Source organism: Cobetia sp. 2AS (assembly GCF_029846355.1).
Lineage (GTDB): Bacteria > Pseudomonadota > Gammaproteobacteria > Pseudomonadales > Halomonadaceae > Cobetia > Cobetia amphilecti.
The window spans coordinates 344787-460129 of the sequence record NZ_JARWKQ010000003.1 but is presented as its reverse complement, the minus strand read 5'-3'; the positions used below and the strand labels follow the sequence as shown (position 1 = coordinate 460129).

Below are 115343 nucleotides of genomic sequence, written 5' to 3'. Positions count from 1 at the left end.
GACAGCATGCAGGCGACCCGCTGCCCCGCCATCACGCCCTGTGCCTTCAAGGCAGCCGCCATCCGCGCGCTCTGCTCATCGAGCTGTGCGTAACTCAGCTCACGCACCCGGCCCTGTTCGTCTTCGTGGACCAGCGCGATACGTTCGCCCTGCCCGGCGCGCAGATGACGCCCGACACACGCCTCATAGGCATTGCCGAGCTCGCCTTCGCCGTCGGTGTCGAGCGGCGTGGTGAACAGTTCATCGCGCAGTGCCTGGATATCGAAGGCGGCCAGATAATCGCTCAGCGTCTGGCTGGCGGAGGGTTGCATGGCGTGTGAATTCGCAGATGCAGCAGAGGCGGCGCGTGACGTGCGGTTTGTTGTTGTATCGCTTGGCGTCATGGCGTGACTGGCTCCTGAGTGGTGCTCCGGGGCGATGTGAGATGACTGGGCGCCAGCCATCTACAGTTAACGTAAACGTCAAGTTAGCGACAAGCCTGTCGGGCGGCAAGCATTGTGACGCTCGACTGGCCAAAAGTTGCAGACGCCGTGTAGCAGACGCCGTGTAACGGACGGCGTGTAACGCACGCTGTGTAGCAGACGCTGGCTCAGGGCAGACGACACAGGCTGTCGACCAGCGCCTCGGCCAGCTCATCGGGGGAGCGCTCTCCCTCGGGGCGATACCAGCGTACCGTCCAGTTGAGCGCGCCGAGCATGAACTGGCGCAGCAGCGCGGCATCGCCCTTGAGCAGCCCTGCGGCCACGGCGGAGGCGATGGCGTCACGCCAGAGGTCCTCGTAGTCATCGCGCAGCTGGACGAGATGCTCGCGCGCCGGACCTTCCAGCCGCCGCCACTCATAGAGCGCGACCACATGGGCGTTGCGATCGGTGAGCAGCGTGTCCAGATGTGCACGCGCCAAGGCCTGCAGTCGCTCTCGCGCCTGTTGCTGCGATGCCGCCGAGGCGGTCACTTCGCTTGCCTGGTACGGCTCGCAGCGCGCCAGATGCTCACGGGCGATGGCCAGCGCACTGAACATGCCCTCTTCGATCACGGCGCACAGAATTTCCTGCTTGTCGGCGAAGTGATGGAAGAGACTGCCGGACTTGATGCCCATTTCCTGGGCCAGCATGCGGACGGTGGTGCGATCGAAACCCTCCTCGACGAACAGGCGGGCAGCGATACGGACCAGCTCCTTGCGACGGGGTGAGGCGGTGGCTACATTCATCGTATAACTAGCGCTTGCTTGGTTTATGGGATTGAATGGATCAAAGCATAGCCACGCAGTGATCACAACGCCGACTGCACGACTCGATCTTCCAATAACAAGACACAGGAGACCGTCATGACGACCGCTTCCCGCTCTACGCCAAGCCCCGCCGCCAGCGCCGATGACATCGTGATTCTCGCCGGTGCCCGCACGCCGATGGGGGGCCTCAAGGGCTCACTCTCGACGCTGAGCGCACCACAGCTCGCCGCCGTGGCCATCAAGGCGGCCATCGAACGCGCAGGCCTCACGCCTGCCGATGTCGACGAAGGCATCTTCGGCTGCGTGCTGCCCGCCGGCGTCAAGCAGGGCCCGGCGCGGCAGGCCATGCGTCAGGCCGGCGTGCCGGACAGCATCGGCGCCACCACCATCAACAAGCTGTGCGGTTCCGGCATGAAGGCCACCATGCTGGCGCATGACCTGATTCGCGCAGGCACCAACCGCATCATGCTGGCCGGCGGGATGGAATCGATGTCCAACGCCCCGCACCTGCTCACCCAGGCGCGTGGCGGCTATCGCCTCGGCCATGGCGAGCTGAAGGACCACATGTTCTTCGATGGGCTGGAAGATGCCGAGACCGGCAAGCTGATGAGCGTGTTCGCCCAGGAAGTGGCCGATGCCCGCGGCTATGATCGCCAGCGCATGGACGACTTCGCCATCGAATCGCTCAGACGTGCCATGACGGCCACCGAATCGGGGGATATCGCACCGGAAATCGCCGCCGTCACGGTCAAGAGCCGCAAGGGCGAAAGCGTGGTCGAGCAGGACGAGCAGCCCTTCCAGGCCAATCTCGACAAGATTCCCACCCTGCGCCCGGCCTTCGCCAAGGACGGCACCATCACCGCCGCCAACGCCAGCTCCATCTCCGATGGCGCCTCGGCGCTGGTGCTGACGCGCCGTGATGAAGCCGAACGACGCGGGCTGGCCGTCAAGGCACGTATCCTCGGTCACAGCACCCACTCCCAGCACCCCAGCGAATTCACCCTGGCGCCCATCGGCGCCATCGACACGCTGATGAAGCGCCTGGAGTGGACCACAGAAGACGTCGACCTGTTCGAGATCAACGAGGCCTTCGCGGTGGTCACCCTGCTGGCGATGGATGCCCACGACATCCCGCATGACAAGGTCAATGTCTTCGGCGGCGCCTGCGCCCAGGGGCATCCGGTGGGCTCCACCGGCTCGCGCATCATCGTCACGCTGATCAACGCGCTGGAACGCCTCGGCAAGAAGCGCGGCATCGCGGCGCTGTGCATCGGCGGCGGCGAAGCCACCGCGATCGCCGTCGAACTGGAAGGCTGATCCGCCAGCAGACACTGAGCCAACCTGATGCTTGAAACGACACGAGGCCCGGGTCATTGATCCGGGCCTCGTGTCGTCGTGCGGCCTGCGATGCTCTCAGGCAGCGATCAGGGGCTCAGCCTTTCGAGCCCTGACGCTGGCGCCGCTTAGCCATAGCGACCGGTGATGTAGTCCTCGGCCTTCTTGGTATTCGGGTTGGAGAACATGGTCTTGGTGTCGTTGTACTCCACCAGCTCACCCATGTGGAAGAAGGCGGTGTAATCGGCGACACGTGCCGCCTGCTGCATGTTGTGCGTCACGGTGACGATGGAGAACTGGGTCTTCAGCTTGTCCATCAGGTCTTCGATGGTCGCGGTGGAGATCGGGTCGAGTGCCGAGGTCGGCTCATCCATCAGGATGACGTCCGGCTTGACCGCGATGGCACGCGCGATGCACAGACGCTGCTGCTGACCACCGGACAGCGAGGTGCCCGGCTGGTCGAGAATGTCCTTCACTTCTTCCCACAGACCCGCATCACGCAGCGCGCTCTCGACCAGATCATCCTTGTCGGCGCGACGGCTGACCAGGTCGTGCATGGTCGGCGCGTAGGCGATGTTGTCGTAGATGGACTTGGGGAACGGGTTCGGCTTCTGGAACACCATGCCGACGCGACGACGCAATGCCACTTCATCCATGTTGCGCGCGTTGACGTCACGGCCATCCATCTCGACCAGACCTTCGATGCGCACGCTGCGGATCAGGTCATTCATGCGGTTCAGGCAGCGCAGGAAGGTCGACTTGCCACAGCCGGACGGGCCGATCAGGGCGGTGACGTTCTTCTGGAAGACATCGATGTTGATGTTCTTCAACGCCTTCTTCTCGCCGTACCACAGGTTGAGGTCTTCCACGCGAATGGCCAGCTCGTGGTTGGCATCTTCGTTGATGACGACCGGGCTACCGGGACGAGTGGCGGCGGCAGGCTTGGCGGGAGTGGCGACGGTGCTGTTCATGTCTCGTATTCCTTGATGAGTCGTGGGCCAGGGCTAAGGGTGGAAGGCGACCGGCCAATCGGCGGGCCGCCTCGCAGCTGCCTACCAGCGACGCTCGAATTTCTTGCGCAGCATCACGGCTGCGGCATTGAGTAGGATCAGCACTGACAGCAGCACCAGGATGCCCGCCGCAGTACGTTCAACATAGGCCTGCTCCGGCTCGCCCGCCCAGGTGAATATCTGGGCCGGCAGCACGGTGGCAGCCTGGGTGATGGCGGTCGGCGCATCCGGAATGAAGGCCACCATGCCGACGATGATCAACGGCGCGGTCTCGCCCATCGCCTGTGCCAGGCCGATGATGGAACCGGTCAGGATTCCCGGCAGTGACAGCGGCAGCACGTGATCACGCACCACCTGCCAGCGGGAGCAGCCGACGCCGAAGGCGGCCTGACGAATGGTGTCCGGTACGCTGCGCAGCGCCGAGCGCGTGGTGATGATGATCACCGGCAAGGTCATCAGACCCAGCGTCAGACCACCGACCAGCGGGGAGGAACGCGGCATGCCGAAGAAGTTGATGAAGATCGCCAGACCCAGCAGACCGAACAGGATCGACGGCACCGCCGCCAGGTTGTTGATGTTGATCTCGATGGCCTGGGTGAAGCGGTTGTCCGGAGCGAACTCCTCCAGATAGACCGCCGTCAGCACGCCGACCGGGAAGGCGAAGGCCAGCGTGACCAGCAGCGTCAGGATCGTGCCCATCGCGGCCGACCAGATACCGGCGTATTCCGGCAACTTCGAATCACCGGTGGTGAAGAAGTTGATGTTGAACTTGAGCTCGGCCGTACCGTTCTCGATCATGCGGTCCAGCACGGCGGTCTGCTTGGGCTTCAGGTGTGACTTGTGGCCCTTGAGGTACTGATCGACCTGGTCATCGGCGATCACCCAGCGGTCGATCGTCTGTCCCATCAGGCTGGCGTCAGCGGCCATGTCACGCGGCAGCTGGCGCAGCCAGCCGCGGCTGACCAGATCACGCACGCCTTCTTCCACCGCTGCCAGCGGGATTTCCTGCGACTGCTCGCTGTAGGTGACCGGCACGTGCAGTTCTGCCTGCTGGAAGGCCGGGTAGCCGCGCATGACCATGTCGCCGATGAAGACCACCAGGAAGGTGGCGGCCAGGGCGAGTGCGCCCATGGACATGAATTTCAGGCGCTTGGTGCGGCGATGACGGCCCTTCAGCTGGGCCGAGATATCGTCGAATGAATGGCTCATGTCTAGTCTCGGCCTCAGAGGTTGTTGGCGCTGTACTTCTCACGGAAGCGGCGGATCAGGACCACCGAGACCATGTTCAGCAGCAGAGTGACAACGAACAGCACCAGACCCAGCGCGAAGGCCGACAGTGTCTCGGCACTCGCGAATTCCTGGTCGCCGGTCAAGGCAGCGACGATGCGCACCGTGACGGTGGTCATGTCTTCCAGCGGGTTGGCGGTCAGGTTCGGACGCATGCCCGCCGCCATCACCACGATCATCGTCTCGCCGAGGGCGCGTGACATGGCCAGCAGAGACGCGGAGATGATGCCCGGCAGCGCGGCCGGCAGGATGACGTTGCGGATGGTCTCGCCGTGGGTCATGCCCAGCGCCAGAGAGCCCTGACGCATGGTGTCCGGCACGGAGGTGATGACGTCATCGGACAGTGAGGAAATGAACGGAATGATCATGATGCCCATGACCAGCCCCGGCGCCAGCGCGTTGTTGTAGGACGCCTCGATGCCCAGCGGCGAGAAGATGTCGACGATCAGCGGCGCGACGGTGATGGCGGCGAAGAAGCCGTAGACCACGGTCGGGATACCGGCGAGCACTTCCAGCACCGGCTTGGCGACGGTACGCACGCTCTCGGGGGCGAACTCCGCCATGTATACCGCGGCGAGCAGACCGATGGGAATGGCCACCAGCATCGCGATCAGGGTGATCATGAAGGTACCGGCGAACAGCGGTACGGCACCGAAGTTGGCGGTGCTCTCGACGCCTTCACCACGGCCGGCGGCCATCTGGAAGCTGTTGCCCGGATCCCAGGTGGTGCCGGTGATGAAGGTCCAGAAGCTTTCCATCTGGAAGAAGCGGATGGCCTCGAAGATGATGGAGACCAGAATGCCGAACGTCGTGACGATGGAGATCATCGCCGCGCCGATCAACACATAACGAATGAGGGTCTCGATGGCATTGCGCGCATGGAAATCAGGCTTCACCAGGGCGAGGCCGATGACCAGGCCGACGGCTGCGACGACCAGACTGGCGATCAGCAGCTGCATGCCTTCGATATCGATATCTGCGGTGGCAATCGCAACGACGGCTGCCAGACCGACCAGCAGAGCAGGCCCTGCGCTGGAGATTGCCGTGAACCAGCCGTACTGATCCGGCTGGGCGTACATTTCAGCACCGCTGGCACGCACACGCTGTGCCTTGCTGCGGCCGCTGAAGAAGGCCACCAGGCCAGCCAGCGCCACGATGCCTATGAAGAAGAGAAAGATCTGCTGAGTCTGCATCTTTCGGGTCCCGGAGTCGCGTTGTTCACAGGGGGAAGGCTTCATGCCTTGCGAAACCCTGCGACCAGTCAAGCAAACGGGCCGGCTGCCAAGGGCAACCGGCCGCGTCAGAGGGTCAGCTGCGTTGCTTACTTCTGGAGATCGGCCAGAGTCAGCTTGGTGCGCTCAGCGACCTGCTCGCGAAGCGTGGCGCGCTCTTCCTTCGGCAGCGGGATCAGACCGATGCCCTTCAGGTAGCCCAGCTCACCGATCATCTTCTCGCTCATGAACAGGTCGTTGTAGGCCTGCTGAGCCGGCACGTCATCCTTGTGCTGGTTCTTCACGTAGTAGAACAGGGAGCGGGAGACCGGGTACTCGCCAGAGGAGATGGCATCGGCTTCCGGCTGCACGCCATCGATGGAAGCACCGACGACCTTGTCAGCATTCTCTTCGAGGAAGGAGTAGCCGAAGATACCGAAGGCTTCGGTGTTCTCGACCAGCTTCTGGATGATCAGGTTGTCATTCTCGCCGGCAGCGATGTAGTGACCGTCCTGACGGATGTTGGTGTAACCCTCACCGCCGTAGCCTTCCATCTCTTCGGTGGAGACTTCCATCACCAGCTCTTCGAAGGCATCACGGGTACCGGAAGTGGAAGGCGGCCCGTAGACGGTGATCTTGCGGTCCGGCAGGGAGGAGTCGATCTCGGACCACTTGGTGTAGGGGTTGTCGACCAGCTTGCCGTCGACCGGCACCTGAGCGGCGACCGCCAGGGTGATCTGCTCACGGGTCAGGTCGATGCTGCCATCGCGGACAGACTGGGCGAAGGCGATACCGTCGAAGCCGATCATGGCTTCGGTGATATCGGTCACGCCGTTCTCTTCACAGCGCTCGAATTCAGACGTCTTCATGCGACGAGAGGCGTTGGTGATGTCCGGAGTGCTGTCACCGACACCTTCACAGAACAGCTTCATGCCGCCGCCGGAACCGGTGGATTCGATGACCGGAGTCGGGAAATCGCTGGTGGCACCCAGCTCTTCAGCGACGTAGCTGGAGAACGGATAGACCGTGGAAGAACCCACGATGCGCAGCTGTTCACGGGCTTCTGCAGCACCAACTGATGCAGCGATGACAGCCACTGCGAGACCGGACTTGAGGAACGCCTTCATGCCTGAAACTCCTTGCGATAGGAATGAGCCAGTGAGGTGGCTTCTTGTCTACAGGGAGTACCTTGCCAAGCATTCATGACAACTGTGTGACAGTCGCCGGCTCAAGCCTTTCTCAGTCGGGCGGCGTCTCATGGCGCGCCAGGGCGCGGCGCCCTGCCAGCACCCGCAGCAGAATATTGCTGACCAGCGCCGTGCCCAGCATGCCGAGAATCATCGGCCACAGGCTGTCCATCGCCAGACCTGCGATCAGCATGCCGATCACGGCGCCACTGGCAAACTGCATGCTGCCGATCAGCGCATTGGCCGTGGCACTGATGCGCGGGAAATACTCCAACGCCGAGGAGATCGCGTTGGGCGCCACCATGCCGTTGGCCCCGACGAACACCATCAGCAGCGGCGCGATGACGTAGAGCAGGTCCAGCCCCAGTGCCAGCGCCGATACCAGCAGGATGGCGGCAGACAGTTGGATACCGATGCCGATGCGCAACAGACGCGGCGGCGACAGGCGTGACAGCAGGCGCACGTTGAGACGGTTGGCGGTGAACATGAACAGGATGTTGGCGCCGAACAGCACCGGGTACCAGGCCGCCGTCACTCCGAAATGCTGCATATAGACGTAGGGCGACGCGGTGATGAAGGCGAACATGCCACCGAAGCCCATCGCCTGCGTCAGCGCATAGCCCATCGCCGGCCCGTGGCGCAGCACGCTGGCATAGTCACGCGCGACCTGCAGGAGACTGGCCGGCGGCTCGTCCGCCTCGCGCTTGCGTCGGGTCTCGGGCAAGCGCAGCGGCAGCACTATCAACAGGAAGGCGGCATAGGCGGCCAAGAAGGCGAAGATCAGCCACCAGCCCGCCATGCCCAGCAGCAGACTGCCGATGGCAGGCGCGATCAAGGGCGCCAGCATCATGATCACCGCGACGGTGGACAGCACCTTGGCCGCCTCGCGGCCACTGAAGCAATCGCGCACGATCGCCGAGGAATTGACCACCGAGGCACCGCCGCCCAGCGCCTGCAGGAAGCGCAGCGCATAGAGCCCCTCGAGACTCTCGACCTGGGTGATGGCCAGACTCGCCAGCAGGAAGACGAAGATGCCTGACAGCAGGACCGGCTTGCGCCCGATACGGTCTGACAGCGGGCCGAAGATCAACTGCCCCAGCGAGAAGCCGAGCAGGAAGATCGACAGCGACAGCTCCGTATGGTGCACCGTGGTCGCCAGGTCTTCTGCCATGGCCGGCAATGCCGGCAGATAGGCATCGATGGCCAATGGAGCCAGGGCCGTATTGGCCGCGACCAGCAAGGCCAGCTGACGGGTTTGACGCTTGTCCACATCCCCTCCTGCAATCGTTTGTCGATGGTATGTCCACGTGCCGAAAACGCCACGCCCTTGCCGTCAGATGACGACAGTGGGCGCGCCGCCGCACAATTGATACAGTTGACCTACACAGGTGACGAATGTCACATCACGCTGATGAAATCCCCGCAGATCATCCACTTGGGGCGATCGGCCCGAGATGTCTTCACAGCCGGCAGGCGTGGGTGCACACTCGGTGGCAGCGCTCGCTCCGGCGGCCCCCTGCCCTTCACCTCTTGCCTTATTCATGAGGGCCACTCACCCCTTCGGGTGGCTCACGCTCAGTACAGGAAACTCTTGCATGGCACAGGACAAGCTCTCCCAACTCAAGGAAATGACCACCGTCGTCGCCGACACCGGTGACCTCGAGGCCATTCGTCGCTTCGCGCCCACTGATGCTACCACCAACCCGTCACTGATCCTGCAGGCCGCTCAGGACCCGTCACGTCGCGAGCGCCTGACCGAAGTCGCGCGCAAGGCCACCGACATCGATGATGCCGTCGATGCCGTGGCCGTGGATATCGGTACCGAGATCGCCGGCCTGGTGCCGGGTTATGTCTCCACCGAGGTCAGCGCCCGCCTGTCCTTCGATGCCGACGAGACCATCCGTCGCGCGCATCGCATCATCGAGCGCTACGCCGCCAATGGCGTCGGTCAGGAACGCATCCTGATCAAGACCGCCTCCACCTGGGAAGGCATTCGTGCCGCCGAGAAGCTCGAGCGCGAAGGCATCCGCACCAACCTGACGCTGCTGTTCAGCTTCGCCCAGGCCCAGGCCTGTGCCGATGCCGGCGTGACGCTGATCTCGCCCTTCGTCGGTCGTATTCTCGACTGGCACAAGGCCAATCAGCCGGATGCCGACTTCAGCGGCGACAACGACCCGGGCGTGAAGTCCGTCAAGGCCATCTACGAGCACTACAAGGGTCACGGCTACAAGACCATCGTGATGGGCGCCAGCTTCCGTAACACCGGCGAGATCGAAGCGCTGGCCGGCTGTGACCGCCTGACCATCTCGCCGGCACTGCTGGGTGAGCTGGCCGAGAGCACCGGCCCGCTGGAACGTCGCCTGCTGGCCGCCGATGCCGAGCAGAACGTGCCGGAAGCGCTGACCGAGTCCAACTTCCGCTGGGACATGAACGAAGATGCCATGGCCACCGAGAAGATGGGCGAAGGTATCCGCAAGTTCATGGCCGATCAGCGCAAGCTCGAGACTCTGCTGGCCGAACTGCGCAGCCACTGAGCCAACGGAGCATAGCGCCGATGATGAGCTCTTGTTAAGCAAGAGCTCATTGAATGGCCAAGGCAACAAAAAGCGCCTGCCGTATTTCACGGCAGGCGCTTTTTTTGTGCTTTCAGAAACGTGCTGTCTGGATCGTGCTTTCAGCAGCGTGCTGTCAGGCTCAACGTCCCAGCGCGCCTTCAGTGCGGCTGGCGATGCTCCTCGCTTTCCAGCAGCTCGATCAGCGGCTGGAACTCCAGACGATTGTGGCCATTCAGGCACATCAACAGCCGGTGAGCCTCGAGAATGCGTCCGCGCAGCTCCTGTTCCTGCTGGGGCGAGGCATCGGCGTCATCCTGAGACTCGTTCAGCGCTGGCGCGTTGCAGCAGGAAGCCCCGTCCAGATCGGCCTGGTCCGCCTCCGGCAGGCTGCCGGCGTCCACGACACTGGCCACCTCGTCGAACCCCATCACCTTGAGCATGGTCAGCACGTCGGGATGGGCAGCCACCACCTGCGCCGGCATCACCAGCCGGTCGCGGACCGCCAGCGCCAGCTTGGCCAGAAAGCCCAGTGCGGTGGAATCGACATTGGTCGCTTCGCGCAGATCGATGATCACGCTTTCCAGTCCCTCAACCGCAGCCACGCGCTGTACCTGCTGATCCAGCGTGGCACACAGCGTCAGGCGTACATCACCGGATAGCTTGAGCACGAACAGGCCGTCTTCGAACACGGCCTGGATACGTCCTTCATCCATCATGGAATCCTGTCAGCGTCATCAAGGTAAGGTCATCCGGCAGCTCGCCATCCAGCGCCAGTCCACGACGCAATCCTTGCACATCTTCACTGCTCAGAATCCGTTGATGCAGTGCTCGAGTCCTGTCCTCCAGCGCCTCGCCCGGCAGGCATTCCAGTACACCATCACTGGCCAGCCACAGACGGAAGCGCTCAGGAAGCGCCACACGATACGCTGGATAGCGGGTGTCTGGGAAGAGCCCCACCGGCCGACCGCTGCCTTCCAGCTCACGCAGTTCGCCGTCAGGCGTGACCAGTACCGGCATCGGCAGCTGGGCGCCCAGGGTGTAATGCAGCGTGCGCGTGTCACGGTCCATCACACCACACATCACCGTGGCATGCTTGCCGATACCACTGTCGATCAGTTCACGGTTGAGCAGTGCCAGCCACTCGGGGCCGAAGGTTTCCGGCGTATGTTCCTCCCAGTGGCGGATAGCGCGTGCGAACAACAGCTTCAGCAACACGGTCACGAAGGCCGACGAGGCGCCATGCCCGGAGACATCCGCAAAGTAGAACAGGCTGAAGCGTTCGTCGATCGCCTGATACTCGAGGAAGTCACCCGACAGATACAGCGACGGCGACAGGCAGTACTCATAACTGACGCCATTGATGTGCTGCCCGCTCTGGGGCAGCAGACGCTGCTGGATCTGGCCACCGGCCTGCTGGTCCTGACGCAGCAGCGCCAGATGCGTCTCCAGGTGCTCGTTGAGCTCCTCGAGGCGCGCACGTGCCTTGGCGTGCTCATGGGCCAGCTGGTGATGCTCCGCCGCCCGCTTGAGCAGACTGCGCAATACCGAGCCATGCTCGCGCGGCGAGATGAGGTAATCGACCAGCCCGGCCTCCACCGCCGGCAGCAGGCATTCATCGCCACGGCTCTCGGCCACCACCACCGTCGGCAGGCGCTCGGCCAGACGCGCCCACTCATGACTGGAAACGGCCTCGACATGCGCGACCACCACCGCCACCCCGCTGGGCAGTGTCGCGATGCCATCACAGGCCGCCACCGCACAGCGTTCATCCGTCAACAGGTTCGCCAGCGCATCACGCCGCGAGCCGGGAAGATCAATCAGACCGATCAACAGACGCTTGCCTTGCTCATCCGCCATGCCAACCCCTCATTCCCGTCCTTACTGCCATCCACTCGCAGTCTTGATGCTGCTTGCCCTCGCGACCGGCACCACTGACCCATTCACGATACCGGTCGCCTGCTGCGGGTGACGCGTTACTGGCTGTCGTCTTCCGGTGCGAAGGCACCGTCGAGATCGGCATCATCGAAGCTGTCGCTGGCGAAGGGATCATCGCCCAGCTTGCCATCGTTGATCTCGAAGTTGCGGCGCTGCAGGTAGGCATCACGAATGAAGCTGTAGCGATCGCCCTGGATCAGCTTCTCCTGCTCGAGCAGACCGGCACGGGTATCGACCAGATCCAGCGCCTTCAGGCCGTAACGCACCTTGTCGTCTTCGACGTAGTTGACGGGATCAGCGAAGTAATCCACCGGCATGCCCGCGGTATCACGCACGGTACTCGGACCGAACAGCGGCAGCACGAGATACGGCCCCTGCCCTGCACCCCAGACGGCAAGCGTCTGACCGAAGTCTTCCTCGTCCACTGTCCAGCCAAGCTCGCTGGCCGGGTCGAACAGGCCGCCGATACCGACGGTGGAGTTGAGCAGCAGGCGGCCGGTGGAGACACCGGCATTGGCCCACTTCCACTGCAGCACCGAGTTGAACATGGTGCTGACCTCTCCCAGATTGGAGAAGAAGTTGCCCACGCCATCCTGTACCAGCTCCGGCGTCACATAGTCATAGCCCTGCGCGACCGGCTTGAGGGCATAGCGATCCAGGGTGTCATTGAAGGTATAGACGTTACGGTTGAAGCCCTCCCAGGGGTCCTGAGGGTTCGGCTCGCTGTCTCCGGTACTGGCGCAACCCGCCAGCAGGGACATGGCCAGCAGTGCCGGCAGGGAAGTCTTGATCGTGTGCATCTCGTCACCTGTAAGTCTATTGGATTCCTGCAGCGGTCCTTGCCACATCCCTGGCTGTCAGGTCCGGTCTTCTTTATACGTTCCGCGCCCGCCAAGAGCCAGCACAGGCCACGTGGATTCGCGCAATGTCCTGCTTCAACCGCAGCGTTTCAGCAGCACGCTGCCGGCACTGTAGCCTGCCCCGAAAGAACACAATACCCCGAGGCTCCCCGGCGCCAGATCAGCGTGATGGAGGTGGAAGGCGATCACCGAGCCCGCGGAGCTGGTATTGGCGTAGCGATCGAGAATGATCGGCGCTTCCTCGCTCGACGGGTCACGCCCGAGCACGCGCCGCGCGATCATGTCGTTCATGTGGCGGTTGGCCTGGTGCAGCCACATGCGATCAAGATCACCGCCATCTGCCTCGATCTCGCCCAGATGGGTGGTGATCAGCTCGGCCACCATCGGGCAGACCTCGCGGAAGACGCGCCGCCCTTCCTGGATGAACAGCTTGTCATCGGCCTTTACACGATGGCTTGCGCTGTCGAGTGTCATCGCGGATGCCACGTCGTCCTCAAGCACCGCCGTGCGATTGAGGAAGCCGAAATTGTTGCGTATCGCATTGGAGAAGCGCGTCACCAGGCGCGTGCCGAGCACCTCGAAGCCATCGGTGCGCGTGGCAACATCCGCCGCTTCCAGCACCACGGCCGTGCAAGCATCCCCGAAGATGAAGTGGCTGTCACGGTCGCGGAAGTTGAGATGCGCACTGCAGATCTCCGGATTGACCATCAGCACACGCCTGGCACTGCCGCTGCGAATCGCGTTGGCGGCGGTCTCGATGCCGAAGGTGGCGGAGCTGCACGCCACGTTCATGTCGAAGGCATAGCCACCGGCCTCGAGCGCGGCCTGCAGTTCCACCGCCACCGCCGGATAGGGGCGCTCGAGGTTGGAACAGGCCACGATGACCAGATCCAGGTCCGCGGCGTTGACGCCCGCCGCCGCCAGCGCTTCACGCGCGGCCGCCACGCCCATCTCGCACTGCACCGAGGGCTGGTCATTGGCGCGCGCCGGCAGACGTGGGCGCATGCGCTCCGGGTCGAGAATGCCCTCGGCATCCAGCACGTAGCGGCTGTGGATACCCGAGGCCTTGACGATGAATTCGGCGCTGGACTCGGTGCGCGCCTCTCGCTCACCACGTGCGATGCCGTCGGCATTGGCGGCATTGTCCGCCGCCACCCAGGCATTGAAGGACGCCACCAATGCCTCGTTGCTGATGGCATTGGGCGGCGTATAGAGCCCGCTGCCGGTGATCAGTACGCGATGATTGCCGCTGGCGCTCATGGACTGGCCGGCGTTGGCGTGTTGCGTATCGGCAGCGTGATCATTGTCATTGTTTGGCATGCATCCACTCCTGACAGTGCTATCCCGCGGGATATCACCAGAATTGAGCGGGGCACGACCCGGCGCCGCGTCGTCATGCCCCATGTTCAGTGTACGCTGTCTCGGCGATTCCAGACGCACGAGTCAGCATTTGTCGGGCGATCACAGTGAATGCTTAAACAGCAATTCCTGTCTGCAGCTTGGGCCATCCCGCCGCGGCACGCCTCCACGTACCGGTCACGCAAGCCCCTGATGCCACGCACAGCGCCCTGGAATGGCCCCCGACAAGGCAGAGCTTCAGCCCAGGCAGAGATTCAAGAGCTCAGCCTCAGGACATCAGCGGCGCGCCATCAGCTCCTGCCAGCGTTTCTCGAGGCGCTTGGCGGAGACGGTCTCCAGGGTGCCGAGCTGCTGGGCAAACAGCGAGACGCGCAGTTCCTGCAGCCACCAGCCGAACTCTTCCAGCTCCGCATCCGGCAGCCCCTGCTCGCGCGCCTTGCTCAGGCGGGCATCAAGGCGGGATTCGAAGCCCTTGACCTCCTCCATGTCACGCTGGTCGCGCATGCGCTCACGCGGCGCCTTGTCGAGACGGATCAGCATCGCCTCCACATAGCGCGGCAGCTGATGCAGCCATTCACCGGAGGCCTGGATGAAGCCCGGCGTAATCAGACGCGCCTGCTGGGCCTTGAGATCAGCCACCACCAGCGCCATCGAGAAGTCGATCTTGCCCTTGAGGCGCTTGGAAAGCTCCAGATGCTGCTTGAGCGCGGCTTCCAGCGGCTTGAGCAGCGCCTCGGCGTGCGGCACCAGCTCGGCCCGCTTGTCATCGAGACGCGCCTGCAGTTCGCTGCGCGAACGCGGCAGCGGCTCGACGGCCATCACCTGCTCGAAGACGCTGTAGATGAAGTCATCCGCCAGCTGGCGACGCGTGCCGACCTTGGCAAACAGCAGCGCACAGCGCTCCAGCGCCTTGAGGTCACGGTCCAGATAGCGCACCTGGTCCGGCAGGCGTGCCATCGCCAGGCGCGTGATGCCATCACGGTGCGCGGCGGCGGCCTTGGCCGGATGATCGAACAGCTCCACGCTCAGGTTCTGCTCGACCTGAGCCGTCGCGCTGGCAGGCGCATGGCTGGACGGCGCGCTGTTCTTGCCGGTCTTGCGCGCCAGCTTGCGCTGCTTGGCGCTCATGCCGCTGTCGGCAGGCGCCGCCTTCACCACCAGCGCCGGGTAGGCCTCGACGCGAATGCCCGCCTGGGTGGTGCTGTGCGAGGTGGCGATCGGCGTTTCCGGCAGATCTTCCAGCACTTCGCTGTCGGCTTCACGACTGCGGTTGGCCATCGCCCGCGCGGCGGCCGCGGCCGAGTCCTTGAAGCGTGCTTCCAGCGCTTCGAGATCCCGCCCTTCGCCCAGCACCTTGCCGTCCTGATCGACGATACGCAGGTTCATCTTCAGGTGCGGTTCCAGCGTTTCGGGCGCCCAGGCATCCTGCGGCAGGCGCAAGCCAGTCTTGACGCGCATGAACTCGGCCAGCGCATCGGTCAGCGGCACGTCGTCCGGGGTCAGCGCCTCAAGTGCGGCATCGACCCAGTTGGGAATCGGCACCACCTGCTTGCGGTACTGCTTGGGCAGCGACTTCATCAGCGCGATGGCCTTGTCACGCAACAGCCCCGGCACCAGCCATTCGATGCGATAGCGCGGCAGCTGCGAGAGCATCGCCGCCGGTACGATCATCGTCACGCCGTCATCCACCGCACCGGGCGCGAAGTGATAGCTCAGCGGGTAGGCGACGCTGTTGTGATGCAGCTGTTCGGGGTAGCGCGCGACGGTGACTTCCTCGGCGTCGCGCGCCATCAGGTCGTCGAGATTCAGATGCAGGACATCGGGGTTGTCGCGCTCGGCCTCCTTGCGCCACTTGTCGAAGCTGCGCCCGTTGTAGATGCCTTCCGGAATCCGCTCGGCATAGAAGGCGAACAGCGTCTCTTCGTCGACGAGGATGTCCCGCTTGCGCGCGCGGTCCTCAAGCTCACCGACCTCATCCATCAGGCCGCGATTGTGGGCGAAGAACGGCGCACGGGTCTGGAATTCGCCCTCGACCAGCGCACGGCGAATGAACAGCTCGCGGGATTCTTCCGGCGCCAGCGGGCCGTAATGCACCTTGCGCGCGGTGACGATGGGCAGCCCGAACAGGGTCACCTGCTCACTGGCGACCACCTGGGCACGCTTCATCTCCCAGTGCGGTTCGCTGTAGCTGCGCTTGACCAGATGCTCGGCCAGCGGCTCGACCCACTCGGGCTTGATCGCCGCGACCTGACGCGCGTAGAGCTTGGTGGTCTCGACCATCTCGGCCGCCATCACCCACTTGGGCGACTTCTTGGCCACACCGGAGCCCGGGTGGACGAAGAAGCGTCGGTTGCGCGCGCCGAGATACTCGCGGTTTTCCTGCTTGAGGCCAAGATTGGAGAGCAGCCCGGTCAACAGCGCGCGATGCAGTGATTCGTGATCGATGGCCACCGACGGGCGGCGGCCCTGTCCCGGTGAGGCCAGTACCCGCGCGGTGACCTCGGCCTGCGCCTCGGCGTCGCGCTCGTGCTGGGCGCTGGTCATCTCCAGCCCCAGGTCGCGCGTCAGCTGCTTGAGCTGACGGAAGGTGTCATGCCACTCGCGCAGGCGCAGATAGTTGAGGAAACGCGCCTTGCACCAGCGGCGCAGCGGGTTGGCACCCAGCGCATCCCGCGCCAGTTCAAAGCCTTCCCACAGATTCAGCCAGCTGACGAAGTCGGAGTTGTCATCATCCCACTCGTGGTGGATCTGATCAGCCTGCTGACGCTTGTCGGCAGGACGCTCGCGCGGGTCCTGGATCGACAGCGCGCTGACGATGATCAGCACTTCACGCAGGCAGCCGCGCGAGGCGCCCTCAAGCACCATGCGCGCCAGACGCGGGTCGATGGGCAGACGCGCCAGGGTGCGGCCATCACGGCTCAGGCGGTTGTGTTCATCCACCGCGCCCAGTTCGCGCAGCAGGCGGAAGCCATCGGTGACGAAGCGCGAATCCGGCGCATCGACGAAGGGAAACTTCTCGATGTCGCCCAGCTTGAGCGACAGCATCGACAGGATCACCGAGGCCAGGTTGGTGCGCTGGATTTCCGGCTCGGTGTATTCCGGGCGCGCGAGGAAGTCCTCCTCGCTGTAGAGGCGGATGCACAGGCCTTCGGCGATACGCCCGCAGCGGCCCTTGCGCTGGTTGGCACTGGCCTGGCTGATCGGCTCCACCGGCAGACGCTGGATCTTGGAGCGATAGCTGTAGCGGCTGATGCGCACCAGGCCCGGGTCGATCACGTAGCGGATGCCCGGCACGGTCAGCGAGGTCTCGGCGACATTGGTGGCCAGCACGATGCGGCGACCACGATGCGGCTGGAAGACGCGGTTCTGCTCTTCGTTGGAGAGGCGCGCGTACAGCGGCAGCACCTCGGTATCACGCAGCTGGGCGCGACGCAGGGTGTCCGCGGTGGCGCGGATCTCGCGCTCGCCGGGCAGGAAGATCAGCACGTCACGCGGGCCCCGCAACCAGCCCTTCTCGCGCTCGATCACCGACAGCTCTTCCACCGCGCGCAGGATGCCTTCCTGCAGGCTGAGGTCTTCCTCATCCTCGGCATCGCGCACCAGCGGCAGGTACTGGGTCTCGACCGGGAAGTTGCGCCCGCTGACCGAGACGATGGGCGCCGGCGTGCCATCCTGGGCCGCGAAGTGCTGACTGAAGCGCTCCACGTCGATGGTCGCCGAGGTGATGATGATCTTGAGGTCCGGGCGGCGCGCGGTGAGACGCTTGAGATAACCCAGCAGGAAGTCGATGTTCAGACTGCGCTCGTGGGCCTCATCGATGATGATCGCCTCGTAGCGGCTCAGGTCCGGATCATGCTGGGTTTCCGCCAGGAGGATACCGTCGGTCATCAGCTTGATCAGCGTCGACGGGCCGGTGGTGTCGTTGAAGCGCACCTGATACCCGACCGTCTCGCCGAGTGTCGTCTCGAGCTCCTCGGCCAGACGCGCCGCCACCGAGCGCGCCGCCAGACGGCGTGGCTGGGTGTGGCCGATCAGGCCATTGCGCCCCAGCCCCATCTCCAGACACAGCTTGGGCAGCTGGGTGGTCTTGCCCGAGCCGGTCTCGCCGGCGACCACCACGATCTGATGCTCGGCAAGCGCGGCGAGGATGTCTTCGCGACGCTCCACCACCGGCAGTTCCGGCGGATAGTTGAGCGCGGCGGGTGTCTGCCAGCGTGCCAGTGCCGTCTCGCGCGCGGCGCGCTGGGCGATGCTCGCCTCCAGGCGGCTCTCGATGTCGTTGATGGCACGATCGACCGGCTTGCCTTCCTTGAGACGCCGCCGCAGGCCAGCCAGGCGCTTGCCCAGCTCGCGCTGATCACGGCTCAGGGCGCGTTCAAGGCGAGCCGCGAGGGCTTCAAGACGCGCATGTTCGGACGGTGCGGTAGCGGTGTCGCTCAAGGACTGCCTCTTCTCAACCAGCGACCACACGCCACGCGCGCAGCCGGAAACTCTCGGGAATTCAGCCTCACGCTCGCCTGCACGAGGCAGCAAGCCATGACACCTGAATGACAAAACGGCCCGTCAACAAGTGACGGGCCGTCCATTGTAGCCCTGCGCGTAGCCGCGCCCAACCTTGGCGGCGCTTGTTCCCTGCCACGCCGCCGGCTCAGCGCTGTCCTCAGTACTGTCCTCAGTGCTCGCGTAGCGGCGTATTGCCACCGCTCTCTTCGCTGTCGCGCAGCTCACGACGCAGCACCTTGCCGACGTTGGTCTTGGGCAGTTCATCGCGGAATTCGACGAAGCGCGGCACCTTGTAGCCGGTCAGCTGCTCCTTGCACCAGCTGCGCAGGCTGTCGCGATCCAGATCCGGGTTGCTTGAGACCACGAACAGCTTGATCGCCTCGCCGCTCTGCTCGTCCGGCACGCCCACTGCCGCCGCCTCGACGATATCCGGATGGCCGCTGACCACGTCCTCGATCTCGTTGGGGAACACATTGAAGCCGGAGACGATGATCATGTCCTTCTTGCGATCGACGATGCGCACGAAGTCATCTTGCTGGATGACCGCGATATCGCCGGTGCGGATGAAGCCCTCGTCATCCATCGCCTCACGCGTGGCGTCGTCACGCTGCCAGTAGCCCTTCATCACCTGGGGGCCGCGCACGCACAGCTCGCCCGGCGCATCGCGCCCCAGCGTCACGCCATCGGCGTCCACCACCTTGAGCTCGGTGCCCGGCACCGGCTTGCCGATGGTGCCAAGCTGCAGCTCACGCGGCGGATTGAAGCTGACGATGGGCGAGGTCTCGGTCATGCCGTAGCCCTCGGCGATCGGGCAGCCGGTAACGGTTTCCCAGCGCTCGGCCGCGCTGCGCGTCAGCGCCATGCCGCCAGAGATGGTCAGTTTGAGACTCGAGAAGTCCAGCGCCTTGAAGTCATCACGCTGACATAGCGCCGAGAACAGCGTGTTGAGGCCGACGAAGGCGGTGAACGGTGTCCTGGCCAGCGTCTTGATGAAGCCATCGATATCGCGCGGATTGGTGATCAGCACGCTGTGGTTGCCGCTCTCCATGCTGTAGAGGCAATTCACCGTGAAGGTATAGATGTGATAGACCGGCAGCGGCGCGATCAGCACCTCCTGACCTTCATTGAGCACATCACTGATCACGCCGCGCGCCTGCAGCATGTTGGCGACCAGATTGCGGTGGGTCAGCATGGTGCCCTTGGCAACCCCGGTGGTGCCGCCGGTGTACTGCAGCGCGGCGATGTCCTCGGGCTGGCGCGTGACACGTGTGTGCGAGAGCCCCGCCCCGCGCTTGAGCACGTCACGCAGGCCGTGTGCGTCGGGCAGGTGGTACTTCGGCACCATCTTCTTGACGTAGCGCACCGCCAGGTTGATCAGCGGACGCTTGGGGAAGTCATGCAGGTCACCGATCTCGGTGATGATGACCTCCTCGATGTCGGTACGCTTGAGCACCTTCTCGAGCTTGTCCGCCATGTTGGCCAGAATCACGATGGCGCGGGCGCCGGAGTCATGGAACTGGTGCTGCATCTCGCGCTCGGTGTAGAGCGGGTTGGTGTTGACCACCACCAGACCGGCGCGCAGCGCGCCGAATACCGCCACCGGGAACTGCAGCAGATTCGGCAGCTGGATGGCGATGCGGTCACCGGGTTCAAGGCCGGTCTCGTGTTCCAGCCAGGCGGCGAAATTGCGCGACAGGCGGTCCACATCGGCGTAGCTGAGCGTCTTGTCCATGCAGCTGAAGGCCGGACGCTCGGCATAGTTGGCGCAGCTGGCCTCGAAGACCTCGAGAATCGAGGGGTAATCCTCGAGACCGGACAACGGCTCACCGCTGACGATCAGGTTGGCATCCCCGGTCACGGGGCCAGCGTGATCAGACGCCTTGTCGGCTTCCGGGTCTGCCGGGGCGTTGGCAGGATTGGCATCATGCATGGCTTGGGCTCCATGACTGCATTCGTCTGCTGGATCGTGGCCGGGCGCGGAGTCTTTCACTGGCAGCCACAGGCGAGAATTCAGCACTTGTTGTTATCAGGGCGTCACGCCCACATGTGAACAATGACATGAATGACGGCGTGATGGGGAAAAGGACGGCGCGACAACGCGCGCGCAGGTGCCGGCAACGCACCGACGACACCCCGGCAAGAACCTCCAGGGCCGCCGCGCTTCACCTTAACCAGTCACGCCAATGATGTAAAACGACCGATTTAAACCATCGTTCACATTCGAAAAAGTCCCGTTGAATCAGATCACTACCTTTGTACGACCTTGGTCAGAGGCTAGCCGCGACTGCCAACCTTGCCATGTCGTTATGCGCTTCAGGCCTTTGAGTCGCGCTCGGCTAGCCCTTAACCTTATGCTCATACAGTCGCGACAGGCGCTGCTGAGCGTCATCACTTCACTCAAGCAGCGGGCATGCTCGCTGTCTAGCCGCCAGATACCCAGAGGACCTCGCATGGCCAAGATCTATCAGGACAACTCGCAAGCCATCGGCAATACACCGCTGGTCAAGATCAACCGCCTCAGCAGCCATCCACGCCTGTACGCCAAGGTGGAAGCCCGCAACCCGGCGTTCTCGGTCAAGTGCCGTATCGGTGCCAGCATGGTGTGGGACGCCGAGGAGCGCGGCGTGCTCAAGCCGGGCATGGAGATCATCGAGCCGACCTCCGGCAATACCGGTATCGCGCTGGCCTTCGTCGGCGCGGCGCGTGGCTATCCCGTCACCCTGACCATGCCCTCCTCCATGAGCATGGAGCGCCGCAAGGTGCTGAAATCCCTCGGCGCCAACCTGGTGCTGACCGACCCGGCCAAGGGCATGCAGGGCGCCATCGACAAGGCCTGCGAGCTGCAGAAGGCCGAGCCGGAACGCTACTTCCTGCCGCAACAGTTCTCCAACCCGGCCAACCCGCGCATCCACGAAGAGACCACCGGCCCGGAGCTGTGGGACGCGCTGGATGGCGAGATGGACGTGCTGGTGGCGGGCGTCGGTACCGGCGGCACCATCAGCGGCATCGCTCGCTACTTCAAGACGGTGCGCGGCCAGTCACTCGAAGCCGTGGCGGTGGAGCCGGCGGAATCCGCCATCATCACCCAGCGCATGCAGGGCGAGTCGATCACGCCGGCCCCGCACAAGATCCAGGGCATCGGTGCCAACTTCATTCCCGACAACCTGGACCTGGCGCTGATCGACCGCGTCGAGCCGGTCGCCAGTGAAGACGCCATGACCATGGCGCGTCGCATCATGCAGGAAGAAGGCATCATGTGCGGCATCTCCTGCGGTGCGGCGATGACCGCGGCGCTGCGTCTGGCGGAAGACCCGGCCTACGCCGACAAGTCCATCGTCGTCATCCTGCCGGACAGCGGCGAGCGCTACCTGTCCTCGCCGATGTTCGCCGGCATGTTCGACGACGTCGAAGGCTGAGCCTCATGCGTTGACCAGGCAAAAGCCGCAAACACGAAGGGCCGCGATTGCGGCCCTTCGTGTATCTGGCATTCAAGCTCTTTCTGCGTCGCTCAGCGTCAGCGACTCAGCCAAACGTCAGCAGCTCAAGTCAGAAGCCAGCCAATCCGGCTTGCGGCGCGCGGTGGCGGTACGATCGACCGCCCCGTTCTCGGCCTGCTCCTGCTCTGACTCTTCCTGGCTCAGCGGCAGCTCACCGCCAAGACTGGCGACCAGCTCGCCTTCGCGGAACACCACCAGCTGACCCGGCAGCAGGCGCTGCCATTGCTCGTTATCAGTGAGCGGATCGGTGGCGATCACCGAGACCACATCGGCATCGGTGGTGTGCTGCTGGAAGTCGACGCTCATCTCGAAGTCGGTGAGGCTCGCCTGCCCGAAGGGCGCACGGCGCGTGATGTGCGCCAGCTTGGTGGAGCAGTAGGCGTAGAGATGCACGCCGTCGGAGAGCAGCAGATTGAAGACGCCAAGCCCGCGCAGACGCTCGCACTGGGCGTGCAGATGCCGCCACAGGTCTTCGCACCGCGCCGGCGGATTCGGGAAGGCGCGCCGGATCTCGCCGAGCAGAAAGCAGGCAGCGTGCTCGCTGTCCGTACTGCCCACCGGGCGATAGTACGGCAGGGGCAGTGCCTGCCAGTCCGCCAGCTGACCGTTGTGGGCATAGCACCACTGCCGGCCCCACAGCTCGCGCGTGAACGGGTGGGTATTGGCCAGCGTCACCTGGCCGACATTGGCCTGACGGATATGGCTGATGACCATCTGCGACTTGATCGGATAGTCGAGAATCATGCGCGCGATGGGCGAATCCACCGACGGATGCGGGTCACGGAATTCGCGATAACCGCCCTCTTCATAGAAGGCGATTCCCCAACCATCGCGGTGCGGACCAGTACCACCGCCTCGCTGCAGAAAACCGGCGAAGCTGAAGCAGATATCGGTCGGCACATTGGCACTCATGCCGAGCAGTTCACACATGGGGTTCCTCCCGCTGAGTCGGCTTGCGCGTCATGCGACGCACCAACATGATCACTACCAGCAGGCCGATCACACCGGCCACGGCGTAAGCGATCATGCGGCTTTGCGGTGATTCTGCCTCACGCTGGGCAAAGTCCGAAGCTCCTTCGAACCACTGACTGATCAACGCAGGCACCTTGTCGATGGGCAGGCGGCCCTTCATCAGCAGGTCATTGAGGTCTTCCTTCTCCTCTACCGCCTGATCCAGGCCCTGAATCTCACCGAAGGATTCGCCCTCGATGGGCGAGCGGTCCAGATTGGCGGCACGCCGCGCCGCATTCTCGTTGAGGGTATAGGGCGCGAGATCGATCACCCGTAAGCTCCCGCCCAGTGCGATGCGCGCGCTGATCTGCACATCGGCACTGACATCACGCTCCAGCGGCGGCAGTTCGATACGCCAGCGACTCTCGCCCGCCTCCGCCACGCTCAACGGCTCGCCCTGCAGCGTCGCGTCCAGCTGGGTGTTGGCGGTGTTGAGCAGCGGATGGCGCGCGCTGACCTCCAGCGCGCTCGGCGGCGTCGCATTCTGCGCATTGCCACCGATCGGCTCGACCAGCAGCGGGTCGACCACGCTGGTGCGCTGGCTCAACTGACGTGCAAAGGGCGCGCCATCGCGCTGGCCCTCGATGGTCAGCGTCAGGCGAGCGCCACCCGGTTGCGGCGGCGGCGGCATGTTGACGCTGAACTGCGCGCCGTCACGCTCGAGGCCGCGCTGCTGGGCGCTGGTCACGGCTGCCGTTTCAGCTGACATGCCACCCTCGTCTTCCGGCACCAGACGCGCATTGCCGTCCAGCGTCGCCAGGAAATCCTGCTCAGCGACATCACGTGCGCCGTCGACCAGCGAGGCCGCGAGGGAATAGCCAAAGCCGCGATACAGCGTGGCCGGTAGCGGGCGCGACACCAGCGCCAGGTCTGACACCACGGTGATGCGGCTGTCGACGCCCACCTGCCCTTCGATACGCCACTGTCCGGCCTCGGGGTCGGTCACGGTGATCAGGTCATAGCGCGGCTGATGTTCCCAGCGCACGCCCTCGGGCAACGACGCCTTGTCGGCCAGCGAGTAGCGCTGACCATCCGGCGCAATCAATACCGGCGCGCTGTCATCGGGACCATGGAAGACCAGCGCCGTGAATTCCTCGACGCTGTCATCGATGGTGAAGTGCTTGTCCTCGAGCGGCACCAGCTCGCCGGGCACAATACGGTCGAGCGCCCCGAGGAAGGCACGCAGCAGGTCTTCCGGGGTCTCGGCGACCGTCGCCAGCCCGCCGGTGCCATCGGCAACCTGCTGCAGCAGGTCGATATCGGCATTGCGCGACAGCGCGACGGTATGCACCGTGATGTTGTGCGCCGCCAGCTGTGGCGTCAGCTCATCGGTGATGCGCTGACGCGAGGCGCTGTCCGAGGCGGCCTTCTCGCTGCTCGGCTCGCGCAGGTCGACCATGCCATCGGAGAGCAGAATGACCTGACGCGGCCCCTGGCCATCGATGCTCGCATCGGCGCCTTCGGCGGCGGCACGCAGGCCCGCCTCGAGGTCGGTGTACTGCTCGTAATCGTCCAGCCGCCCTTCCAGCCCGCGGGCCGCCTGTTTCCAGCCCGCATCGACCGCGCCCAGTGCCAGCAAGGGCTGGACCTGCTCACCGAAGCCCCACAGCCCCGCACGCGAGCGCTCCGGCAGCAAGGTGACCAGCAGGTCGAGCGCACTGGCGCGCAGATTGGTCGGGTCGTTGTGCTTCATGCTGCCGGAGACATCGATCGCCATGCGCAGGTCAGGCGCAATGTCGCGTGCCGAGCCACTGCTTGCATTCACGTCACTCGCGACATCCCGGGCCACGAACGGCATCTGCTCAGCCTGTTCGCTTGACGACTCATCTACCGGCTCACTCACCGACTCACTCATCGGCTCACTTGCCGAAGCGTTGTCCGCTGACGATGCCTGCTCGGCGAAGGCCGAGGGCGACGCGAGGCTGATGCCCGCCAGCATCAGGGCAGCCAGCCAGCGCGCCCCTGCACCCTTCGCTAGAGGGCCGGATGAAGAGCCGGACGCAAGCCCTGGTGAACGGACTGGCTGAAGAGACGAAGTGACAGCTACATCACGGGGCATGACAGATCCTTAGTCCACGCTCGGACAATGCTCGGCTGGCGCTGATCGAACGACGCTCGATCAGAGCGACGGTTCCTGACGGTCACGGCCTGCGCGGGTACGCGCCGACGCACGAGCCGGGGTGCCACGTTTCTCGCTACGCAAGCTGGCGCCAGCGGCGTGGCCCTCGCGCACTTCCTCATCCTCCTGCTCGTGGGCATGAGGCTGGCGGCGCTGCTGGGCGGCGCGGCGACGCTGTTCACGTCCGCGTCCCAGCCACCAGATCACCAGCCCCAGCACCACGCCGGCCCCGATGCCCAGTACCAGCATGCCGAAGGCCGAGGCCATGCCACCACCATCCTTCTGCACCACGCTGACGGCAAAGGCCACGATGGCTGGCGCAAGGCCGGTGTAGGCATCTTCCGCGACGCTGGCCGTGACGTGAAAACTTGTCGGCACGGCGATCATGCCGGCGATACCGCCGACCAGGATCCAGCGCAGAAAACGCGGCAGTATTCGCACCGCCATATAGCCGGTAAACAGCACTACCGCTGCCAGGCCAAAATAGATCAGCCACATCTGCGGCAGCGAATCGGAAATCATCATGCCCTTCACTCCTGTCATAACATCCTGTCGAGACTGACATTCTGAGAGGCGCCTCTCCTGTGCAGAAGCAGCCAGCCCCTCAGTTCAGCCATCGAGTCATCCCATCATCGGGGCCACACGTTGCGTGGCACCAGAGGCTGCGCATTCATCTCTCACGGCGGCGATGCCTCCCATGAGGCAAGGGCTTGCGCACGCTGTGGGACAGGCTCAATGTTACACTCCATGCCCGCCCGACACACTCGAGCACCCCACTTTCAAGAGGTAGCTATGCCCGATAGCCCCGTCCAGCGCCATTATCGTGCCGATGACCCCGAATGGCACTGGCTTGAAGAACGCGACACGCCAGAGGTCACCACCTTTCTCACGGCGGCCAACGCCGAGAGTGATCGCTGGTTCGCCCCGCTCGCGCCGCTGAGCGACGCCCTCTATCACGGCCATCTTGCGCGCCGCGAACTGGCCGTCTCAAGCCTGGCCGAGGCACTGGATCACTACGTCTATTGGAGCGAGACCGCCGCTGATGCCGACTATCCGGTCTGGTGGCGCCATGCGATCGGCGCCGACCCCGCCGATACCCGCCAGCACGAATGCCTGCTGGACCTGCAGAGCCTGTCGCGCCATCACGATTTCGTCGAGCTGGGCGATATGGCCATCTCCCCGGATGAACAGCAACTGGCATGGACTCTGGACACCAGCGGCGACGAGGTGTTCAGCCTGCGTCTTGCAACACTGAACGCGACGAATGGCGACTCACGCAACGCCGGCCACGATGACGAGTGTCTGCTGGAGGATATCGGGCCGGATCTGGTGTGGGCCGAGGACGGCCAGCACCTGCTGTTCACGCGCTATGACAGCACCCAGCGCCCCTTCGAGATCTGGTGTCTGAATGTGGCGAGCCGCGCCGAGACGCTGCTCTATCGCGAGGAAGACAGCGAATTCTGGGTCGGCATGGGCAAGACCCGCTCACGCGCCTGGCTGATTCTGGAAACCGCCTCCAAGGACACCAGCGAGACCTGGTTGCTCAAGGCCGACACCCCGCTGGGTGAGATGCGCCTGGTGCGCGCCCGCGAGACCGGGGTCGAGTACGGCGTCGACCACCGCCCCGGCCACTTCTATGTGCTGCACAACAGGCAAGCGCCGCACTTCCAGCTCGATATCGCCTCCGAGCATGCGCCCGGCGACTGGCAGCCGCTGATCGCCACCCGCGATGAGGTGACGCTGGAAGGTGTCGAAGCCTTCAGCTGGGGGCTGATGGTCGATGAACGCGATCACCGTCAGGCCCAGGCCTGGCTGCGGGTGATCGAATTCGAGGGCACGGCACCGACACAAACGATCTGCCGCGACGAGCGCCTGGCGATGCCGGAGCAACCGCTGAGCCAGGGGCTGGGTGACTGCCCGCATTTCGATGCTCGCCGCCTGCGCATCCGCGAGGAAAGCTTCACCACGCCGCCGAGCTGGATCGAGCTGGACCTCGACACGGGTGAGCGCCGCCTGCTCAAGCGTCAGACCGTGCATGGCGATCTCGCGCCCGAGCAGCTGATCAGCCGCCGCCTGTGGGCGACCTCCGACGATGGTGAGCAGGTGCCGGTCTCGGTGGTCATGCGGCGCGACCTGTGTGATGACGCAGGCCATCCCCACGCCCCGCTGCCGGTATTGCTCTACGGCTATGGCGCCTACGGCGAGACGCTGGACCCCTGGTTCTCGATCGCCCGCCTGGAACTGCTGACGCGTGGCGTCGCCTTCGCGGTCGCCCACGTGCGGGGCGGCGGAGACCGTGGCGAGCCCTGGTATCTGGCCGGCAAGCTGGAGCGCAAGGAAAACAGCTTCAACGACTTCCTCGCCGCGCGTGATGCGCTGGTCGAGCAAGGCGTCGGGGCCGCGGATCGCATTGCCGCCTACGGTGCCAGCGCCGGTGGCCTGCTGGTCGGCGCCAGCCTCAACAAGCGTCCCGAGGCCTTCTGCGCCGCGGTGCTCGATGTGCCCTTCGTCGATGTGCTGCGCACCATGGAAAATCCGGAGCTGCCGCTGACCACCGCGGAATACACCGAGTGGGGCAACCCGCACGAGAACGAGGCGCGGCGTCGTATCCGCGCCTATTCGCCGCTGGACAACCTGAGTGCCGCGCCCTATCCGCCGCTGTTCCTGCAGGGCAGCTGGCATGACACCCGCGTGCCCTACTGGGAGCCGGCCAAGCTGTATGCGCGTCTGCGCCAGATGGACTGCACGCCGCATCCGGTCCTGCTGCGCACCGACATGAGCTCCGGACACGGCGGTGCCTCGGGTCGCTTCAAGGCGTGGCGTGACAATGCGCGCCAGGACGCCTTCCTGCTGTGGGCGCTGGGCGTGTGCGAGAAAGCCGACGGCAATGAGGCCACGCGCGACGACGACTGAGGTGCCTGTGCTTGCGTGTCTTTCGCACAGCGCTGTGACTGTCGGATAGCACCCTGACAGCCGCATACGACAAGGCCCCCGCCGGTTACCCGGCGGGGGCCTTGATGTTTTCGTCAGCTCAGGGGAGCACTACTGACCTGACGAAGGGTGCAGCATGACTGACTCAGCGCGGATCGAGCTTGGCCAGCTTGGTGGCGATACGATCACCATAATCGGCATCCGCCTGACGGAAGTGCGCGATCATCTTGTCCTGGACCACGTGGCTGACGCCTACCATGGTGCCGGCGATGACGTCGGTGATGCGCGTCTTCTGGCCTTCATCGAACAGACGATAGAGGTTGCCGGCCTGGCTGTAGTTATCCTCATCGCTGTTGTCGTGATAGCCCATCCAGGCGTTCTGCTCCAGCGGCATCGCCGGCTCGGCGACGGTAGCGTCCGGCACCGGGGCGCCCTGCTCGGCACGCTCGTTGGGATAGAAGTTGGTGCGTGAGTACTGGCCACCTTCCTTCGTTTCTCCCGGCACGCCCTGACCGACCTGGCCGCCCAGCGGGCCGCCACCGTGACCGGTGACCGGGCACATGCCCGCCATCACGCCATCACGCTGGTAGTGGTTGACCGGGCAGACCGGACGGTTGACCGGCAGCTGCTCGGCGTTGGCACCGACACGGTAGCGGTGTGCATCGGCGTAGGCCCACAGACGAGCCTGCAGCACGCGGTCCGGCGAGGCGCCGATACCCGGCACGAAGTTGGACGGCGAGAAGACGGACTGCTCGACTTCCGCGAAGTAGTTCTCCGGGTTGCGGTTGAGCTCCATCTTGCCGACTTCCATCAGCGGGAAGTCACCGTGCGGCCACACCTTGGTCAGATCGAACGGGTTGATGTGGTAGTCACGTGCCTGGGCTTCGGTCATCACCTGCAGGTTGACGGTCCAGCTCGGACGCTCGCCACGCTCGAGGCGGGTGAACATGTCGTGCTGGTGGAAGTCCGGTGCGACCTGCGCCGCCTGATCGTCGGTCAGCGTCTCGTGGCCCTGGTCGGTCTTGAAGTGCCACTTGACCCAGACACGCTCGCCCTTGTCGTTCCACAGGCTCAGCGTGTGCGAGCTGTAGCCGTTCATGGTGGTCAGCGACTTCGGGATACCGCGGTCGGACATCAGGATGGTGACCTGATGCAGCGCCTGCGGATGGTTGGCCCAGAATTCCCAACGGTTCTGCCAGTCGACCATATTGGTGCGCGGGTCTTTCTTCTGGGTGTGGATGAAGTCAGGGAACTTGGACGGCTCGCGGATGAAGAACACCGGCGTGTTGTTGCCGACCATGTCCCAGTTGCCATCCTCGGTGTAGAACTTCAAGGAGAAGCCGCGCACGTCGCGAGTGTTGTCGCCGCTGTCCTGGCCACCGGCCACGGTGGAGAAACGCGCCAGCAACGGGGTCTGCTTGCCGACACCCTGCAGGAAGCGGGCGATGGTCAGGTCAGACAGGTCACGGGTCAGGGTGAAGGTGCCGTAGGCGGCGACGCCACGGGCGTGGACGACACGCTCCGGAATGCGCTCACGGTTGAAGTGCGCCAGCTTCTCGAACAGACGCCAGTTGTCGAAGGTCAGTGAACCATTCGGGCCCGCTGTCTGGCTGATGTCATCGTGAGGCACCGGGGCGCCGTTACCTGTGGTATAGCGTGGAGTCTGGGACATGTAGACGTTCTCCTGTCAGGTAGAAAAAAGCGCTATCAAACTCGACTGGCAAGGCCAGATGTTGCTGATGTCACATTTTCATGCGCTGCTTGATGTGAAAGCCTGCAGCCCATTGTCGAATCGGGTCGGGGCCGATGCCTGCCCGGCATGTGCTGGCTTGTGGCCCCTTGATGCCTGCTTACCTTACGCACCTGGTGCTTCTAGCGATAATCAATTACCAGCATGCCTTCGATAATCAGCCCCTATCACTGAGCCTATCAGCCACCCTCAGCGGCGTGAACCGCAGGACGGCCCTCGACCCGGCGGCATCACCAACCCTGTTTTCACCTTTCTTCGCCACCCCATCTTCACGTCCGGAAATGACCGCATCATGACCATGAAAAAGCCCCCTGACCTTTGCAGGTCAGGGGGCTTGGTGAGTTACATCATACCTTGTGGGGCGTCAGCGCCTCATGCCGGCATCTGGTTGGCACGCGCATCACGCGACCACACACGGTGAGCCATCAGGGCATCACGCAGCGGCAGGCTGGCGGCGAGCACATCATCCACCAGGATGACGCCCTCCTCGACCGGCACGCGTGCGGCGGCCAGCAGCTCCTTGCCTTCGCAGATCGCCACGATGGGCTTCAGGTGCTTGTAGGCTTCCTGGACATAATAGAGTCCGAGGCCCGAGCCGCTCAGCGCCTCGACGCTGCCCGCGCCGCCAGCGACGACGACGGCATCCACCGTCACGGACGGCAGGCCATTGAGCATCGCATCCGGCGACAGCATGGTGCCGTCTCCGGCCTTGATCGGCGCCATGCTCGGGGCGATCAACAGCCCTTCGGCACCCTCGGCGGCCAGCTGCTCCTTGATCGAGCGAACATCTTCCATGGCGACGCCATCGGCGGCCAGGATCGCGACCTTGCGGGTGGCGATGGAGTCCGGCAGGCGCGCCATCAGGCTCAGCGCCGGGTCGCTGTCGACCTGGCTGGTGCCCAGTTCACCGTCCGGCGCGGGCTTGCTGGTCGGTGTCTCGATGCCGTGATTCTCACCGACGCGACGTGCCAGCTCCAGATCGATGTTGGGCAGGATCTCGGTGATCACCCGCTCACGGATCCACGGACGCTCGACCTTGGAAAGCTCGAAGGTGTAGGCCGCGATGATGTGCTCCTTCTCCACGTCAGTCTGGCTGTTCCAGAACAGGGTGGCCTGGGAATAGTGATCCCCGAAGGAGGCGCTGCGCGCACGTACCTTGTGCGCCTCGATGCGCTCATGATACGGCTCGAAACCGCCATGGGCGTCCTGGGACGGCGGTGTCTCGGCCGGCCAGCCACCATCGATGGAGTTCGGCTCGTAGGACGCCTGCCCCGTGTTGATGGTCTGACGATGCTGGGCATCGCGCTGGTTGTTGTGGAACGGGCACACCGGCTGGTTGATGGGAATCTCGTGGAAGTTCGGCCCACCAAGACGCAGCATCTGGGTATCCAGATAGGAGAACAGACGCCCCTGCAGCAGCGGGTCATTGGAGAAGTCGATCCCTGGTACGATGTTGGCCGGATTGAAGGCGACCTGCTCGGTCTCGGCGAAGTAGTTGTCCGGGTTACGGTCCAGCACCATCTTGCCGATCGGCACCACCGGCACCAGCGATTCGGGGATCAGCTTGGTCGGGTCGAGAATGTCGAAGTCGAAGCTGTGCTCGTCCTTCTCCTCGACCACCTGGATGCCCAGCTCCCACTCCAGCGGCGCGCCGCTCTTGATGTCATCCCACATCATGCGACGGTTGAAGTCCGGGTCACGTCCCCACAGCTTCTGGGCTTCATCCCAGATCAGCGAGCAGGTACCGGCCACCGGCTTCCAGTGGAACTTGACGAAGCGCGACACGCCTTCGCGGTCGATCAGACGGAAGGTATGCACACCGAAGCCTTCCATGTTGCGGTAATGGCGCGGGAAGGCGCGGTCCGACATGGTCCACAGCACGGTGTGAGTGGTTTCCGGCATCAGTGACACGAAGTCCCAGAAGGTATCGTGGGCTGACTGGCCTTGGGGAATCTCGTTGTGCGGCTCCGGCTTCACGGCGTGCACGAAGTCAGGAAACTTCATCGCGTCCTGGATGAAGAACACCGGGATGTCATTGCCGACCAGGTCCCAGTTGCCGTCATCGGTGTAGAACTTGGTCGCGAAGCCACGCACGTCACGTACCGTGTCGTTGGAGCCACGCGAGCCCTGCACGGTCGAGAAGCGCACGAACACCGGCGTCTTCTTGGACGGGTCGCTGAACACGCCGGCCTTGGAATACCTGGAGGCATTGTCGTAGGCCTGAAAATACCCGTGCGCGGCCGCGCCACGCGCGTGAACGATACGCTCAGGAATACGTTCATTGTCGAAGTGGTTCATCTTCTCGCGGAAGATGAAATCTTCCATCAGGGTCGGACCGCGTTCCCCCGCCTTCAGCGAGTTGTGGTTGTCCGCGATGCGCAGTCCCTGGTTGGTGCGCAGGTCATGGCCTTCGGCGTCGGCGCGATAGGTCTCCAGCGCCTCGTCCTTGGCATGGCCGTCACCGGCATTGGGCTTGGTGTCGTGCGGCCCATTGCGGTTGGGATGGGTATAGGGGTTCTCTCCCTCTGCCGAGCGATTCTGGCCCTCGTGATAGGGGCACTTCGCGCTGTCGGCATTCGACTGGGAAGAAGGTGCTGAATCGTGCTCATTGCTCGCCATGCTCAAACGCTCCTGTTTTCGCTAGATCCGCAACGCGCCACTAGTGTGACGCTGAAGGATGATTCGGCCTTGCCGCCTCTTGCCGGCGTACTTCTTGTCCAAGTGCTTGTCGTCAAAGCACTTCTCGAACAAGGCACCTCTCGGCGCCGTGACAGATCACCGGGCAGTCAGGTGCCCCGGGTGACAAGAGGCGTTGCTGCGGCGGGTGTCAACATCGAATCCATCCAGACACCCGCAAGGGACTTCACTTGCTGTTGACGACTGCACTTGCTGCTTGCTGCTTGCTACTTTCGCTTGCTGCTTGCGCTTGCTGACAACCGCCTGACGGGGCTCGACACCACGCCGTCAGGCCTTGGACTTGACCTTCGAAACGATCCACAGCAACACCACCGCCCCCACGACCGAGACGACCAGCGAGCCGATGATGCCGGTGGAGGCCAGCCCCAGCAGCTTGAAGATGACGCTGCCCAGCAGGCCGCCGACGACACCGACGACGATGTTGCCAAGAATGCCGAAGCTGCCGCCGCGCATGATGTTGCCTGCGATCCAGCCGGCCAGACCACCGATGATCAACCCAAGAATGATACCCATCTGCTGTCTCCTTCCTTGCTGATGTACAGGCGCTTGGCGCCGCTGTACAAGTCTTGGAGACGACGTCACACAATTAAAAGGGGGCGATCTTTCATTTGTCAGAATGAGGAGCCGGGCTGGCCCAGGAAGGCGATCTCTTCCGGCGTGGACTCGCGACCGAGAATCGCATTGCGATGCGGGTAGCGGCCGAATCTACGCACGATGTCCGCATGCAGATGCTCATAGCGCAAGGTGTGCTCGAGACCGGGGCGTGCGAACAATTGTTCGGCGTGTTCATGGATGCGCAACGATTCGCTGTGCATCCACGGCATGATCGCGAAGGGCTGCCAGGCCAGCGGAAGGCGGTCCAGGTCGCCCAGCGTGACGGCCTGCTGGGAGAGCGCGAGTGCCAGATTGTCACCACGGAAGGCGCGCGGAGTATCGCGATGGATATTGCGCGCGAACTGGTCCAGCAGCAGGATTTCCGCCAGCCGCCCACCGATACTCGCCCGCCACTCCCACAGCTCACAGGCAAGTGCCTGCTCGAGCCGCGCGGCGAATCGCTCACGCAGTTGACCATCGAGCGCATCGCTCTTGCGAAACCAGTCCTTGGGCGTCAGCTGAGTGAACCAGTAATCGAGCACCTGCCGTGCCTGGGGATGGCTGTCCGCGATCAGCCTGGCGGCATCAGGTTGCGGGGATTCCGAGGGGTTTGAGGGGGGCATTGAGGGTGTCCTTGGGCGGAGTCGGGAAGCAAGCCGCGAGACAGGGCTGGCTAATCGCGACAACTTGCACTGCGAGTGCCGGGCCTGAGCGGCGCGGGGCGATCATGGTTCTGACACCGGATCTTCATCTTGAGCGTGGAAAGTAGCCTCTCCCATCAGCGCTGTCAGCCTTTGCGGCATGCCCCGCGCTGGCTGGTGCCCTGATGTCACTTGTGTTGCCACTCTCTATCCCAACCTGACGCCAGACCGTTACAAGGAAGCCCGTCATGTCCCGCCGTCTGTCTGATCTGCTGCCTTTGCGTTCCTCTCGCAAGTCCCACGCCGCTCACCCCCCCCCCACATCCCCCGCTTCACCAAGTGCTGCGCCAGCCGGCAATGACGCTGCGCCAGTCACCCCCGCCGGCGCCCCGTCACGGATGGACCGCCGTCAGCTGCTGGGGCGCGGCCTGCAGGGTGCCGGGGTCGGGCTGCTGGCGACCACGGGCCTGCTCGGCGCTCCCGCCATCGTGATGGCCGAAGGACGGCGACCACGCATGCCCTCCGGCGTGATGAGCGGCGACGTGACCGCCAGCCGCGCCATGCTGTGGAGCCAGAGCGACAAGCCGGCACGCATGCTGATCGAACTGGCCGACAATCCCGAGATGCGCGGCGCCTTCCAGATGCGTGGCCCGGTGGCCCTGCCGGCGGACGGCCTGACCAGCAAGCTCGACCTGACCCGCATCGGCACTCGCGCCAACGCCAGCGGCGAGGTTTTCTACCGGGTGCGCTACGCGGCGCTGGATGACCACCGCGCCATCAGCGAGGCCACCGCCGGTCGCCTGGTGTTGCCGCCGAGCGCCCAGACACCGCGTGCACTGCGTTTCGTGTGGTCCGGTGACACCGTCGGTCAGGGCTGGGGCATCAACCCGGACTTCGGCGGCCTGCGCCTCTACGAGACCATGCGTCAGGTCAAGCCGGACTTCTTCCTGCACTCCGGCGATACCATCTACGCCGATGGCCCGCTCGAGGAGAGCGTCACCCAGCACGACGGCAGCCTGTGGCGCAATATCGTCACGCCCGCCAAGTCCAAGGTGGCAGAAACGCTGGACGAGTATCGTGGCCAGTACGCCTACAACCTAATGGACGAGAACCTGCGTCGCTTCAATGCCGAAGTGCCGATGTTCGCCCAGTGGGACGACCACGAGACCACCAACAACTGGTACCCGGGCGAGATTCTCGAGGATGATCGCTACACCGAGAAGAATCTCGACGTGCTGTCCGCCAATGCGCGTCGCGCCTTCCTCGAGAACATGCCGCTGCGCACCGGCCCAGCCGCGCCGGAGCGCATCCACCGCAACTTCAGCTTCGGGCCGGGGCTCGAGATGTTCATGCTCGACATGCGCAGCTTCCGCGGTGCCAATTCCGCCAACCGCCAGACGGGACGTGGTCCACAGACCGACTTCCTGGGTCGCGATCAGCTGGCATGGCTCAAGCAGTCGCTCAAGGCCAGCACCGCCACCTGGAAGGTCATCGCCTCCGACATGCCGATCGGGCTGCTGGTGCGTGACGGCGACAATTTCGAGAACGGCGCCAATGGTGATGGCGAGGCGCTGGGACGCGAGCAGGAGATTGCCGAACTGCTCAAGTTCGTGCGCGATCACGACATCCAGAATCTGGTCTGGCTGACCGCCGACGTGCACTACACCGCCGCGCACCACTACTCGCCCGAGCGCGCCGTCTTCAAGGACTTCACGCCGTTCTGGGAATTCGTCAGCGGCCCGATCCACGCCGGCACCTTCGGTCCCGGCGAGCTGGACAACACCTTCGGGCCGAGACTCGAATTCGTGAAGGCACCGCCTGAGGGGCGGGCCAACATGTCGCCCAGCGAGGGTTTCCAGTTCTTCGGCCAGGTGGATCTCGACCCCGAGAGCGAAGCGCTGACCGTGACGCTGAAGGACATTCACGGCGCCTCGCTCTACCAGCAGGTGCTGACCCCCGCCGCCGCCAGCGCCTGACAGCGGTGTCTGTTTCTGGCACTCGCTGCTGACTATCGGCCTCTGAAACCAACTTCCGATACCAGCTTCTGACAACGACAACGCCCCGCCCCCTGCTGTCGATCGACACGCAAGAGGCGGGGCGTTCTGGTCATGGCGACAGCTCGACAGCCGCTGGCGGGCTATGTCTGCACGAATCAGACAATTGCAGAAAAATGTCAGACAAATTGTCAATGGTGAGGGTCAGGCATTTCTTTGACACTGATCGGCACGCTAGATGTCGGTCGCTGACAGCGTGTCTCGTGGTACCGCGCGCCAACGGTGAGGCATGTTCTGCAGACGATGGGCAGCTGAGCAAGCAGGCCTCCGAGCCCTGTTGTTCAACAAGGATAATGCCATGAACGCCCTCACCCTGAGCTCCTTCGTGTTCTTCACGGGGCTGGTCGCCGTGATCACCTGGTGGCTGACCCGTCGTGACGACCATCAACATTCCACCGGCTATTTCCTCGCCGGGCGCAGTCTGACCTTCCCGATCATCGCAGGCTCCCTGCTGATGACCAATCTGTCCACCGAGCAGATGGTGGGCCTCAACGGCGCCGCCTTCACCGACGGCCTCTCCGTGATGGCCTGGGAAGTGGTGGCCGTGGTCTCGCTGGTCGCGATGGCCATGTTCTTCCTGCCACGCTTCCTCAAGAGCGGCATCACCACCCTGCCGGAATTGCTGGCGCTGCGCTTCGATCGCACCACCCAGCTGCTGGCCAACCTGATCTTCATGCTGGCCTACGCCATCATTCTGCTGCCCAGCATTCTCTACTCCGGCGCCCTCGGCCTGATGGGCGTGCTCGACCTGCGCGCCCTGACCGGCATCGACTCGCAGATGGTGCTGCTGACCGGCACCGTGATCGCCGTCGGTATCGCCGGTGCCATCTATGCCCTCTTCGGTGGCCTGCGCTCCATCGCCATCTCCGACACCTTGAACGGCATCGGCCTGCTGATCGGCGGCATGATCATCGTCTACTACGGGCTGGACCGTGTCGGTGACGGCAATGGCATTCTCGCCGGCTGGGAGACGCTCAAGGAGACCCACCCAGAGAAGCTCAATTCGCTGGGCGGCGATGACCAGTCAGTGCCGGTCTCGACCCTGTTCACCGGGGTGCTGCTGCTCAACATGTTCTACTGGTGTACCAACCAGCAGATCATCCAGCGCACCTTCGCCGCCAAGACCCTCGCCGAAGGCCAGAAAGGCGTGCTGCTGACCGGTGCCCTCAAGCTGCTGGGCCCGCTGTATCTGGTGCTGCCGGGCATCATCGCCTTCCAGCTCTACGCCGGTGACGGCATCAAGGCCGACGCCGCCTATGGCCGGCTGGTCTTCGATGTGCTGCCCGCACCGCTGACCGGCTTCTTCGCCGCGGCGATGGTCGGCGCGATCCTGTCGTCCTTCAACTCGGCGCTCAACTCCACCGCCACCCTGTTCAGCCTCGATGTCTACAAGGCACGCCTCAAGCCGCAGGCCAGCGATGAAGAGGTGGTCAAGGCCTCCAAGTGGGCCGGCTGGATCATGGCCGCCGCCGCGATGGCCATCGCGCCGCTGCTGGCGACCCAGGAAAGCCTGTTCGTCTACGTGCAGAAGGTGAACTCCATCTACTACATCCCGCTGCTGGCGGTGATCGTGGTGGGACTGATGTCCAAGCGCGTGCCGGCCATCGCCGCCAACCTGGCCCTGGTGCTCGGCTGCGCGGTCATCGGCCTGTTCTACTTCGTGCCGACGCTTTCCGAGCTGGTCGATCGGGTGCACAACTTCCACTTCATCGCCATCGTGCTGGTGCTGTTGATCGCCATGATGCTGGTGATCGGCAAGCTGTCACCGCGCGCCGAACCCTGGATCCAGCAGGACGTCGGTGCCATCGACATGACCCCCTGGGCCGGCACGCGTATCGCCAGCATCATTCTGCTGGTACTGGTGATGGCGATCTATCTGGCCTTCGCCGGCTGATCGCCCCACTCGCCCAACGTGATCGCATACCACATGTCATCGACATGAGCGTATGACATGAGCACGCCAGCGCCCCGCCATCTTCACCGATGGCGGGGCGCTGGCGTCTCTGATTGGGCATCAAAGATGACCCGCAATACGCGGTGAAAGCCGTGACATGCGTCTTTTTACGACACTGCGATCAAGGCCTGATACCAGAGACTGAGAAGCAATGACCGCCTGTTCATTCTCAACGCTCAATCGACGCCAGCTGCACCTCAAAACCAACGTATGTTCTACAAATGGCGGATAGCGAGAAATCGGGAGATACCTACACTATCGCCAGTCTTGCCGTGAATGTTACCGGTGAGTCTCTTCACGGACGATGACACAGCTTGCTGTGTGCATTGCATCGCCACGGCTGGACGGCGTCGAATCGCCACTCGGGTCACCTGCCCACCGCCTCATGATTCGCCGCCGCACGCCTAAAGGAATCCTCCCCCATGCATGCCCTGACACTTGTTTCTTTCGTGTTCTTTACCGGCCTGGTCGCCGCCTTGACCTGGTGGTGGACACACCGCGATGACACATCGCATTCCACCGGTTATTTCCTCGCCGGACGCAGCCTGACCTTCCCGCTGATCGCGGGTTCCCTGTTGATGACCAACCTGTCCACCGAGCAGATGGTCGGCCTGAATGGCGCCGCCTTCACCGATGGCCTGTCGGTGATGGCCTGGGAGGTCATGGCGGTACTGGCCATGGTGGTGATGGCGATGTTCTTCCTGCCACGCTTCCTCAAGAGTGGCATCACCACCCTGCCCGAGCTGCTGGCCCTGCGCTATGGCCGCAGCACCGAGCTGATCACCAACCTGATCTTCCTGTTCGCCTACGCGGTGATCCTGCTGCCGATCATCCTCTACTCCGGTGCCATCGGCCTGCAGGGCATGCTGGATCTGCCCTCGCTGACCGGCATCAGCTCGCCCAATGCGCTGCTGTGGATGACCATCTGGGTGGTCGGCATCATCGGTGCCATCTATGCCCTGTTCGGCGGCATGCGCTCCATCGCCATCTCCGACACCTTGAACGGCGTGGGCCTGTTGATCGGCGGCATGCTGATCGTCTATTTCGGCCTCGATGCGGTGAGTGATGGCCAGGGCGTGATGGCCGGCTGGGACACGCTGACCGCCGCCAATCCGGAGAAATTCAACTCCATGGGCGGTGAAGACCAGTCGGTGCCCTTTTCGACCCTGTTCACCGGCGTGATGATCATCAACTTCTTCTACTGGTGTACCAACCAGCAGATCATCCAGCGCACCTTCGCCGCCAAGACCCTCGCCGAGGGCCAGAAAGGCGTGCTGCTGACCGGTGCCCTCAAGCTGCTGGGCCCGCTGTATCTGGTGATTCCCGGCATCATCGCCTATCACCTCTATGCCTCTTCCGGCGTCAAGGCCGACAGCGCCTACGGCCAGCTGGTCTTCGATGTGCTGCCTGCACCGCTGACCGGCTTCTTCGCCGCGGCGATGGTCGGTGCGATCCTGTCGTCCTTCAACTCGGCGCTGAACGCCACCACCACGCTGTTCTCCACCGGTATCTACAAGGCGCATCTGCGTCGTGATGCCAGCGACGAGGAAGTGGTCAAGGTCTCCAAGGGCTTCGGCTGGGTGCTGGCGATCGCCTCCATGACCCTCGCGCCACTGCTGGCCGGTCAGGAGAGCCTGTTCGGTTACCTGCAGAAGATGAATGCCATCTACTTCATCCCGATTTTCGCCGTGGTGCTGATGGGGCTGCTGACGCGTCGCGTGCCGACCATCGCCGCCAACCTGGCACTGCTGATCGGTTGCAGCGTGATCGGGGTGGTCTACTTCGTGCCGGCCTTCTCCGGCGTGCTCGACGTGATCCACGAGTTCCACTTCGTCGGCCTGGTGTTCGTGTTGCTGATCGCGATGATGCTGATCATCGGCAAGCTGGCGCCGCGTGACGAGCCGTGGATCCAGCAGGATGTCGGCGCCATCGACATGACGCCCTGGAAAGGCGCCAAGGTCTGCGCGCTGCTGCTGGTCGTGCTGGTGATCGCCATCTATCTGGCCTTCATCTGACGCCTGAAAGTCGCCCCTTGGGAACGACAAATCGTCATCAATTGAGCATCACGCCCCGCGTTGCCCTCTCGGACACGCGGGGCGTGTGCATTTCAGGCATGCTGGTCTGCATGTTCCCTGAAGAGGTCGCCCATGCCCTGCTTACCCCATCACCAGCTCAAAGGGCTTTTCTTTTCCACGCTGAGGGCTCCTTTCTCCTCTTCGCTGAGGGCTCCGTTCTCTTCCCCGCTGAGGGCTTCTTTCTTTTCCTCGCTCAGGGCGCCTTGGGCGCTCAAGGCGCTGGGCGTCGCTCTGCTGCTTTCCAGTCTGACCGCCATCACCCCGAGCCAGGCCGCCGAGCGCTGGCAGCGGGCCGATGTGTTGACGGACAGCTTCATGGAAGTGGCGCTCAAGCGTGAATACCAACCCGGCAGCAGCGCCTCGCTGGTGCGCTGGCAGGCGCCCATCAAGGTGCGGGTCGATTCACAGCTGGGCAATTCGCGCATGCAGCGACAGATGAGCAAGGTCCAGTTTCGTCATCTGGCCGCCATCACCGGCCAGCCGCTGAGTTTCGTGTCCTCCGCCAAAGAGGCCAACCTGCGCATCGCCTTCATCGCCCGAGACCACATGACGCGCGAGGCCGCCGCCTACGTCGGCAAGCAGCAGGCCGCCACCCCGGGCATGCGCAAGGCACTGCGTGAAGGCGTGTGCCTGACGCTGTTCAAGACCGGGCCGGATCACGCCATCACCAGCGGCCTGATCCTGATTCCCGCGGACTATGCCCGCCAGAAGGCGCGCCTGGTGGACTGCGTCGTCGAGGAGAGCGCCCAGCTGATGGGGCTGCCCAATGATTCAGACAGGGTCTTCCCCTCCGTCTTCAGTGACGTCACGGTGGATACCTGGCTGAGCCCGCTGGATTACGTGCTGCTCAAGATGCTGTATGCCCCGGAACTTTCCCCCGGCATGTCAGCCGCACAAGTCCGTGCTGCGCTGCCCGCGGTCATCCAGCGTCTTGCCGAGCAGGGCGAGCTGTCACATGCCATCCGCCGTGTGCGTCAGGGCAGCCTGCGGGAATGGGCGGGAGACTAGGCTCACCGAGAGCGCAATCCCGGGCACGGAGTTGGAACGCCTGAGCGGAGCACAGGCATAATCAGGTCAGGCGCGCCGGGCGCCGACATCCGACGGAGCTGCGCCTTCATGCCACTATCTTCTCCCGCTGCCGACCGGGCACGCCTGCCGCTGGCCGTCACGCTGCTGTCGCTGTGTCAGGCCTTGCTGGTCAGCGGCAACATCCTGCTGATCGCGGTCTCGCCGCTGATCGGTGCCCAGCTGGCCTCGAGCAGCTGGTCGACCGCGCCGGTCGCCACCCAGTGGCTGGGCCTGATGTGCGCCACCATTCCCGCCTCGCTGATCACCGCCCGTCTCGGGCGGCGGCGCGGCTTCGTGCTCGGCAATCTGTGCGGGCTGGCTGGCGCGGGGCTGGCCGTGCTGGCGCTGCATCTGCAGCATTTCGGACTGTTCCTGCTTGCCACCTGGCTGGTGGGCATCGGTATCGGCTTCGGCCAGCTGTATCGCTTCGCCGCGATGGAAGCCGCCCCGGAGGAGCAACGTGAGCGCGCCATCGGGCTGGTAATGGGCGGTGGCGTGCTGGCGGCCTTCTTCGGGCCGTGGCTTGCGCGCACCAGTCATGCACTGGCCGACACGCCCTTCCTGGGCAGCTTCATCGGGTTGGGGGCGCTCTATCTGGTGGCGCTGTTGCTGCTGGCCTTCATCCGCCTGCCCCACGAAGGCAACGCCCAGTCAGCCGACGATGATGCAGCGGCGCCTGCACGCCCATTGGGCGTGATCCTGCGTCAACCGACCTTCCTGCTGGCCGTGCTCAGCGCGATGGTCGGCTATGGGGTGATGAATCTGGCGATGACGGCCACACCGCTGGCCATGGCCCATGCCGGACACGGCTTCGATCATGTCGCCACCACCATTCAATGGCATGTGGTCGCCATGTTCCTGCCGTCCTTCTTCACCGGGCGGCTGGTCGCCCGCTTCGGGGCGGGCACCATGATCGTGACCGGCTGCGGCTTTCTGCTGGCAAGTCTTGCCACTGCGCAGCTGCTGGCCGCCGACCACCTGACGGGAACCCAGGGGTTCTTCCTCGGTCTCATCCTGCTCGGCATCGGTTGGAACTTCACCTTCCTGCCCGCCACCACGCTGCTGACCCGCTGCCATCGCCCCAACGAGAAGGCCCGCACCCAGGCCGCCAACGAGTTCCTCGTCTTCACCACCGGGGCGGTGACGGCGCTGCTGGCCGGCCCCCTGGTCAGTACGCTGGGCTGGGCGCTGCTCAACCTGCTGCTGATCCCCGCCTGCCTGCTGCCCATCGCCCTGCTGGCGTGGCGTCAGCTTGCCTTGCGCGCCGATCGCCCGCAGATAGAGGGATGATGGCGAGCCGTGCGGCGCACGCTGACAAATCCCGGCCATCACCCAGCTCATCATCAGCTGCCAGGACGCCATCACGTCGCGCCGCCGCCTCGCCCCCACTGACAGGGAATGCCTGATGTTCAACACCATGACCCGCAACGCCCGCCAGCTTGCCCGCGATGTGGGCCGCGAAGCACATGACCTGCTGGAGCGCGGTCTCGACCGCCAGCTGCGGCTCGCCGTCACGGGCCTGTCCGGCGCCGGCAAGACCGCCTTTCTCGTCTCTCTGATCGAGCAATTGCGCCATGCCGGACTCGGTGCGCGCCTGGAACTGCTGCCCGCCGCACGCGATGGTCGTCTGCTCGGCGCGGAACGTGTCAGCCAGCCGGACCTCTCCATTCCGCGCTTTCCGCTGGAAGCCGGCTTGCGCTCGCTGTCCGGCCAGCATTCGCCGCATGGCCCCGAATGGCCGACGCCAACCCGCAGCATCAGCGAGCTGCGTCTCAAGATCGGCTTTCGCCCCACCTCGCGCGCCGCGCGCATGCTCGACAGCCAGCGCGCCACCCTGACGCTGGACCTGATCGACTACCCCGGCGAATGGCTGCTGGACCTGCCGATGCTGGAGCAGGACTTCAGCGGCTGGAGCAGTGAGTGCGAGACCCAGCTGGCCGACGGGCGTGGCGACTGGGCGCATGACTGGATGGCGGCCATCGAGGGCCTGACGCCGGACAGCGAGGTGGATGAAGACCGCCTCGCCGAGATCGCGAGCCTCTATACCGACTATCTGCACGCCGCGCGCCGCAAGGGTGGCTTCGTCGACCTGACACCGGGCCGTTTCCTGCTGCCCGGCGAACTGGACGAAGCGCCGGTGCTGCAGTTCTTCCCGCTGCCGGGACTCGGTGACTGGACACCCGACGCGCTGGCCGCCCTGCCGGAAGCCAGCCTGTATCGCACCCTCGCACGCCGCTTCGATCACTATCGCCGCCGCGTGGTGCGCCCCTTCTATCATGACCACTTCCGGCGCTTTGACCGCCAGATCGTGCTGATCGACGTGCTGGGCGCGCTGAATGCCGGCCCGGCGCCCTTCCGCGACCTGAGCCGTGCGCTGGACAAGCTGTTCGACAGCTTCGCCTATGGCCGTCGTCATCTGCTGGCGCGCCTGATGGACCGCCGCATCGACCGCCTGGCCATCGCCGCCACCAAGGCCGACCACGTCACGCCAGAGCAGCATGGCGCGATGCGCGACCTGCTCGAACAGCTGCTGGCGGACCCGCTCAAGCGCCTGCGCTATCGTGATGTGCCACTCAAGGCCTTCACCATCGCCGCCATCCGCGCCAGCGAGGCCCGTGAGGTGGTCGAGAATGGTCAGCGTCATCCGGCGCTGGCGGGACAACTGCTCGCTGAGCACGAGGGAGCGGGCGACTCGGACACGCAAGGCGCTGGCCGCGAGTCCGTGCTGCTGTTCCCGGGCGAGGTGCCCTCACGGCTGCCCGACCCGAATTTCTGGGCCGAAAGCCGCTTCGACTTCCCCCACTTCGCGCCGCCGAAGATCGACGGCAATGCGCCACCTCACATTCGCATGGACGCCGTGCTCGACTGGCTGCTGGGAGACCACCTGAAATGACCACCGAATCCCGCCATCCGCGCCCGGGCAAACGCTTCACGAGCCCCGATTCTGCCGATTCGGCGCAGGCCGATGCCGCCTCGACCACTTACGCCGAGCGCCCCACCGAGAGCGCGGCAGAGAGCACGGCAGAGGCCCTGCGCGGCGCGCGTCACTTCTCGCCGGAGATGGAAAGCCAGCCCCTGGCGGCGGCCGAGCCGGAACCCGCCACCCCGGGACTGGATGCGACGCTGAGCGCCCGGCCACGTCATCGCGGCCTCAAATGGCTGCTGCTCGGCACCCTGACCCTCGGGGGTGTCGAGGCCGGTCATGCGCTCTATCAGGCGGCCATGGGCGGCGACCTGATCGCCGGTGCCTGGGGCCTGCTGGGCCTTGGCGCCATCGGGCTTGGCGCCCGCGCGCTGGGCAAGGAGCTCTTCAGGCTGCGTCACCTGCGCAAGCACGTCGCGCTGCGCGCCGAGCTGGAAGAACATCAGCAGGATGACTTTGGTCAGGAGAGCTTTGGTCAAAGGGGTTTTGGCCAGAAAAGCTTTGGCCAGCGCGGTGATGCACCGTCCACGCCTGACGAGGACTCGGGCAAGGCAGGCGGCAAAGCCGACAGCCAGCAGGAAGACCTGCTCGAACAGCTACTCCGTCAGATGAAGCTCGGCGATGATGATGCCGGCGTGCGCGCATGGCGCGCCGCCTGTGAAGCGCATCACTCCCCGTCGGAGCGCCGCGAGCTGTTCGCCTTCCACGTGCTGGGGCCGCGGGACCGTGAGGCGCGGCGTCTGATCTCGCGCATGAGTGGCGAGACGGCGGTGATGGTGGCGGTCTCGCCGCTGACCTGGGTCGACATGAGTCTGGTGGCCTGGCGCGGGCTGCGCATGATGGAGCGCCTGTCGCGCCTCTACGGGCTGGAGCTGGGCTATGCCAGCCGCCTGCGACTGTTCAAGGAGGTGCTGGCGTCGATGGCCTTCGCCGGTGCCAGCGAACTGGCCGCCGAGGCCAGCATGGACCTGCTGTCGATGAATCTGGCCGGCCGCCTCTCCACCAAGGCCGGCCAGGGGCTGGGCAGTGGCCTGATGAACGCACGTCTCGGCCTGCGAGCCATGCGCCTGCTGCGCCCCATCCCCTTCCATGCCGAGGAGGTGCCGCGCATCGGTGAGCTGCGCGCGGAGCTGTTTTCGCGCATGCGCAAGGCCGACAAGGGCGAGGACGACGCAGCCTGAGCAGGCCGCGACCTCCCCTGCCACTGCCTTGAAAACAAGACGCGCGCCTCTGATAGCTGGCCATTCGGGCCTTCAGGGCGCGCGTCTTTCGTGAGTCATCTCACTTTCGATGGCCTCAGCCTTCGCTGGCGATGCCGGCCTCCAGCCACTTCATCACGCGCAGTGCCTCATGAGGCGAGGTCGGATTGCCGCCCTGGCCGCGAATGCAGTCGCGCAGCCCCGCATACCAGGCCGGATAATCGCCATCGCGGCCCTGATGGGGGCCGCCCACCAGCACCTGCTCGCCTTCGGCGCCGTCCGGGTCGGCCTCCAGCACAGTCAGCATTCCGGGACGCGCATCCCGCCCCCACTGGCGCGCCTGGCGCTCCTGCGGGTCACGCGAGGGCCAGTCACCAGCCTTGAGGCAATCCTCCTGAGGGTCGAGCCCGAACACCACATAGCTGCCTCGGGTGCCGTGCGCGGCGAAGCGTGCCGTCGGCGCCGCCGTCAGTGCACTGGCGTGCAGCTCCACCACCAGACCGGGGTGCCTTGGATGGTGGGCGTAATCGAGCACGGCGTGGAAGAAATCATCGGTCACCGCGCCTTCGCGCTGGGCGCGACGCGTGAGCTGGATGGCGGCTGGTTCGCCGAATAGGCACAGCGCCTGATCCAGCAGGTGCGGGCCGAGGTCATACCACAGGCCGCTGCCGGGCAGTGCCTGCTCACGCCAGCGGTTCGGCACCGTCGGGCGGAAGCGGTCGAAGTGGGATTCCAGATGCGCGATGCGCCCCAGCGTGCCGTCGTTGACCAACTCCGCCAGTGTCAGGAAGTCGGCATCGAAGCGCCGATTGTGAAATACCGCCAGCACCCGGCCGGCCTGCTCGGCCTGGCGGGTCAGGGCCTCGCCTTCTTCAAGCGTCACCGTGAAGGGCTTGTCGACGACCACATGCTTGCCTGCCGCCAGCGCCGCAGAGGCCAGCGGGGCGTGGGTCTCGTTGGGCGTCGCGATGATGATCAGATCGATATCGTCACGCGCAAGCAAGGCCTCCGGGGTGGCCTCCACCTCCAGTTGCGGACGCTCGGCCCTGACGACCTCGGGCCGCGAGGTGGACAGCGCCACCAACGCCAGCCCGTCCGTGGCCTCGATCAAGGGCGCGTGGAAGGTGCGCACCGCCATGCCATAACCGATCAGCCCGACCCGGATCGCGCTCTCGGAGGGGAAGGCGGCGCCGTGCCATGCGGCGGTGTCGCTGTGATCATCAGTGGCGGGGTGGGCTATGCGGCTCATCGGGCATCCTTGTCGTTGGCGCAATCTTGAGGGAGTCGTGCCTGGCAGCGCCATCCTAGCAAGGCTCCCGTGCCACAGACAGAGATGACAGCCGCCTTTAATGCTTGTCCATCGCAGACTTCATCCCGCGAGCGAGTCGCCGCGTAATGCCCGCGATTGAACGGTCCCCTTGAAGTCTCAAGGCTCAGCCCGCAGACCTTGCTGTACCAGGAGGGGCGTGGCTGTGAGTGGGAAGGTCACTCGCCAGCCGCCTCGCCATTTGACTCGCGAAGGAGCAGACAGCATGCGCAAGACGCTCATCATCGGTGCCAACGGCAAGATCGGTCGTCAACTCTGCGAGAAGGCTCAGGCCGCCGGCGAACCCGTCGTGGCGATGATCCGCTCGACCGATCAGCAGAGCTGGTTCCATGAACGCAGCATCCCGACGGTTCTGGGCGATCTGGAAGGCGAGATGCGCCAGGCCTTCTATGGCTGCGATCAGGCGGTGTTCGTCGCGGGCTCCGGCCCGAATACCGGCCCGGACAAGACACTGACCATCGACCTGCACGGTGCGATGCGCACCGCGGAGCTGGCCGCCGAATTCGGGCTGTCGCGCGTGATCCAGGTCAGCTCGATTCGCTCCGAGACACCGCTGGCCGGCCCGGCGGCGATGCGCCCCTACTTCGCGGCCAAGAAGGCCGCTGACCTGTGCCTCGCCGAGAGCGGCCTGCGTCATGTCATCGTCAAGCCCGGCCGTCTCACCAACGAGAGCGGCAGCGGCAAGCTGACCCAGAACGCCGATGACTCCGACGAGATGCAGGTCTCGCGCGCCAATGTCGCCGAGTTCCTGCTTGGCTTGATCAAGGCCCGCGAGATCGGCGGCCGTCATCGCAAGGCGCCCATCTTCACCCTGTTCGACGGTGATACGCCGGTTTCGGGTCTGCTGAACGCCACGACGACCGCCGACTGAGTGCGCGCCCGAGCCTGTGGCAAAGTGCACAGGCAGGCCGCTTTCGCCAGGCTCGCCCACGCTTGACCTGCCACTCATCCACGCCTGCGCGCAACCCGCGCGGGCGTTGGGCCATCTGGTAGCTTTCCCCCCATGCTCCATGTCCGTATAGTGAGCCACTGACCCCGCCAACAGAACTTCCGAAATGCTGCAGAACAATTCGCTGCTGGCGCAGCTGAAAGATCAAATCCGCCAGGAAATTCCCCGTGTCACGGGGGTGATCAAAGGCACCGACAAGGGCTTCGGCTTCCTCGAATGCGAGGACGGCGAGTCTTACTTCGTGCCGCCACCCGCCATGAAGCAGGTACTGCACGGCGATACCGTCGAAGCGACCGTCAAGGTGGAAGGTGAGAAGAAGTCCGTACAGCCGGAAGTGCTGATTGAGACGGGTGTCGATCGCTTCGTCGCTCGTGTCGGCAAGCGTGATGGCCGCCTGAACGTGATGCCTGACCATCCCTCCATCAACACGCGCATGAAAGCGCGCGTGAAGCGTGGCATCAATGAGGAAGCCCTCAATGATGGCGACTGGGTCGTGGCACGTCTGCTGCGTCACCCGATGCGCAAGGACGACCGCAGCTTCTTCGCCCAGATCGAGGAAGTCATCGCCACCGTGGACAACCCGCGTGTGCCGTGGCGCGTCACCCTGGCGCGTCACGCGCTGGAACAGGCCTCTCCGGAGGGCGGCACTGACTGGCCGCTGCTCGAGGAAGGCCTGACTCGCGAAGACATGACCCACGTGCCCTTCTTCACCATCGATGGTGAGAAGACCCGTGACATGGATGACGCCCTGCACATCGTCGAGCGCCCGGAAGGCGGCTGGACCCTGAGCATCGCCATCGCGGACCCGACCGCCTACGTGCCGGAAGGCAGCCGTGTCGACGAAGAGGCGCGCACGCGCTCCTTCACCGTCTACCTGCCGAGCCAGAACGTCACCATGCTGCCGGAAATCCTGGCCGACGACCTGTGCTCGCTGAAGGAAGGTGAAGACCGTCCGACGCTGATGTGCATCGTCGACATCGATACCGATGGCGTGATCGGCGAGCCGAAGTTCTTCGCGGCCACCATGCGCTCCCACCACCGCCTGACCTACGACAACGTCTCCGACTGGATCGAAGGCCAGGAAGGCAGCTGGAAGCCGGAAACCGAAGAGCTGGCCGAAGGTCTGCGTCAGCTGGAAGCCTTCACCCAGGCGCGTATCGCCTGGCGTGCACGCAACTCCCAGGTCTTCCGCGAGCGTCCGGACTTCGAGTTCGAGCTGGATGAGGAAGGCAACGTGCTCAACGTACGTGCCGACCACCGCCGCATCAGCAATCGCATGATCGAAGAATCCATGATCACCGCGAACCTGAGCTGCGCACGTCTGCTCTCCAAGCACATCGGTCACGGTATCTTCAACGTGCACCAGGGCTTCGCGCCGGAGAAGTACGACGACACCATCGAGTTCCTGGCTGGCCAGAACATCACCGCCACGCCGGAACAGCTGGGCAGCCTGGAAGGCTACCGCCTGATCCGTCAGGAGCTGGACAGCCGCGAAGACACCTGGCTGGACGTGCGCATGCGTCGCTTCCAGGGTTACACCGTGATGTCCGCTCAGCCGGGGCCGCACTTCGGTCTGGGGCTGGAAGCCTACGCGACCTGGACCTCGCCGATCCGCAAGTACGGCGACATGGTCAACCACCGCTTGATCAAGCGCGTGATTCTCGGCCAGGACGTGCCGGCGGAAGCCACCGAGCAGCTGACCGAGCACCTCAGCGAACGTCGTCGTCTCAACCGCATGGCCGAGCGCGATGTGAAGGACTGGCTCTACGTGCGCTACCTGACCAAGGCCGCCGAAGAACAGCAGGTCTTCACTGGCGAGATCATCGACATCCGTCGTGGCGGCATGCGTGTGCGTCTGGAAGAGAATGGCGCCAGCGTCTTCATTCCGGCACCGCTGATCCACAGCGATCGCAAGAAGGTCGCGATCGATGACAAGGAAGGCCGCGTGCGCATCGAAGACGAGCTGCGTTACTCGCTGGGCGACATCATCAAGGTCTCCTTGACCGAAGCCCGTGAAGAGCGTCGTTCACTGGTAGGTCGTCCGGCCGAATAAGCCGCGACCCACCACTGCCGTATGTAACTGCCTTGTCATCACGGGCAATTGCCACGGCCATCTACGCCCCGGAGCGCTCTGCGCCCGGGGCGTTTTTCGTTCTTGTGCATTACGTATACGTATCGTGTGCCAAGCGTGAAAAATTGTAATTTTGTGAAACAGAAGCTCACGCTATACTCCTCACATCGACACACGACATCTGCTTTCACTGCTGCAGCGTTACTGGATTGACCAAGCGCGAATGACTGAAGCCTGTCCCTGATGAAGTTCGTCCATGCGAGGACCCGGAAATGAAAACTCATCGCTCCACTGCAGCTACCTCACTGCGTCACCTGGCCGAGCATGCCGCCATCGTTCGTCACCCGGCCATGAGCTACGCCCGCGTCGACGCCGGAGCAGACAGCAGCTCAGGCGGAAGCTCGGATGGCAGCTCCGCCTCTCCGGAGCGCCAGCGTGAGATTCAACGTGAAGCGATGGAACACGTCGCGATGCTGCTGGAACGTGATCGTCGCCGGACCCGCAACCGTCTGCTGCTGGCCGCCGGCCTGCTGCTGAGCCTTGTGCTGCTCGCCAGCCAGCGCCCAGCCGAGCCGGAAGCCGCCTTCTCGCAGGAGCTTGGCCAGGCAATGCCCAGCGCCCTGCACCTGTCCCAGCATGGACTGGCGTGATGACGCCCGATCTCCCTCCATCAGGACAGATAACGATGCCAGGACCCCATGCAACACCAGGCACGGATGCCAGACATGACTGAGTCGATCCACTGCTAGACCCTGCAATGCCCGCTCCGGCGACCCTCCCCCCTGTCGCCCCCTGTATTCCTGTAGTGCACGCACTTGCCCTGTCCGGTGGCTCCGGACAGGGTCTTTTTTTGCCAGTCGTATGGCTTCTCTTGCGCAGCACTGGCCAGAGGCCAGCTGCCGCACTCCCTGCTGGAGCACGCCAGCAGCATGGCAAAACGCCTTTCTTCCCCCCTGGCAGTGAACCTGATGCCAGGGACCGGATGCCAAGAGCCTGATGCCAAGAGCTTGATGACAAATGTCCGAGAGCGGGAGCGCATCGCACCAACATTGTTCCCTGTTGTCACACAGACCAGTCATCTCCTGATGTAACGTCATTGCCAGCCGCAGTGTGGAACATCGCGTGGCGAGGCGTCTCGTCACGCGCGACACCGCATGTCATGCCTCGTGCCCTTGGTTTCACGTCGGGTTCCCCCCATGACTTGACCAGAGGCTCGTTCGTCATTGCCACTGGCTTGCTGGAATCTGCGTGCTCGATTGCGTCTTTCTCAAGCACCCGGAAGCACCCTGAAGCACGACAAGGCAGCCATGGCGGGCAGTGACGTCGGGATTCATCTTCATCGCGCACGACCGGTAAAGCGGTCTTGAGGAGTCCGTGTGCATATCGCTGACATGACCATGTTCCATGCCCCCTCCAGTGGCGGGGTCAGAACCTACCTGGAAGCCAAGCGACGACGTCTACGGACGCGGCCCGATGTTCGTCACAGCCTGCTGGTCCCCGGCGAGACCACCAGTGTCAGTGATGACCTCTACAGCGTGCCGGCACCGCCCATTCCCTTCGGCAACGGCTATCGCTTCCCCCTGCGCCGGGGCGGCTGGGTCAGCACGCTGCTGGCACTGCAGCCGGATGTCATCGAGGCCGGCGACCCCTACGTCACGGCGTGGGCGGCACTCGATGCCGGTCGCAAGCTCGATGTCCCGGTACTGGGCTTCTATCACTCGGACCTGCCGCGCCTGATCACCAATCGCCTGGGCGAGTGGTCAGGGGCCAACGTCGATCGCTACGTCAAACGCCTCTATCGCCATTTCGATCGCGTGCTGGCCCCCAGCCAGGTGATGGCCGACCGGCTCGACCGGCTCGGCGTCGACAATGTCCATATCCAGCCACTGGGTGTCGATCTTTCCACCTTCCACCCTGACTGCCGCGATGAGAGCCTGCGCCGCGAGCTTGGCCTGGAAGACCACGTGCGCCTGCTGGCCTTCGCCGGCCGTGGGTCACGCGAGAAGAATCTGGATGAGCTGCTGGAGGCCGCTCGCCTGCTCGGCCCCGACTACCATCTGCTGTTGATCGGTTCGGGCATGCCGCGGCATCTGCCCGACAATGTCAGCGTGACCGGGCATTTCTGCAGCAGCACCGAAGTGGCGCGTCTGGTGGCCTCGGTGGATGTGCTGCTGCATGCCGGCACCCAGGAAACCTTCGGTCTGGTGGTACTGGAAGCCATGGCCTGCGGCACGCCGGTGGTGGCGGCACGCGCCGGCGCGCTGGCCGAGAATGTGCCACTGGGCTGCGGTCAGCTGTGCAACCCGCACTCGCCGCATGCCATGGCGCGTGCCGTGCAGGAAGTCTTCGCCAATGACCCCGCCGCACTGGGTCGTCAGGCGCGGCGGCATGTCGAGAAGCACCATGCCTGGGACCGTGTCGTGGATGGTCTGCTCGGGCATTATCACGCGGTCACCGGGACTCGCATGCAACCGGTACTCGAGGAGGTGACCCATGGCTGAATCGCCGGCTGCCAAGCAGCACTTTCTACTGGTCCTGCATGATGTCGCGCCCGAGACCTGGACCGACTACCGGGACTTCGTCGCCGAGGTGGATGCTCTCTGCCAGGCACGCCTGAACCACCCCTGCCCGATCACCTGGCTGGTGGTGCCTGACTTCCATCATCGCAGCGCCCTGGAAGACGCTCCGGAATTCATCGCCCTGCTGGACTCTCGCCGCCAACAGGGGGACGAGCTTGCCCTGCATGGCTTCCATCACTGCGATGACGCGCCAGCCCCCCGCACCCCGCGCGATTACCTGATGCGCCGCGTACTGACCTGGGAGGGCGAGTTCTACCCCCTCGATGAGGCCGAAGCCAGACGACGCCTGCGGGAAGGCGCCGCACTCTTCAAGCGTCTCGGCTGGCCATTGGACGGTTTCGTGGCCCCTGCCTGGCTGATGAGTGACGGCACTCGCAAGGCCCTGAAGTCCCTCGACTTCCGCTACACCAGCGACCCCCAGCATCTCTATCGACTGCCTGACTTCACGGTTATCGATGCGCCCGGACTCGTGTGGAGCGCACGCTCAGCACCACGCCGCCTGATGTCGCAGTGGGTGACGCAGCGCAAGCTGAGCCGCGAGCAACAGGCGCCGGTGTTGCGTCTGGGCCTGCATCCGGTCGACATGCGCCATGCCCGCTCGCGCCAGTATTGGCTGACGCTGGTCGAGCGCCTGCTCGATGAAGGGCGCCAGCCGATGACCAAGATCGGCTGGCTGACCCAGCAGGGGCTGCTCACCCCCGCCACGTCTGACACGACGCAACTGAACTCGCACCAGGCGGCCCACAGTGCTGCCTGAGACCCACCTACCGGATGAGTCCCGTCGTATGGGCCTTGTGACAACCCGCTGCGGGAATCTGCCATGAATCGTGCCCTCTGGTTACTGGGTGCTGGCCTTGTGATGGTCATCGCGATACCGCTGGTGCTGGGCGGCAGCGGACTGGGTGGCCAGCTGCGCCAGTTCCCCCTCGACACCTTCCTCTTGATGCTGGGCATGATCGTGATGTGCTGGAACCTGAACGCCGGGCGGCTGCGTCTGCTGCTGGCCGGGCGTGGCGGTCACCTGGGGCAACGCCGCGCCGTCGGCATGGTGATGGCGACCGAGTTCGCCATCAGCGCCACCCCCGGCGGCAGTGGCGGTCCGCTTACCCTGATGGGGCTGCTGTCACGTCAGGGGGTGCGCCCGGCGCAGGCCACGGCGGTATTCGCGGTCGATCAGATCACCGACATGCTGTTCTTCCTCTCGGCACTGGCCAGCATCGGGCTCTACGCCCTCTCGCATACCATCGACCTGCGCCTGGGGTGGATGCTGGCCGTGCCGGCGCTGTTGCTGATCATCGGCTTTGGCCTGCTGGCCGCGCTGGGCAAGCATCATCGGCGCCTGCTCAAGACCAGCGGACGCCTGCTGCGCTGGCTCAAGGTACGCCATCGCTCACGCGTCAAGCTGGCGCGGGGCCTGATCCACTTCCGCCATGCGCTGGTCGAGACACTCGCCCTGCCGCGCCTGACGCTGAGCCTGATCTTCCTGCTCTGCTGTGCCCATTGGCTGCTGCGCTACTCGATCCTCTATCTGGCCGTGTCCGGGCTGGGGCAGGACATCGACTGGAGCTGGACCTTCATCGTGCAGATGCTCTCGCTGGCAGCGGGCCAGCTGACGCTGCTCCCCGGCGGTGCCGGAGGCGCGGAGCTGTCCTCCACTGCCCTGCTCAGCCCGATGATCGGCGCCGCCAGTGCCGCGGCTGCCGTAGTGATCTGGCGAGCGGTGACCTTCTATTTCTACCTGATCGCCGGCGCCCCGGTGTTCTTCGTGATGGCGGGACGCAGCATGCTGGGAAGCTTGCTCAAGCGTCGCTCGGCGACCACATGACGGGGCGACCGAGCAGCGCTGCAGACGTCATCATGAAAAACACTTGATCATCGCCATATGAATAAGACTTTGTTATGTTGGCAGGCGGCTGTATTGAACGTCCATACAATAACCACAGCTCAAGGTGATCTCACATGCCGCATCCTTTCCAGCGTCACCCGACTTCCGCTCGCATTCGCCGCCCGCTGGCCATGATGGGCGTGGTCGGCTCGCTGCTGGCCACCTCGACCTCAGCGGCACTCGCTGATGACAGGCCCCTGCGCAGCATCGACCCCGGCCATGGCACCGACAAGGTTGTGGTCGCCCACCGGGGGGCCTCTGGGTACCTGCCGGAGCACACCCTCGCGGCCAAGGCGATGGCCTACGCCCAGGGCGCCGACTTCCTCGAGCAGGATGTGGTGATGAGCAAGGATGACCAGCTGGTGGTGCTGCACGACCGCTTCCTGGACCGCGTGACCAATGTCGCCGAGGTCTTCCCCGAGCGTGCGCGTGATGATGGCCGCTACTACGCCATCGACTTCACGCTGGACGAGCTGCGCAAGCTGTCGTTCAGCGAGGGCTTCACCGTCAAGGATGGCGAGCAGGTCGCCGACTACCCTGAGCGCTTTCCGCTGGGCAAGTCGCACTTCGGCCTGCACACCCTGAGTGAAGAGATCGAGATGATCCAGGGCCTGAATCACTCCACCGGACGCGATGTCGGCCTGTATGTGGAGATCAAGGCGCCCTGGTTCCACCAGTCGGAAGGCAAGCAGGTCTCGCGAGCCGTGCTCGAGACCCTCAAGCAGTACGGCTACGTTGCGCAGGATGACAATGCCGTCGTGCAGGTCTTCGATCCCAATGGCCTCAAGCGCATCCACGACACGCTGCAGCCCGAACTGGAGATGGACCTGCGTCTGGTGCAGCTGATGGGCGAGACCAGCTGGAACATGACCTTCCAGCCGGATGCGGAGGGCAAGCTTGAGCCCTACGACTATGACTGGATGTATCAGGAGGGCGGCATGCAGCGCATCGCCACCTACGCCGATGGCATCGGACCATGGAAGCCGATGGTGATCGAGGACAGCTCGACCCGGGGCGACATCAAGGTCACGCCACTGGTCGAGGAAGCCCATGCGCAGGGCCTGATCGTGATGCCCTACACCTTCCGCCTCGATGAAGGGCGCATCCCGGACTGGGCCAACGATTACGACGACATGCTGCGCGCCTTCTTCGTCGACGCCAGGGTTGATGGTGTCTTCACTGACTACCCTGACCGCGCCGTACAGTGGCTGAAGCAGCACGGTGATGCTCTGTAAGCAGCCCTTCAAGCCAGGCAGTCCTTGGCAGGGGAACATCAAAAAGCCGGACTCCGTGAGGAGTCCGGCTTTCTCGTCCTGCCTGATCGTCAGCGCTCGCTGTCAGTTCACGATATCAGCATCGACACGTGATGAGCGCTGCCTTCATTGACCCGCCGCTTCGGCGGCCAGCCCCTTGAGCAGCCCGGCGATCTTGTCCAGCGGCAGCTTGCAGTCGCCCAGATCATGACGATTGGCCATGTACTGCGGGTCATTCCACTCGATCACGCTGCCGCCCTCCACGGCGCGAATCAGCATCTTCTGCGGCAGGTCCAGGGCGGCCGCCCCGTTGCACTGCATCAACAGGGTGCCCACCTTGGGATTGCCGAAGATGACGGTATGCGTCGCGGGCAGCTCCATGCCGACCTTCTCGGCTCCCGCCTCATGATCGATGACGCTGAACAGCGTCAGCCCCTTGGCCTTGAGCGCCGTCTCGAGACGCGCCTGGACGGAGGCGACATCATCACGGCTGGTCACCGACTCGATGCCCTTGGCAGGCACCTGCATGCTCGCTGAAGCTTCGGGGGCGGAGGCTGCCGCCGCGCCGGAATCTGCACTGGCAGACAGCGGCATGCCAGCAGCCAACGGCAGGGACAGCAACGCCAGCAGGCGCGCGGAGCGCGTAAGGGCGGGGAATGACTTGAGCATGGAACATCCTTATCAGTGAGTCGTGTTGCGCCGTGGGGCATCTGCACGTGTCGCTTGGTCAGGTACCAATGAACAGTCATCAGATTAGCAACTGCTTGATATGAACGCACCTGCCCCGCCTGCATCAGCCGAAACACCTATCCCCTCGCGAACGTCACCGGCCGCAGGTAGCCCCGCCGACATGCACTCGGGAGAGACTGGCGGCGGCCAGAAACGAAAAAAGGGCAGGCCCTGTGGGCCTGCCCTTTCGGTGACATGCGATCCGCTTGGCGCCGATCGCTGTCAGGAGATCAATGGCTTACCAGCCAGTGACTTCCTTGATGGCATCGCCGATCTGCGCGAGTGAACGCACAGTCTTGACGCCAGCTGCTTCCAGAGCCGCGAACTTCTCGTCGGCAGTACCCTTGCCGCCGGAGATGATGGCGCCTGCATGGCCCATGCGCTTGCCCGGAGGCGCAGTCACACCAGCGATGTAGGAGACGACCGGCTTGGTGACGTTCGCCTTGATGTAGGCAGCCGCTTCTTCTTCAGCAGAACCGCCGATCTCGCCGATCATGACGATGGCTTCGGTCTTCGGGTCCTTCTCGAACATCTCGAGGATGTCGATGAAGTTGGAACCCGGGATCGGGTCGCCGCCGATGCCGACACAGCTGGACTGACCGAAACCGTGGTCAGTGGTCTGCTTGACGGCTTCGTAGGTCAGGGTGCCGGAACGAGACACGATACCGACCTTGCCCGGCTGGTGGATGTGACCCGGCATGATACCGATCTTGCACTCACCTGGAGTGATGACACCCGGGCAGTTCGGACCGATGACACGCGCGCCCAGCTCGTCGCACTTGACCTTGACTTCCAGCATGTCGAGAGTCGGCACGCCTTCGGTGATGCAGACGATCAGCTTGATGCCTGCATTGGCCGCTTCAAGGATGGAATCCTTGCAGAACGGTGCCGGCACGTAGATGACGGACGCTTCAGCGCCAGTCTCGGCAACGGCTTCGGCGACGGTGTTGAACACCGGCAGGCCCAGGTGAGTCTGACCACCCTTGCCCGGCGTCACGCCACCGACCATCTTGGTGCCGTAGGCGATGGCTTGTTCAGAGTGGAAGGTACCCTGGCCGCCAGTGAAGCCCTGGCAGATCACCTTGGTGTTCTTGTCGATCAAAATGCTCATTACTTGCCCTCCGCAGCTTTGACAACCTGCTGCGCCGCGTCAGTCAGGCTGGTAGCAGCGATGATGTTCAGACCGCTTTCGGCCAGCTTCTTGGCGCCGAGTTCAGCGTTGTTACCTTCCAGACGCACCACGACCGGCACGTTGACACCGACCTGCTCGACGGCACCGATGATGCCTTCGGCGATCATGTCACAACGCACGATGCCGCCGAAGATGTTCACCAGAACAGCTTTGACGTTGTCGTCGGACAGGATGATCTTGAATGCTTCTGCAACGCGTTCCTTGGTAGCACCGCCACCCACGTCGAGGAAGTTGGCCGGCTTGCCGCCAGACAGGTTGACGATGTCCATGGTGCCCATCGCCAGGCCTGCGCCGTTGACCATGCAGCCGATGTTGCCGTCGAGGGCAACGTAGTTCAGTTCGAACTTGGCAGCATGCGCTTCACGCTCGTCTTCCTGAGACGGATCGTGCATCGCCTGCAGGTCCGGGTGACGGTAGACGGCGTTGGCGTCGATGTTGATCTTGCCGTCGAGGCAGTGGAGGTTGCCTTCGTCGGTGATGACCAGCGGGTTGATTTCCAGCAGCGCGAAATCCTTGTCGGCGAACATCTTCGCCAGACCCAGGAAGATCTTGGTGAACTGCTTGATCTGGGTCGGGTTCAGACCCAGCTTGAAGGCCAGTTCACGCGCCTGGTACGGCTGTGCGCCGACCAGCGGATCGATCTCGGCTTTCAGGATCTTTTCCGGCGTCTCTTCAGCAACCTTCTCGATTTCCACGCCGCCTTCGGTGGAAGCCATGAAGACGATGCGACGAGTGGTGCGGTCAACGACGGCGCCCAGGTACAGCTCTTCGGCGATGTCGGTGCAGTTCTCGACGAGAATCTTGGTGACCGGCTGACCGTTTTCGTCAGTCTGGTAGGTCACCAGGTTCTTGCCCAGCCACTGGGTCGCGAAGTCGGAAGCGGCTTGTGCGCTGTCGACCAGCTTGACGCCGCCAGCCTTGCCGCGGCCACCTGCGTGGACCTGTGCCTTGACGACCCACTTGTCGCCGCCAATCTTCTTGCACGCTTCAGCAGCGTCTTCCGGGGTGTCAACGGCAAAGCCCTTGGACACCGGCAGGCCATAGTCGGCAAAAAGTTGTTTTGCCTGATATTCGTGAAGGTTCATCGTGTCATGCCATTGGTTGCATTAGACTCGAACGGCAGTCGCAAGATGCCACTGCCACCGTTCGCCCCGGCCTGGCCGGGGCGACGCGCCTCTTGTTCGGAAGGACGCTTACTTGCGCTTCTTGCGGTTTGCGATGTGAATCGCATGCCCGTCAACGGCCAGCGCGGCTTCGTGCACGGCTTCCGACAGTGTCGGGTGAGCCGTGCAGATCAGTGCGAGGTCTTCGGCGCTTGCGCCGAACTCGAGGGCAGTCACACCCTGTGCGATCAGCTCACCGGCATGCTGGCCGATGATGTGAACGCCCAGGACGCGATCAGTCTCAGCGTCGGCAATGATCTTGGCCAGACCTTCAGTAGCATTGTTGGCCATGGCACGACCGCTTGCCGCGAACGGGAAGCTGCCGGTCTTGACTTCGATGCCTTCGGACTTGGCTTGCTGCTCGGTCTTGCCGACCCACGCCACTTCCGGGAAGGTGTAGATGATGCTCGGGATGGCGTCGTAGTTCATCTCGGCCTTGTGGCCGGCGATGATGTCGGCAACCATCACGCCCTCTTCAGAGGCCTTGTGCGCCAGCATCGGGCCACGCACCACGTCGCCGATGGCGTAGACGCCCGGCACGCTGGTCGCGCACTGGTCGTCGACGTGGATGAAGCCACGCTCGTCCAGATTGATGCCGACATCGCTGTCGAGCAGGCTCTGGGTGTACGGACGACGGCCGACCGCGACGATGATCTTGTCGAAGGTCTGTTCCTGTTCGCCGTTGGCGTCGGTGTACTTGACGACGACTTCACTGTCCTTGATGTCGGAACCGGTCACACGGGCGCCGAGCTTGATGTCCAGACCCTGCTTCTTGAGCAGCTTCTGGGCTTCCTTGGCGACGGCCGCATCGACCATCGGCAGGAAGCTGTCGACCGCTTCCAGCACGGTGACTTCAGAACCGCAACGGCTCCACACGCTACCGAGCTCGAGACCGATGACACCGGCACCGATGACACCCAGACGCTTCGGCGCTTCGTCGAACTCGAGCGCGCCGGTGGAATCGACGATCAGACCTTCGGTCAGCGGCGTGGGCGGAATCTCGACCGGCACGGAACCGGACGCGATGACGATGTTCTCGGCTTCGTAGGTCGCCTTGCCACCGTCGTGATCGGTCACTTCGACCTGCTTGTTCGGCAGCACCTTGCCGGTACCTTCCAGCGCGGTGACACCGTTGGCCTTGAACAGACCGGAGATACCGCCGGTCAGGTTCTTCACGATCTGCGCCTTGCGCTCGATCATCTTGGCCACGTCGATCTCGACGCCGTCGGCCTTGATGCCCAGTTCGGCGAATTCATCACGCGCTTCGACGTACTTGTGCGAGGTTTCCAGCAATGCCTTGGACGGAATGCAGCCGACGTTCAGGCAGGTACCGCCGTGAACGACCTTGCCTTCCTTGTTGACCCACTTCTCGACGCAGGCGGTCTTCAGACCCAGCTGAGCAGCGCGGATAGCGGCAACATAGCCACCAGGGCCAGCGCCAATGACGATCACATCAAATTTATCGGCCATGTCTCTTCCTGTTGGTGCAGTTCGATTCGGGTTGGCAACCCGGCGAGTGTCAGTGCCACCCGCCGGGGCCGCTCACGCCCTCGAGATCCTCAAGGACGTGAGACATTGCGGTCTCAGACGTCGAGCAGGAAACGAGCCGGATCTTCCAGCAGGTCCTTAATGGCGACGAGGAACTGGACTGCATCCTTGCCATCGATCATGCGGTGATCGTAGGACAGTGCCAGATACATCATCGGACGGATGACGACCTGACCGTTCACGGCCATCGGACGCTCCTGGATCTTGTGCATGCCCAGGATGGCGGTCTGCGGCGGATTCAGGATCGGGGTGGACATCAGGGAACCGAAGATGCCGCCGTTGGTGATCGTGAAGGTACCGCCCTGCATCTCATCGATGCCCAGCTTGCCGGCGCGGGCACGCTGACCGAAGTCGACGATGGTCTTTTCGACATCGGCGAGCTTCATGCTGTCGGTATCACGCAGCACCGGCACGACCAGACCGCGGTCGGAAGACACGGCCACACCGATGTCCTGGTAACCGTGGTAGACGATGTCGGTGCCGTCGATGGAGGCGTTGACGTCCGGGAAGCGCTTGAGCGCTTCGGTGGCCGCCTTGACGAAGAAGCCCATGAAGCCGAGCTTGGTGTCGTGCACCTTCTGGAAGGTGTCCTTGTACTGCTTGCGCAGTTCCATCACCGCGCTCATGTCCACTTCGTTGTAAGTGGTGAGCATGGCGGCAGTCTGCTGGGCATTGACCAGACGCTTGGCGATGGTCTGACGCATGCGGCTCATCGGCACGCGCTTCTCGGGACGCTCGCCCTCGAAGGTCGGTGCAGATTTCGGCGCGGCCTTGGCATCAGACTTGGAAGCGCCGGACTTGGCAGCCGGCTTGGCAGCGGACTTGGCCGCAGTGCCTTCCTTGACGGCCTTGGCCACGTCTTCCTTCAGCACGCGACCGCCCTTGCCGGTACCGACCAGCTTGCTGACGTCCAGATCGTGCTCGGCCACCATCTTGCGTGCTGCCGGGGCGAGGATCTTGTCGCCGACCTTCTCGTCCTGACCTTCGTCAGAGCCGGACTTGTCGTCGCTTGCCTCAGCGGCCGGCGCGGCGCCACCGGAAGCACCAGCACTGAACAGTGCCAGCACGGCTTCGGTCTCGCAGGTATCGCCTTCCTCGACCTTGATCTCGCTCAGGGCGCCGTCGGCCGGAGCCACGACTTCCAGCACGACCTTGTCGGTCTCGATCTCGACGATCAGCTCGTCGCGCTCGCAGGCTTCACCGACCTTCTTGTGCCAGGTGGCGACGGTGCCTTCGGCAACGGATTCCGGGAAGCTCGGCGCCTTGACTTCCAGCGTCTTGCCTTCGCCACCGGCGGCCGGCTTGCTTTCGGCCTTGGCGTCGTCCTTGCTCTCTTCAGCGGCGGAGTCGTCCTTGGCGTCAGAAGACGCAGCGGCGTCTGCGTCACCGATGGAGCCCAGCACTTGCTCGGACTCGCAGGTGTCGCCTTCCTGAACCTTGATCTCGCCCAGGGTGCCGTCCTGCGGTGCGACGACTTCCAGCACGACCTTGTCGGTCTCGATCTCGACGATCAGCTCGTCACGCTCGACGCTGTCGCCGGGCTGCTTGTGCCAGGTCGCCACAGTGCCTTCGGCGACGGATTCCGGAAAAGACGGCGCTTTGATATCGATAGCCATTGGAGTTCCTTAACTCAATTCTCTCTCGGTGCCCTTGCGGGTCGCGAGCCTTTACTTGTTGAAGGCGTCGTCGACCAGCTGGCGCTGCTGCTCGTTATGAACGGACATGTAGCCCGCGGCAGGTGCCGCAGAGGCCGGGCGTCCGGCGAAGTCCAGGCTCATGCCAAGCCCCTGACGGTGCTGCTCAGCGACCTGACGCATATGGTGCTGACTCTGATACCAGGCACCCTGGTTGAGCGGCTCTTCCTGGCACCACATCACCTGCTCGAGATTCTCGTAGTCGGCGATGGCGGCCTGGAGCTCTTCCTTCGGGAAGGGATAGAGCTGCTCGACACGGATGATGGCAACATCTTCACGGCCCTGCTCGGCGCGATAGGCGGCCAGGTCATAGTAGACCTTGCCCGCACACAGCACGACGCGCTTGACCTTGGAAGCTTCCAGGTTGCCCTTGTCGGACAGCACCATCTCGAAGCGGCCATCGGCCAGCTCGTCGAGGGTGGAAGTCGCTTCCTTGTGACGCAGCAGAGACTTGGGTGACAGCACGACCAGCGGCTTGCGCAGCGAGCGGATGACCTGACGACGCAGCAGATGATAGATCTGCGCCGGCGTGGTCGGCATGCACACCTGCATGTTGTGCTCGGCACACAGCTGGAGGTAACGCTCGAGGCGTGCGGAGCTGTGCTCCGGGCCCTGACCCTCGTAGCCGTGCGGCAGCAGCATGGTCAGACCACACAGGCGGCCCCACTTGCTCTCGCCGGAGGAGATGAACTGGTCCATCACCACCTGGGCGCCGTTGGCGAAGTCACCGAACTGGGCTTCCCACACGACCAATGCCTTGGGCATGGTGGTGGCATAGCCATATTCAAAGGCCAGCACCGCTTCCTCGGAGAGGTAGGAGTCATGGATGGTGAAGGTCGCCTGACCATCCTTGATGTGCTGCAGCGGCACGTAGGTGTCGCCATCCTTCTGGTTGTGCACCACCGCATGACGGTGGGAGAAGGTACCGCGACCCACATCCTGACCGGTGATACGCACCGGATGGTCGGCATCGACCAGGGTGGCGTAGGCCAGTGTCTCGGCGAAGCCCCAGTTCAGCGGCATGCCACCGGCGGCCATCTTGCGACGGTCTTCGTAGATCTTGTTGACCTGACGCTGGACCGAGATGCCGTCCGGCACTTCGCACATCTTGTTGGCGAGGGCCTGCAGCTGCTTCATGTCCATCGAGGTATCGGCGACGCCGGTCCACTCGTGGCCCAGGTACGGCGTCCAATCGACGAACAGACCGGTGTTGGGCTGCTTCACCAGCGCATTGGCAACGTGGTTGCCGGCATCCAGGTCGGCACGGTACTGATCGACCAGGTGCTTGGTCTCTTCCGCGCTGAGCACGCCTTCCTCGACCAGACGGTCCGCATACTTCTCGCGGGCAGTCTTCTGGGACTTGATCTTGGCGTACATCAGCGGCTGGGTACCGGACGGCTCGTCGGCTTCGTTGTGACCGCGCTTGCGGTAACACACGAGGTCGAGCACGACGTCACGCTTGAACTGCTGACGGTAGTCGATGGCGACCTGAGCGGCGTGCAGCACGGCGTCCGGATCATCTCCATTGACGTGGATGATCGGCGCCTGAACCATCTTGGCGATGTCGGTGCAGTATTCGGTCGAGCGAGCGTCATCGGCACGCGAGGTGGTGAAGCCCACCTGGTTGTTGATGACGACATGCACGGTACCGCCCGTCTTGTAGGCACGGGTCTGCGACATCTGGAAGGTTTCCATGACCACGCCCTGACCGGCGAATGCCGCGTCACCGTGGATGGAAATCGGCAGTACGCTGTCGCCTTCGCTGTCTTCGCGACGGTCCTGACGGGCACGCACGGAGCCTTCCACCACCGGAGAGACGATTTCCAGGTGCGACGGGTTGAACGCCAGCGCCAGGTGGACTTCGCCGCCCGGGGTCATGACATTCGAGCTGAAGCCCTGGTGGTACTTCACGTCGCCGGAACCCTTGGCAATCTGCTTCTTGCCATCGAATTCCTCGATCAGCTCTGACGGGCTCTTGCCCAGCAGGTTGACCAGCAGATTGAGACGGCCACGGTGGGCCATGCCGATCACGACTTCCTTGGTACCGTACTTGCCGCTGCGCTGGATCAGCTCATCCATCATCGGAATGAAGGATTCGCCGCCTTCCAGACCAAAGCGCTTGGTGCCCGGGTACTTGCTGGCGAGATAGCTCTCGAGGCCTTCGGCGGCGGTCAGACGTTCCAGCACGTGATGACGGACATCGCGTGAGAAGTTCGGCTTGGAACGTACGGACTCGAAACGCTGCTGCAGCCAGCGCTTCTCTTCCGTGTTGACGATGTGCATGAACTCGGCGCCGATGCTGCGGCAGTAGGTCTGCTCGAGCGCGGCGTGGATTTCCTTGAGCGGTGCAACATCCTTGCCGAGGAACAGCGAGCCGGTCTGGAACTCGACGTCCATGTCAGCGGCGGACAGCTGATGGAAGGACAGTTCGAGGTCCGGTACCGGTGCCGGCTTGCGCAGACCGAGGGGATCGATATCCGCCTTCTGGTGGCCACGGAAGCGGTAGGCGTTGATCAGCTGGAGAACACGTACCTGCTTCTTGTTCTCGCTGCTTTCGCCCGCAGAGACAGCCACCGGGCGGCGACTGTTGCGACCCATCTCGTAGAACTGATCACGGATCGGCGCTAGCGGAACATCCTGGGAGGGGCTGCCGTCATGACGCGGCAGAGTATCAAAGTAGTTGCGCCACTCGTCGGGAACCTCATTCGGGTCGACAAGATAACGCTCGTAGAGATCTTCTACGTAGTGGACATTCCCCCCGCTCATATGGGAAGTGCGCCACATCAACTCCATTGTGCCTTCTTGCATCTCTCGGTCACCCTGACTGATGGGGTGGGGTAGGCGCCTGACAAGCGCTGTCGGCGTCACTCGATTATGCCCTGTATGGCGAAACCATGGAGGCCTTCACCATCTGAGTCTTCTTTTATCGTCAAAAGCCGGTGCACAAGGCACCGGCTTCAGCAAGCTGTGCGCTGCGACAAGGTGTGACACCCTGCCGCAGCTGACGTGCATCATAGCAAGCTAAGGCGCGGCTTTTAAGTGGCGTTTGCCAGCAAAAGCTCACGAATCTTGCCGATGGCACGTGTCGGGTTCAGACCCTTGGGGCAAACCGCGACACAATTCATGATTCCGCGACAACGGAATACGGCGAACGGGTCGTCCAGCTCGCTCAAACGCTCCTTGGTGGCGGTGTCACGCGAGTCCGCCAGGAAGCGATAGGCCTGCAGCAGACCGCTCGGACCGACGAACTTGTCCGGGTTCCACCAGAAGGACGGGCAGGCAGTCGAGCAGCAGGCACACAGGATGCACTCGTAGAGACCGTCAAGCTTGTCACGGTCTTCCGGCGACTGCAGACGCTCGATGGCCGGCGCCGGCGTGTCGTTGAGCAGGTACGGCTGGATGCGCTCGTACTGCTTGTAGAAGATGCTCATGTCGACGACCAGGTCACGCACGACCGGCAGGCCCGGCAGCGGACGCAGTACCAGCTTGTTGTCCTTGACGACTTCGGACAGCGCGGTGACACAGGTCAGGCCGTTCTTGCCGTTCATGTTCATGCCGTCCGAACCGCAGACGCCTTCACGGCAGCTGCGACGATAGGCCAGCGAGCTGTCCTGTTCCTTGAGCATTTCCATCACGTTCAACACCATCAGGTCACGACCCTGGGTGTCGACCTGAAACTCCTGCATGTACGGCGCAGTATCGGTTTCAGGGTTGTAGCGGTATATGGATACCTGAAGCATGGTTTCCCCTCCGGGCAAACGGGTCAGGTGCGTGCGGTGACCTGCACGCACCTCGATCACGGCGAACTCAAGCGAGAGTGAACTCGAGCGAGTGCGAACTTGGTCTGAAGCAAGGCGCGGCGTCCCGAACGGGTCGCGACGCGCGCCTTGGGTTCAGACTCAGTAGGTACGAATCTTCGGCTCGAAACGCTCGACGGTCTTCGGCGCGAAGTTCACATCACGCTTGCCGACACGCTTCTCGTTCGGGAAGAACAGAGAATGCTTGAGCCAGTTCTCGTCATCACGATCCGGGAAGTCGTAACGGGAGTGAGCACCACGGCTTTCCTTGCGGGTCAGGGCCGCAATGGCAGTGGCTTCCGCCACTTCCATCAGGTTGTCCAGCTCGAGAGCTTCGATACGCGCGGTATTGAAGACCTGAGACTTGTCGGACAGACCCGCCTTGGCGATACGCTCACGCAGATCGGACAGCTGCTTGACGCCCTCTTCCATCTTGTCTTCCTGACGGAAGACACCGAAGGAGTTCTGCATGATCTGCTGCAGTTCGCGCTTGAGTTCCGGCACGGACTCGCCGCTTTCGGACTCGTTCCAGCGGTTCAGGCGCACCAGGGCTGCATCGATGTCGCTCTGCGTCGGCTCGAGGTACTCGACACCTTCGTTGAGCGCGCTTTCGATGTACTTGCCCGCGGCGCGGCCGAAGACGACCAGATCCAGCAGCGAGTTGCCGCCCAGACGGTTGGCACCGTGAACCGACACACAGGCCACTTCACCCACGGCATAGAGGCCGTTGACGATGCGGTCGCTGCCGTCTTCGTTCTGTGCGATGGCCTGACCGTGCACGTTGGTGGCGATGCCGCCCATCATGTAGTGGCAGGTCGGCACGACCGGGATTGGCGCGTTGGTCGGATCGACGTGCGCGAAGGTCTTGGACAGCTCGGAGATACCCGGCAGGCGCTTGTTCAGCACTTCCTCGCCCAGGTGATCCAGCTTCAGGAAGACGTGGTCGCCATTCTCGCCACAGCCACGGCCTTCGAGGATTTCCAGCACCATGGAGCGCGCGACGACGTCACGGCCCGCGAGGTCCTTGGCGTTCGGCGCATAACGCTCCATGAAGCGCTCGCCGTCCTTGTTGACCAGGTAGCCACCTTCACCGCGGCAACCTTCGGTGACCAGCACGCCAGCACCGTGAATCCCGGTCGGGTGGAACTGCCACATTTCCATGTCCTGGACAGGCAGGCCGGCACGCAGTGCCATGCCGATACCGTCGCCGGTGTTGATCAGGGCATTGGTGGTGGAGGCGTAGATACGGCCCGCACCGCCAGTGGCCAGAACGGTGGCCTTGGACTTCACGACCACGGTCTCGCCGGTCTCGATGCACAGGGCTATCACGCCGACGATATCGCCGTTGGCATTCTTGACCAGATCGATGGCGTACCACTCGTCGAGGAAGACGGTGCCGTTCTTCAGGTTGGCCTGATACAGAGTGTGCAGCAGGGCGTGACCGGTACGGTCAGCCGCGGCGCAGGTACGAGCCGCCTGGCCGCCCTTGCCGAAGTCCTTGGACTGGCCACCGAACGGACGCTGATAGATGCGGCCGTTGTCGAAACGGGAGAACGGCAGACCCATGTGCTCAAGCTCGAAGACCGCTTTCGGGCCTTCGGTACACATATATTCCGCAGCGTCCTGATCAGCGATGTAATCGCCACCCTTGACGGTGTCATACATGTGCCAGCGCCAATCATCATTCGGATCAGCAGAAGCGATGGCACAGGTGATACCGCCCTGGGCAGAGACAGTATGCGAGCGGGTCGGGAAGACCTTGGACAGCACGGCGGTCTTCTTGCCGGACTGGGACAGTTCGAGACCGGCACGCAGGCCAGCGCCGCCGCCGCCGATGATGATCGCGTCGAATGTCAGGCTACGCATGGTGGACATGTATCAGGCTCCCCACAGGACTTGAACGCCCCAGACCAAGAAGATGAACAACGCAAGGATGACGAAGACCTGGAAACCGAAACGCAGTGCGGTCGGCTTCATGTAATCGGTCGCCACGGTCCACAGACCGATCCAGGCGTGTGCGGCAATCGAGATGAATGCCATCAGAGAGAAGATGCGCATCGCCGTGTTCTCGAACAGACCACTCCAGGTGGTGTAGTCGAGGTTCGGATGGAGCAGCAGGTAGCCGACCATGAACACGGAATAGACTGCCAGAATCACGGCAGAAACACGCTGCAGCACCCAGTCGGACAGACCGCTGCGGCTGAAATTGGTGATGTTGTTTACCATACCCAGACTCCCGCCAGGACCACGAGAACAGCACTGATCACGACAGTGACCTGCGCCTTGCGATTAGCACTTTCCAGTTCGACACCAATATCCATGTCCATCAGCAGGTGCTTGATGCCAGCCACGAAGTGGAAACCGAGGGCAGACAGCAGGCCCCAGGCCACGATCTTGGCCAGGAAGTTGGTCGCCAGGGTGTCGCGCACTGCCTCGAACCCTTCCGGGGAGGACAGCGAGGCATCGAGTGCCCACAGCGCAAATACCAGGCCCACGAACAGAATCACGCCAGTAATACGGTGGGTGATTGAAGTCAGCGCAGGGAGAGGGAACTTTATCGTCGTCAGATCGAGATTTACGGGTCGTTTGCTATTCACGGCTCTTACACACTCTCTTGGCCCAACACGGACGCAAGCCCGCAGGGGCGGTGGTTTGAGGAAGGGTCTCGGGCGCAGGCCATCCACGGTACCGAGCCGAATTTCCCGCCAGTCGCGCGACGGTGGATTATAGGGGTTGGCCATTGGCATGACAAATGGCATGACGTCGCAGGGCCGCAACCACGGATTGCACAAAATGCAGTGAACAGGACGCGACCTGACGCCACGGGATACGTAAACGTCGGGGAACTGACGCACAGCAGCATGGCGCGCGTCTCTACGCCGTGTGGCGAATTGACAATCTTTCGCGGGCTTCTATAGTGGGCGGGATTGATGCAAGCCCGGCATGGCAAGCAAGTCAAAGAGTTACGCGAATAATGAGGAGGTCGGCATGACTGACAAGAAAGCGACATTGACAGTAGACGGTATCGACAAGAGCATCGAGTTCCCGGTCTATTCCGGCACGCTCGGCCAGGACGTCATCGACGTTCGCGGCCTGACCGCCGAAGGCATGTTCACCTACGACCCGGGCTTCGTCTCCACTGCCGCCTGCGAATCATCCATCACCTTCATCGATGGCCAGAAAGGCGTGCTGCTGCATCGCGGCTACCCCATCGACCAGCTGGCCAAGAGCTCCAACTACATCGAGCTGTGCTACCTGCTGCTGTTCGGAGAGCTGCCGAGCGACGAGGAATACGACAAGTTCGCCCAGCTGATCAGCAACCACACCATGGTGCATGAGCAGATCGTCAACTTCTTCAAGGGCTTCCGTCGCGACGCTCACCCGATGGCGATCCTGTGCGGCGTGGTCGGTGGCCTGGCCGCCTTCTATCACGACAACCTGAATATCACCAACGAGAAGGAACGCTACGTCAGCGCCGTGCGCCTGATCGCCAAGATGCCGACCCTGGCGGCCATGTGCCACAAGTACAACATCGGCCAGCCGTTCATGTACCCGCGCAATGACCTCTCCTACGGCGAGAACTTCCTGTACATGATGTTCGGCAACCCGTGCGAGGAGTACAAGATCAACCCGGTGTTCGCCAAGGCGATGGACACCATCTTCATGCTGCACGCCGACCACGAGCAGAACGCCTCGACCTCTACCGTGCGTCTGGCCGGCTCCACCGGTGCCAACCCTTTCGCCTGCATCAGCGCCGGTATCGCGGCACTGTGGGGCCCGGCACACGGCGGCGCCAACGAAGCCGTGCTGGCCATGCTCGACGAGATCGGTGAAGAGTCCGAGGAGAACATCCAGCGCTTCATCGACAAGGCCAAGGACAAGGAAGACCCGTTCAAGCTCATGGGCTTCGGTCACCGCGTCTATCGCAACTTCGATCCGCGCGCCAAGGTCATGAAAGAGACCTGCGACGAAGTGCTGGAGCAGCTGGGCATGGCGGACGACCCGCAGCTCAAGATCGCCAAGCGTCTGGAGCAGATTGCGCTGGAAGACGAGTACTTCATCGAGCGCAAGCTGTACCCGAATGTCGACTTCTATTCCGGCATCATCCTCAAGGCGATCGGCATCCCGACCAACATGTTCACGGTCATCTTCGCCATGTCGCGCACCATCGGCTGGATCTCCCACTGGAACGAGATGATCGCCGGCGGCCACCGCATCGGCCGTCCGCGTCAGCTCTACACCGGCCACCCGCAGCGCGACTATCCGGCCAAGTAACCCAGCACCAATCAACCAGGCACCCGGCAACATCGGGTCATGCGCCTGCAGGACAGACCGCCTCTTCGGAGGCGGTTTTTTTTGGCCTGTTGCCTCTCATGCGCGCAGCCCCTGCCTGACTGCAAGCCACAAAGCCGCCCCACTCCGCCCCGAACGTGCTAGCGTGCTGATGTACCGGCCTCGTCACGCCCTGTACGCGCCGGCACGCCAAACGCCCCACCGCGAGCGGCGCAACCTCATTCCTGATTGATGGCAAGGAGCCCCCAGCATGTCAGACACACACACTACGCCACGTACCGCCGCCTTCATCGGACTCGGTGTCATGGGCCACCCCATGGCCGGCCATCTGAAACGCGCAGGCCTGGAGGTGCGGGTCTACAACCGCACACGTGCACGCGCCGAGCAGTGGAGCGAGGAGTATGGCGGCAGCCATCACGCCACCCCGCGAGAAGCCGCCGAGGGCGCCGATATCGTGCTGATGTGCGTGGGCAATGATGATGACGTGCGCAGCGTCACCTACGGCGACGACGGTGTGCTGGCCGGCATGGCGAGCGGCAGCCTGCTGGTAGACCACACCACCGCCAGTGCCGACCTGGCACGCGAGCTGGCCGCCGCCGCGGCCGAGGCCGGCATCGGCTTCGTCGACGCGCCGGTGTCCGGCGGCCAGCAAGGCGCCGTAAATGGCGTGCTGACCATCATGTGTGGCGGCAGCGAGGCGGATTACGCGCGCGCCGAACCGGTGCTGACGCACTACGGTCGCATGGTGAAGCGCATCGGCGAGACCGGTGCCGGTCAGACCACCAAGATGGTCAACCAGATCTGCATTGCCGGGCTGGTGCAGGCACTTTCCGAGGGCCTGCACTTCGCCGAGCAGGCCGGGCTGGATCGCGAGGCGGTGATCGAGGTGATCTCCAAGGGTGCCGCCGGCTCCTGGCAGATGGAAAACCGTCACGCCACCATGATCAAGGACGAGTACGATCATGGCTTTGCCGTCGACTGGATGCGCAAGGACCTCGACATCTGCCTGGCGGAAGCACGCCGCATCGATGCCAGCCTGCCGGTGACCGCGCTGGTCGATCAGTTCTATGCCGACGTGCAGGCCATGGGCGGCAATCGCTGGGACACCTCCTCGCTGCTCAAGCGCCTCTCCAGATGAAGCGGGACTGAATACATGCGAGCGAGCTGAATCGCATCACACGGCCTCGCACTGAAAACGCCTCATTCCAACGCCTTATGGACGCGGGAATGAGGCGTTTTTTCGTGCCGCAGCGCAACATCCCAGACAGCAGCGGCGCTCGGCAGGTTTTTCCACACTATCTGTGGATAACCTCGTTGATAACCCCTAGACAAGCGCGGCGAACCAGCATGACAGCGGGCTTACCAACAGATTGCACAAAATTTAACCAGCGCATAAACCATTGATATAAAAGAAATTTTTGGTAACACGACGTAAGCGCCAGCCGCAGGGGCCGCACTTTGGGAAGAGATGCAGGGGGAGATGTGACAGCGCGCGAACAGTGGACAAGACACGGGGTCTGTCAAGGGCGACTTGGGGATAACATGCTTTTCTGCCGACACACAGGCTGTGCATAAGCCAGAATCAGGGACAAAAAAAACACACCCCGCAAGGTGTGCTTTTTTGTTGACTTCACGAGACCTGAAAGGTGACTCGAGATGTCTGAAGAGTGGCGTCCCATAGGGGGTTCGAACCCCTGTTACCGCCGTGAAAGGGCGGTGTCCTGGACCACTAGACGAATGGGACGCAGTCGCTTGAGAAACTTGGTGGAGCCTAGCGGGATCGAACCGCTGACCTCAACACTGCCAGTGTTGCGCTCTCCCAGCTGAGCTAAGGCCCCGTCTCTCAAGAACGAGGCGTATCTTACTGATAACCCTCGGGGTCGTCAACTTCTTTTTCACACAATTCTCATCGTGATGCTGATCAGCACTGAAAGCGCTGTTCAGCGCCCTGCTGCAAGACATGGCCCCCATGACGACATACGTCACGGGGGCCATCATCTGCACATCGCAGACACCCTTGCAGGTCGCGATATTCTTACAGGTCGCGATATTCCTTCTCGAAGCGCTTGGCGGCCTTCTTGGAGACGCCGCCCAGCACGGCCACGGCGTGACGCAGACGCGCGCGCGTCATGTCGGAGCCCAGAATGACCATCGCGTCCATCACCGAGGTGGAGGTCGCCGAGCCGGTCACCGCCACGAATACCGGTGCCAGGAAGTCCTTCATCTTGAGCCCGAAATGCTCGGAGAGCAGCTTCACTTCCGCCAGCAGATGCTCCTTGTCCCAGCGGCTCACGGCTTCAAGCTTCCAGGTCAGGAACTGCATCTGACGCACCAGGTCTTCACCTTCCAGCTTCGCCTTGGCGAAGTCGTCCGGCGTGATGGCCGGCAGACCGGAGAAGAAGTGGCCGGCCAGCGGAATCGCCTCGGACAGCGTCTCGATGCGCGGCTTCACTTCCGGCAGGATCTGCTTGACGTAGGACTCGTTGAAGGCCCACTGACGCAGCTCGCTCAACAGCTCGTCCTCGGACAGATCGCGGATGTAGAGACCGTTCAACCAGCTGAGCTTCTCGACATCGAATACCGGGCCACCCAGCGAGACACGCTGGATATCGAAGTGCTCCTGCATCTCGCTCAGGGTGAACTTCTCGCGCTCGTCCGGCATGGACCAGCCGAGACGGCCGAGATAGTTGATCACCGCCGCCGGCAGGTAACCCATGCGACGGTAGTAGAGGATCGACGTCGGGTTCTTGCGCTTGGACAGCTTGGTCTTGTCCGGGTTGCGCAGCAGCGGCATGTGGCACAGTTCCGGCATCTGCCAGCCGAAGTATTCATACAGCAGCTGATGCTTGGGCGCCGAGTTGATCCACTCCTCGCCACGCAGCACGTGGGTGATCTCCATCAGGTGATCATCCACCACGTTGGCCAGGTGGTAGGTCGGCATGCCATCGGACTTGAGCAGGATCTGCGCGTCGACCTGAGCCCACTCGACCTCGATCTCGCCACGCAGCATGTCCTTGACCACACAGGTGCCGCTTTCCGGCACGTTCATGCGGATGACGAAGGGTGCGCCCGCCGCTTCACGACGTGCCACTTCTTCTGCCGGCAGCGCGAGATCGGACGGCTTGAGCGCCATGTGCAGACCTTCGGCCTTGCGCGACTCGCGCAGCTCGTCCAGCTCTTCACTGGTGCGATAGCACTTGAAGGCATGGCCGGCATCGATCAGCTGCTGGCAGTGTCTGGCGTAGATGTCGCCACGCTCACTCTGACGGTACGGGCCGTGCGGACCGCCGACATCCGGGCCTTCGGCCCATTCGATGCCCAGCCAGCGCAGCGAGTCGAGGATCATCTGCTCGGATTCGCCGGTGGAACGCGTCTGATCGGTATCCTCGATACGCAGAATGAACTCGCCACCGTGCTGACGAGCGAAGCACTGGTTGAACAGGGCGATGTAGGCGGTGCCGACGTGGGGATCACCAGTCGGCGACGGTGCGATGCGCGTACGAACGGTCATGTGGAGTCCAGTAGTTCGAGAAGAGGGGGCAACAAGCGTCTCGGCAATGACTGACTGCCGGGGCGTGAAATCACGCTGCTGTCTCAGCAGCAAGTGCTGGGGCATATTATACGCAAGGTGAAGATGTGCGACAGTGCGTCGCCGTGTACCAACGCTCTCTCGGCGGTAAGCTTGCGCCAGATGCGTCATTCTCTGCCTTGAGACGTGACGCCAGCGCCTCCCTGCAACTATCTCTGCCACCACCGGCAGGAGCATGAATGCCCCGAACTGCCGCTGCACCCGATGTTTCACCCTCCCCCACCGATGCCACTGCATCGGCAGAATTCGTGCCACGCCGCTGGCTGGAGACACTGGCACGTGCCGGTGGCCGCTGGCCCCAGCTCGCTATCCTGTGCGCCCTGCTCTCGACGCTGGCGCTGCTCGCCCAGGCCTGGGCCATCGCCCGTCTGGCCCAGGGCGTCGCGATCGACCGCGAAGGCCTGGCGACACTGTGGCCGGCCATCGCGGTGCTCGCCGCCAGTCTCTCGCTGCGCGGCGCGCTCACTGGCCTGCGCGGCTATGCCGGCACCCGCGCCAGTCAACAGATCCGCCGTCGCCTGCGCGAGCGACTGTTGCAGCGCTTCGCCGAACTCGGCCCGCTGTGGGTGCGTCGCCAGCATCGCGCCAGTCTCGCCAACCGCGTCTGGGACCAGGTCGAGTCACTGCACGGCTACTACGCCGACTTCCGCCCGCAGACACGCCTCGCGGGGCTGATTCCGCTGATGCTGCTGTGCGTAGTGTTTCCGCTCAACTGGGCGGCCGGCCTGATTCTGGCCACCACCGCACCACTGGTGCCGATCTTCATGATTCTGGTCGGCATCGCGGCGCGCAAGCGCTCGCAGGAGCAGTTCCGGGAGATGGACCGCATGGGCCGCCACTTCATGGACCTGCTCACCGGCCTCAAGACCCTCAAGCTGTTCGGCAGCGCCAGACGCGGCCCCCAGGTCGAGGCGGTCAGCCATGCCTTTCGCAAGCGCACCATGCGCGTGCTGCGCCTGGCCTTCCTGTCCTCCACGGTGCTGGAATTCTTCACCGCGGTGTCCATCGCGCTGCTGGCGGTCTACCTCGGCTTCCACTTCCTCGGCCATCTGCAATTCGGCACCTGGGGCGACTCACCGCTGACCCTGCAGACCGCGCTCTTCATTCTGGTGCTGGCGCCCGAGTTCTATCAGCCGCTGCGCGAGCTGGGCGTGCACTATCACGCCAAGGCCGAGGCCGAGGCTGCCGCCAGTGATCTCGCCCCCATCGTCGGCAGTGCCCCCTTCACGCAAGAGGCCGAGGCTGGCGCACAGGAGCACAATGCCATCAGCGACCTGCCCGCGGCGCGCCCTCAGACCCGCAAGCTGCACTCGCTGATGCTGGAAGAGGTCTGTGTGCGCTATCCCAATCAGTGGAACCGCCAGACCAGCACGCTGACTCCGCCGGCGCTCGGCCCGCTGACCCTGCGGATCACCCAGGGCGAACGTGTCGCGTTGACCGGTGCCTCCGGCTCCGGCAAGTCGACGCTGCTCAATCTGCTGCTCGGCTTCGTCGAAGCCAGCGACGGCCTGCTGTACCTCAATGGCCATCCGCTGAGCCACGGCCTGCCGCCGGGCATGGCGACCTGGGTCGGTCAGGAGACGGTGGTCCTGTCCGGCACGCTGGCCGACAACCTGCGTCTGGCCAGGCCTCACGCCAGCGACGCCCAGCTCGAAGCGGCGCTGGACAATGCCGACCTGCTTGACTGGTACCAGCACCTGCCGCACGGGCTCGAGACGCGCCTTGGCGAGGGCGGTCAGGCGCTGTCCGGTGGTCAGGCACGCCGCCTGTCTCTGGCCCGCGCCTTCTTGCATGACGCGCCACTGGTGCTGCTGGATGAACCCACCGCCAGCCTGGACGCCGACAGTGAAGCGCGCGTGATCGCCGCGCTCAAGCGTCTCGGCGAGGGCCGCACCCTGCTGCTGCTGACCCACCGACCAGAGCTGCTGACGCTGTGCCAGCGCCTGATCCACCTGGACGATGGCCAGCTGGTGCAGGACCGCCCGCTCCCCCTCCCGACGCCGCGAGGTGACGCATGAGCCGCGCCATCCGCAAGCCCGCACCTGATACGCCCGCAGCTGTCACGGCCAGTGAGCCAGCACTGAGCGAAGCGTATAGCGAGCAGCGCCCGCGTCTGCGCGAGTTGACGCCCTATCTGGCCCTGATGCGCGAGCATCGCGGCTGGCTGGGCATCGGTGCGCTGCTGGCGCTGATCACCCTGCTGGCCGCCACCGGTCTGCTGGCGCTGTCGGGCTGGTTTCTCTCCGCCACCGCCGTGGCCGGCTTGAGCGTCGCCGCCACCCAGGCCTTCAACTTCTTCACCCCGGCGGCAGGCGTGCGCGGTCTGGCGCTGGCGCGCACCGCCGGGCGCTATGGCGAGCGCGTCACCACCCACGAAGGCACGCTGCGTCTGCTGGCGAGCCTGCGCCGTCGCCTGTTCGAGGCCATCGAGCCGCTCTCCCCCGCCGCCCTGCAACATGCCGGCCAGGGAGAGCTGATGACCCGCCTGGGCGCGGATGTCGACGCCCTCGACAGCCTCTACGTGCGCGTATTGATTCCCTCGCTGGTGGCGGTCTGCGCCATCCTCGCCGCCGGCACGCTGATCGGCATCTTCGCGCCGACACTGGCGCTGGTGGCGGTGATCGGACTGGTGCTGACCGGCGGACTGGTGCCGTGGCTGGCCTGGTGGCGTGGCAGCCGTGACGCCATGCGGCATCAGTCCTCGGCCAGCCGCCTGCGCGCGCGCCTGCTGGAGCGCCTGCAGGGGCTGGGCGAGCTGGTGATCTATGGTCGCTGGAATGAGGAACTTGAGCGCCTCGCCGAGCAACAGGCCGAGCGGGATAGCATCGAGCGCGCCCAGGCACGCCGTCAGGCACTGGCCAGCTGGCTGAGCCACAGTCTGCTGGGGCTGACGCTGGCTGGGGTGGCGCTACTCGGCGTCATGCAGATGGCGCCATATGCGAACACCGACATGACGACGCATTCTGGCGAGCTGCTCGATGGTCGCCTGCTGGCGCTGTTCCTGCTGGCCGTGCTCGGCGCCTTCGAGGCACTGGCGCCACTGCCGCTGGCCTGGCAGGGGCTCGGTCGCTGTCTGTCGGCGGCCGCGCGCCTCAACAGCGTGCAGGCCAATACGCCGGCGGCTCGGTTCCCCAGTGACTCCGAGGCTGCCACGCCGGTGGGTCACGCCTTGGAGATCGAGCAGTTGAGCGTCACCCACGGCGACACGCCGGTGCTCACAGAGCTTTCCCTGACGCTGGCTGCCGGCGAGCATCTGGCACTGCTCGGCCCGTCCGGCAGTGGCAAGAGCACCCTGCTGGACGTGCTCAGTCGCTTCCATATTCCCAGCGCCGGACGCATCACGCTGGGCGGCGTGGCGCTGGACTCGCTCGATGAGGCCACGCTGCGCGCAAGCTTCGCGGTCTGCCCGCAGGACACGCATCTGTTCTGTGCCAGCTACGCCGACAACCTGCGCCTGGCCGCTCCCGAGGCCAGCGATGAGACACTGACGCGCATGCTGGAAAGCCTTGGCCTCGGTGACTGGCTGGCCCGCCAGCCACAGGGACTGGCCGGCTTCCCGGATGAAGGGGGGCGCTCGTTGTCCGGTGGCCAGCTGCGCCGCTTCGGTGTGGCGCGTGCGCTGCTGTCACCCGCGCCGATCGTGCTGCTCGATGAGCCCTGCGAAGGACTGGACCGCACCAGCGCCGCGCAGGTGATGAGCGCGATTCTCACCGCCTGCGAGGGCCGCAGCCTGATCATGATCACCCACCAGCCGCTGGGGCTGGAGCGCTTTGCGCGCCTGGCGCTGCTGGAAGCGGGCCGCCTGCAGGAAGACGCCACCCCGACCACGCTGAGCAGCGATTCCCGTCTCGCCAGGCTGATGGAGCGCACTGCCTGACGACAGTCACATTCGGCACTAAAGAGGGAGACATGCATGGCAGACAGCAGACTGGAAGATCAGCCATTGGCGGCGGATACCTTCGCGCGCCTGCCACAGGGCTTCTGCGCACTGGTCACCGGTGCCAGCGGCGGGATCGGGCGGGCGCTGATCGCTGAGCTGCTCGCCCACCCCCACTGTGGAAAAGTGCTGGCGGTGAGTCGCGATGTCTCATGCCTTCCGGCGCATCCCGAGCTCGAGACGCTGGAGGCCGACCTGACCACCGAGCAAGGCACCGCGCGCCTCGAGGAGTGGCTGGCACAGCAACTGGATAGCGAGGGCGAGACGGGGCAGCCACCGGCGCTGATACTCAACGCGCTGGGCCTGCTGCATGACGAGCGCGAGCAGCTATGGCCGGAGAAGCGTCTGGAGGATTTGAGTCTGGCGGCCCTGATGCGCCTGCACCAGGTCAACGCCTTCGCCCCGGCCCTACTGCTGGGAATGCTGGCGCCACGCCTGCGTCGACGCACGCCGGTGATCTTCGCCTCGCTGTCGGCGCGGGTCGGCTCGATCTCCGACAACCGCAGCGGCGGCTGGTATGCCTATCGCGCCAGCAAGGCCAGCCACAACATGCTGCTCAAGACCGCCGCCATCGAGATCGCGCGCCGCAATCCCGAGGCGCTGCTGGTCGCGCTGCATCCCGGCACCACTGACACCGGCCTGTCGACGCCCTTCCAGGCCCGCGTGCCCGAGGGCAAACTGTTCACCACGGGCTTTGTGGCGCGCCGTCTGTTGCGCGTCGCCTGCGAACTCCCACCCACCGCCAGCGGCGGCTTCTACGACTGGGCCGGTCAGGCCATCGAGTGGTAACCCTCTCTGTAGAGGCAGCGTCAGAGCTGCAGATGCTCCTGGAACCACTCGGTGATGAAGTCGAGATAGGCGCGGGTCTTGTCGGGCAGGTACTTGCGTGAGCGGAACAGCACCACCATCGAGCCATGCTCATTCCAGTAGGGCTGCAGCAGCGGCACCAGTTCACCACTTTCCACTGCCGCGCGGGCCGAGAAGGTCGGCAGGTAGGCGAGACCGAAGCCGGCCTTGGCCGCCTCCACCACGCCGAGCAGATTGTTGATCACCAGCCGCGACTCCGGCTCCACATCGAAGGGCTGGCCATTGAGCGTGAAGCGCCAATGCGCCCCCAGGTCGTAATTGCCGTAGAAGATGGTATCGAAGGCGCGGATGTCCTGCGGCTGCACCGGCGGTGCATTGACGCGCGCCAGATAGTCCGGCGCCGCATACAGGCCATAGACCACCTTGCACAGTGGGCGCGAGACCATCGAGGAATCCGGCAGCGGCCCCATGCGAATCGCCAGATCCACCGACTCATCGATGGGCTCGAAGCGCTGATCCTCGAGCAGAATCTCGACGCTGACATCCGGGTAGCGGCGCATGAAGGCGGTGGTCGGCGCGGCCAGATACATGAAGCCGAACGACACCTGCGCCGACACCTTGAGCTGGCCCATCGGCTGCGAGGTGACGGACTGCACGCGGGCCTCGGCGGATTCCAGCTCCTCGCGGATGCGCAGGCCGTGCTCGTAGTAGATGCGCCCCGCCTCGGTGAGATGCAGCTTGCGGGTCGAGCGATTGATCAGACTGACGCCCAGCTGCTCTTCCAGTGCCGCCACCCGCTTGGACGCCAGCGACTTGGAAATCCCCAGTCGCCGTGCCGCCGCCGTGAAACTGGCCGCGCGCACGACCTCGACGAATACGCGCAATGCATCAAGTGTCGCCATGTGTCTCCCTCACCCTCGCTGTGCAACCGCCATGGCCCTCTGAATACGGCCAGACACCCCATCACTCCTTCAGGTTTCCAATATGGAAACCCTAGTTTTCGATTGTACGCGCTTATTCTCCAAAGCGTGGCACCCTATACTGTGCGCCACGAACATGCGGGAGCAGGCGCGTCGCGGCATCGGCCGCCTGCTTCCGGACTAGACCGACGACGGCCGGGCCTGCGTGGCGCAGTCCGACCGTCTAGGTTCGCGCTCAGGTAGTTGCACTGCTCATCCCACCGATTCCCGGTGACTGGTCTGCATGGCGACGCCCCCACGCGCGGTTTCGCTGTCGGCCCATCCCGGGCCTCGGTGGCGATCTTCAGTGTTGTAATGCAAGTTTCTTGTGCGCCTGCCGTCTCACGACGCCAGGCGCTTTTTTTATGCCTGTCTTCAGCGACTTACAGCCACTTCTTCCACTTGAAGAACAGATAGGTCGAGAGCGCCGACACCCCCATCAGACACAGCGCGAAGGGATAGCCCCAGTCCTCGTCCAGCTCCGGCATCCAGTGGAAGTTCATGCCGTAGATGCTGGCGATCAATGTCGGCGGCATGAAGACCACTGCCGCCACCGAGAAGATCTTGATGATGCGGCTCTGGTCGAGGTTGGTGAAACCGATCGAGGCATCGAGCAGGAAGTTGACCTTGTCGAAGATGAAGGTGGTGTGCGGATTGAGCGAGTCGATATCGCGCAGCATGTCGCGAATCTCCTGACGTCGCGACTTCTGGCGTGGCGCCGAAGGCAGGTGGCGCGTCAGCTGACGCAGCAGGCGCTGACTGTCCAGCAGCGACTGGCGCACCTTGTCGTTGTAGCGCTCCTGCAGCAGGATGCCATGCAGGGTGTCTTCCAGCGCCTCGGGGTGCACCGCCTGCTTGCCCAGCGCCTCCAGTGCCCGGTAGATATCCTCGATCTCATCGGCCAGGTAATCGACCTTCATCGCCAGCAGCGCCAACAGCACCTCCCAGCCATCCTCCGGACTCAGTCGCTGACGACGCAGGTGATTGCGGAACAGCCTCAGCAGGCCGATATCCTCGTGGCGCATGCTGATCAGCTGGCGCCCATGCAGATGGAAGGCGACGTTGGCCGTCTGTGGCTCGCGCCCCTTGCGATGCGGAAACAGCGAGACGACGTGGATGCCATCGCCTTCCAGATAGAAGCGCGACGACGACTCGATCTCCTCCAGCTCCTCGACATCAGGCAGCTCCACCGTGAACTGTTCACTCACCCAGCGCTTTTCCTGCTCATCCGGCTCGCAGAGATCGATCCACAGCACATCGCTACGCACCAGTATCGGTGGCGCCAGCTCGTCATCGGCCAGCAACCCGGCATGCAGGGCAGCCGCTTCTTCAGCGCTGTCCGCCAGGCGCGGCGGCGCATCGGGCTGGCCGGGCTGCGGGTCGGGCAACACGATATGTTCGCCGCGCAGGCGGCCATCATCGTGCAGTCGATAGAGTGTGATCATGATGACTTCCTCGAAAAGCCCCGCGGGTCGCGCCTGTGCACTGACTGATGACAATGACTGGCCGCAATGGCCAACCGTCTGAAAAGGCAGCGAAACCCGGGCACCTTGGCGGCGTGGGAATAGGATGTCGTCATTCTAAACGAGATGGCGCGCCAGCGGAGGCTGAGCGACGGGGCGTATCAGGCATGAGCGCGAGGTCGCGTGCGAGAGATCGCCCGCAGGAGTGATTGAGCGAGTGATCGTGCGAGAGAGCGAGCGAGTGATGGAGATAGTGCGCCAGAGCAGCGCCTGACGGCCAAACACGAAAAAAGGCGACCCGTGAGAGTCGCCCTAAGACCGTGACTAGCTTGATGAGGAGAAACCCGAACAGGGGCCTGACTCCGCTGTTCTGGCTACCGCATTCCATGGCGGGAAGCGATGAATCCAGATTATGCTCTCCGGCAGACGCCGTCAATACTAATGAGAAATATTTTCATTAACATTGAGTCAGCGTTTATCTCACGCGCCGCTGGCCTCCCCTCACCGGCTGACGTATCATGGCGCCAGAATATCAAGGTCGTGACTGGCCTGATGAGACGCTTGCCAGGGACCTGACATCCAAATCTGGTGAGCACGAAGCACCGCTCGACTCGCAAGCCTTCCTCCCTGTAATTGGCAGACGGAAAGCGAGTGAATCGAGAAGCGCTTCCGGACGCCTCCCTCGTGCAAGCGAAGGAGGCGTCTTTTTTTGCGCATAAAAAAGCGGCCCACCCCGTAGGATGAGCCGCTGGCAAGGACCGTAAATCTGTCTGATGAGAAGCCTCCCGGACAGGGGCCTGACTCCGCTGGCCGGGACACCGCTACCCATGGCGGGGAAGCGATGACCCCAGAATATGACCCGCAGGCTCAGACGTCAACACTAATGAGAAATATTTTCATTAGCATTGGAGAGTCAGGCACTTGCCGTGCCTTCTCGCCTCAGCTTCAGCCCTGCTTGTGCCACTCGAACTTCTTGAACGGCTCGTCGATTGGCGTCTCGGCCAGGTGATTGGTGTAGTTGCTCATCACCTTCTGGGACAGGCCCAGAATCACTTCCAACACATTGCGCTTGGTATAACCGGCATCGAGGAAGGTCTGCACGGTGGCGTCATCGACGAAGCCACGCTCACGCACCACGGCCAGCGTGAAGGTACGCAGGGCTTCCAGACGCTCGGTCGGCAGCGGCGTCTCGTTGCGCAGCGCCTCGATGATGGCGTCATCCACCTTCATCGACTTGGCGATACCGGTATGCGCCGGCACACAGTAGTGGCAGTTGTGCTCGACGTTGATGGTCTGCCACACGACGGTGGTCTCTTCATCATCGAAGCTGCTGTCGAGGAACAGCTGGTGCAGCACCTGGTAGCCTTCCAGCAGGCCCGGGGCTTCGGCCATCACGGCGTGCAGGCCCGGCACCATGCCGAAGGCTTCGACGGACTTGCCGAGCAGCGGCTTACTGTCCTGCGGGGCATTGTCGGCGGTGTACAGCGTGAAATCTGTCATGAGGACTCCTTCGGAATGATGAGCGTTATGCGCGGAGCCTCAGGGGCGGGCTGCCAGTCAGTGGCATGAAGCCTTGAGCAGCGCCCCTGGGGATGCAGGGCAAGATATGAGCAAACGCTCAAAATAACGCCTGACCATCCGCTGCACTGCGTTGTCGGGGAACACACTAGCTGGATTTGAGCGATCATTCAAGTTAAACTTGAGTACTCACTCAATACCTTGCTCCTTGCAGACCGCCCGCTTCGCCAAGCCGCGCGAAGACAGGCGTCACTCGCGAGCCCCATCGTCAGGACAGCCATGCCACGCGCGACCTTGCACAACCGCCAGGATTCCCTCGAACGGGCGCTAAATCTCTTCTGGCAGAAGGGCTTTCATGCCACTTCGCTGAAGGATATCGAGCACGCGCTCGACATGCGTCCCGGCAGCATCTACGCCACCTTCGGCAGCAAGGATGGCCTCTTCCAGGAAGCGCTGGACTGCTACTCCGCACGCAGCCTGCGCGAGATGGAAAGCCTGATGGCCAGCCACGACTCGCCATTGACCGCCCTCGCCACCTATATCCGCAAGCTCGGCGGACTGCGCGACTGCGAGGTGCCGTCCCGCGCCTGCATGCTGGCCAAGAGCCTGCTGGAACTCGGCGAGCGCGAACAGGCCGCCCGCGACAAGGTCGAGATGCTGCTCGCCAACATGGAAGCCCGCTTCCGTCAGGCCTTCGCGGACGCCCGCGACGCCGGTGAACTCATCGACCCCGAGCGCCCCGCGCACCTGCCGGAACGCCTCGGCCGCCGACTGCAGGCCGAAGTCATGGGCCTGCGCGCCTATGCCCAGCGTGAAGGCGAAAGCGAAGCCGTTCGCCAGCTCGCTGAAGACATCGCCCAGGATATCGAGGCGCTGAGATTAAACTGAATCATTTCTGTTATTTTATATCTCACTCAGCTATTTGTAATCTATTGCAAAAATAACTAAATCTAAACATTGAGATCAGTTGAAGAATCATAATCAAGGAGAATGACTTGCCTCTTATAAAAGAATTAATGATTATTACTGCGCTTTTAGGGCTATATGGCTGCACTAATATACAAAGACATGAAATGCCTGCATTGCAAGATAGCACCATCAATTTAAAAGATGATGGCATGCTATTAACAACCATAGAATTTAGTAACGCCTTTATGCCTAAGAAAGAAAAAGACAAAGAGCAAGCCATTACATCAATTTCAATTCAATCTATTGATTTATCAAATAACAAAATCACTGACCATATATTCAAGCCTGATACACTAGGAACTAAAGAGACGACAAAATTCACAAGATATTACCTTAGAATGCAATTGCCAGCCGGTAAATATAGATTTAGAGCTGCTATAGTTACTGAACATTGGCCGTTTCCACTCGACAATACTTATGCCATAGCCCCCTTGTTACTCGATACAACAGTAAATCGCGGAAAAATCAGTTACGTAGGAAATATATCAGTACAACTACACGAACGTAAAGATGGTGAGAGCAGAGCCTCGTACAGGCCACTACCACTAACAAATGTACATTCAGGCTTCTACACTGGTACTTTTAAAGTAGAGGTTAAAGATGACTATGAGATAGCTATAAACGACTACAAGAGATTATTCCCCTCTCTAACACATGCAAACATCTCTAAAAGCATACTTCCAAAATATAGCTACGAAAGAACTTATGAATGGGCAGCTAGCCCTGGCCTAAATGTGACAAAGCCTGCTTATACACAATAAAGATTGTTGCTACTCTCAGTTAGCTAAGATTGTATTATCTTGACTGGCTGAGAGCTATAATCTTATACAAAACCAAAAGCCACAACAGCCACCTCCAATATAAGCTTAGAAAACTTAACCTAAATTACAATATAAGTGATATCCGCAAACCCATCGAAACTGCCTGCAACAAGCCATGAATACGCTTACATGAAGCTAATTTAAGGTGTATACTTTCACCTAGACATAAAATTTAGACGTGACTTATTATCCTTTTTAAACTTTACCACCAGCCGATATGACTGCCATGCCGATGACACCGATTGACCGCACCTTTTCCGTTGCGCCGATGATGGAATGGACGACCCGTGACTACCGCGCCTTCGCGCGCGTGTTGAGCCGTCGTACGTTGCTGTACACGGAGATGGTGACCACCGGGGCATTGCTGTTCAATCCGGACCGCGAGCGCTTCCTCGGTCACGACGAGACGGAGCATCCGCTGGCGCTGCAGCTGGGTGGCAGCGACCCACAGGCGCTGGCCGAGTGTGCGGCGATCGCCGAGAGCTGGGGCTATGACGAGGTAAACCTGAATGTCGGCTGCCCGAGCGATCGCGTGCAGAACAACATGATCGGTGCCTGTCTGATGGGCCATCCGGAGCTGGTGGCCAGGTGTGTGGCGGCGATGCAGGCGCAGGTGAAGATTCCGGTGACGGTGAAGTGTCGCATCGGGATCGATGATCAGGATGAGGACGCCGATCTCGAGCGCTTCATCACCACCGTGGCCGATGCCGGCTGCGACACCTTCAGCGTGCATGCGCGCAAGGCATGGCTGCAGGGCCTGTCGCCGAAGGAGAACCGCGATGTGCCGCCGCTGAACTACGGCCGCGTGCACCGCCTCAAGCAGGCGCATCCGTCCTTGCATATCGGTATCAATGGCGGCCTGAAGCTGATGGATGAGCTGCACGAGCAGCTGGAGCACGTCGATAGCGTGATGGTCGGCCGTGAGGCGTACCACAACCCCTGGTTGCTGGCGACGGTGGACAGCGAGCTGTACGGCGAGGCCGAGAATCCGCACACCAGCCGCCACGATGCGCTGCGTGCCTTCCGCCCCTACATCGAGAAGCGTCTCGCCGAGGGCGTGCGCCTCAACCACATCAGCCGCCATCTGCTGGGGCTGTTCCAGGGTCAGCCGGGTGGCCGTCAGTTCCGCCGTCATGTCTCCGAGAACGCCCACAAGCCGGGCGCGGGCATCGAGGTCATCGATGACGCCATGGCGCGCGTGCCGGAGCACCGCCCTGAGGCACAGGTCGAACAGGCCTGATCGAGCTGGCCTGTTCGCGCCGCTTCTGCTCTCTCTTCTGCGCTCTCTTGAGAGCAGCGCTTTCAAGAGACAGTCCCCCGACACCCGGCCCTCGCGCCGGGTGTCGTCGTCTCGGCAGTCAGCAAAGTGACGGCACAGCACTGTCAGGCGTGACACCAGGCGCAACCCTGCGTCGCCATCTAAGCTAATAACCCCTTAAATACCAACAACATGCATGACTTTCGTTTGATTGTCTGACAAAGCCATCTCACGCAGAATGGCTGACCATACGGACAACAACCGGTCTCGACATCGTCACGCCATGCTCGCGTGATGTCAGCCACACAACTGCTCCGTCATCGGCGATTCCTCCACAGTCCTCCTCTGCAGACCTGTGGGCCGGTCCATGCAGTCCCGTCATCCGGGCTGCGCTGCTTCTGCTGACACTTCCTTCGAGGTTCCATGTCCACACACTCCCCTACCGGAGCCAACAGCCGTGAGCTGTTCGGGCATCCGGCCGGACTCTATCTGCTGTTCTCCACGGAACTGTGGGAACGCTTCTCCTACTACGCCATGCGTGCCCTGCTGGTGCTCTATCTCACCGATGCCGTCACCAGTGGCGGTCTGGGCTGGAATCAGGGCGACGCCCTGCAGCTGTACGGCATCTTCACGGGCCTGGTGTACATCACGCCGATGTTCGGCGGAGCGCTGGCCGACAACTGGCTGGGCGCCCGCCGTGCGATCCTGATCGGGGGCCTGATCATGGCGGCCGGGCAATTCGTGCTCGCCGTGCCGCCGGCCATGAGCGGCCTCGACCCCGAGATGCTGCTGTATGTCGGTCTCGGCCTGCTGATCGTCGGCAACGGCCTGTTCAAGCCCAACATCTCCACGATGGTCGGTGATCTCTATCAACAGGGCGATCATCGCCGTGATGGCGCCTTCACCATCTTCTACATGGGCATCAACATCGGTGCACTGCTATCGGGCATCGTCGCGGGCTCCATGGCCGAAGGCTATGGCTGGAACGCCGGCTTCCTGGTGGCCGGTATCGGCATGCTGCTGGCGGTCGCCATCCAGCTCATCTTCGCGCCGCGCCATCTGGGTGACCTGGGGGTCGAACCCAGCGCCCGCCGTGAGGCACGCCTGAGCAAGAGCAACAACCGCAAGACACCGCTGAGCCGCGAAGAGCGTGACCGCATCAAGGTCATCATGGTGCTGGGCCTGTTCACCATCCTGTTCTGGGCCGGTTTCGAGCAGGGCGGCGGCCTGATGGCGCTGTATGCGCAGGACTACACCGACCGCATGCTGATGGGCTTTGAAGTGCCGGCGGCCTGGTTCCAGTCACTCAATCCGCTGTTCATCATCCTGCTCTCGCCGCTGCTGGCGGGTCTGTGGACGCGCATGGACAACCGCGAGCCCAGCTCGCCGGTCAAGTTCGCCTTCGGTCTGATCGCCCTCGGCATCGGCTTCGTGTGCATGATCGGTGCGGTACTGGAGCAGAAAGCCGCAGGCAGCGCCTCGATGATCTGGCTGGTCGGCGCCTTCTTCTTCCACACCCTCGGCGAGCTGTGCCTGTCGCCGGTGGGGCTGTCGATGGTCACCAAGCTGTCACCGGTGCGCATGGGCGCGCTGATGATGGGTGCCTGGTTCGCCTTCGTGGCGCTGGCCAACTACCTGGCCGGGATGATCGGCTCGCTGGTCGGCGAAGCCGGAGCCATGAGCGTGTTCGGCGGCATCGCCATCACCGGCGTGCTCGGCGGCCTGCTGTTGCTGGTGTTCGCCGGCAAGCTGGTGGACTGGATGCACGGCGCGGAAGCGCGTCATGACGGCCCGCTCGAGACCCAGACCAGTCACGGCTGAGTGCTCTGTATCTGTGACTATCGCTGTCGACCAGACGACAGACTGCTGCAACGCAAACGCCCCGCTCAATGAGCGGGGCGTTTGCGTTATCACTGCCAGCAACAGGACCGTAAAGGGCGTGAAGCGCCTAGATGGAGTCGGGCACGAACAGCTGCTGGAAGTTGTCGACGGCGCTCTCGGCATCGTCGATCGCATGGAAGCGCGCCACGTGGTAGAGCGCCTCGCCCTCATTGGCCAGCGGCAGGTTGGCCATGCCGATGATGATGCCATCCGCGGGTGACAGCACCTCGCTTTCGCTGTTGCCGAAGGGGTCGGCCACGATGCCCAGCACCTGATGCTTCTCGACGCGGTCCCCCAGGCCCACGCGGCTCTGGACGATGCCATCGATGGAGGCCCGCGCCCAGCTGGAGCCGTTGGACATCTCCACCGCGCGCGAGCTGGGCTTGCGGTCGCGGTCCTTGGCCAGCATGCCGATGGAGCGCATCACGCGCTTCACGCCGCTGACCCCCGGGCGAATTGCCCACTCATCGAAGCGCAGTGCCTCACCGGCCTCATAGGTGATGACCGGCACGCCGCGCTCGCTGGCATAGGCGCGCAGACTGCCCTCGCGCAGCTCGGCATTCAGCAGCACCGGCGCGCCGAAGGCATCCGCCATCTGACGCGTGGCATCACTGCCCGTCATGGTGGCGCGGATCTGCGGCAGGTTGGTGCGATGAATCGCGCCGGTGTGCAGGTCGATGATGTGGGTGGCCTGATCGGCGATCTGCTCACGGAACAGCGCCGCCACCCGCGAGCCCAGCGAGCCGCTCTCGCTGCCCGGGAAGCAGCGGTTGAGGTCACGGCGGTCCGGCAGGTAGCGCGTGTGCTGCACGAAACCGAACACGTTGACGATGGGCACCGCGATCAGGGTGCCGCGCAGCCGCGCGAGGCTGGAACTCTTGAGCAGCCGCCGCACGATCTCGACGCCGTTGATCTCGTCACCGTGGATGGCACCGCACACCAGCAGCACCGGGCCGGGCTGACGGCCATGCACCACCTCGACGGGGATGTGCAGCGGCGCATGGGTGTAGAGCTTGGCGACAGGCACATCGACCTGGGCCCGCGTTCCCGGCGCGATGCGGGTACCGCTGATTTCAAATGGAGCGCGTGACATCGCCACCTCAGAGATTGTTCGACCAACGAGCGGCAGGCACTGCGACATGCCCGCCAGATCAGGCTACTCGCCCAGTGTCTCGAAAGAAAACACTGTGCGACATGCGCCTTTTAGCGCATTGGTGCGCCAAGGGAAAGACTTCATTGCAGCGTGTCGGGATGAAGCGCGGGCAGAATTGTTCAACAATGGGCCTTCACGACTCACCTTGCCCGCCCTCTCGACATGAGATGCCCGTGACCGATTCTCTCGACGCCCTGCTGACACTGCCCGATTACTCTGCGCTGGCCTGGAGCGCGATCATCTTCTCGACCTACCTGACCGGCATCTCCAAGGGCGGCTTCGCCGGAGGCTTCGGCTCGCTCTCGGTGCCGCTGATGGCGCTGGCCATCGGGCCGCTGGAAGCCGCCGGTATCCTGCTGCCGCTGTTGCTGGTGATGGACTTCCTGAGCTCTCGCGCCTGGTGGGGCAAGCAGCTGTGGTCGGAGGTGCGCATCATCCTGCCCAGCGCCGCCATCGGCATCGCGGTGGGCGTGGTGCTGTTCGATGAGCTGGACGAGAACATGATTCGCGGCCTGCTGGGCGTCATCTCTCTGCTGTTCGCCGCCTATATGCTGTTCAAGCCCACTGCCAGGAAACCGCTGCCCCGCTGGCTGGCCATTCCTGCCGGGGCCACCGCCGGCTTCACCAGCTTCTTCGCCCACGCCGGCGCTCCGCCCTACAACCTGTACATGATTCCGCGCCAGCACCCCAAGGAGACCTTCATCGCCACCACGGTGATCATCTTCGCTGGCATGAACCTGATGAAACTGGGCCCCTACGTGGCGCTGGGCGAGATCAACCTCACCAGCCTCTCCACCTCGCTGCTGCTGGTGCCGGTGGCCTGGGCGGGGGTCAGAAGCGGCCTGTGGCTGCAATCCCGCGTCAACGAGAAGCTGTTCTTCCGCCTGATCATCATCGCGATGGCGCTGGTGGGTGTGCAGCTGATCTACAAGGCCTGGGGCTGACGGCCACAAGGCCCATCACGCCCTGACGACCACTGCCGCCAGCCATTGAAAACTCCCGCCACGGCCCTTTAGGCCGAGCGCAGGAAGCCCCCTTGAGAACGATCGAGACAACGCCATGACACACCACATCAGCTACTACCACGCCCATCTCTACTACACCGATGAGCAGAGCCTGGCCGCCGCTCGCGAACTGGCGGCTCAGGCCGAGCAACGCTTCACGCTGCGCGTCGGCCGCTTCCACCAGCAGCCGGTCGGCCCGCACCCGCTGTGGAGCTGTCAGCTGTCCTTCCTGCCTGAGGAATTCGGGCGCATCATCCCGTGGCTGGCACTCAACCGCGGCTCGCTGGATATCTTCGTGCACGCCGGCACCGGCGATGACCTCTTCGATCACACCCAGGGCGTGATGTGGCTGGGCAACTCGCATACGCTGAATCTCGCGGCCTTCGCCAGCGAGTGAGGCCGCGGCAAGCATTGAGCCCGCGGCAAGCATTGAGGCCGCGGCAAGCATTGAGGCCAGGGCAATGGTTGACGCCCACCGCGGGTCTGACACGCTATCATCGCCTGACACCACTGACTCAAGGATGCCCCCATGACGCGACTGCGCCGCCTTTCCCCTCGTGCTGCCCTGCTGGGTGTGATCGCCTCAGGCCTGCTGCTGGCCGGCTGTGATGACAACGAGGTCGGGGATGTCTCGCTGGGCCTGTTCACCACCAAGGACATCAAGATCGAGAGCCTGATCGACCCCAAGGTGCCGGGCGTGACCTGTCACCTGAGCAACATCGAGGCGGACCTCGACTTCTCCGATCCCTCCGACATGAGCATCGCCTGCCGCCAGACTGGCCCGATCACGGCGGAGATGATCGCCGACATCGACACCTCCAAGAGTGGCGAGGAGGTCTATCGCAAGTCCAAGAGCGTGCTGCTCAAGAGCCTCAAGATTCGTCGCATTCTGGATCGCGACTCCCAGAGCCTGCTCTATATCGCCTACAGCACCAAGGAAACCAGTGGCAGCTTCAAGCATGCACTGAGCAGCGTGCCGCTGTGGGGCAGCGACGCCTGGCAGGCACCGGCAGCGCAGTGAGTCGCCTCGGTGCCTGAATCAAGCGCCGACTCATCAAGCTCTGATCCATAAAGCCCTGACTCAACAAGCCCTGACTCATCAAGCGAAAGCTTCACCATCATCCCTTGAAGTTGTGGGCTGTCGCTCCAAGGTCTTGTGCAACGGCTAGCCAGCCGGATTTTCATTCGCATGACGCAAAGGAGTGACACACGATGTCGAGCCCGGAGCACAAGCAGAAGATCTGGAAGCTGATCAAGGATGTGAAGGTCGGCATGTTGGTGACGCAAGGCGATGGCATGCCCCACGCCCGCCCGATGCATCTGGTGCAGGATGACTACGACGGCACCCTGTGGTTCTTCACCCGCGCCAGCGCCGAGAAGGTGTTCGAGGCCAGGAAGGACAGCGAGGTCTGCCTGAGCTTTTCCGATCAGGATGATGGCGTCTACGTGTCGCTGAGCGGTCATGCCAACCTGCACCGCGATCAGGGCCTGATCGACAAGTTCTGGAATCCGTTCGTGGCCGCCTGGTTCCCGGAAGGCAAGGATGACCCCGACGTCACCCTGCTGGAGATCTCGGTGCAATCCGGCGAGCACTGGAAGGCCAAGGAGAGCAAGGCCTATCAGCTCTACGAGGTGGCGCGCGCCAACCTCGACAAGGACCACACCCCGGACATGGGCGAGAACGAGAAATTCGGCACGGTGTAAGCAGAAGCCCGAGCTCGTCAGAGAGAGCTCTTTGCAGTGCCCGCGTGAGAGTCAACGCGCACGGCCATGCCAGACACGACAACGCCAGCCCACGGGCTGGCGTTGTCGTGTCTGGCAGCCTGCCGTTTCCAGCAGGCTTGTCATCGGTGGTGAGGATTCAGGTCAGCGAACGGCTCAGGCCTTCATGTCGAGCACGATGCGCCCCTCGATCTTGCCGTCGATCATGCGTCCGAAGATGTCGTTGATGTCCTCGAGCCTGCCGGTCTGCACGGTGGCAGCGACCTTGCCTTCCGCGGCGAAGTCCAGCGCCTCCTGCAGGTCCTGACGCGTGCCGACGATGGAGCCACGCACCGTGATGCCATTGAGCACGGTGGAGAAGATCGGCAGCGGGAAGTCGCCCGGCGGCAGGCCGTTGAGCACCAGGGTGCCGCCACGGCGCAGCATGTTCTGGGCCTGATCGAAGGCCTTGGGCGATACCGCCGTCACCAGCGCCCCATGCGCGCCGCCGATCTCGCGCTTGATGACGCTCGCCGGGTCTTCCTTCATGGCATTGACGGTCACGGTCGCGCCCAGACGGCGGGCCAGTTCCAGCTTGGCATCATCCACATCCACCGCCGCCACGTTCAGGCCCATGGCACGCGCATACTGCACCGCCATGTGTCCCAGCCCGCCGATGCCCGAGATCACCACCCACTGGCCGGGGCGGGTGTCGGTCATCTTGAGCCCCTTGTAGACCGTGACCCCGGCGCACAGCACCGGCGCGATCTCCACGAAGCCCACGCTGTCCGGCAGGCGGCCGACGTAGCCTGCGTCCGCCAGCGTGAACTGGGCAAAGCCGCCATTCACCGAGTAGCCGGTATTCTGCTGGCTCTCGCACAGCGTCTCCCAGCCGCCCAGGCAATGCTCGCAGTGGCCGCAGGCCGAGTAGAGCCAGGGCACCCCGACACGGTCGCCTTCCTTGACGTGGGTGACGCCCTCGCCCACCGCGGCGATGATGCCGACGCCTTCATGGCCGGGAATGAACGGCGGATTGGGTTTCACCGGCCAGTCGCCATGCGCGGCGTGCAGGTCGGTATGACAGACCCCGGAGGCGGCGACCTCGACCAGAATCTCGCCACGTCCCGGGCGCGGTACCGCGACCTCCTCGATCACCAGCGGTGCACCGAATTCACGTACCACGGCGGCTTTCATGCTGCTATCCATGACGTACTCCTCATCCATTGAAGACTGACGAACATTCAAGAAAGACGGACATTCAAGACAGACGAACCTGCAGAGTTGCGGCGGAGAGTTGCGCCAGAGAGTGTGGGCTTGCGCCTGCATGCGCCAGCGCCCATGCCAGCGTTTTTCCAGCGTTTTTCCAGCGCCCGAGCCTGCGCCAAGCTTGCCTCTCCATTGAAACCAGACGCAGCGCTCCCTGCCCTGCGCCAGATCAAGCAATCGGATCTGGCGCGGGCATCGATGTCATTTTCTCAAGCAAGAATCGCGGGAGGCGTGCAGCGCCACCGGTCGCGGTGACGCTGCCAGCCAGGCCTAGAAGAAGCCGAGCGGATTGATGTCGTAGCTGACCAGCAGGTTCTTGGTCTGCTGGTAGTGCTCCAGTGCCATCTTGTGGGTCTCGCGACCGACACCGGATTTCTTGTAGCCACCGAAGGCGGCATGGGCGGGATACTGGTGGTAGCAGTTGGTCCACACGCGACCGGCCTGGATGCCGCGCCCCATGCGGAAGGCGACGTTCATGTCGCGGCTCCAGACGCCGGCGCCGAGACCGAATTCGGTGTCATTGGCGATGGCCAGTGCCTCGGCCTCGTCACGGAAGGTGGTGACGGCCACCACCGGCCCGAAGATCTCTTCCTGGAAGACACGCATGGAGTTGTTGCCCTTGAGCAGGGTCGGCTGGATGTAATAGCCGTTGGCCAGCTCGTTCTCCAGCTGCTCGCTGCTGCCGCCGGTGAGCACCTCGGCGCCTTCCTCACGGGCGACATCCATGTAGGACATGATCTTGTCGAACTGCTCGCGGGAAGCCTGGGCGCCGACCTGCACGTCGGTGTCCAGCGGGTTGCCGCGCTTGATGGTCTTCACGCGCTCCATCACCCGGGCCATGAAGTCGTCGTAGATGCTTTCCTGGATCAGGGCGCGTGACGGGCAGGTGCACACCTCGCCCTGATTGAAGAACGCCAGCACCAAGCCTTCGGCGGCCTTGTCGATGAACTCGGGTTCGGCATTCATGATGTCGGCGAAGTAGATGTTGGGTGACTTGCCGCCCAGCTCCACCGTGGAGGGGATGATGCTATCGGCCGCGCACTTGAGAATGTGCGAGCCCACGGGAGTGGAGCCGGTGAAGGCGATCTTGGCGATGCGCTTGCTGGTGGCCAGCGCCTGACCGGCCTCGGCCCCGTAGCCGTTGACGATATTGAGCACGCCCGCCGGCAGCAGATCGCCGACCAGCTCCGCGAGCACCAGAATCGAGGCCGGGGTCTGTTCCGCCGGCTTGAGCACCACGCAGTTGCCGGCCGCCAGCGCCGGGCCGAGCTTCCAGGCCGCCATCAGGATCGGGAAGTTCCACGGGATGATCTGCCCGACCACGCCCAGCGGCTCATGGAAGTGATAGGAGACGGTATTGGCGTCGATATCCGCTGCGGTGCCTTCCTGGGAGCGCAGGCAACCGGCGAAGTAACGGAAGTGGTCCGCCGCCAGCGGAATATCGGCGTTCAGCGTCTCGCGCACCGCCTTGCCGTTGTCCCAGGTCTCGGCGACGGCCAGCATCTCGAGGTTCTGCTCGATGCGATCCGCGATCTTGAGCAGGATGTTGGAGCGCTCCTGCACCGAGGTCTTGCCCCAGGCAGCGGCTGCCTTGTGGGCGGCGTCCAGCGCGAGGTCGATATCCACCGCACTCGAACGCGGGATACGGCAGAAGGCCTCGCCCGTCACCGGGCTGACATTGTCGAAGTACTCACCCTTCACCGGCTCGACGAAGCGACCGCCGATATAGTTGCCGTAGATATCCTTGAACGTGACCAGCGCATCGGCGCTGCCCGGGGAGGCGTAGATCATGGCGAACTCCTGTTGGCCGGATTCACGAGTGGCGCTCGTGATCGACGGCCTGTTGTTGTCGTTGCTGCGAAGTCGTTGTCGTTACTGAAAAGTCGTTATCGTTGCTGAGAAGTCGTTGTCGCTGCTGAGAAGTCGTTGTCGTGTCAGCGAAACGCCTGTGTTGGCCCTTCTGCAGTGGCCCCGTTGGCGCTGACCCGCTGCCCGATCCATCAAGAGGTACTTGATCAGGCGACTCTCACAGTCTTGACCACCGACGCCAATCGCGACATGCCCCCATGGGCGGAGACCGTCTCATCCCTTGGGAGGAGAAAAGGAAGGAGAAACGAACGCCGCCATACCGCGAAGGCCGCAAGGCACGACACCACGCCATGACGTTATGCTCAGGATATCGCCCGCCACCGGCCAGGAGCCTCCATGTACCGTCTGTTGATCGCGGATGACCATCCGCTGTTCCGTGATGCCATCAGTCGTACCCTGAGTCTGAGCGTCGCCGATGACCCCACGCCGCCCTACGAGCTGCTGCAGGCCGCCAGTCTCGCCGAGACGCTCAGCCTCATCGACGCGCATGCCGATAGCCTCGACCTGCTGCTGCTGGATCTCGACCTGCCCGACAGCCACGGCCTGGAAGGCCTGACGCGCTTGCGCCAGGAGGCAGACTGGCTACCGGTGGCGATTCTCTCCGCCCACGAGGCGCGCGAGACGGTGCTGGAAGCCTTGGCACTCGGCGCGGTGGGCTATCTCTCCAAATCGAGCTCGGCGGAGGTATTGCGCGAGGCGCTTGCGCGCATGCTGGCCGGTGAGGTCTATGTGCCCGCTCGGCTGATGCGCGCCGCCCCGCGTCCGGCGCTGGCGAGCCAGGCGGCTTCCTCCTCAGCCTCAGTATCGGCCTCATCACCAGTGCCACCGCCAGCGCCTCAACTTGCGCCGAGCCTCAGCGAGGCGGAATTCGCGCAGCGCTGGCAGACCCTCACCACCAAGCAGCGCGGCGTGCTGGAGCGCATGGTGCTGGGCGAATCCAACAAGATGATCGCCTGGCAGCTGGGCGTGGCGGAAACCACCGTCAAGTCGCATGTCTCCGCCATCCTGCACAAGCTGGGGGTCGCCAGCCGGGTACAGGCGATTCTGCTGGCCAGCCACTCCCTGCCTGCCGTGTCTGGCGCGAGCGCTCCCCCTGCCGCCCCACAACGCACAACGCCCCGCCGGGGCGCTCACGAATGAGGCGCACAGCGGGGCGTTGCGAGGGCCTGCCACCGGCAGGGTTTTTACCTCTCACAAGGGCATGGGAACTGGGGCATAAAGCATGGAGCCTACATCAGCTCGCCGACCAGCACATAGCCATTGAGCAGGATGATGATCGCCGCGACCAGCACCCCGATGGCCGTCACCCAGTGACGATTGACCAGGTCGCCCATCAGGCGGCGGTTGGCGGTGAACATCAACAGCGGCACCAGCGCGAAGGGAATCCCGAAGCTGAGTACCACCTGGCTTGCGACCAGCACCTGCTGCTCCGGCAACTCCATCAGGATGATGGCGATGGCCGGTGCCATGGTGATCACGCGGCGCAGCCACATCGGTATGCGGAAGTTGACGAAGCCCTGCATCACCACCTGACCGGACAGGGTGCCGACGATGGATGAGGACAGCCCCGCCAGCAGCAGCGTGAAGCCGAAGATGAGACTTGCCGCATCCTGACCCATCAGCGGCGACAGCAGCTTGTAGCTCTCGGTGATGGAGGCCACGCCGGTCTCGCCGTTGCCGTGGAAGACCTTGGCGGCCAGCACCAGCATCGCCATGTTGATCAAGCCGGCCAGCGCCATGCCGATGATGACATCCAGCCGGTAGTAGCCCATCACGCGACGGCGCTGACCGCTGTCACGCACTCGGATGCGATTCTGGGACAGCGCGGAATGCAGGTAGATGACGTGGGGCATCACGGTGGCACCGAGGATACCGGCCGCCAGGAAGATGGCATGGCTATCCGGGAAGTTCGGGGTCAGCAGACCGTAGATGATCGGCTCCACCGGCGGACGACTGAGAATGATCTCGAGCAGGAAGCCCGCCGAGACCGCCAGAATCATCGCGCCGATGATCATTTCCATCATGCGGAAGCCGAAACGCTGCATCACCAGCACCGCATAGGTGATGGCGCCGGTCAGCAGCGCCCCTTCCAGCATGCTGAGCCCGAACAGCAGATTGAAGGCCAGCGCCGCCCCCAGGAATTCGGCCAGATCGGTCGCGATGGCGACGATCTCAGCCTGCACCCAGAAGGCCCACACCACCGGACGCGGGAAGCGTTCACGGATGACCTCGGCCAGATTCTTGCCGGTCGCCAGCCCCAGCCGCGCGGACAGGGTCTGGATCAACATCGCCATCAGGTTGGCCCACAGCACCACCCACAGCAGGGTGTAGCCATAGCGGGAGCCGGCCTCGATGTTGGTCGCGAAGTTGCCCGGGTCGATATAGGCGACGGCGGCGATCATCGCCGGGCCGAGGAATGGCAAGGCGCGGCGCAGGCGGCCAGCGAGACGGACAGGGGAAACTGTGTGCGCACCACCGGCAGCAGAGGCGTCGCCTTCGCTACCCAGTGACATGCTTGCGGCATGACGTACGGATTTATCGGACATGACATTCAGCATGGGGGGAAAACCTGCCAGATCAATGACCCGCGAACAGATAAAGAAATATGCGGGAGGCTATATGACCAGCATACACGCCAAATGCCATTGATTCTCATTAAAAATAAGCGTGGTGCCCGATAGGCTCCTTCAATCACCCCCGTGGCGGACGCCTATTTGCCATTGTCTTTTTCACCCCCTCCCTAGTCCCCTTTCCAGCTTCTCTTTCTCCCCCCTTCCAGAATCTCTTCCAGCCCTCCTGCGCGCGGCTAGCGACAATTGACCAGCAACTGGCGCAGGCGCAGCGGCTTGACCGGCTTGAGCAGAAACCCGAAACCGAGCGCGCGCGCCCTGGCCTTGAGCGGCGCCGAGTGGTCCGCACTGATCACCACCACCGGCAAGCCCGGCCAGCGTTGTTGCAGGCGTTGCGCCTGCTTGAGGCCATCGGGCTGCCCTTCGCCCAGCTGATGATCGACGATCAAGACCTGCGGCGCGGCCACGGCCTGCTGCAACAGCACCTCGGCATCATCGGCGCAGTGGACACTCGCGCCCCAGCCCCCGAGCAATGACTGCATGCCGGCACATACCTCCCGATCATCCTCGACCACCCAGATAACGGTATCGAGCAGCGGCTGCGCGAGCGGTGACGCGCAAGGCTGGCCGGGAGAAGTCGCGTCAGCCGCCGGGCCCACTACGCTGGCAGGCTGCCGAATCGGCACGCGGACCGCGAAGGCGGCGCCGCGCCCCGGCGTGCTGGTCAGCGACAGGGGGTGCTCCAGCAGGCCGGTGATGCGCTTGACGATCGCCAGCCCCAGCCCGAGGCCGCGCTGCTCGTTGTCCTGGCGCGGCGCCAGACGTCGGAATTCCTGGAAGACCACCTCGCGCTGATGCTCGGCGATGCCGGGGCCGTTGTCGGCCACGGTGATCTCCAGCCAGTCACCGCGGCGCCGACACCCCAGCAGCACCCGCCCGCGCGTCGAGCCATCCGGCACATGGCGCAGCGCATTGCAAAGAAAGTTGCGTACCACCCGCGCCAGCAATTGCAGGTCCGACTCGATACTCAGATGACTGGCCACGTAATGCAGCTCGAGCCCACGGGCAGCGCCCAGTTGACGATATTCCTCGGCGAGCACATCCAGAAGCTCACGCACCGGGAAGACGGCGACATCCGCCGTCAGTACGCCGGCATCCAGCCGCGAGATATCGACCAGCGTGCCCAGCAGACTCTCGACATCTGACAGCGAGCGCCCCAGCCGCGCCACCAGCTCGCCGGGCGTGGAGACGCCCTGTGAAGCGTCGCCCGGCATGATGTCAGAAATGGCATCACCCGGCAGGGAAGCATCCAGCGCCAGCCGCGCCAGTTGCTCTTCCAGGGCGCTGGCGAACAGCCGAGCGGCATTCAAGGGTTGCAGCAGATCATGACTGATGGCGGCGAGAAAGCGGGTCTTGGAGTGGTTGGCCGCCTCGGCGGCGGCCTTGGCGGCGGTGAGGCGTCGATTGAGTGCCCCCAGCTCATCGAGGGTGCGATGCAGGGCATCGGTACGCTCACGCACCTGATCCGCCAGCAGCACCGCATGTTCGAAGGCGGCGTAGGGCGCGCTCGGTGAAGGACTGCTGGATTCGACCCGCTCGATCAGCGCAGCGTTGATCTTCTCCAGCTGGCGATTGCGCGCCTTGAGGGAGGCGAGTTCGGCGCTTTGAGCGTCCGGCTCGGACAGAAAACCCTGCTCGGTCAGCGGCGTATCAGGCGACATCCTCTCCTCCCGTGCCGTCGGCAACCGAGCGGCGCTGGCCGATCACCACACCGGTGAAGGTCTGGTTGATGAGCATGCCGTGGTGCTGCTCACCATAGGTATTGAAGCCGATCACCCGGTGCCGCTTGAGCATGCGCGAGGCCTCATCCTCCAGTGCCAGCGCCTCGATCTCCATGCGCCGCAGGAAGCAGTCGCAGCCGATGGTCAGCGCGGGCGGCCCCAGGCGCACCTCCACCTCGGCCAGACGCTGCTCGAGCTGCTCGAGAATCGGCGTGGCCTGCATGGCGGTGAGCACGATGCCGGTCTCCACCGCGCAGTAGAAACTCAGGCTGGCATCATCATTCACGCGCTGGATGGAACGCACGTAATGCGCCTCGCCGATGCGCACCGCCAGCGGACAACGCGCGAAGACCGCCTCCTCCAGCGCCTCGGGCGCAACGCCGGCCAGCCTGGCGTACTCCTCGGCGGCGGGTTCGGCATTCAGCTCCAGCACGCGGCGCGAATCGCGATCCACCGCCGTCACCACCAGCTTGTCGGCCAGCGGCGTGAGGTGATGGGTGCTGATGACCTCGAACGGCAGCCGCGTATTGACCACCACCACGACCGCCGCCTGATCATGAAAGACGCCATCGGCGTAGACATAGGTGTGCGACAGGCGATTGTCATCCCCGGCGGAGCCACCGAAGGCGGGAATGCTGCCCAGCGCCGCATCCAGCGTCGCCAGCACCTGCTCCTCGCTGCTCGAGAGCCCGTCGAGCAGCGTCAGCGCGAAGCTGTTGCCCATCACCGGCGCCACGGCCTGCTCGCGACAGCGTGCCAGCAGCTCGTCACTCAGCGCCTGGGCACGCGGAAGATCGAAGCCGCTCAGATCATCGATCAGCACCTGCGCCAGCGCGAAGTCACTGCGCGCAAGGCCGATGGCGGTGATGGAGCCGCGCGCATAGCCCGCGGGCGTGATCTCGCCGGCGGTGGTGCAGCCGCTCACCGGCACCTCGCCGAAGGTGGCGGCCAGCGCCTGGCCCAGTGCCGCCAGCGGATAATCCGCCGAGCAGAAGAACAGAACCCCGCCGAGCCGTTCGCGACTCCTCAGCGCCAGATCAAGCGTTCGGGCCAGCTCGGCCACCGCCGCCTGCGGGTCCTTGAGCTGGCTGGCTGCCGTGGCCAGCGCCACGGCATGCATCTCGCTCTGTGGCTGCGCCCATTCCCTCACGCGACTGCTGACGTCCGTCATGTCCCCTCCTCCCGTCGAGCGCGGCGGAGCCGGAGATGACGATCATCCGTCGGTGTCCGGCCTAGAGCACCAGCCCGCTGGCTCTCACCACGCGTCGTTCAATGGCGCCTTCCAGCGTCTCGCGGCGGGTTCCCGCCAGCGTGACCCGCGACTTGGCCCGCGTGATGCCGGTGTATACCAGCTCGCGGGTCAGAATCGGGTTGGCGCCCTCAGGCAACACGAATAACACATGGCGGAACTCGGAACCCTGCGACTTGTGGACCGTCATCGCGAAGACGGTCTCCACCGCCTCGAGGCGTGATGGCAATACCGCGCGCACGCCACGGTGAAAGCGCTGGATGTCGGTGTCCTGCCCATCACGCTCGGTGTCTGGCGTCGCCTCCTCCTCGACCGGGAAGAACACGCGCAGGCGCCCGCCGGCGGCGGGGTCCGGCAGGGTGATGCCGACATCACCGTTGTAGAGCCCCAGCGCGCGGTCGTTGCGCGTCACCATCACCGGGCGACCGGCGTACCAGCCGCGCTCGTCGGCGATCAGGCCGCGCCGCATCAGCACCCGCGCCACGCGCTGGTTGAGGCCATCGACGCCATAGGGGCCACGGCGCAGCGCGCACAGCAGCTGGAACTCGAGCAACAGGTCGATCACCTCACGCGCCGGGCGCCGCTCACGCACGGCCTCCAGCGCCGGGCGGTAGCCATTGACCACCAGCTTCTCGAGATCGCGGTCCTCCGGGCCACTGAGCTTGAGCCAGGCGATGTCGCGATAACCGGCCTTCCAGACATCGCGCAGCGCCTGACGATCCCCGGCGTTGCTGGCGCGTGCCAGGGCGCCGATGCCACTGTCGGCAGAGAAGCGATAGCTCTTCTGCAGCACCACCACGTGATCGGCAAGTCGGCCGCGTGTCGCTGTCGCGCTCAAGGCTTGCGGGGCGTCCTGACTCTCACCAGCGGGCTGACTCTCATCCGCCTCGGGCGCGGCGATGGCCTGCTCCAGCGTTTCGCCGGTCAGGCGGCTCAAGTCGGCACACAGCGCCGGTGAGTAGCGCGGCGGCAACGCATGCTCGCAGAGATCGCCCAGCACGGCGCCGGCTTCCACCGAGGCCAGCTGGTCCTTGTCGCCAAGCAGAATCAGGCGGGTGTGGGCGGGCAGCGCGCCGAGCAGCGCCGCCATCAGGTCGAGATCGACCATCGAGGCTTCATCCACCACCAGCAGATCCAGCGCCAGCGGGTTGCCGGCGTGATGGCGGAAGTGGCGCGAATCCGGACGTGCGCCCAGCAGGCGGTGCACGGTGCTTGCCTCGCGCGGGATGGCGGCGCGTACCGCGTCTGGCACCTCGAGCTTCGCCACCGCCCCTCGGATCGACTCCGACAGTCGCGCCGCCGCCTTGCCGGTCGGGGCGACCAGGCGGATATCCAGCGCCCGCCGCTCGTGCGGATGGCCTGTCTCAGCGCTCTCCACCTCGCCCTCTGCACCGTCAGCGCCACCCGCCAGCGCCTGAGCCTGCAACAACGCCAACAGGCGCGTGACGGTGGTGGTCTTGCCGGTACCGGGGCCGCCGGAAATCACCGTCAGGCGCTGACGCAACGCCAGGGCGCAGGCCAGCTTCTGCCAGTCCGGCTCGCCGTGTGGGTCCGGCCGATTGCTGGCGAACAGCTCGCGCAGACGCTCGCCCAGCGCATCACTGACCCGTGTCTCGCCCTCCTCGCTCGGCCCCATCCGCGCACGCAACCCCGCCGCGACTTCACGCTCGGCCTGCCAGTAACGGCGCAGATAGAGGCGCTCGCCCACCAGCACCAGCGGGCGCAGCGGCAGATGGCCTGCCGGGGAATCGGCCTGCGCCAGCACGCTGACCAGCCGCGATGCCGCCAGTTGCTCGGCCCAGCGGCCGGCATCGAGATCCGCCAGGAAGGCCTCCGGCAGGGCTACGCTGACCTCGGCCAGATGCGCCTCGGACTGCTCCAGCGGCGGCAGCGACAGGGTCGCACGTGGCTCGGCCAGCGCCCGCGACAGCGACAGGCACACATGCCCGCGCCCCAGCTGATGGCTGGCCAGCGCGGCCGCCAGCAGTACGCTGGCCGGGGCCTCCGGCACATGGCGCGCCATGAAGCGCACCAGATGGGCATCGACGCGCCTAAGCCAGCCCAGCTCCACCCACAGGCCGAGCGTGGCGAGCAGGGTGTCGGCAGTCGGGGCGTCAGAGGCAGCGCTGAGCTGCTGCGTTGGCACAGACATGGTGTCAGACATCGAAGGCTCCCTGCTGGCCGCTTTGGGTGAGTGGCGAGGTGTCGGTGGTGTTGAGGAGCAGGCTATCCAATGCGGAGCTGTCGCCGCCCAGCCAGAGATCCAACGCCTCGATCAGCGCCTGTGATGGCCTGCGTTGGAACACGCCGGGCGTCTCCCCCTCGGCGTCCACCGCAAGCGCGGGTGAATCACCGCCGGCATCCAGGCCGCGCAGGAAGACATACAGCACCCCGCCCATGCAGCGCTCGTAATCGTAGTCCTCACCGAGGCGCGCCTTGAGCAGGCGATGCAGCGCGAGGGTGTAGAGCACGTATTGCAGGTCGTAGCGGTGCTCGACCATCGCGCGGGCCAGTGACTCGCCGAGGTAGTCCTCGGGGCGCTCGCCCAGATAGTTGGATTTCCAGTCCAGCACGTACCAGCGCCCGCCGGACTGGAAGGTCAGGTCGATGAAGCCCTTGAGCATGCCGTGCATGCGGCGTGGCGCGAGCCTGGGCCGCGAGCGCGGCAACGGTTCCAGCGCAGTGACCACGGCATCCAGCGGCAGACTGCGTGCGTGCACGGCCGGCAGCCAGAATTCCAGCTCCGGCAGCCAGGCCTCCAGCCGGTTGAGCAGGATAGGCTCGCCCTCGAAGCCCTGCAGCGGGCGGGTCAGCGCCTGTTCCAGCCAGTCGGTGAGGCGCGGCTGCCAGCTGGCATCGAAGCCACCGAAATGCAGCCGCGAGCCCACCAGCCGCTCAAGCTCGCCGCGATAGTCATCCGCGCCGAGGCGATCGAGGTCCACCGCTTCCAGCAGGCCATGCAGGAAGGTCCCTGGGCGCGGTCCGCGCGGGAAATCATGCAGATGGATCTCGCCCACCGTCATCGGCAGGCCGCCGGCCAGCAGCGGGCCGGACTGTCCTGCCACCTCGCGGTCCGGGCGTGTCAGGCCCTGCTCGCCTTCTTCCAGCGCGATCTCGGTGGCGCCCTCGGGCACGCGGTCATCCGCGGCATCGGCGGTGTCTTCCAGCGCCGCCGTCACCTGACGGGCATCGGTGAGCAAGGCGGTGTAGGAGGCGATCCACCAGTCATCCTCGATACCGCCCGCGAAGTGGCGCGCGCCGTGGAAGTGCTGATCGCGCTCCGCCGGGGGCTGATATTCGTGGCCTACTGGCGTGGGCAGGCCGGAAACGCGTGCCAGGCCGGCAGACTGCTGATCACACCAGCCATGCAGCGCGGCCTCGATGGCGCTGGCCTCGATATCCGGAGTGTCACTCAGGCCGAGCAGGTAGCCGACGGCGGTGGACGGCAGACTGAGCTGCTTGCTGAAACCGCCCTTGCCGATGGGCGCCAGCCCCAGCCAGCCGGCGAACTTGGGGCGCGTCAGCGCCACGTAGAGCAGACGCACATCTTCCATCAGCCGTGCATGGTCAGCCGCCGCGATGGCCTCCCTGGAGGGCTTCTTGACCAGGATGCTGTCATCGAGAGCGTCATCCTCCTGATCGACTCTGTGAGCAGGCACTTCCTCGTCAGCGCCTCCCTCGTCATCACCTTCCACGTCAGCCGAAGCCAGCCAGCGCTGCTTGAGGGTCAGCAGGCCGAAATTCCTGTCCGGCTCGGCCGCGCGGAAGCTGGCCATGAACGGCAACAGCACGATGGGATACTCAAGCCCCTTGGACTTGTGGATGGTGACGACGCGCACCAGCCCCTCATCACTTTCCAGCCGCTGACTGAGGCTGTCGCTATCCAGCGCTTCATGACCGGATTCCAGCGCCTGATGCCACCAGCGCAGCAACGCCTGCTCGCCATCGAGGCGCTGGGCGGCATTCTGGGCCAGCTCGCCAAGGTGCAGCACGTCCGTCAGGGCGCGCTCGCCCCCGGCGCGCGCCGCCAACCGCTCTCCGACCCGGAAGTCACGCATCACGCCGCGCAGCATCGGCAGCACGCCACGCCGCTGCCAGTCGCGGTGATAGCCATCGAAGCGCTCGACCTCACGCTCCCAGGCCAGCTCATCCACCGCGAGGCGTTCGACCAGCGAGAGATCCTCGGCCAGCAGCCGCGTCGCCAGCGCCGCGCGCAGACGGCGGTCATCACGCGGATGGGCCACGGCCTCGAACAGCTGCAGCAGTTCGAAGGCCTCCGGCGTGTCGAATACCGAGCTCTTCTCGCTCAGATAGACGCTGCGGATGCCGCCTTCGGCCAGCGCGCCACGCACCGCCGCGGCCTCACGGCCATTGCGCACCAGCACGGCGATATCGCTGGCGGCCACGCCACGTGGCGTCGCATCCCCTTCGTCCATGAACACCAGCCCCGGCTCGCCCGCCGCCAGACGCTGCTGTCCTTCCAGCAAGGCCTGGATCTGAGCGCGACAGGCACCACTCATGGCGCGGCGGTGGTCATCGGCGCTTAGGCGCTCACCGCTGGCCCACCACAGATTCAGCGCGCAGGCGGCCTCTTCGCGACCATCCGCATGACGCAGCACCAGCCGGGTGCGCGTGCCCTGGGCCTCGACCGGCTGGAAGGGAATGTCCTCACTGCCGAAGGGCGCCTGATGCTGGGCGAACAGGGCATTCACCGCGGACACCATCGCGGCGCTGGAGCGGAAGTTGCGCGGCAGGGTAAAGCGCGAGCTGGTGACCTTGCGCGCCGCCAGATAGGTGTCGATATCGGCACCGCGGAAGGCGTAGATGGCCTGCTTGGGGTCACCGATCATCAACAGCGTGCTGGGCGCCTCGCCAGCATTGCCATTGACGGCATCGTTGCCGAGGGCATCGTCGTCGGTCGGGCCATCGCCCGCCGTCTGCGGATAGATGCGCCGGAAGATGCGGTACTGGACCGGGTCGGTGTCCTGGAATTCGTCGATCATCGCCACCGGCAGCTCCTGACGGATCTGGCGCGCCAGACGCTGGCTGGCCTCGCCATTGAGCGTCGGGTCCAGTGCGTGATCGAGATCATTGAGCAGGTCCGAGAATTCCCACAGCCCGAGGCGGCGCTTCTCGCAGATCAGGGCGCGGGCGACGCTGTCACGCGCATGCACGGCGACCTGATCCAGCAGTACGGCGTCCGGGGCGGGCACCTCGGCCAGCATGTCCAGCGCCGCGAAGAAGGGATGGCGCGGCGTCTGGCAGTTCTTCTTGGTGCCCTTCTCGAGCTTGGCCTGACTCAGCCAGCACAGCTTCTTGCTGTCGAGCATGTCGGCGGCGAAGTCGTGCTCGCCGCTGGCCAGCCAGGCGGCCGTCGCCGCCAGGCGAGGCTCGAGCTCGGCTTTCTTGTAGCTGTTGCCGTTGAGGGCCTTGCTGGCGAAGGCCTCGCCCATCAGCGCGCGGATGGCCGCCTCATCGAAGCTTTCCTCGACGGCGCGACGGGCGGCCTCCTGCTGCTGACGCCACTGTTCGGCATTGCCGAGCAGCTCGCTCAGGTCGTCCGGGGCCTCAAGACATTCGCCGTCGCGGTACAGCGGGCGTGGCGTGCCATCCCGCAGCAGGCCGCGCAGCTCTTCTCCCAGCGCGTCAGGCCCGGCCCAGCGCCCACGGATCAACGCCTGCCACTCGCGGGCCAGCGGATAGAACTCGCAGCGCCAGTAATCCTCGACGCAGCGCGCCAGCAGCGACTGGCCGTCCTGCAACAGCTCGGCGCCGAAGCGTCCGCCGGCATCGAAGGCATGTCGACTGAGCATGCGCTGGCAGAAGCCGTGGATGGTGAAGATGGCGGCGTCATCCATCAGGCGCGCGGCCTGATCGAGGCGCCGTGCCGCCGCGGCCTTGAGGCGCGCTGAGTCCTCGGCAGGTGATGGTGCCAGCAGCGGCGCGAGCAACTCGGCCAGCACCGGATCAGGACTGGCACGCTCCAGCAGTGCCTCTCGTGCCTGCTTGAGGCGTGCCCGAATGCGGTCTCTAAGCTCGGCGGTGGCGGCTTCGGTGAAGGTCACCACCAGAATCTCCGGCGGCGTCAGCGGGCGCGGATAGCAGACGCCCGCGTCCTGGCCGGGCAAGGGCCCGAGCACCAGCCGCACATAGAGCGCGGCGAGGGTGAAGGTCTTGCCGGTGCCGGCACTCGCCTCGATCAGGTGCTGTCCGAGCAGCGGCAGCGTCGGAATATCGAGGGCCTGGCCCTGCTGGCTCTGATCCATCTCGTCACTCATTGCCGCTGCCTTGTCCTGAGCGATGCCACTCCTCACGCCACTCTCCACACCGCGCATGTCTTCCACTCCGGTATCGCTCATGACGTCGCCTTCCCGGTGGCAAGCTCCACCGCGCGTTCGCCGAGAATGCCCTGCCGCACGCCGATCATGCTCTCGATCAGCGGCTGGTAGAGCTGCACACTGTTGAGCACGCCGCCGTCCTGTGCAAAGGCCTCGAACTCCGGCCACAACTCGCCCAGCGCGCCTTCCTGACGCCTGAGCGCCTGGGGGCCCTTGAAGATGTCTTCGCTGAAGCGGGTTTCCATGGCACGAGTCAGGCTGTCGGCAAGCCAGGGCTTGTGAATGGCGGCCAGCGCCGTCTCAAGGTTTGCGCTGCCGTCAGCGGCCTGCGCCTTGAGTGCGCCGAACAGGGCATTGCGATCCTCCTCGCCCACCACCTCCCAGAGGGTGGTCGCCAGTTCCAGCGCGGCCGCCAGCGGCGCCTGCCAGCCCTGGGCATAGGCCTTGACGAGATGGCGCAGCGCGGCCTCGGCCTGCTCGATGCGCAGTGCGGGGAACAGCAGCCAGCGGTCCTCGAACACCGCAAGCCACTGATAGCCTTCACGGCTTGCGCCCTGATCGCCTGCCGCTTCCCCGAGGCCGGGACGCGCGTTGGCCATCAGCCAGTCGAGGTAGCCGGCCAGCAGACGATGCGGCTTGCCGAGCTTCTTGTAGCGCCCTTCCTTGCCGGGCTTGAGGGTGCCGAAGTGGGTCGCCTCCAGCGTGGCCAGCAGGCGGCTCTCGCCCTCGGCGTCATCGCGCAGCTGCTGACGGCTGATCAAGCGCGTGGTGAGGGTCACGTGCAGCATCTCGCCGCCCTCATCCTGCATGATAAGTGGTACCTCGAGGGTGCGCGGCGGTAGCGAGATGGCATCGCTGAGCTGGTCACGCCAACTGGCCAACTGCTGATCGAGACGCTTGAGGCGCGGTTCGATCAAGGCATCGGCAAAGCCCAGCGCCGGCAGCCGCCCGGCCCGGCGCAGACGTTCGGCGGCCAGCGGCAGTGACTGCCCGGCAAGCGCGGCGTCCAGCAGCTCGCGAGTCAGGGTGAAGTTCTCCAGCCCGTCGGGGGCGAAGGGTTCGTTGTCTTCATCCGGCACCTCGGCATCGCGGAAGCGCACGCCGACGCGGTCCAGCCCCAGCTGCCAGGGGCGGCGCAGGAAGCGCGCCAGCGAATCGGCGCCGAGGCGCAGATGGGACTCCGGCGCCTGCTCCACTAGCTGCTTCAAGGCAGTCGCAGCCGCCGCTTTCACCTGACTGGCATTGCTTGGGTTTTCCTGAAGTGTTTCAGTCACTTGAGCCTGCCCCGCCGCGCGATACAGGCTCGACCAGCTGGCGTCATAGCTGAACAGATCGATGACCGCCGCCTGGGAGGCATGGAAATAGCGCCGCGAGAACGGCTGCAGCGGGTGTTCGGTGATCAGGCGCTCTCGCAGCGCCGCCTCGCGCGAACGCTTGGCGGAGTGCGGCTGCTCGGGCTCCCAGCCCAGCTCGATGTAATCGAGCAGTTCACCGACCAGCACCGAGGGCGGCCGCTCGCCGTTGTCGCGCTGGTCACGCCCGACCCACGAGATCGACAGGCGATCCCGTGCCGCCAGCAGCGCCTCCAGGAACAGGTAGCGATCATCGTCGCGGCGTGAACGGTCGCCCGCCTGCGGGCGGCTGGCCATCAGATCGAAATCCTGCGGCATGCGCACCCGCGGGTAGTCGCCATCGTTCATGCCCAGCAGGTGCACTTCGCGGAAGGGAATCGCACGCATCGGCATCAGGGTGGCGAAGTTGACCCGCCCGGCGAGGAAGCGCTGGGCGAGACCGCCGCTGTCCAGCTCGCCGCGCAGCGCCTCGCGCACCACCTTGAGCGACAGGCAGCCCTCGAAACCGGCCTGCTGCCAGCCCTTGTCGAGGCGCGAGAGCGCCGCCTGCAGACGCGCCAGAATGTCGAATTCCTCGGCGCTGTCCGGGCTGAGGCTCTCCTCCCACAGCCGCTGCAGCGTGGTGGCCCAGTCCGCCGGCGTACGCGAGGTATCCAGCCAGCGCCGCCAGCGATCCAGGCTCTCGATCAGCTCGCCGACCTTGCCTGCCAGCTCGGCCTCGAGACCGGCCACTTCATCGAAGGGCACCACACCGTCGAAGCTCAGGCCGTTCATGTCGACAAGGCCGTCCATCAGATCGTCCATCGGAGCGCCATTCCGCTCATCTCCAAGTTCCCCCGGCGCCCCGTCCGCCGGGGAGCCGGCCGCCGGGGAGCCGGTGGCGTAGCCCAGCAGCATGCGCTCGAGGCCGAAGCGCCAGCTGTTCTCATCGAGGGGCATGAAGCCGAGCTGCTCACGGTGCTCGCCGGAAAGTCCCCAGCGCACGCCGCTGTCGGCCAGCCAGCGCCGCAGACGCTCGAGCTCGCCCTCCTCGATGGCGAAACGACGCCGGAAGGCGGCGACATCCAGCGCATCCAGCACCTCGCTGACGCCGAGGCGACGCTCCGGCAGTTCCAGCAGCATCAGCACCAGCCCGAGCAGCGGGTTGGCCTGACTGGCCACGCGGTCGGCGATGGTGAAGGGAATATGGCGCGGATTGCCCGGCGGCAGCTGACCGAACACCGCCTCGATATAGGGGGCATATCGGTCGATGTCGGGCACCATCACCAGGATGTCGCGCGGCCGCAGCGGCTCGCCCTCGCCGCGTTTCTCGGCGTCATGGGCCCGCTCGAAGGCCGCCAGCAGGCGGTCGTGGAGGATCTCGACCTCGCGCAGCGCCGAGTGGGCGCTGACCAGACTGATGGAGTCGTCATCGGCCGCGAGCAACCGCGGACTGCCCTCAGCCAGCGCACGCTCGCCGGGGTGGACCAGTTCGAGTATCTCGTCCTGGATCTGCTGCAGCAGCGGTGCCTGCTCGGGTGGCGTGTCCTCGCTGATGCGCGGCACGAAGACGTCCAGCTCGAGATCGAAGCCGCTGTCACGCCCCGACAGCGCGCTCTCGAATTCATACAGGCTGACGATGAAGTCACGCCCCTGTGCGCCAAGCCCTGCCAGCAGCGGGTTGGCCTTGAGGTGCAACTCCTCCTCCGCCATCCCGATCAGCGCCGGCGCCTCGGGGTGACGGGCACGCTGTTGCGCGAGGCGCTCGCTGTCCATGCGCTGGCTGTCTGCTCGCGAACTGCGCCGCACGGCTTCGCGGTCGGAGACGATATCGCCCCAGTAATGGCGACAGGGATTGGTGATCATCAGGTAGATGTCCATCACCCCGGACAGCGCATGCAGCGCATCCAGCGTCTGGCCCGGCAACGCCGAGATACCGAACACGAACAGGCGTGGCGGCAGCGGGTGACGGCGTGTCGAAGGCAGCGTTTCCAGCGCGCGCGCCGCCGCGACGAAGCGACCATGCAGGGCAGCGCGGTGATGCTGGCGGCTGCTGGATGGCGCATCGGCCAGCACCGCGCGCCACAGTGCCGGCTGCCACTGCTGGCTGTCCGGCAGGTTGTCGGGCAGCAGATTGGCCGGCAGCTCGCTTGCGGCCTGCTGACGCGCGAAGGCATCCCGGAAGTTGTCGTCTTCCAGCCCGCTCTCCCAACTGCGTACCCACTCGGGGCGATAGTTGAGGTACTGATCGAACAGGTCCGCCAGCTGGCAAGCCAGCTGCCACTGCTGACGTTCGGCCTCGGGACCCTCGGGCAGCGCTGGCAATGCGTCCTCACCGACCGCCTCGATCAGCTGGCCACGCTCGTCGCGACACAGGTAATCCCTGAGCGGCGCATAGCATTCGGCCTGGGATTCATCGGCCAGCAGCCCCGGCAGCAGGCGCAGCAGACGCCAGGCAAGCGGGCCCTTGTCGAAGGGCGACAGCTCCGGAATCTCGTCGCCCAGCACGCCGCCCAATACCCCGCGATAGGCGCGCCACACGAAGCTTGAGGGCAGTGGAAAATCCACCGAGGCGGCGATGCCATCAGCCTCGGCCAATGACAATCTCAGCCACTGGGCCATGCCGTTGGACTGGACGAGGAAGGTTTCCGGCACCAGCGGAGGCTGAGGCGCGGCCTTGATCACCTTGAGGGCTAGATCGCGCAGGTCCTCGAGGTGATTGGCGTGAAGAACGGTAAACATGCGGGCATCCTGCTGGGAGTGACAACCCGGCCATCGTGGCCGTGGCAAGCCGCTGCGCGGAAGAGACAATGAATGGCTCTATCCTAGCGTCGCCGTGGCGCCGGCCCAAACGAAAAACGCGCACCACCCAGAGGGTGATGCGCGTTTTCAGGCAGAGGCAGGCCACAAGGGCCTGCCTCTCATACTGCGATGCAAGACACGCTGATCAGACGATGCGCATCAGTTCGCGACCGCGCGGGCTGATCGCCAGCCACAGGCCGAGCACCACTCCCATCAGCGACAGCGCCGCCACGTACCAGGTCGGCGACAGCGGCGAGACGGTCATCATCAGCGAGACCAGAATCGGCGTGAAGCCACCGAAGATGGCGTAGGCGACATTGTAGGAGAACGACAGGCCAGTGAAGCGCACCGCCGGCGGGAAGCCGCGGATCGCGATGCTCGGCACCGCGCCGACGATGCCGACGCTGAAGCCGGTCAGGCAGTAGAGCGGCACCAGCAGGCTGGGGTCTGAGTGCATGGTGGCGAGGAAGACCCAGTAGGTGATGCCCAGCAAGGCGCTCCACAGCACCAGGGTGACGCCGGCGCCGATGCGATCGACCATGTAACCGGAGACGATGCAGCCGACGCACACCGCCACGATCGCCAGACTGTTGGCGGAGAAGGCCGCGGCGCGGCTCAGGCCCTCGAGGCCTGCGATCAGGCTCGGCGTCATCAGGATCACGACCACGATGGCAGCGGTCAGAATCCAGGTGACCGCCATCGCCACGGCAATCGCCGGACGCTGTTCCCGCAGGATCATCTTCAAGGGCAGCTCGGCGGCCAGCGCCTTCTTCTGCTGCATCTCGGCGAATACCGGCGTCTCGTGCAACCAGCGACGCAGATAGACCGAGAACAGCCCGAACACGCCACCGATGATGAACGGAATCCGCCAGGCGAAATCACTGACCTCTTGCGGGGTGTAGACACTGTTGATGGCGCTGGCCATCAGCGAGCCGAGCAGGATGCCACCCACCAGCCCCATCGAGAGCGTGCCACAGGCCAGACCATTGTGACGCGGTGCGACGTGCTCGCTGACGAACACCCAGGCACCCGGCACCTCACCGCCGACTGCCGCGCCCTGGAACAGACGCAGGATGATCAGCAGCAGCGGCGCCCACATGCCGATGACGGCATAGGTCGGCAGCATGCCCATCAGCAGGGTCGGCAGCGACATCATGAAGATGGACAGCGTGAACATCTTCTTGCGGCCGAGCGTATCGCCGAAGTGGGCCATGATGATGCCACCCAGCGGGCGCGCCAGATAACCGGCGGCGAAGATGCCGAAGGTCTGCACCTGACGCAGCCACTCGGGAATGTCGGGCGGGAAGAACAGCTGGCCGACGACGGTGGCGAAGAACACGAAGATGACGAAGTCATAGAACTCGAGGGCGCCGCCTAGAGCGGACAGACCGAGTACCTTGATGTCACCACGCTTGAGCGAATTTTCGTTGGGCAAATCGTGAGCAGCGGAGGCGGAGCCCGCTGCGGGGACGGAATCGTTCATGGATCTCTGTTTAGCGGGGGCTGGTGTCCAGCGATGGTCAAGGGTGATTCACGCGTCGCACATCTTGTCTTGGAGGCTTTCAGTCGGGGAGACATCATCCTGTCGAAAGACATCATCCAACCGAGAGACATCATCGATCACGGAGCGGAAGTCGTGCTGATGATGACTGAAAGCGCCGGGGTTGCCCCGGAGGCGTGGCGATCATGCGGAATCCTGCCAGCGTACGACGCATCACTGTATTGCAAAAAACACAATACAGATCGATGCAATCATGCGTCTCATGTATCGCGTCCAGAGTAGCAAAGGCGACCTTGGCTGGGTAGCGTTCGCTCACTGTTTGGCAGGGGTATTGCGGGAAATCACGCCGACCTTGCCAAGAGTTGGCATGAAAAACCCCGGCGCCTCGAGAAGGCGGACCGGGGTGGTGATCGTCATCCTGTGCAGTTCAAGCAATGAGGGACGTGGCGGGTGTCATGCAGTGAGTCATCTTCTCTCGCCTGCCGGGCGACGCCCGAGGCTCAGGTTCAGGTTCAGGTTCATCGACAAGCGTCAGCTGCAGTAGCCCCAGCCTTCCAGGCGCTGGCGAATGTCCTCGACCCGCTGGCGGTTCTTGCCGAGATCGGAATGCCCTCTGCGCGAGACGCTGCGCACATGACAGACCCCCTCCTCTTCATTGCAGACGATTTCCACATCATCGACGAAGCCCAGCACGGGGGTGTGGAACTCGGCGTGCAGATAGCCGCCATCTTCGCTGACGATTTCAGCATGACCCATCGATTCTATGATGCCGTGCAACTTCTCCATCGCACTGACGCAGCAATCCTGCGGCATCGGGAGTGGCGCGACATAATGCTTGCTGTCAGTGGCCTGGGAACTGACCCCGTTGGGGGTGCTGGGGGCCGGAGCCAGCATGCCATCATGCAGGCCGAGATTGTCGGGACGAGGTGAAGCAAAAAGACCTTGGCGCATTTCGAATCCTTCCTGTCATCTCTGGGCGTCGGTAACAGCATCCTCTGTCACCAGCCTGATTGTTATCCAAGTCAGCTTGAAGACTTTGCGAAGACTGTGCGCAAGAAAGCCCCATGCGGGCTTCTCCGCTGATGTGATTCGCTGAGGCAACTCCCACACGCTGCCATCGCGTGGGCTTGTCGGTGAATGACAAGGGCCTCGACTTTCAGCGTAGCGACTTTTGTCGATTTTGCCCGTGGAAGACCTTGATCCAGATCATCTGCCTGATAATGCGCCGCACCTTGAGCGGCTTGAGTCCGTGCCCTCTTCCGCCCCAGCGAAGCCAGACCGTACACTGGGCAGCATTTCACCCGGCTCGGCTTTGTCCCATACGCAGCCCCAGCCCCAGCCGCCGGCCAGACGACTTCGCAAGGACCCCATCGTGAGCTTCCGCTTTCTGCACACTTCCGACTGGCATCTCGGCCAGAGCTTTCACGGCCAGAGCCGACACGTCGAGCATGCTGCCTTTCTCGACTGGCTGCTCGGGCAGCTCAAGACTCTGGCGCCGGATGCGCTGCTGATCGCCGGAGACCTGTTCGATGTGGTCAACCCGAGCCTGGCCGCCCAGGAGCTGCTCTACGACTTCATCGTGCGCGCCCACGAGCAGGACGCGGCGCTGGAGATCGTGATGATCGCCGGCAATCACGATTCCGGCTCGCGCATCGAGCTGCCGGCCGCGTTGCTGGCACGTCTCAAGACCCATGCGCTGGGACGCGTGCGCTGGGTGGATGACTCCGCCGACGGCGGCGATGCCCACAGTCTCGACTGCCAGCATCTGCTGGTGCCCCTGCATGATCGTGATGGCAAGCGCCGCGCCCTGTGCCTGGCGGTGCCCTTCCTGCGCCCGGCCGAGGTCACCGGCCTGAGCAGCGGCGAGCAAGCCGAGCAGGAAGGAGAAGCAGCAGGCAAGGCCGAACGCACCCGCAGCGAGGCCTACCGCGACGGCGTGGCCCGCGTGCACCAGCAGCTGGTCAGTGCTGCGCGTGCCGCCCGCCAGCCCGGCGAGGCGCTGATCGCCATGGGTCATGCCCACATGCGTGACGGCGAGGTGTCCGAGAACAGCGAGCGCCCGATCCTGATGGGCGGCGAAGAGGCGCTCTCGACCAGCCTGTTCCCCGACGACATCGCCTATGTGGCACTGGGCCACCTGCATCGCCCGCAACGCGTGGGCGGCGAGGAGCGCATCCGCTACTGCGGCACGCCGCTGGCGATGGACTTCTCCGAGGTCGACTACGGTCACCGCATCCTCGATGTCACGCTCAGCAATGAAAGCCTGGAGAAGGTCGAGGAGCATCGCGTGCCCTGTCATGTCGCGCTCACGCGCGTCGGGCCTGCGCCACTGGCCGAGATCACCTCTCGGCTCACGGCGCTGGTCGCCGAGGCGCAGGCGGACCTCGAGCCGACACGCTGGCCGTGGCTGGAAGTGACCGTGCAGCTGGAAGCCCCGCTGATCGACCTGCGCGCCCGTATCGAGGCACTGCTGGAAGGCGCGCCGCTGCGACTGATCAAGCTGGTCACCCGCTACCCGGCCCCCAGTGCCGAGCATCGCGCGCCGAAGGGCGTGAAGCTCGATGAACTGGGGCCGATGGGGCTGTTCGAGCGTCACTATCGCGCCACCTATGACAGTGAGCCGGACCCGACGCTGATCGAGGATTTCGCCCAGCTGCTCGAGGAGGTCGAGGCCGCACGCGAGACGCGCCTCGAAGGCGAGCCGGCCACCCGGTCCGCTCGCAAGCCAGACAAGACTGGCAAAGCAGACAAGGCCAAGGGAGGTCAGGCATGAAGATTCTCGCCCTGCGCCTCGACAACCTGGCGTCGCTTGCCGGCGCGCATGAAGTCGACTTCGAGAAGGCGCCGCTGTCCGATGCCGGCCTGTTCGCCATCACCGGGCCCACCGGGGCCGGCAAGAGCACGCTGCTCGATGCCCTGTGTCTGGCGCTCTATGGCACCACGCCGCGCCTGCGCCAGACGCCGAGTGGCGGCCAGCTGGAGGATGTCGGCGAGCATCAGCTGACGCTCAAGGACCCGCGCAGCCTGCTCCGGCGTGGCTGCGGCGAAGGCAAGGCCGAGGTGGACTTCATCGGTCGCGATGGCCTGCGCTATCGCGCCAGCTGGACGGTCAGCCGCGCGCGCGGCAAGCCCGGCGGGCGCCTGCAGAATGCCAAGCAACATCTCCAGCTGCTGCCCACCGGCGATGACACCCAGCCGGCTCAGACCCTCAACACCACCAGCAATGACGCCAAGGCGTTGATCATCGACAGGCTGGGGCTCAATTTCGAGCAGTTCACCCGCGCCGTACTGCTGGCGCAGAGCGAGTTCAGCGCCTTCCTGCGTGCCAATGACAATGAACGCTCGGAGTTGCTGGAGAAGCTGACCGATACCGGCCATTACTCCGAGATCTCGATGGCCGCCCATGAGCGCGAGCGCGCCGCCCGCGAGGCCGTCAATGAACTGGAGCGCAAGCTGGAGGGCCAGCTGCCGGCCAGCCCGCAGGAGCGCCAGACGCTCGAGGAGGAGGTGCGTCTGCGCCAGACGGCCATGACCCGGCTCAGCGAACAGCATGATGCGCTGACGGCCTATCACCAGTGGACCACCACGGCGGGCGAGCTCGAACAGGCGCTGCGTCAGGCGCAACAGGAGCAGACCGAGGCCCACGCCGCCAGCGATGGGCTTTCCCGTCAGCGCGAGCAACTCAGTGCTCTGGAAGCCCTCGCGCCGATTCGCCCTGCCCTGCTGCGCCTCACGGCGATCGCGCCGCAGCATGCGCAGCTGGTCACGCAACTGGCCCAGCTGGAGCAGCAGCTCGGCGCCCTGTCGCCCAGGGTTGAGCAGGCCAGAGCCGCCAGGCACACCGCCGATGAACGCATGCAGCGCTGCGATACCTGGCGTGGCGAGCAACTGCCGAAGCTTGAAGAGGCACGTCAGGTGGCCTCGCGTCTGGCGCAGCAACGCGAAGCACACGCCAGCCAGCAGAGTGAACAGCAACGCCTGGGCGATACGCTCGGCCAACATCAGCAGGAGCTGGAGACACAGGATCGCCAGCGTCAGCAGCTGGAGCAGCAACTCCAGCTGCTGCAGGCGACGCTGGTCGACGAGTCAGGCCAGCCGCTGCGCGATGCCGAA

General features: G+C 64.1%; 81 protein-coding genes and 2 tRNA genes (2 of these 83 cut by a window edge). 34 read left to right on the top strand and 49 right to left on the bottom strand.

From position 1 onward, the window contains the following. Nucleotides 1–311, bottom strand: partial view of an AMP-binding protein gene (locus QD356_RS11745; protein ID WP_192838535.1) — the beginning only. 1360 nt of this gene lie to the left of the window's left edge; 311 of the gene's 1671 nt are visible here — the first part of the coding sequence; it begins with the start codon at nucleotides 309–311; the stop codon falls past the left edge of the window. A gap of 278 nt (nucleotides 312–589) precedes the next feature. After that, nucleotides 590–1207, bottom strand: coding sequence for a TetR/AcrR family transcriptional regulator (locus tag QD356_RS11740; protein WP_192838536.1), 618 nt, complete (start codon nucleotides 1205–1207; stop codon nucleotides 590–592). A gap of 117 nt (nucleotides 1208–1324) precedes the next feature. Between QD356_RS11740 and QD356_RS11735 the strand changes: the two genes are divergently transcribed. Then, the gene (locus QD356_RS11735) at nucleotides 1325–2545 is read left to right on the top strand and encodes an acetyl-CoA C-acyltransferase (protein WP_192838537.1); all 1221 of its coding nucleotides are present in this window, start codon (nucleotides 1325–1327) and stop codon (nucleotides 2543–2545) included. Between the two features lie 146 nt (nucleotides 2546–2691). Here QD356_RS11735 and pstB read toward each other — a convergent pair whose 3' ends face one another. The 5 genes from pstB to QD356_RS11710 all read right to left on the bottom strand — a co-directional run bounded on the left by pstB (nucleotide 2692) and on the right by QD356_RS11710 (nucleotide 8528). Further along, on the bottom strand, nucleotides 2692–3534 hold the full coding sequence (gene pstB, locus QD356_RS11730) for a phosphate ABC transporter ATP-binding protein PstB (RefSeq protein ID WP_084589459.1): 843 nt from the start codon (nucleotides 3532–3534) through the stop codon (nucleotides 2692–2694). Nucleotides 3535–3615: 81 nt separating this feature from the next. Continuing rightward, nucleotides 3616–4782, bottom strand: a complete 1167-nt coding sequence (gene pstA, locus QD356_RS11725; protein WP_192838538.1) for a phosphate ABC transporter permease PstA — start codon at nucleotides 4780–4782, stop codon at nucleotides 3616–3618. 14 nt (nucleotides 4783–4796) lie between these two features. After that, entirely contained in the window at nucleotides 4797–6053 is a 1257-nt protein-coding gene (gene pstC, locus QD356_RS11720) for a phosphate ABC transporter permease subunit PstC (protein ID WP_043333977.1), read from the bottom strand. A gap of 128 nt (nucleotides 6054–6181) precedes the next feature. After that, the gene (locus tag QD356_RS11715) at nucleotides 6182–7198 is read right to left on the bottom strand and encodes a substrate-binding domain-containing protein (RefSeq protein ID WP_043333978.1); all 1017 of its coding nucleotides are present in this window, start codon (nucleotides 7196–7198) and stop codon (nucleotides 6182–6184) included. Nucleotides 7199–7310: 112 nt separating this feature from the next. Continuing rightward, complete coding sequence (locus tag QD356_RS11710; RefSeq protein WP_192838539.1) at nucleotides 7311–8528, bottom strand: Bcr/CflA family multidrug efflux MFS transporter; 1218 nt, start codon at nucleotides 8526–8528, stop codon at nucleotides 7311–7313. Nucleotides 8529–8853: 325 nt separating this feature from the next. Here QD356_RS11710 and tal point away from each other — a divergent pair, with 325 nt between their 5' ends. Then, a complete protein-coding gene (gene tal / locus QD356_RS11705; protein WP_192838540.1) occupies nucleotides 8854–9792 on the top strand; it encodes a transaldolase in 939 nt (312 codons plus the stop codon). Nucleotides 9793–9971: 179 nt separating this feature from the next. Here the strand turns inward: tal and QD356_RS11700 are convergent, their stop codons facing one another. The 6 genes from QD356_RS11700 to QD356_RS11675 form a co-directional block, all read right to left on the bottom strand. Continuing rightward, nucleotides 9972–10526: an STAS domain-containing protein gene (locus tag QD356_RS11700; RefSeq protein WP_043333981.1), complete on the bottom strand. Its 555-nt coding sequence runs from the start codon at nucleotides 10524–10526 to the stop codon at nucleotides 9972–9974. Beyond that, on the bottom strand, nucleotides 10519–11670 hold the full coding sequence (locus tag QD356_RS11695; protein ID WP_043333982.1) for a PP2C family protein-serine/threonine phosphatase: 1152 nt from the start codon (nucleotides 11668–11670) through the stop codon (nucleotides 10519–10521). Before QD356_RS11695 ends, QD356_RS11700 begins: the two co-directional genes overlap by 8 nt. Nucleotides 11671–11786: 116 nt before the next feature. Beyond that, nucleotides 11787–12548, bottom strand: a complete 762-nt coding sequence (locus QD356_RS11690) for a VacJ family lipoprotein (protein WP_043333983.1) — start codon at nucleotides 12546–12548, stop codon at nucleotides 11787–11789. A 135-nt stretch (nucleotides 12549–12683) separates the two neighbouring features. Further along, nucleotides 12684–13868 (bottom strand): beta-ketoacyl-ACP synthase III, encoded by a 1185-nt coding sequence (locus QD356_RS11685; RefSeq protein WP_192838707.1) that lies wholly within the window; start codon nucleotides 13866–13868, stop codon nucleotides 12684–12686. 375 nt (nucleotides 13869–14243) lie between these two features. Further along, nucleotides 14244–18407 carry an ATP-dependent RNA helicase HrpA gene (gene hrpA, locus QD356_RS11680; RefSeq protein ID WP_192838541.1) on the bottom strand — a complete coding sequence of 1388 codons (4164 nt, stop codon included), beginning with the start codon at nucleotides 18405–18407 and terminating at the stop codon, nucleotides 14244–14246. A gap of 232 nt (nucleotides 18408–18639) precedes the next feature. Further along, nucleotides 18640–20400, bottom strand: a complete 1761-nt coding sequence (locus tag QD356_RS11675) for an AMP-binding protein (protein ID WP_192838542.1) — start codon at nucleotides 20398–20400, stop codon at nucleotides 18640–18642. A 520-nt stretch (nucleotides 20401–20920) separates the two neighbouring features. Here QD356_RS11675 and cysK point away from each other — a divergent pair. Beyond that, nucleotides 20921–21886 (top strand): cysteine synthase A, encoded by a 966-nt coding sequence (gene cysK / locus QD356_RS11670; RefSeq protein WP_192838543.1) that lies wholly within the window; start codon nucleotides 20921–20923, stop codon nucleotides 21884–21886. Nucleotides 21887–22003: 117 nt separating this feature from the next. On the opposite strand, the gene QD356_RS11665 is transcribed toward cysK, so the two are convergent. Genes QD356_RS11665 through QD356_RS11655 form a run of 3 tightly spaced genes read right to left on the bottom strand, consistent with a single transcriptional unit; the run spans nucleotide 22004 to nucleotide 25622 of the window. Continuing rightward, a complete protein-coding gene (locus tag QD356_RS11665) occupies nucleotides 22004–22897 on the bottom strand; it encodes a class II glutamine amidotransferase (protein ID WP_192838544.1) in 894 nt (297 codons plus the stop codon). Beyond that, nucleotides 22890–25037, bottom strand: coding sequence for a vWA domain-containing protein (locus tag QD356_RS11660; RefSeq protein WP_192838545.1), 2148 nt, complete (start codon nucleotides 25035–25037; stop codon nucleotides 22890–22892). Before QD356_RS11660 ends, QD356_RS11665 begins: the two co-directional genes overlap by 8 nt. Before the next feature lie 60 nt (nucleotides 25038–25097). Next, a complete protein-coding gene (locus QD356_RS11655; protein ID WP_192838546.1) occupies nucleotides 25098–25622 on the bottom strand; it encodes a hypothetical protein in 525 nt (174 codons plus the stop codon). A gap of 267 nt (nucleotides 25623–25889) precedes the next feature. Here QD356_RS11655 and QD356_RS11650 point away from each other — a divergent pair, with 267 nt between their 5' ends. Further along, nucleotides 25890–28010 carry a prolyl oligopeptidase family serine peptidase gene (locus QD356_RS11650; protein WP_225996506.1) on the top strand — a complete coding sequence of 707 codons (2121 nt, stop codon included), beginning with the start codon at nucleotides 25890–25892 and terminating at the stop codon, nucleotides 28008–28010. A gap of 163 nt (nucleotides 28011–28173) precedes the next feature. On the opposite strand, the gene QD356_RS11645 is transcribed toward QD356_RS11650, so the two are convergent. From QD356_RS11645 to QD356_RS11630, 4 genes are all read right to left on the bottom strand, one after another. Then, nucleotides 28174–29700, bottom strand: a complete 1527-nt coding sequence (locus tag QD356_RS11645; RefSeq protein ID WP_043333987.1) for a catalase — start codon at nucleotides 29698–29700, stop codon at nucleotides 28174–28176. Between the two features lie 450 nt (nucleotides 29701–30150). Further along, the gene (gene katE, locus QD356_RS11640) at nucleotides 30151–32397 is read right to left on the bottom strand and encodes a catalase HPII (protein ID WP_192838548.1); all 2247 of its coding nucleotides are present in this window, start codon (nucleotides 32395–32397) and stop codon (nucleotides 30151–30153) included. Between the two features lie 345 nt (nucleotides 32398–32742). Beyond that, nucleotides 32743–32988 carry a GlsB/YeaQ/YmgE family stress response membrane protein gene (locus QD356_RS11635; RefSeq protein WP_043333988.1) on the bottom strand — a complete coding sequence of 82 codons (246 nt, stop codon included), beginning with the start codon at nucleotides 32986–32988 and terminating at the stop codon, nucleotides 32743–32745. Between the two features lie 98 nt (nucleotides 32989–33086). After that, complete coding sequence (locus QD356_RS11630; protein ID WP_192838549.1) at nucleotides 33087–33692, bottom strand: DUF924 family protein; 606 nt, start codon at nucleotides 33690–33692, stop codon at nucleotides 33087–33089. Between the two features lie 266 nt (nucleotides 33693–33958). Between QD356_RS11630 and QD356_RS11625 the strand changes: the two genes are divergently transcribed. The 3 genes from QD356_RS11625 (at nucleotide 33959) to QD356_RS11615 (ending at nucleotide 39733) form a co-directional block, all read left to right on the top strand. After that, nucleotides 33959–35686 (top strand): alkaline phosphatase D family protein, encoded by a 1728-nt coding sequence (locus QD356_RS11625; RefSeq protein WP_225996507.1) that lies wholly within the window; start codon nucleotides 33959–33961, stop codon nucleotides 35684–35686. Nucleotides 35687–36062: 376 nt separating this feature from the next. Beyond that, the gene (locus QD356_RS11620) at nucleotides 36063–37658 is read left to right on the top strand and encodes a solute:sodium symporter family transporter (protein WP_054555382.1); all 1596 of its coding nucleotides are present in this window, start codon (nucleotides 36063–36065) and stop codon (nucleotides 37656–37658) included. Nucleotides 37659–38140: 482 nt separating this feature from the next. Further along, nucleotides 38141–39733 carry a solute:sodium symporter family transporter gene (locus QD356_RS11615; protein WP_054555381.1) on the top strand — a complete coding sequence of 531 codons (1593 nt, stop codon included), beginning with the start codon at nucleotides 38141–38143 and terminating at the stop codon, nucleotides 39731–39733. Between the two features lie 149 nt (nucleotides 39734–39882). Here QD356_RS11615 and QD356_RS11610 read toward each other — a convergent pair whose 3' ends face one another. Then, complete coding sequence (locus QD356_RS11610) at nucleotides 39883–40110, bottom strand: hypothetical protein (RefSeq protein ID WP_192838550.1); 228 nt, start codon at nucleotides 40108–40110, stop codon at nucleotides 39883–39885. Between QD356_RS11610 and QD356_RS11605 the strand changes: the two genes are divergently transcribed. The 4 genes from QD356_RS11605 to QD356_RS11590 all read left to right on the top strand — a co-directional run bounded on the left by QD356_RS11605 (nucleotide 40109) and on the right by QD356_RS11590 (nucleotide 44965). Continuing rightward, entirely contained in the window at nucleotides 40109–40801 is a 693-nt protein-coding gene (locus QD356_RS11605; protein WP_192838551.1) for a DUF2927 domain-containing protein, read from the top strand. The genes QD356_RS11610 and QD356_RS11605 overlap by 2 nt on opposite strands. A gap of 144 nt (nucleotides 40802–40945) precedes the next feature. Continuing rightward, nucleotides 40946–42151, top strand: coding sequence for an MFS transporter (locus QD356_RS11600; protein WP_192838709.1), 1206 nt, complete (start codon nucleotides 40946–40948; stop codon nucleotides 42149–42151). Between the two features lie 115 nt (nucleotides 42152–42266). Beyond that, entirely contained in the window at nucleotides 42267–43754 is a 1488-nt protein-coding gene (locus QD356_RS11595; RefSeq protein WP_225996508.1) for a YcjX family protein, read from the top strand. After that, nucleotides 43751–44965 carry a TIGR01620 family protein gene (locus tag QD356_RS11590; RefSeq protein WP_225996509.1) on the top strand — a complete coding sequence of 405 codons (1215 nt, stop codon included), beginning with the start codon at nucleotides 43751–43753 and terminating at the stop codon, nucleotides 44963–44965. The genes QD356_RS11595 and QD356_RS11590 overlap by 4 nt, the downstream gene beginning before the upstream one ends. A gap of 115 nt (nucleotides 44966–45080) precedes the next feature. Here QD356_RS11590 and QD356_RS11585 read toward each other — a convergent pair whose 3' ends face one another. Next, nucleotides 45081–46232, bottom strand: coding sequence for an oxidoreductase (locus QD356_RS11585; protein ID WP_192838552.1), 1152 nt, complete (start codon nucleotides 46230–46232; stop codon nucleotides 45081–45083). Nucleotides 46233–46515: 283 nt separating this feature from the next. Here QD356_RS11585 and QD356_RS11580 point away from each other — a divergent pair, with 283 nt between their 5' ends. From QD356_RS11580 to glpQ, 7 genes are all read left to right on the top strand, one after another. Continuing rightward, the gene (locus tag QD356_RS11580; protein ID WP_192838553.1) at nucleotides 46516–47181 is read left to right on the top strand and encodes an NAD(P)-binding oxidoreductase; all 666 of its coding nucleotides are present in this window, start codon (nucleotides 46516–46518) and stop codon (nucleotides 47179–47181) included. 184 nt (nucleotides 47182–47365) lie between these two features. Further along, nucleotides 47366–49312: an exoribonuclease II gene (locus tag QD356_RS11575; protein ID WP_043333994.1), complete on the top strand. Its 1947-nt coding sequence runs from the start codon at nucleotides 47366–47368 to the stop codon at nucleotides 49310–49312. 290 nt (nucleotides 49313–49602) lie between these two features. Beyond that, on the top strand, nucleotides 49603–49980 hold the full coding sequence (locus tag QD356_RS11570) for a hypothetical protein (protein WP_192838554.1): 378 nt from the start codon (nucleotides 49603–49605) through the stop codon (nucleotides 49978–49980). Between the two features lie 726 nt (nucleotides 49981–50706). Further along, nucleotides 50707–51831 (top strand): glycosyltransferase family 1 protein, encoded by a 1125-nt coding sequence (locus tag QD356_RS11565; RefSeq protein WP_043333996.1) that lies wholly within the window; start codon nucleotides 50707–50709, stop codon nucleotides 51829–51831. Continuing rightward, the gene (locus tag QD356_RS11560) at nucleotides 51824–52666 is read left to right on the top strand and encodes a polysaccharide deacetylase family protein (protein WP_192838555.1); all 843 of its coding nucleotides are present in this window, start codon (nucleotides 51824–51826) and stop codon (nucleotides 52664–52666) included. Before QD356_RS11565 ends, QD356_RS11560 begins: the two co-directional genes overlap by 8 nt. Before the next feature lie 63 nt (nucleotides 52667–52729). Then, on the top strand, nucleotides 52730–53734 hold the full coding sequence (locus QD356_RS11555; RefSeq protein ID WP_043333997.1) for a lysylphosphatidylglycerol synthase transmembrane domain-containing protein: 1005 nt from the start codon (nucleotides 52730–52732) through the stop codon (nucleotides 53732–53734). A gap of 134 nt (nucleotides 53735–53868) precedes the next feature. Further along, nucleotides 53869–55029 carry a glycerophosphodiester phosphodiesterase gene (gene glpQ / locus QD356_RS11550; RefSeq protein WP_225996510.1) on the top strand — a complete coding sequence of 387 codons (1161 nt, stop codon included), beginning with the start codon at nucleotides 53869–53871 and terminating at the stop codon, nucleotides 55027–55029. A gap of 144 nt (nucleotides 55030–55173) precedes the next feature. Here glpQ and QD356_RS11545 read toward each other — a convergent pair whose 3' ends face one another. The 10 genes from QD356_RS11545 to sdhC form a co-directional block, all read right to left on the bottom strand. Continuing rightward, the gene (locus QD356_RS11545) at nucleotides 55174–55716 is read right to left on the bottom strand and encodes a DUF302 domain-containing protein (protein ID WP_107335512.1); all 543 of its coding nucleotides are present in this window, start codon (nucleotides 55714–55716) and stop codon (nucleotides 55174–55176) included. A gap of 298 nt (nucleotides 55717–56014) precedes the next feature. Then, nucleotides 56015–56887: a succinate--CoA ligase subunit alpha gene (gene sucD / locus QD356_RS11540; RefSeq protein WP_043333998.1), complete on the bottom strand. Its 873-nt coding sequence runs from the start codon at nucleotides 56885–56887 to the stop codon at nucleotides 56015–56017. Next, nucleotides 56887–58053 carry an ADP-forming succinate--CoA ligase subunit beta gene (sucC, locus tag QD356_RS11535; protein ID WP_043333999.1) on the bottom strand — a complete coding sequence of 389 codons (1167 nt, stop codon included), beginning with the start codon at nucleotides 58051–58053 and terminating at the stop codon, nucleotides 56887–56889. Before sucC ends, sucD begins: the two co-directional genes overlap by 1 nt. A 108-nt stretch (nucleotides 58054–58161) precedes the next feature. After that, entirely contained in the window at nucleotides 58162–59601 is a 1440-nt protein-coding gene (gene lpdA / locus QD356_RS11530) for a dihydrolipoyl dehydrogenase (RefSeq protein ID WP_043334000.1), read from the bottom strand. Nucleotides 59602–59714: 113 nt separating this feature from the next. Continuing rightward, entirely contained in the window at nucleotides 59715–61295 is a 1581-nt protein-coding gene (gene odhB / locus QD356_RS11525; RefSeq protein WP_192838556.1) for a 2-oxoglutarate dehydrogenase complex dihydrolipoyllysine-residue succinyltransferase, read from the bottom strand. Between the two features lie 51 nt (nucleotides 61296–61346). After that, nucleotides 61347–64181, bottom strand: coding sequence for a 2-oxoglutarate dehydrogenase E1 component (locus tag QD356_RS11520; RefSeq protein ID WP_054555372.1), 2835 nt, complete (start codon nucleotides 64179–64181; stop codon nucleotides 61347–61349). A 227-nt stretch (nucleotides 64182–64408) separates the two neighbouring features. Further along, the gene (locus QD356_RS11515; protein WP_043333105.1) at nucleotides 64409–65113 is read right to left on the bottom strand and encodes a succinate dehydrogenase iron-sulfur subunit; all 705 of its coding nucleotides are present in this window, start codon (nucleotides 65111–65113) and stop codon (nucleotides 64409–64411) included. Nucleotides 65114–65272: 159 nt separating this feature from the next. Then, nucleotides 65273–67045: a succinate dehydrogenase flavoprotein subunit gene (gene sdhA, locus QD356_RS11510; protein ID WP_043333106.1), complete on the bottom strand. Its 1773-nt coding sequence runs from the start codon at nucleotides 67043–67045 to the stop codon at nucleotides 65273–65275. A 3-nt stretch (nucleotides 67046–67048) separates the two neighbouring features. Beyond that, nucleotides 67049–67396 carry a succinate dehydrogenase, hydrophobic membrane anchor protein gene (gene sdhD, locus QD356_RS11505; RefSeq protein ID WP_043333107.1) on the bottom strand — a complete coding sequence of 116 codons (348 nt, stop codon included), beginning with the start codon at nucleotides 67394–67396 and terminating at the stop codon, nucleotides 67049–67051. After that, on the bottom strand, nucleotides 67390–67767 hold the full coding sequence (gene sdhC, locus QD356_RS11500) for a succinate dehydrogenase, cytochrome b556 subunit (protein ID WP_043333108.1): 378 nt from the start codon (nucleotides 67765–67767) through the stop codon (nucleotides 67390–67392). Before sdhC ends, sdhD begins: the two co-directional genes overlap by 7 nt. Nucleotides 67768–68158: 391 nt before the next feature. On the opposite strand from sdhC, the gene gltA reads away from it, so the two are divergent. Further along, nucleotides 68159–69445 (top strand): citrate synthase, encoded by a 1287-nt coding sequence (gene gltA, locus QD356_RS11495; RefSeq protein ID WP_043333109.1) that lies wholly within the window; start codon nucleotides 68159–68161, stop codon nucleotides 69443–69445. Between the two features lie 268 nt (nucleotides 69446–69713). Continuing rightward, a complete protein-coding gene (locus tag QD356_RS11490) occupies nucleotides 69714–70601 on the top strand; it encodes an NAD(P)-dependent oxidoreductase (protein ID WP_192838557.1) in 888 nt (295 codons plus the stop codon). Nucleotides 70602–71131: 530 nt separating this feature from the next. On the opposite strand, the gene QD356_RS11485 is transcribed toward QD356_RS11490, so the two are convergent. The 3 genes from QD356_RS11485 to gltX all read right to left on the bottom strand — a co-directional run bounded on the left by QD356_RS11485 (nucleotide 71132) and on the right by gltX (nucleotide 72974). Further along, nucleotides 71132–71207: transfer RNA gene (locus QD356_RS11485), tRNA-Glu, on the bottom strand. 18 nt (nucleotides 71208–71225) lie between these two features. Continuing rightward, a tRNA-Ala gene (locus tag QD356_RS11480) sits at nucleotides 71226–71301 on the bottom strand. 197 nt (nucleotides 71302–71498) lie between these two features. Further along, on the bottom strand, nucleotides 71499–72974 hold the full coding sequence (gene gltX, locus QD356_RS11475; protein ID WP_043333111.1) for a glutamate--tRNA ligase: 1476 nt from the start codon (nucleotides 72972–72974) through the stop codon (nucleotides 71499–71501). A gap of 257 nt (nucleotides 72975–73231) precedes the next feature. Here gltX and cydD point away from each other — a divergent pair, with 257 nt between their 5' ends. From cydD to QD356_RS11460, 3 genes are read left to right on the top strand one after another with little or no spacing between them, the layout of a single operon-like run. Continuing rightward, nucleotides 73232–75070: a thiol reductant ABC exporter subunit CydD gene (cydD, locus tag QD356_RS11470; protein WP_192838558.1), complete on the top strand. Its 1839-nt coding sequence runs from the start codon at nucleotides 73232–73234 to the stop codon at nucleotides 75068–75070. Continuing rightward, complete coding sequence (gene cydC / locus QD356_RS11465; RefSeq protein ID WP_192838559.1) at nucleotides 75067–76929, top strand: thiol reductant ABC exporter subunit CydC; 1863 nt, start codon at nucleotides 75067–75069, stop codon at nucleotides 76927–76929. The genes cydD and cydC overlap by 4 nt, the downstream gene beginning before the upstream one ends. A 36-nt stretch (nucleotides 76930–76965) precedes the next feature. Beyond that, nucleotides 76966–77778, top strand: coding sequence for an SDR family NAD(P)-dependent oxidoreductase (locus QD356_RS11460; protein WP_192838560.1), 813 nt, complete (start codon nucleotides 76966–76968; stop codon nucleotides 77776–77778). 20 nt (nucleotides 77779–77798) lie between these two features. On the opposite strand, the gene QD356_RS11455 is transcribed toward QD356_RS11460, so the two are convergent. From QD356_RS11455 to QD356_RS11445, 3 genes are all read right to left on the bottom strand, one after another. Beyond that, nucleotides 77799–78698, bottom strand: a complete 900-nt coding sequence (locus QD356_RS11455) for a LysR family transcriptional regulator (protein WP_043333112.1) — start codon at nucleotides 78696–78698, stop codon at nucleotides 77799–77801. A gap of 440 nt (nucleotides 78699–79138) precedes the next feature. Next, entirely contained in the window at nucleotides 79139–80200 is a 1062-nt protein-coding gene (gene corA, locus QD356_RS11450) for a magnesium/cobalt transporter CorA (RefSeq protein ID WP_084589333.1), read from the bottom strand. Between the two features lie 963 nt (nucleotides 80201–81163). Further along, nucleotides 81164–81718 (bottom strand): carboxymuconolactone decarboxylase family protein, encoded by a 555-nt coding sequence (locus QD356_RS11445; RefSeq protein ID WP_043333113.1) that lies wholly within the window; start codon nucleotides 81716–81718, stop codon nucleotides 81164–81166. 297 nt (nucleotides 81719–82015) lie between these two features. On the opposite strand from QD356_RS11445, the gene QD356_RS11440 reads away from it, so the two are divergent. From QD356_RS11440 to QD356_RS11425, 4 genes are all read left to right on the top strand, one after another. Continuing rightward, a complete protein-coding gene (locus QD356_RS11440; protein WP_192838561.1) occupies nucleotides 82016–82624 on the top strand; it encodes a TetR/AcrR family transcriptional regulator in 609 nt (202 codons plus the stop codon). Between the two features lie 107 nt (nucleotides 82625–82731). Further along, nucleotides 82732–83466: a hypothetical protein gene (locus tag QD356_RS11435; RefSeq protein ID WP_192838562.1), complete on the top strand. Its 735-nt coding sequence runs from the start codon at nucleotides 82732–82734 to the stop codon at nucleotides 83464–83466. Nucleotides 83467–83758: 292 nt separating this feature from the next. Further along, nucleotides 83759–84766: a tRNA dihydrouridine(20/20a) synthase DusA gene (dusA, locus tag QD356_RS11430; RefSeq protein WP_192838563.1), complete on the top strand. Its 1008-nt coding sequence runs from the start codon at nucleotides 83759–83761 to the stop codon at nucleotides 84764–84766. Nucleotides 84767–85207: 441 nt separating this feature from the next. After that, on the top strand, nucleotides 85208–86605 hold the full coding sequence (locus QD356_RS11425) for a peptide MFS transporter (RefSeq protein WP_054555363.1): 1398 nt from the start codon (nucleotides 85208–85210) through the stop codon (nucleotides 86603–86605). Nucleotides 86606–86732: 127 nt separating this feature from the next. On the opposite strand, the gene QD356_RS11420 is transcribed toward QD356_RS11425, so the two are convergent. Further along, nucleotides 86733–87758 carry a succinylglutamate desuccinylase/aspartoacylase family protein gene (locus QD356_RS11420; RefSeq protein ID WP_043333116.1) on the bottom strand — a complete coding sequence of 342 codons (1026 nt, stop codon included), beginning with the start codon at nucleotides 87756–87758 and terminating at the stop codon, nucleotides 86733–86735. A 233-nt stretch (nucleotides 87759–87991) separates the two neighbouring features. Between QD356_RS11420 and QD356_RS11415 the strand changes: the two genes are divergently transcribed. The 4 genes from QD356_RS11415 (at nucleotide 87992) to QD356_RS11400 (ending at nucleotide 90526) form a co-directional block, all read left to right on the top strand. Further along, complete coding sequence (locus tag QD356_RS11415) at nucleotides 87992–88762, top strand: sulfite exporter TauE/SafE family protein (protein WP_234368262.1); 771 nt, start codon at nucleotides 87992–87994, stop codon at nucleotides 88760–88762. Nucleotides 88763–88877: 115 nt separating this feature from the next. Next, complete coding sequence (locus QD356_RS11410) at nucleotides 88878–89219, top strand: DOPA 4,5-dioxygenase family protein (protein ID WP_043333117.1); 342 nt, start codon at nucleotides 88878–88880, stop codon at nucleotides 89217–89219. Nucleotides 89220–89351: 132 nt separating this feature from the next. Next, nucleotides 89352–89843, top strand: coding sequence for a CreA family protein (locus QD356_RS11405; RefSeq protein ID WP_043333118.1), 492 nt, complete (start codon nucleotides 89352–89354; stop codon nucleotides 89841–89843). A gap of 191 nt (nucleotides 89844–90034) precedes the next feature. Next, nucleotides 90035–90526: a pyridoxamine 5'-phosphate oxidase family protein gene (locus QD356_RS11400; protein WP_043333119.1), complete on the top strand. Its 492-nt coding sequence runs from the start codon at nucleotides 90035–90037 to the stop codon at nucleotides 90524–90526. Nucleotides 90527–90700: 174 nt separating this feature from the next. Here the strand turns inward: QD356_RS11400 and adhP are convergent, their stop codons facing one another. Both adhP and QD356_RS11390 read right to left on the bottom strand, forming a co-directional pair. Continuing rightward, nucleotides 90701–91729, bottom strand: coding sequence for an alcohol dehydrogenase AdhP (adhP, locus tag QD356_RS11395; RefSeq protein ID WP_192838564.1), 1029 nt, complete (start codon nucleotides 91727–91729; stop codon nucleotides 90701–90703). 330 nt (nucleotides 91730–92059) lie between these two features. After that, nucleotides 92060–93580 carry an aldehyde dehydrogenase family protein gene (locus QD356_RS11390; protein ID WP_192838565.1) on the bottom strand — a complete coding sequence of 507 codons (1521 nt, stop codon included), beginning with the start codon at nucleotides 93578–93580 and terminating at the stop codon, nucleotides 92060–92062. A 414-nt stretch (nucleotides 93581–93994) separates the two neighbouring features. On the opposite strand from QD356_RS11390, the gene QD356_RS11385 reads away from it, so the two are divergent. Continuing rightward, nucleotides 93995–94798 carry a response regulator transcription factor gene (locus QD356_RS11385; protein ID WP_192838566.1) on the top strand — a complete coding sequence of 268 codons (804 nt, stop codon included), beginning with the start codon at nucleotides 93995–93997 and terminating at the stop codon, nucleotides 94796–94798. A gap of 89 nt (nucleotides 94799–94887) precedes the next feature. On the opposite strand, the gene QD356_RS11380 is transcribed toward QD356_RS11385, so the two are convergent. The 8 genes from QD356_RS11380 to QD356_RS11345 all read right to left on the bottom strand — a co-directional run bounded on the left by QD356_RS11380 (nucleotide 94888) and on the right by QD356_RS11345 (nucleotide 112181). Continuing rightward, nucleotides 94888–96204: an Nramp family divalent metal transporter gene (locus QD356_RS11380; protein ID WP_225996511.1), complete on the bottom strand. Its 1317-nt coding sequence runs from the start codon at nucleotides 96202–96204 to the stop codon at nucleotides 94888–94890. A gap of 260 nt (nucleotides 96205–96464) precedes the next feature. Further along, entirely contained in the window at nucleotides 96465–97949 is a 1485-nt protein-coding gene (locus tag QD356_RS11375; RefSeq protein ID WP_192838567.1) for a hybrid sensor histidine kinase/response regulator, read from the bottom strand. Next, complete coding sequence (gene nosP / locus QD356_RS11370) at nucleotides 97939–99129, bottom strand: nitric oxide-sensing protein NosP (RefSeq protein WP_192838714.1); 1191 nt, start codon at nucleotides 99127–99129, stop codon at nucleotides 97939–97941. Before nosP ends, QD356_RS11375 begins: the two co-directional genes overlap by 11 nt. Nucleotides 99130–99241: 112 nt before the next feature. Further along, complete coding sequence (gene recD / locus QD356_RS11365) at nucleotides 99242–101422, bottom strand: exodeoxyribonuclease V subunit alpha (protein WP_192838568.1); 2181 nt, start codon at nucleotides 101420–101422, stop codon at nucleotides 99242–99244. Beyond that, nucleotides 101415–105617, bottom strand: a complete 4203-nt coding sequence (gene recB, locus QD356_RS11360; RefSeq protein WP_192838569.1) for an exodeoxyribonuclease V subunit beta — start codon at nucleotides 105615–105617, stop codon at nucleotides 101415–101417. Before recB ends, recD begins: the two co-directional genes overlap by 8 nt. Beyond that, nucleotides 105614–109669: an exodeoxyribonuclease V subunit gamma gene (gene recC, locus QD356_RS11355; RefSeq protein ID WP_192838570.1), complete on the bottom strand. Its 4056-nt coding sequence runs from the start codon at nucleotides 109667–109669 to the stop codon at nucleotides 105614–105616. Before recC ends, recB begins: the two co-directional genes overlap by 4 nt. A gap of 205 nt (nucleotides 109670–109874) precedes the next feature. Next, nucleotides 109875–111212 (bottom strand): MFS transporter, encoded by a 1338-nt coding sequence (locus QD356_RS11350; RefSeq protein ID WP_052384471.1) that lies wholly within the window; start codon nucleotides 111210–111212, stop codon nucleotides 109875–109877. A gap of 549 nt (nucleotides 111213–111761) precedes the next feature. Continuing rightward, nucleotides 111762–112181, bottom strand: a complete 420-nt coding sequence (locus tag QD356_RS11345; protein WP_043333122.1) for a DUF1499 domain-containing protein — start codon at nucleotides 112179–112181, stop codon at nucleotides 111762–111764. A gap of 421 nt (nucleotides 112182–112602) precedes the next feature. Between QD356_RS11345 and QD356_RS11340 the strand changes: the two genes are divergently transcribed. Together QD356_RS11340 and QD356_RS11335 are read left to right on the top strand one after the other, a co-directional pair. Then, nucleotides 112603–114003 carry an exonuclease SbcCD subunit D C-terminal domain-containing protein gene (locus QD356_RS11340; RefSeq protein ID WP_192838571.1) on the top strand — a complete coding sequence of 467 codons (1401 nt, stop codon included), beginning with the start codon at nucleotides 112603–112605 and terminating at the stop codon, nucleotides 114001–114003. Beyond that, nucleotides 114000–115343, top strand: partial view of an AAA family ATPase gene (locus QD356_RS11335; protein WP_192838572.1) — the beginning only. Its footprint extends 2217 nt past the window's final position; only the first 1344 of its 3561 coding nucleotides appear in the window; the start codon lies at nucleotides 114000–114002; the stop codon falls past the right edge of the window. The genes QD356_RS11340 and QD356_RS11335 overlap by 4 nt, the downstream gene beginning before the upstream one ends.

Excerpts from the sequence above, each read along its gene's own strand:
- QD356_RS11740 (WP_192838536.1), bottom strand. The coding sequence starts at position 1,207 with ATGAATGTAGCCACCGCCTCACCCCGTCGCAAGGAGCTGGTCCGTATC.
- QD356_RS11735 (WP_192838537.1), top strand. The coding sequence starts at position 1,325 with ATGACGACCGCTTCCCGCTCTACGCCAAGCCCCGCCGCCAGCGCCGAT.
- pstB (WP_084589459.1), bottom strand. The coding sequence starts at position 3,534 with ATGAACAGCACCGTCGCCACTCCCGCCAAGCCTGCCGCCGCCACTCGT.
- pstA (WP_192838538.1), bottom strand. The coding sequence starts at position 4,782 with ATGAGCCATTCATTCGACGATATCTCGGCCCAGCTGAAGGGCCGTCAT.
- pstC (WP_043333977.1), bottom strand. The coding sequence starts at position 6,053 with ATGCAGACTCAGCAGATCTTTCTCTTCTTCATAGGCATCGTGGCGCTG.
- QD356_RS11715 (WP_043333978.1), bottom strand. The coding sequence starts at position 7,198 with ATGAAGGCGTTCCTCAAGTCCGGTCTCGCAGTGGCTGTCATCGCTGCA.
- tal (WP_192838540.1), top strand. The coding sequence starts at position 8,854 with ATGGCACAGGACAAGCTCTCCCAACTCAAGGAAATGACCACCGTCGTC.
- QD356_RS11700 (WP_043333981.1), bottom strand. The coding sequence starts at position 10,526 with ATGGATGAAGGACGTATCCAGGCCGTGTTCGAAGACGGCCTGTTCGTG.
- QD356_RS11695 (WP_043333982.1), bottom strand. The coding sequence starts at position 11,670 with ATGGCGGATGAGCAAGGCAAGCGTCTGTTGATCGGTCTGATTGATCTT.
- QD356_RS11690 (WP_043333983.1), bottom strand. The coding sequence starts at position 12,548 with ATGCACACGATCAAGACTTCCCTGCCGGCACTGCTGGCCATGTCCCTG.
- QD356_RS11685 (WP_192838707.1), bottom strand. The coding sequence starts at position 13,868 with ATGAGCGCCAGCGGCAATCATCGCGTACTGATCACCGGCAGCGGGCTC.
- QD356_RS11675 (WP_192838542.1), bottom strand. The coding sequence starts at position 20,400 with ATGCATGATGCCAATCCTGCCAACGCCCCGGCAGACCCGGAAGCCGAC.
- cysK (WP_192838543.1), top strand. The coding sequence starts at position 20,921 with ATGGCCAAGATCTATCAGGACAACTCGCAAGCCATCGGCAATACACCG.
- QD356_RS11665 (WP_192838544.1), bottom strand. The coding sequence starts at position 22,897 with ATGTGTGAACTGCTCGGCATGAGTGCCAATGTGCCGACCGATATCTGC.
- QD356_RS11660 (WP_192838545.1), bottom strand. The coding sequence starts at position 25,037 with ATGCCCCGTGATGTAGCTGTCACTTCGTCTCTTCAGCCAGTCCGTTCA.
- QD356_RS11655 (WP_192838546.1), bottom strand. The coding sequence starts at position 25,622 with ATGATGATTTCCGATTCGCTGCCGCAGATGTGGCTGATCTATTTTGGC.
- QD356_RS11650 (WP_225996506.1), top strand. The coding sequence starts at position 25,890 with ATGCCCGATAGCCCCGTCCAGCGCCATTATCGTGCCGATGACCCCGAA.
- QD356_RS11645 (WP_043333987.1), bottom strand. The coding sequence starts at position 29,700 with ATGTCCCAGACTCCACGCTATACCACAGGTAACGGCGCCCCGGTGCCT.
- katE (WP_192838548.1), bottom strand. The coding sequence starts at position 32,397 with ATGGCGAGCAATGAGCACGATTCAGCACCTTCTTCCCAGTCGAATGCC.
- QD356_RS11635 (WP_043333988.1), bottom strand. The coding sequence starts at position 32,988 with ATGGGTATCATTCTTGGGTTGATCATCGGTGGTCTGGCCGGCTGGATC.
- QD356_RS11630 (WP_192838549.1), bottom strand. The coding sequence starts at position 33,692 with ATGCCCCCCTCAAACCCCTCGGAATCCCCGCAACCTGATGCCGCCAGG.
- QD356_RS11625 (WP_225996507.1), top strand. The coding sequence starts at position 33,959 with ATGTCCCGCCGTCTGTCTGATCTGCTGCCTTTGCGTTCCTCTCGCAAG.
- QD356_RS11620 (WP_054555382.1), top strand. The coding sequence starts at position 36,063 with ATGAACGCCCTCACCCTGAGCTCCTTCGTGTTCTTCACGGGGCTGGTC.
- QD356_RS11615 (WP_054555381.1), top strand. The coding sequence starts at position 38,141 with ATGCATGCCCTGACACTTGTTTCTTTCGTGTTCTTTACCGGCCTGGTC.
- QD356_RS11605 (WP_192838551.1), top strand. The coding sequence starts at position 40,109 with ATGGAAGTGGCGCTCAAGCGTGAATACCAACCCGGCAGCAGCGCCTCG.
- QD356_RS11610 (WP_192838550.1), bottom strand. The coding sequence starts at position 40,110 with ATGAAGCTGTCCGTCAACACATCGGCCCGCTGCCAGCGCTCGGCGGCC.
- QD356_RS11595 (WP_225996508.1), top strand. The coding sequence starts at position 42,267 with ATGTTCAACACCATGACCCGCAACGCCCGCCAGCTTGCCCGCGATGTG.
- QD356_RS11590 (WP_225996509.1), top strand. The coding sequence starts at position 43,751 with ATGACCACCGAATCCCGCCATCCGCGCCCGGGCAAACGCTTCACGAGC.
- QD356_RS11585 (WP_192838552.1), bottom strand. The coding sequence starts at position 46,232 with ATGAGCCGCATAGCCCACCCCGCCACTGATGATCACAGCGACACCGCC.
- QD356_RS11580 (WP_192838553.1), top strand. The coding sequence starts at position 46,516 with ATGCGCAAGACGCTCATCATCGGTGCCAACGGCAAGATCGGTCGTCAA.
- QD356_RS11575 (WP_043333994.1), top strand. The coding sequence starts at position 47,366 with ATGCTGCAGAACAATTCGCTGCTGGCGCAGCTGAAAGATCAAATCCGC.
- QD356_RS11570 (WP_192838554.1), top strand. The coding sequence starts at position 49,603 with ATGAAAACTCATCGCTCCACTGCAGCTACCTCACTGCGTCACCTGGCC.
- QD356_RS11560 (WP_192838555.1), top strand. The coding sequence starts at position 51,824 with ATGGCTGAATCGCCGGCTGCCAAGCAGCACTTTCTACTGGTCCTGCAT.
- QD356_RS11555 (WP_043333997.1), top strand. The coding sequence starts at position 52,730 with ATGAATCGTGCCCTCTGGTTACTGGGTGCTGGCCTTGTGATGGTCATC.
- glpQ (WP_225996510.1), top strand. The coding sequence starts at position 53,869 with ATGCCGCATCCTTTCCAGCGTCACCCGACTTCCGCTCGCATTCGCCGC.
- QD356_RS11545 (WP_107335512.1), bottom strand. The coding sequence starts at position 55,716 with ATGCTCAAGTCATTCCCCGCCCTTACGCGCTCCGCGCGCCTGCTGGCG.
- sucD (WP_043333998.1), bottom strand. The coding sequence starts at position 56,887 with ATGAGCATTTTGATCGACAAGAACACCAAGGTGATCTGCCAGGGCTTC.
- sucC (WP_043333999.1), bottom strand. The coding sequence starts at position 58,053 with ATGAACCTTCACGAATATCAGGCAAAACAACTTTTTGCCGACTATGGC.
- lpdA (WP_043334000.1), bottom strand. The coding sequence starts at position 59,601 with ATGGCCGATAAATTTGATGTGATCGTCATTGGCGCTGGCCCTGGTGGC.
- odhB (WP_192838556.1), bottom strand. The coding sequence starts at position 61,295 with ATGGCTATCGATATCAAAGCGCCGTCTTTTCCGGAATCCGTCGCCGAA.
- QD356_RS11520 (WP_054555372.1), bottom strand. The coding sequence starts at position 64,181 with ATGCAAGAAGGCACAATGGAGTTGATGTGGCGCACTTCCCATATGAGC.
- QD356_RS11515 (WP_043333105.1), bottom strand. The coding sequence starts at position 65,113 with ATGCTTCAGGTATCCATATACCGCTACAACCCTGAAACCGATACTGCG.
- sdhA (WP_043333106.1), bottom strand. The coding sequence starts at position 67,045 with ATGTCCACCATGCGTAGCCTGACATTCGACGCGATCATCATCGGCGGC.
- sdhD (WP_043333107.1), bottom strand. The coding sequence starts at position 67,396 with ATGGTAAACAACATCACCAATTTCAGCCGCAGCGGTCTGTCCGACTGG.
- gltA (WP_043333109.1), top strand. The coding sequence starts at position 68,159 with ATGACTGACAAGAAAGCGACATTGACAGTAGACGGTATCGACAAGAGC.
- QD356_RS11490 (WP_192838557.1), top strand. The coding sequence starts at position 69,714 with ATGTCAGACACACACACTACGCCACGTACCGCCGCCTTCATCGGACTC.
- gltX (WP_043333111.1), bottom strand. The coding sequence starts at position 72,974 with ATGACCGTTCGTACGCGCATCGCACCGTCGCCGACTGGTGATCCCCAC.
- cydD (WP_192838558.1), top strand. The coding sequence starts at position 73,232 with ATGCCCCGAACTGCCGCTGCACCCGATGTTTCACCCTCCCCCACCGAT.
- cydC (WP_192838559.1), top strand. The coding sequence starts at position 75,067 with ATGAGCCGCGCCATCCGCAAGCCCGCACCTGATACGCCCGCAGCTGTC.
- QD356_RS11460 (WP_192838560.1), top strand. The coding sequence starts at position 76,966 with ATGGCAGACAGCAGACTGGAAGATCAGCCATTGGCGGCGGATACCTTC.
- QD356_RS11455 (WP_043333112.1), bottom strand. The coding sequence starts at position 78,698 with ATGGCGACACTTGATGCATTGCGCGTATTCGTCGAGGTCGTGCGCGCG.
- corA (WP_084589333.1), bottom strand. The coding sequence starts at position 80,200 with ATGATCACACTCTATCGACTGCACGATGATGGCCGCCTGCGCGGCGAA.
- QD356_RS11445 (WP_043333113.1), bottom strand. The coding sequence starts at position 81,718 with ATGACAGATTTCACGCTGTACACCGCCGACAATGCCCCGCAGGACAGT.
- QD356_RS11440 (WP_192838561.1), top strand. The coding sequence starts at position 82,016 with ATGCCACGCGCGACCTTGCACAACCGCCAGGATTCCCTCGAACGGGCG.
- dusA (WP_192838563.1), top strand. The coding sequence starts at position 83,759 with ATGACACCGATTGACCGCACCTTTTCCGTTGCGCCGATGATGGAATGG.
- QD356_RS11425 (WP_054555363.1), top strand. The coding sequence starts at position 85,208 with ATGTCCACACACTCCCCTACCGGAGCCAACAGCCGTGAGCTGTTCGGG.
- QD356_RS11420 (WP_043333116.1), bottom strand. The coding sequence starts at position 87,758 with ATGTCACGCGCTCCATTTGAAATCAGCGGTACCCGCATCGCGCCGGGA.
- QD356_RS11410 (WP_043333117.1), top strand. The coding sequence starts at position 88,878 with ATGACACACCACATCAGCTACTACCACGCCCATCTCTACTACACCGAT.
- QD356_RS11405 (WP_043333118.1), top strand. The coding sequence starts at position 89,352 with ATGACGCGACTGCGCCGCCTTTCCCCTCGTGCTGCCCTGCTGGGTGTG.
- QD356_RS11400 (WP_043333119.1), top strand. The coding sequence starts at position 90,035 with ATGTCGAGCCCGGAGCACAAGCAGAAGATCTGGAAGCTGATCAAGGAT.
- adhP (WP_192838564.1), bottom strand. The coding sequence starts at position 91,729 with ATGGATAGCAGCATGAAAGCCGCCGTGGTACGTGAATTCGGTGCACCG.
- QD356_RS11390 (WP_192838565.1), bottom strand. The coding sequence starts at position 93,580 with ATGATCTACGCCTCCCCGGGCAGCGCCGATGCGCTGGTCACGTTCAAG.
- QD356_RS11385 (WP_192838566.1), top strand. The coding sequence starts at position 93,995 with ATGTACCGTCTGTTGATCGCGGATGACCATCCGCTGTTCCGTGATGCC.
- QD356_RS11380 (WP_225996511.1), bottom strand. The coding sequence starts at position 96,204 with ATGTCCGATAAATCCGTACGTCATGCCGCAAGCATGTCACTGGGTAGC.
- QD356_RS11375 (WP_192838567.1), bottom strand. The coding sequence starts at position 97,949 with ATGTCGCCTGATACGCCGCTGACCGAGCAGGGTTTTCTGTCCGAGCCG.
- nosP (WP_192838714.1), bottom strand. The coding sequence starts at position 99,129 with ATGCATGCCGTGGCGCTGGCCACGGCAGCCAGCCAGCTCAAGGACCCG.
- recD (WP_192838568.1), bottom strand. The coding sequence starts at position 101,422 with ATGTCTGACACCATGTCTGTGCCAACGCAGCAGCTCAGCGCTGCCTCT.
- recB (WP_192838569.1), bottom strand. The coding sequence starts at position 105,617 with ATGAGCGATACCGGAGTGGAAGACATGCGCGGTGTGGAGAGTGGCGTG.
- recC (WP_192838570.1), bottom strand. The coding sequence starts at position 109,669 with ATGTTTACCGTTCTTCACGCCAATCACCTCGAGGACCTGCGCGATCTA.
- QD356_RS11350 (WP_052384471.1), bottom strand. The coding sequence starts at position 111,212 with ATGAACGATTCCGTCCCCGCAGCGGGCTCCGCCTCCGCTGCTCACGAT.
- QD356_RS11345 (WP_043333122.1), bottom strand. The coding sequence starts at position 112,181 with ATGCGCCAAGGTCTTTTTGCTTCACCTCGTCCCGACAATCTCGGCCTG.